The 112,398-nt window shown below is 70.9% G+C and carries 108 protein-coding genes and 1 pseudogene (2 of these 109 running past the window's edge); 57 read left to right on the plus strand and 52 right to left on the minus strand.

The features are described 5' to 3' along the window. Positions 1-85: the 3' end of a hypothetical protein gene (locus tag ACFYWX_RS17075; RefSeq protein ID WP_389424828.1), read on the plus strand. The gene continues 368 nt to the left of window position 1, outside the view; the window shows 85 of its 453 coding nt (coding positions 369-453); its start codon lies beyond the left edge, outside the window; it ends in the stop codon at positions 83-85. Positions 86-171: 86 nt separating this feature from the next. Here the strand turns inward: ACFYWX_RS17075 and ACFYWX_RS17080 are convergent, their stop codons facing one another. The 7 genes from ACFYWX_RS17080 to ACFYWX_RS17110 form a co-directional block, all read right to left on the minus strand. After that, entirely contained in the window at positions 172-1,815 is a 1,644-nt protein-coding gene (locus ACFYWX_RS17080) for a DUF1996 domain-containing protein (protein ID WP_389424829.1), read from the minus strand. A 197-nt stretch (positions 1,816-2,012) separates the two neighbouring features. Beyond that, complete coding sequence (locus ACFYWX_RS17085) at positions 2,013-2,666, minus strand: LuxR C-terminal-related transcriptional regulator (protein ID WP_389424830.1); 654 nt, start codon at positions 2,664-2,666, stop codon at positions 2,013-2,015. Beyond that, the gene (locus ACFYWX_RS17090) at positions 2,651-3,940 is read right to left on the minus strand and encodes a sensor histidine kinase (protein WP_389424831.1); all 1,290 of its coding nucleotides are present in this window, start codon (positions 3,938-3,940) and stop codon (positions 2,651-2,653) included. Before ACFYWX_RS17090 ends, ACFYWX_RS17085 begins: the two co-directional genes overlap by 16 nt. A gap of 53 nt (positions 3,941-3,993) precedes the next feature. Beyond that, entirely contained in the window at positions 3,994-5,037 is a 1,044-nt protein-coding gene (locus tag ACFYWX_RS17095; RefSeq protein ID WP_389424832.1) for an SDR family oxidoreductase, read from the minus strand. An 80-nt stretch (positions 5,038-5,117) separates the two neighbouring features. After that, positions 5,118-5,696, minus strand: coding sequence for a winged helix-turn-helix domain-containing protein (locus tag ACFYWX_RS17100; RefSeq protein WP_389424833.1), 579 nt, complete (start codon positions 5,694-5,696; stop codon positions 5,118-5,120). Positions 5,697-6,081: 385 nt separating this feature from the next. Beyond that, on the minus strand, positions 6,082-7,110 hold the full coding sequence (glnII, locus tag ACFYWX_RS17105; protein ID WP_389424834.1) for a glutamine synthetase: 1,029 nt from the start codon (positions 7,108-7,110) through the stop codon (positions 6,082-6,084). Positions 7,111-7,307: 197 nt separating this feature from the next. Continuing rightward, positions 7,308-7,757 carry a MarR family winged helix-turn-helix transcriptional regulator gene (locus ACFYWX_RS17110; protein ID WP_389424835.1) on the minus strand — a complete coding sequence of 150 codons (450 nt, stop codon included), beginning with the start codon at positions 7,755-7,757 and terminating at the stop codon, positions 7,308-7,310. Between the two features lie 74 nt (positions 7,758-7,831). Here ACFYWX_RS17110 and ACFYWX_RS17115 point away from each other — a divergent pair, with 74 nt between their 5' ends. Continuing rightward, the gene (locus tag ACFYWX_RS17115; protein WP_389424836.1) at positions 7,832-8,713 is read left to right on the plus strand and encodes an alpha/beta fold hydrolase; all 882 of its coding nucleotides are present in this window, start codon (positions 7,832-7,834) and stop codon (positions 8,711-8,713) included. A gap of 15 nt (positions 8,714-8,728) precedes the next feature. Here ACFYWX_RS17115 and ACFYWX_RS17120 read toward each other — a convergent pair whose 3' ends face one another. The 3 genes from ACFYWX_RS17120 to ACFYWX_RS17130 form a co-directional block, all read right to left on the minus strand. Next, a complete protein-coding gene (locus ACFYWX_RS17120; protein ID WP_389424837.1) occupies positions 8,729-9,448 on the minus strand; it encodes a hypothetical protein in 720 nt (239 codons plus the stop codon). Between the two features lie 114 nt (positions 9,449-9,562). Continuing rightward, positions 9,563-10,384, minus strand: a complete 822-nt coding sequence (locus ACFYWX_RS17125; RefSeq protein ID WP_389424838.1) for a hypothetical protein — start codon at positions 10,382-10,384, stop codon at positions 9,563-9,565. A 57-nt stretch (positions 10,385-10,441) separates the two neighbouring features. Beyond that, the gene (locus ACFYWX_RS17130; protein WP_389424839.1) at positions 10,442-10,801 is read right to left on the minus strand and encodes an arsenate reductase family protein; all 360 of its coding nucleotides are present in this window, start codon (positions 10,799-10,801) and stop codon (positions 10,442-10,444) included. 217 nt (positions 10,802-11,018) lie between these two features. Between ACFYWX_RS17130 and ACFYWX_RS17135 the strand changes: the two genes are divergently transcribed. Further along, entirely contained in the window at positions 11,019-11,333 is a 315-nt protein-coding gene (locus ACFYWX_RS17135; RefSeq protein WP_389424840.1) for a hypothetical protein, read from the plus strand. Between the two features lie 103 nt (positions 11,334-11,436). On the opposite strand, the gene ACFYWX_RS17140 is transcribed toward ACFYWX_RS17135, so the two are convergent. Then, complete coding sequence (locus ACFYWX_RS17140) at positions 11,437-12,627, minus strand: winged helix DNA-binding domain-containing protein (protein ID WP_389424841.1); 1,191 nt, start codon at positions 12,625-12,627, stop codon at positions 11,437-11,439. 319 nt (positions 12,628-12,946) lie between these two features. Here ACFYWX_RS17140 and ACFYWX_RS17145 point away from each other — a divergent pair, with 319 nt between their 5' ends. Further along, positions 12,947-14,287: a DUF2252 domain-containing protein gene (locus ACFYWX_RS17145; protein WP_389424842.1), complete on the plus strand. Its 1,341-nt coding sequence runs from the start codon at positions 12,947-12,949 to the stop codon at positions 14,285-14,287. Positions 14,288-14,294: 7 nt separating this feature from the next. Here the strand turns inward: ACFYWX_RS17145 and ACFYWX_RS17150 are convergent. Then, positions 14,295-15,032: pseudogene (locus ACFYWX_RS17150) on the minus strand (alpha/beta hydrolase); the annotation flags it as partial. Positions 15,033-15,201: 169 nt separating this feature from the next. On the opposite strand from ACFYWX_RS17150, the gene ACFYWX_RS17155 reads away from it, so the two are divergent. Continuing rightward, positions 15,202-15,474 (plus strand): hypothetical protein, encoded by a 273-nt coding sequence (locus ACFYWX_RS17155; protein ID WP_389424843.1) that lies wholly within the window; start codon positions 15,202-15,204, stop codon positions 15,472-15,474. 42 nt (positions 15,475-15,516) lie between these two features. Here the strand turns inward: ACFYWX_RS17155 and ACFYWX_RS17160 are convergent, their stop codons facing one another. From ACFYWX_RS17160 to ACFYWX_RS17175, 4 genes are all read right to left on the minus strand, one after another. Further along, complete coding sequence (locus ACFYWX_RS17160) at positions 15,517-16,101, minus strand: hypothetical protein (protein ID WP_389424844.1); 585 nt, start codon at positions 16,099-16,101, stop codon at positions 15,517-15,519. A 2-nt stretch (positions 16,102-16,103) separates the two neighbouring features. After that, positions 16,104-17,024, minus strand: coding sequence for a zinc metalloprotease HtpX (gene htpX, locus ACFYWX_RS17165; protein ID WP_389424845.1), 921 nt, complete (start codon positions 17,022-17,024; stop codon positions 16,104-16,106). A 99-nt stretch (positions 17,025-17,123) separates the two neighbouring features. Next, positions 17,124-18,572: a hypothetical protein gene (locus tag ACFYWX_RS17170; RefSeq protein ID WP_389424846.1), complete on the minus strand. Its 1,449-nt coding sequence runs from the start codon at positions 18,570-18,572 to the stop codon at positions 17,124-17,126. A gap of 5 nt (positions 18,573-18,577) precedes the next feature. Then, entirely contained in the window at positions 18,578-18,835 is a 258-nt protein-coding gene (locus tag ACFYWX_RS17175; RefSeq protein ID WP_389424847.1) for a hypothetical protein, read from the minus strand. 779 nt (positions 18,836-19,614) lie between these two features. On the opposite strand from ACFYWX_RS17175, the gene ACFYWX_RS17180 reads away from it, so the two are divergent. After that, positions 19,615-20,205 (plus strand): hypothetical protein, encoded by a 591-nt coding sequence (locus ACFYWX_RS17180; RefSeq protein WP_389424848.1) that lies wholly within the window; start codon positions 19,615-19,617, stop codon positions 20,203-20,205. Between the two features lie 38 nt (positions 20,206-20,243). On the opposite strand, the gene ACFYWX_RS17185 is transcribed toward ACFYWX_RS17180, so the two are convergent. Both ACFYWX_RS17185 and ACFYWX_RS17190 read right to left on the minus strand, forming a co-directional pair. Further along, positions 20,244-21,008, minus strand: coding sequence for an AAA family ATPase (locus ACFYWX_RS17185; RefSeq protein ID WP_389424849.1), 765 nt, complete (start codon positions 21,006-21,008; stop codon positions 20,244-20,246). Beyond that, complete coding sequence (locus ACFYWX_RS17190) at positions 21,005-21,763, minus strand: GntR family transcriptional regulator (RefSeq protein ID WP_389424850.1); 759 nt, start codon at positions 21,761-21,763, stop codon at positions 21,005-21,007. Before ACFYWX_RS17190 ends, ACFYWX_RS17185 begins: the two co-directional genes overlap by 4 nt. Positions 21,764-22,158: 395 nt before the next feature. On the opposite strand from ACFYWX_RS17190, the gene ACFYWX_RS17195 reads away from it, so the two are divergent. From ACFYWX_RS17195 to ACFYWX_RS17255, 13 genes are all read left to right on the plus strand, one after another. Then, positions 22,159-22,428 carry a DUF6284 family protein gene (locus tag ACFYWX_RS17195; protein ID WP_389424851.1) on the plus strand — a complete coding sequence of 90 codons (270 nt, stop codon included), beginning with the start codon at positions 22,159-22,161 and terminating at the stop codon, positions 22,426-22,428. Then, complete coding sequence (locus ACFYWX_RS17200; RefSeq protein WP_389424852.1) at positions 22,425-22,871, plus strand: Pycsar system effector family protein; 447 nt, start codon at positions 22,425-22,427, stop codon at positions 22,869-22,871. Before ACFYWX_RS17195 ends, ACFYWX_RS17200 begins: the two co-directional genes overlap by 4 nt. Continuing rightward, the gene (locus ACFYWX_RS17205; protein WP_389424853.1) at positions 22,868-23,191 is read left to right on the plus strand and encodes a hypothetical protein; all 324 of its coding nucleotides are present in this window, start codon (positions 22,868-22,870) and stop codon (positions 23,189-23,191) included. Before ACFYWX_RS17200 ends, ACFYWX_RS17205 begins: the two co-directional genes overlap by 4 nt. Further along, a complete protein-coding gene (locus ACFYWX_RS17210) occupies positions 23,188-24,045 on the plus strand; it encodes a protein spdB (RefSeq protein ID WP_389424854.1) in 858 nt (285 codons plus the stop codon). The genes ACFYWX_RS17205 and ACFYWX_RS17210 overlap by 4 nt, the downstream gene beginning before the upstream one ends. Further along, on the plus strand, positions 24,045-24,392 hold the full coding sequence (locus ACFYWX_RS17215; RefSeq protein WP_389424855.1) for an RRQRL motif-containing zinc-binding protein: 348 nt from the start codon (positions 24,045-24,047) through the stop codon (positions 24,390-24,392). The genes ACFYWX_RS17210 and ACFYWX_RS17215 overlap by 1 nt, the downstream gene beginning before the upstream one ends. Then, positions 24,392-24,709 carry a hypothetical protein gene (locus tag ACFYWX_RS17220; protein ID WP_389424856.1) on the plus strand — a complete coding sequence of 106 codons (318 nt, stop codon included), beginning with the start codon at positions 24,392-24,394 and terminating at the stop codon, positions 24,707-24,709. Before ACFYWX_RS17215 ends, ACFYWX_RS17220 begins: the two co-directional genes overlap by 1 nt. A gap of 101 nt (positions 24,710-24,810) precedes the next feature. After that, complete coding sequence (locus ACFYWX_RS17225; RefSeq protein ID WP_389424857.1) at positions 24,811-26,925, plus strand: FtsK/SpoIIIE domain-containing protein; 2,115 nt, start codon at positions 24,811-24,813, stop codon at positions 26,923-26,925. A 207-nt stretch (positions 26,926-27,132) separates the two neighbouring features. Continuing rightward, positions 27,133-27,597 (plus strand): hypothetical protein, encoded by a 465-nt coding sequence (locus tag ACFYWX_RS17230; RefSeq protein WP_389424951.1) that lies wholly within the window; start codon positions 27,133-27,135, stop codon positions 27,595-27,597. Between the two features lie 18 nt (positions 27,598-27,615). Beyond that, a complete protein-coding gene (locus ACFYWX_RS17235; RefSeq protein WP_389424858.1) occupies positions 27,616-27,786 on the plus strand; it encodes a hypothetical protein in 171 nt (56 codons plus the stop codon). A gap of 89 nt (positions 27,787-27,875) precedes the next feature. Next, a complete protein-coding gene (locus tag ACFYWX_RS17240; RefSeq protein ID WP_389424859.1) occupies positions 27,876-28,748 on the plus strand; it encodes a bifunctional DNA primase/polymerase in 873 nt (290 codons plus the stop codon). A gap of 2 nt (positions 28,749-28,750) precedes the next feature. Next, on the plus strand, positions 28,751-30,229 hold the full coding sequence (locus ACFYWX_RS17245) for an ATP-binding protein (RefSeq protein ID WP_389424952.1): 1,479 nt from the start codon (positions 28,751-28,753) through the stop codon (positions 30,227-30,229). 436 nt (positions 30,230-30,665) lie between these two features. Further along, positions 30,666-30,905, plus strand: coding sequence for a helix-turn-helix transcriptional regulator (locus ACFYWX_RS17250; protein WP_389424860.1), 240 nt, complete (start codon positions 30,666-30,668; stop codon positions 30,903-30,905). Between the two features lie 76 nt (positions 30,906-30,981). Then, entirely contained in the window at positions 30,982-32,247 is a 1,266-nt protein-coding gene (locus tag ACFYWX_RS17255) for a tyrosine-type recombinase/integrase (protein ID WP_389424861.1), read from the plus strand. Positions 32,248-32,388: 141 nt separating this feature from the next. On the opposite strand, the gene glnA is transcribed toward ACFYWX_RS17255, so the two are convergent. Then, positions 32,389-33,798, minus strand: coding sequence for a type I glutamate--ammonia ligase (gene glnA, locus ACFYWX_RS17260; RefSeq protein ID WP_389424862.1), 1,410 nt, complete (start codon positions 33,796-33,798; stop codon positions 32,389-32,391). A gap of 211 nt (positions 33,799-34,009) precedes the next feature. Here glnA and ACFYWX_RS17265 point away from each other — a divergent pair, with 211 nt between their 5' ends. Further along, the gene (locus ACFYWX_RS17265; RefSeq protein ID WP_389424863.1) at positions 34,010-34,477 is read left to right on the plus strand and encodes an RDD family protein; all 468 of its coding nucleotides are present in this window, start codon (positions 34,010-34,012) and stop codon (positions 34,475-34,477) included. A gap of 97 nt (positions 34,478-34,574) precedes the next feature. On the opposite strand, the gene ACFYWX_RS17270 is transcribed toward ACFYWX_RS17265, so the two are convergent. The 4 genes from ACFYWX_RS17270 to lipB form a co-directional block, all read right to left on the minus strand. Continuing rightward, positions 34,575-35,276 carry a DUF4191 domain-containing protein gene (locus tag ACFYWX_RS17270; RefSeq protein ID WP_389424864.1) on the minus strand — a complete coding sequence of 234 codons (702 nt, stop codon included), beginning with the start codon at positions 35,274-35,276 and terminating at the stop codon, positions 34,575-34,577. Positions 35,277-35,345: 69 nt separating this feature from the next. Next, entirely contained in the window at positions 35,346-35,552 is a 207-nt protein-coding gene (locus tag ACFYWX_RS17275; RefSeq protein ID WP_389424865.1) for a hypothetical protein, read from the minus strand. Between the two features lie 281 nt (positions 35,553-35,833). Continuing rightward, positions 35,834-36,823: a lipoyl synthase gene (lipA, locus tag ACFYWX_RS17280; protein WP_389424866.1), complete on the minus strand. Its 990-nt coding sequence runs from the start codon at positions 36,821-36,823 to the stop codon at positions 35,834-35,836. Between the two features lie 132 nt (positions 36,824-36,955). Next, a complete protein-coding gene (lipB, locus tag ACFYWX_RS17285; protein ID WP_389424867.1) occupies positions 36,956-37,774 on the minus strand; it encodes a lipoyl(octanoyl) transferase LipB in 819 nt (272 codons plus the stop codon). A 238-nt stretch (positions 37,775-38,012) separates the two neighbouring features. On the opposite strand from lipB, the gene ACFYWX_RS17290 reads away from it, so the two are divergent. Beyond that, on the plus strand, positions 38,013-39,488 hold the full coding sequence (locus ACFYWX_RS17290) for a regulator (protein ID WP_389424868.1): 1,476 nt from the start codon (positions 38,013-38,015) through the stop codon (positions 39,486-39,488). Between the two features lie 81 nt (positions 39,489-39,569). Here the strand turns inward: ACFYWX_RS17290 and ACFYWX_RS17295 are convergent, their stop codons facing one another. After that, positions 39,570-40,964: an NAD(P)/FAD-dependent oxidoreductase gene (locus ACFYWX_RS17295; protein ID WP_389424869.1), complete on the minus strand. Its 1,395-nt coding sequence runs from the start codon at positions 40,962-40,964 to the stop codon at positions 39,570-39,572. A gap of 161 nt (positions 40,965-41,125) precedes the next feature. Beyond that, positions 41,126-42,019, minus strand: a complete 894-nt coding sequence (locus ACFYWX_RS17300; RefSeq protein ID WP_389424870.1) for a TIGR01777 family oxidoreductase — start codon at positions 42,017-42,019, stop codon at positions 41,126-41,128. 74 nt (positions 42,020-42,093) lie between these two features. On the opposite strand from ACFYWX_RS17300, the gene ACFYWX_RS17305 reads away from it, so the two are divergent. Next, positions 42,094-42,594 (plus strand): GNAT family N-acetyltransferase, encoded by a 501-nt coding sequence (locus ACFYWX_RS17305; protein ID WP_389424871.1) that lies wholly within the window; start codon positions 42,094-42,096, stop codon positions 42,592-42,594. A gap of 15 nt (positions 42,595-42,609) precedes the next feature. On the opposite strand, the gene ACFYWX_RS17310 is transcribed toward ACFYWX_RS17305, so the two are convergent. Beyond that, positions 42,610-43,794: a MarP family serine protease gene (locus tag ACFYWX_RS17310; RefSeq protein WP_389424872.1), complete on the minus strand. Its 1,185-nt coding sequence runs from the start codon at positions 43,792-43,794 to the stop codon at positions 42,610-42,612. Between the two features lie 256 nt (positions 43,795-44,050). On the opposite strand from ACFYWX_RS17310, the gene ACFYWX_RS17315 reads away from it, so the two are divergent. Further along, positions 44,051-44,806 carry a peptidoglycan recognition protein gene (locus ACFYWX_RS17315; RefSeq protein WP_389424953.1) on the plus strand — a complete coding sequence of 252 codons (756 nt, stop codon included), beginning with the start codon at positions 44,051-44,053 and terminating at the stop codon, positions 44,804-44,806. A gap of 72 nt (positions 44,807-44,878) precedes the next feature. Then, complete coding sequence (locus ACFYWX_RS17320) at positions 44,879-45,118, plus strand: hypothetical protein (protein ID WP_389424873.1); 240 nt, start codon at positions 44,879-44,881, stop codon at positions 45,116-45,118. 20 nt (positions 45,119-45,138) lie between these two features. On the opposite strand, the gene ACFYWX_RS17325 is transcribed toward ACFYWX_RS17320, so the two are convergent. From ACFYWX_RS17325 to ACFYWX_RS17355, 7 genes are all read right to left on the minus strand, one after another. Next, complete coding sequence (locus ACFYWX_RS17325; RefSeq protein WP_389424954.1) at positions 45,139-45,657, minus strand: DUF4240 domain-containing protein; 519 nt, start codon at positions 45,655-45,657, stop codon at positions 45,139-45,141. A 57-nt stretch (positions 45,658-45,714) separates the two neighbouring features. Beyond that, entirely contained in the window at positions 45,715-46,698 is a 984-nt protein-coding gene (locus ACFYWX_RS17330) for a helix-turn-helix transcriptional regulator (protein ID WP_389424874.1), read from the minus strand. A gap of 77 nt (positions 46,699-46,775) precedes the next feature. Continuing rightward, positions 46,776-49,481, minus strand: a complete 2,706-nt coding sequence (gene aceE, locus ACFYWX_RS17335) for a pyruvate dehydrogenase (acetyl-transferring), homodimeric type (RefSeq protein ID WP_389424875.1) — start codon at positions 49,479-49,481, stop codon at positions 46,776-46,778. Positions 49,482-49,780: 299 nt separating this feature from the next. Next, positions 49,781-50,404 (minus strand): GntR family transcriptional regulator, encoded by a 624-nt coding sequence (locus ACFYWX_RS17340; protein WP_389424876.1) that lies wholly within the window; start codon positions 50,402-50,404, stop codon positions 49,781-49,783. Positions 50,405-50,692: 288 nt separating this feature from the next. Further along, complete coding sequence (gene sucB, locus ACFYWX_RS17345) at positions 50,693-52,495, minus strand: 2-oxoglutarate dehydrogenase, E2 component, dihydrolipoamide succinyltransferase (RefSeq protein ID WP_389424877.1); 1,803 nt, start codon at positions 52,493-52,495, stop codon at positions 50,693-50,695. A 60-nt stretch (positions 52,496-52,555) separates the two neighbouring features. After that, on the minus strand, positions 52,556-53,944 hold the full coding sequence (gene lpdA / locus ACFYWX_RS17350; RefSeq protein ID WP_389424878.1) for a dihydrolipoyl dehydrogenase: 1,389 nt from the start codon (positions 53,942-53,944) through the stop codon (positions 52,556-52,558). 268 nt (positions 53,945-54,212) lie between these two features. Further along, positions 54,213-55,739 carry a leucyl aminopeptidase gene (locus ACFYWX_RS17355; protein ID WP_389424879.1) on the minus strand — a complete coding sequence of 509 codons (1,527 nt, stop codon included), beginning with the start codon at positions 55,737-55,739 and terminating at the stop codon, positions 54,213-54,215. Between the two features lie 388 nt (positions 55,740-56,127). Here ACFYWX_RS17355 and ACFYWX_RS17360 point away from each other — a divergent pair, with 388 nt between their 5' ends. Then, the gene (locus ACFYWX_RS17360) at positions 56,128-56,931 is read left to right on the plus strand and encodes an endo alpha-1,4 polygalactosaminidase (protein ID WP_389424880.1); all 804 of its coding nucleotides are present in this window, start codon (positions 56,128-56,130) and stop codon (positions 56,929-56,931) included. Here ACFYWX_RS17360 and ACFYWX_RS17365 read toward each other — a convergent pair. Both ACFYWX_RS17365 and ACFYWX_RS17370 read right to left on the minus strand, forming a co-directional pair. Next, complete coding sequence (locus ACFYWX_RS17365; protein ID WP_389424881.1) at positions 56,891-57,475, minus strand: RDD family protein; 585 nt, start codon at positions 57,473-57,475, stop codon at positions 56,891-56,893. The genes ACFYWX_RS17360 and ACFYWX_RS17365 overlap by 41 nt on opposite strands. Positions 57,476-57,542: 67 nt before the next feature. Continuing rightward, on the minus strand, positions 57,543-58,337 hold the full coding sequence (locus ACFYWX_RS17370; RefSeq protein ID WP_389424882.1) for an adenosylcobinamide-GDP ribazoletransferase: 795 nt from the start codon (positions 58,335-58,337) through the stop codon (positions 57,543-57,545). A gap of 60 nt (positions 58,338-58,397) precedes the next feature. Here ACFYWX_RS17370 and ACFYWX_RS17375 point away from each other — a divergent pair, with 60 nt between their 5' ends. Further along, on the plus strand, positions 58,398-59,159 hold the full coding sequence (locus ACFYWX_RS17375) for a hypothetical protein (protein ID WP_389424883.1): 762 nt from the start codon (positions 58,398-58,400) through the stop codon (positions 59,157-59,159). Here the strand turns inward: ACFYWX_RS17375 and ACFYWX_RS17380 are convergent. From ACFYWX_RS17380 to cobT, 3 genes are all read right to left on the minus strand, one after another. Next, entirely contained in the window at positions 59,063-59,803 is a 741-nt protein-coding gene (locus tag ACFYWX_RS17380; protein WP_389424884.1) for a hypothetical protein, read from the minus strand. The genes ACFYWX_RS17375 and ACFYWX_RS17380 overlap by 97 nt on opposite strands. Further along, the gene (locus ACFYWX_RS17385) at positions 59,800-61,521 is read right to left on the minus strand and encodes a phosphatidylglycerol lysyltransferase domain-containing protein (protein WP_389424885.1); all 1,722 of its coding nucleotides are present in this window, start codon (positions 61,519-61,521) and stop codon (positions 59,800-59,802) included. Before ACFYWX_RS17385 ends, ACFYWX_RS17380 begins: the two co-directional genes overlap by 4 nt. 88 nt (positions 61,522-61,609) lie before the next feature. After that, positions 61,610-62,737, minus strand: coding sequence for a nicotinate-nucleotide--dimethylbenzimidazole phosphoribosyltransferase (gene cobT, locus ACFYWX_RS17390; RefSeq protein ID WP_389424886.1), 1,128 nt, complete (start codon positions 62,735-62,737; stop codon positions 61,610-61,612). A 143-nt stretch (positions 62,738-62,880) separates the two neighbouring features. On the opposite strand from cobT, the gene ACFYWX_RS17395 reads away from it, so the two are divergent. Continuing rightward, positions 62,881-63,795 carry a class I SAM-dependent methyltransferase gene (locus ACFYWX_RS17395; RefSeq protein WP_389424887.1) on the plus strand — a complete coding sequence of 305 codons (915 nt, stop codon included), beginning with the start codon at positions 62,881-62,883 and terminating at the stop codon, positions 63,793-63,795. 43 nt (positions 63,796-63,838) lie between these two features. Here ACFYWX_RS17395 and ACFYWX_RS17400 read toward each other — a convergent pair whose 3' ends face one another. Further along, on the minus strand, positions 63,839-65,047 hold the full coding sequence (locus ACFYWX_RS17400) for a bifunctional adenosylcobinamide kinase/adenosylcobinamide-phosphate guanylyltransferase (protein ID WP_389424888.1): 1,209 nt from the start codon (positions 65,045-65,047) through the stop codon (positions 63,839-63,841). A gap of 225 nt (positions 65,048-65,272) precedes the next feature. On the opposite strand from ACFYWX_RS17400, the gene ACFYWX_RS17405 reads away from it, so the two are divergent. After that, complete coding sequence (locus tag ACFYWX_RS17405; protein ID WP_389424889.1) at positions 65,273-65,491, plus strand: hypothetical protein; 219 nt, start codon at positions 65,273-65,275, stop codon at positions 65,489-65,491. 92 nt (positions 65,492-65,583) lie between these two features. Here ACFYWX_RS17405 and ACFYWX_RS17410 read toward each other — a convergent pair whose 3' ends face one another. Further along, the gene (locus ACFYWX_RS17410; RefSeq protein WP_389424955.1) at positions 65,584-66,285 is read right to left on the minus strand and encodes a class I SAM-dependent methyltransferase; all 702 of its coding nucleotides are present in this window, start codon (positions 66,283-66,285) and stop codon (positions 65,584-65,586) included. An 83-nt stretch (positions 66,286-66,368) separates the two neighbouring features. Beyond that, positions 66,369-66,968, minus strand: a complete 600-nt coding sequence (locus ACFYWX_RS17415; RefSeq protein ID WP_389424890.1) for a DUF3043 domain-containing protein — start codon at positions 66,966-66,968, stop codon at positions 66,369-66,371. A 324-nt stretch (positions 66,969-67,292) separates the two neighbouring features. Here ACFYWX_RS17415 and ACFYWX_RS17420 point away from each other — a divergent pair, with 324 nt between their 5' ends. The 7 genes from ACFYWX_RS17420 to ACFYWX_RS17450 all read left to right on the plus strand — a co-directional run bounded on the left by ACFYWX_RS17420 (position 67,293) and on the right by ACFYWX_RS17450 (position 77,355). Beyond that, the gene (locus ACFYWX_RS17420) at positions 67,293-68,063 is read left to right on the plus strand and encodes a PspA/IM30 family protein (protein ID WP_389424956.1); all 771 of its coding nucleotides are present in this window, start codon (positions 67,293-67,295) and stop codon (positions 68,061-68,063) included. Between the two features lie 54 nt (positions 68,064-68,117). Next, entirely contained in the window at positions 68,118-68,396 is a 279-nt protein-coding gene (locus ACFYWX_RS17425) for a hypothetical protein (protein WP_389424891.1), read from the plus strand. A gap of 97 nt (positions 68,397-68,493) precedes the next feature. After that, positions 68,494-69,723: a sensor histidine kinase gene (locus ACFYWX_RS17430; protein ID WP_389424892.1), complete on the plus strand. Its 1,230-nt coding sequence runs from the start codon at positions 68,494-68,496 to the stop codon at positions 69,721-69,723. Beyond that, entirely contained in the window at positions 69,720-70,403 is a 684-nt protein-coding gene (locus tag ACFYWX_RS17435) for a response regulator (protein WP_389424893.1), read from the plus strand. The genes ACFYWX_RS17430 and ACFYWX_RS17435 overlap by 4 nt, the downstream gene beginning before the upstream one ends. A gap of 161 nt (positions 70,404-70,564) precedes the next feature. Further along, on the plus strand, positions 70,565-73,684 hold the full coding sequence (locus ACFYWX_RS17440) for an efflux RND transporter permease subunit (RefSeq protein WP_389424894.1): 3,120 nt from the start codon (positions 70,565-70,567) through the stop codon (positions 73,682-73,684). A 288-nt stretch (positions 73,685-73,972) separates the two neighbouring features. Continuing rightward, complete coding sequence (locus ACFYWX_RS17445) at positions 73,973-75,418, plus strand: alkaline phosphatase PhoX (protein ID WP_389424895.1); 1,446 nt, start codon at positions 73,973-73,975, stop codon at positions 75,416-75,418. A gap of 353 nt (positions 75,419-75,771) precedes the next feature. Then, positions 75,772-77,355 (plus strand): TROVE domain-containing protein, encoded by a 1,584-nt coding sequence (locus ACFYWX_RS17450; protein ID WP_389424896.1) that lies wholly within the window; start codon positions 75,772-75,774, stop codon positions 77,353-77,355. Positions 77,356-77,408: 53 nt separating this feature from the next. On the opposite strand, the gene ACFYWX_RS17455 is transcribed toward ACFYWX_RS17450, so the two are convergent. Next, positions 77,409-77,843 carry a nuclear transport factor 2 family protein gene (locus tag ACFYWX_RS17455; RefSeq protein ID WP_389424897.1) on the minus strand — a complete coding sequence of 145 codons (435 nt, stop codon included), beginning with the start codon at positions 77,841-77,843 and terminating at the stop codon, positions 77,409-77,411. 47 nt (positions 77,844-77,890) lie between these two features. Here ACFYWX_RS17455 and ACFYWX_RS17460 point away from each other — a divergent pair, with 47 nt between their 5' ends. Next, positions 77,891-78,457 (plus strand): TetR/AcrR family transcriptional regulator, encoded by a 567-nt coding sequence (locus tag ACFYWX_RS17460; protein ID WP_389424898.1) that lies wholly within the window; start codon positions 77,891-77,893, stop codon positions 78,455-78,457. A gap of 84 nt (positions 78,458-78,541) precedes the next feature. On the opposite strand, the gene ACFYWX_RS17465 is transcribed toward ACFYWX_RS17460, so the two are convergent. From ACFYWX_RS17465 to ACFYWX_RS17500, 8 genes are all read right to left on the minus strand, one after another. Then, complete coding sequence (locus ACFYWX_RS17465) at positions 78,542-79,747, minus strand: TerD family protein (protein ID WP_389424957.1); 1,206 nt, start codon at positions 79,745-79,747, stop codon at positions 78,542-78,544. A 63-nt stretch (positions 79,748-79,810) separates the two neighbouring features. After that, positions 79,811-80,035 (minus strand): hypothetical protein, encoded by a 225-nt coding sequence (locus tag ACFYWX_RS17470; RefSeq protein ID WP_389424899.1) that lies wholly within the window; start codon positions 80,033-80,035, stop codon positions 79,811-79,813. 99 nt (positions 80,036-80,134) lie between these two features. Beyond that, positions 80,135-81,124 carry a zinc-dependent alcohol dehydrogenase family protein gene (locus ACFYWX_RS17475; protein ID WP_389424900.1) on the minus strand — a complete coding sequence of 330 codons (990 nt, stop codon included), beginning with the start codon at positions 81,122-81,124 and terminating at the stop codon, positions 80,135-80,137. After that, positions 81,121-81,972, minus strand: coding sequence for a carbohydrate ABC transporter permease (locus ACFYWX_RS17480; protein ID WP_389424901.1), 852 nt, complete (start codon positions 81,970-81,972; stop codon positions 81,121-81,123). The genes ACFYWX_RS17475 and ACFYWX_RS17480 overlap by 4 nt, the downstream gene beginning before the upstream one ends. Next, positions 81,969-82,907 carry a carbohydrate ABC transporter permease gene (locus tag ACFYWX_RS17485; RefSeq protein WP_389424902.1) on the minus strand — a complete coding sequence of 313 codons (939 nt, stop codon included), beginning with the start codon at positions 82,905-82,907 and terminating at the stop codon, positions 81,969-81,971. The genes ACFYWX_RS17480 and ACFYWX_RS17485 overlap by 4 nt, the downstream gene beginning before the upstream one ends. Next, positions 82,904-84,277, minus strand: a complete 1,374-nt coding sequence (locus ACFYWX_RS17490; protein ID WP_389424903.1) for an ABC transporter substrate-binding protein — start codon at positions 84,275-84,277, stop codon at positions 82,904-82,906. Before ACFYWX_RS17490 ends, ACFYWX_RS17485 begins: the two co-directional genes overlap by 4 nt. 78 nt (positions 84,278-84,355) lie before the next feature. Then, positions 84,356-85,126 (minus strand): DeoR/GlpR family DNA-binding transcription regulator, encoded by a 771-nt coding sequence (locus ACFYWX_RS17495; protein WP_389424904.1) that lies wholly within the window; start codon positions 85,124-85,126, stop codon positions 84,356-84,358. A 260-nt stretch (positions 85,127-85,386) separates the two neighbouring features. Then, positions 85,387-86,196, minus strand: coding sequence for an NAD-dependent epimerase/dehydratase family protein (locus ACFYWX_RS17500; protein WP_389424905.1), 810 nt, complete (start codon positions 86,194-86,196; stop codon positions 85,387-85,389). A gap of 225 nt (positions 86,197-86,421) precedes the next feature. Here ACFYWX_RS17500 and ACFYWX_RS17505 point away from each other — a divergent pair, with 225 nt between their 5' ends. Both ACFYWX_RS17505 and ACFYWX_RS17510 read left to right on the plus strand, forming a co-directional pair. Then, positions 86,422-87,360 carry a 5-dehydro-4-deoxyglucarate dehydratase gene (locus tag ACFYWX_RS17505; RefSeq protein ID WP_389424906.1) on the plus strand — a complete coding sequence of 313 codons (939 nt, stop codon included), beginning with the start codon at positions 86,422-86,424 and terminating at the stop codon, positions 87,358-87,360. Between the two features lie 68 nt (positions 87,361-87,428). Further along, positions 87,429-88,592, plus strand: a complete 1,164-nt coding sequence (locus ACFYWX_RS17510; RefSeq protein ID WP_389424907.1) for a hypothetical protein — start codon at positions 87,429-87,431, stop codon at positions 88,590-88,592. Here the strand turns inward: ACFYWX_RS17510 and ACFYWX_RS17515 are convergent. Both ACFYWX_RS17515 and ACFYWX_RS17520 read right to left on the minus strand, forming a co-directional pair. Further along, positions 88,529-89,764 carry an MFS transporter gene (locus ACFYWX_RS17515; protein WP_389424908.1) on the minus strand — a complete coding sequence of 412 codons (1,236 nt, stop codon included), beginning with the start codon at positions 89,762-89,764 and terminating at the stop codon, positions 88,529-88,531. The genes ACFYWX_RS17510 and ACFYWX_RS17515 overlap by 64 nt on opposite strands. Positions 89,765-89,835: 71 nt before the next feature. Continuing rightward, positions 89,836-90,756, minus strand: a complete 921-nt coding sequence (locus tag ACFYWX_RS17520; RefSeq protein ID WP_389424909.1) for a ribosome-inactivating family protein — start codon at positions 90,754-90,756, stop codon at positions 89,836-89,838. A gap of 228 nt (positions 90,757-90,984) precedes the next feature. Here ACFYWX_RS17520 and ACFYWX_RS17525 point away from each other — a divergent pair, with 228 nt between their 5' ends. From ACFYWX_RS17525 to ACFYWX_RS17615, 19 genes are all read left to right on the plus strand, one after another. Next, positions 90,985-91,584, plus strand: coding sequence for a TIGR03086 family metal-binding protein (locus tag ACFYWX_RS17525; RefSeq protein WP_389424910.1), 600 nt, complete (start codon positions 90,985-90,987; stop codon positions 91,582-91,584). A gap of 129 nt (positions 91,585-91,713) precedes the next feature. After that, positions 91,714-92,472: an MBL fold metallo-hydrolase gene (locus ACFYWX_RS17530; RefSeq protein ID WP_389424911.1), complete on the plus strand. Its 759-nt coding sequence runs from the start codon at positions 91,714-91,716 to the stop codon at positions 92,470-92,472. Positions 92,473-92,605: 133 nt separating this feature from the next. Further along, positions 92,606-93,262, plus strand: coding sequence for a GntR family transcriptional regulator (locus tag ACFYWX_RS17535; protein ID WP_389424912.1), 657 nt, complete (start codon positions 92,606-92,608; stop codon positions 93,260-93,262). After that, positions 93,259-94,170, plus strand: a complete 912-nt coding sequence (locus ACFYWX_RS17540) for a dihydrodipicolinate synthase family protein (protein WP_389424913.1) — start codon at positions 93,259-93,261, stop codon at positions 94,168-94,170. The genes ACFYWX_RS17535 and ACFYWX_RS17540 overlap by 4 nt, the downstream gene beginning before the upstream one ends. Next, entirely contained in the window at positions 94,167-95,906 is a 1,740-nt protein-coding gene (araD, locus tag ACFYWX_RS17545) for an L-arabinonate dehydratase (protein ID WP_389424914.1), read from the plus strand. The genes ACFYWX_RS17540 and araD overlap by 4 nt, the downstream gene beginning before the upstream one ends. 146 nt (positions 95,907-96,052) lie before the next feature. Continuing rightward, positions 96,053-96,988 (plus strand): carbohydrate ABC transporter permease, encoded by a 936-nt coding sequence (locus ACFYWX_RS17550; protein WP_389424915.1) that lies wholly within the window; start codon positions 96,053-96,055, stop codon positions 96,986-96,988. Next, positions 96,985-97,881: a carbohydrate ABC transporter permease gene (locus ACFYWX_RS17555; protein ID WP_389424916.1), complete on the plus strand. Its 897-nt coding sequence runs from the start codon at positions 96,985-96,987 to the stop codon at positions 97,879-97,881. The genes ACFYWX_RS17550 and ACFYWX_RS17555 overlap by 4 nt, the downstream gene beginning before the upstream one ends. Continuing rightward, positions 97,878-99,170, plus strand: coding sequence for a polysaccharide lyase family 1 protein (locus tag ACFYWX_RS17560; RefSeq protein WP_389424917.1), 1,293 nt, complete (start codon positions 97,878-97,880; stop codon positions 99,168-99,170). The genes ACFYWX_RS17555 and ACFYWX_RS17560 overlap by 4 nt, the downstream gene beginning before the upstream one ends. Next, positions 99,167-100,330, plus strand: a complete 1,164-nt coding sequence (locus ACFYWX_RS17565) for a Gfo/Idh/MocA family protein (protein WP_389424918.1) — start codon at positions 99,167-99,169, stop codon at positions 100,328-100,330. The genes ACFYWX_RS17560 and ACFYWX_RS17565 overlap by 4 nt, the downstream gene beginning before the upstream one ends. After that, positions 100,330-101,175: a PmoA family protein gene (locus tag ACFYWX_RS17570; protein WP_389424919.1), complete on the plus strand. Its 846-nt coding sequence runs from the start codon at positions 100,330-100,332 to the stop codon at positions 101,173-101,175. The genes ACFYWX_RS17565 and ACFYWX_RS17570 overlap by 1 nt, the downstream gene beginning before the upstream one ends. After that, on the plus strand, positions 101,172-102,692 hold the full coding sequence (locus ACFYWX_RS17575; protein ID WP_389424920.1) for a family 43 glycosylhydrolase: 1,521 nt from the start codon (positions 101,172-101,174) through the stop codon (positions 102,690-102,692). The genes ACFYWX_RS17570 and ACFYWX_RS17575 overlap by 4 nt, the downstream gene beginning before the upstream one ends. Positions 102,693-102,734: 42 nt before the next feature. Beyond that, positions 102,735-104,732 (plus strand): pectinesterase family protein, encoded by a 1,998-nt coding sequence (locus tag ACFYWX_RS17580; protein ID WP_389424921.1) that lies wholly within the window; start codon positions 102,735-102,737, stop codon positions 104,730-104,732. Positions 104,733-104,781: 49 nt separating this feature from the next. Beyond that, positions 104,782-106,128, plus strand: a complete 1,347-nt coding sequence (locus tag ACFYWX_RS17585; protein ID WP_389424922.1) for an ABC transporter substrate-binding protein — start codon at positions 104,782-104,784, stop codon at positions 106,126-106,128. Between the two features lie 116 nt (positions 106,129-106,244). Beyond that, positions 106,245-107,042, plus strand: a complete 798-nt coding sequence (locus ACFYWX_RS17590; RefSeq protein ID WP_389424923.1) for a rhamnogalacturonan acetylesterase — start codon at positions 106,245-106,247, stop codon at positions 107,040-107,042. Between the two features lie 33 nt (positions 107,043-107,075). Then, positions 107,076-108,398, plus strand: a complete 1,323-nt coding sequence (locus ACFYWX_RS17595; RefSeq protein ID WP_389424924.1) for a polysaccharide lyase family 1 protein — start codon at positions 107,076-107,078, stop codon at positions 108,396-108,398. Between the two features lie 86 nt (positions 108,399-108,484). Next, the gene (locus ACFYWX_RS17600; RefSeq protein WP_389424925.1) at positions 108,485-109,609 is read left to right on the plus strand and encodes a pectinesterase family protein; all 1,125 of its coding nucleotides are present in this window, start codon (positions 108,485-108,487) and stop codon (positions 109,607-109,609) included. A 2-nt stretch (positions 109,610-109,611) separates the two neighbouring features. Then, positions 109,612-110,649 carry a pectinesterase family protein gene (locus tag ACFYWX_RS17605; protein ID WP_389424926.1) on the plus strand — a complete coding sequence of 346 codons (1,038 nt, stop codon included), beginning with the start codon at positions 109,612-109,614 and terminating at the stop codon, positions 110,647-110,649. Continuing rightward, complete coding sequence (locus tag ACFYWX_RS17610; protein ID WP_389424927.1) at positions 110,636-111,793, plus strand: dienelactone hydrolase family protein; 1,158 nt, start codon at positions 110,636-110,638, stop codon at positions 111,791-111,793. Before ACFYWX_RS17605 ends, ACFYWX_RS17610 begins: the two co-directional genes overlap by 14 nt. 59 nt (positions 111,794-111,852) lie before the next feature. Next, positions 111,853-112,398: the 5' end (the start) of a chondroitinase-B domain-containing protein gene (locus ACFYWX_RS17615; RefSeq protein ID WP_389424928.1), read on the plus strand. It continues 567 nt past the right edge of the window; the window shows 546 of its 1,113 coding nt (coding positions 1-546); the start codon lies at positions 111,853-111,855; the stop codon falls past the right edge of the window.

Consider the following 112,398-nt stretch of genomic DNA (forward strand, 5'->3'; position numbering starts at 1 on the left):
CGGCGACATCGAGGAGGGCGCCGACCACACCGCGCACGAGGGGTCGCACGAGCCCTCCGAGGGCGCGACCCACTCCGGTCACTGACCGGGCCTGGCACACGAGAAAGCCGGCGGTGAGGAATCCTCACCGCCGGCTTTCTCGGTTGATCAGTGGATCAGTCGATCACTGGATCACTTGCACTGCTTGCCGGTGTTGATGCAGTTGACCATCTGGTTCATCGTGTTCTGCGAGAAGAAGTTGATGAAGTCGTTGTGGTCGGTGATCGGCTTGTGCAGGTTCTCCGGGAAGGTGTCCACCGCGTACGGGGCCACCACCTGGCCGTTCTGCAGCTTCGGCGCCGGGATGTTGTAGGTCAGACGGACCTGGAGCTGGGGGATCGCCTTGAAACCGTTGGCGCAGGTGCCGTCCGCCTGGGCGAACGCCACGTGCGTACGGTGGTTGGCGCTGTCGATGTTCTTGCCGTCCCAGCAGCTCTGGAAGTTGGTCGTCCGGACGACCTGGCTGCCCTGCGGGCAGATCGGGTACTTGTCCTTCAGCTGCACCTTGTTCTCGAAGCCGGTGCAGCTCCAGTTCACGTTGGCGTTGGCGTTGCCGTTGACGAAGGCCTTCGCGTCACCGGTGATGATGCGCAGGGCCGTCGGCATCGCGACGACGTTGCCCTTCTTGTTGCCGACGAACTTCAGCTGCGCCTGGGCGGGCTGAAGGATCTTGCCGACGTTGCCTTCCTTGCCGCCACCGTCGTTGTTCTGGTCGAAGTCCTGCGAACCGTCCTGGAGACGCAGCACCGGCCAGAAGTACGACGACTTGTCGCCCTGGTTCTGGCAGCTGGTGCCGGCACCCGCCAGCTCCTGGTCGCTCGCGAAGGCGTCGTTGTTCTGGTTGCCGACGTAGTCGTGCAGGTGGTGCGCGCCGTTGGTGACACCGGGGGCGACAATCACGTTGTCCGTGTTGTGGTTGTCGTTGCCGTTGGTGCCACAGTTCGAGGTGAAGGTGCCCCTCGAACCGCTGTTGCCGTTCGCGGGGAGGCCGTTCTGGCCCACACCCAGCTGGGCGTTGCCCTGGACCTTGGTGATGTCCACGAAGTCCGCCGCGACCGGGCCGTTGCCGCCCTGGCCGCCGTTGCCCTGCTGGCCGCCCTGCTGCTGGCCACCGTTCTGCTGGCCGCCCTGCTGCTGGCCGCCGTTGTTCTGGCCGCCCTGCTGCTGACCGCCGTTCTGCTGCTGGCCGCCGTTGTTCTGGCCGCCCTGCTGCTGACCGCCGCCCTGCTGCTGGCCACCGTTCTGCTGCTGGCCGCCGTTCTGCTGACCGCCGTTCTGCCCACCGGCGTTGGTCTGCGCGTTGGCGGCCTGCGCGGTGCAGGCGGAGAGCTGGCTCAGCTGGCTGTTGAAGCTGCCACCGACGCGCTGGATGTTGATCCGGATACGGTCGATCGTCGCGGCCCGCTTCTCCTTCAGGGGACCGACGATCGCGTTCTGGACGAAGCTGGCGTCGCCCGCCTGGGCCTGGCGCGTGGAGGCGAGCCGGGCGTAGGCCTCGGTGATCTGCTTGTCGAGGAGCGCCAGCTCCTTCGCCACGCCGTTACGTGCCCCGTTCGGCACGTTCGTGAGCTTCTGACCCACGTCCGGGCAGGCGATGGTCGCGACCTGTGCGGCGGCGGCGGCCTTGGTCTGGTTCTGAGCCGAGTTGTTGGACTCGTGCGCCGAAGCGTAGAAGTTCGCCCAGATCAGCCCGCCCCCACCGAGCGCTAGGGCCGCCGATGCTGCCACGGCCTTCGTGGCCATCGACGAACGGCGTTTACGTGTGTTGCGTCCCATGGAACTCCTCTGACTTCCTTGCGGGGCAGCATCGAGGCGCCCGACAGGAGTGAAGCGGCGCTCTCTCTTACGCACGCCGTCCCAGAGGTGTTCAGCCGTCTCAGAAATTGATGAGGAACCTGTGAGTCAAGAGGTGAGACAATTCACCCCCAACTACCTCGTCGATGCTGGTAGTTGGGGGTGTGAAGATTTCCGGCTCAACGGTCCCGGTTCAGGTGGGCGAGCACGGCCAGGACGCGCCGATTGTCGTCGTCCGAGACCTCAAGTCCCAGTTTGGTGAAAATGTTGGCGGTGTGCTTGGCGATGGCCCGTTCCGTCACGACGAGCCGGCCCGCGATCGCCGCGTTGGTCCGGCCCTGCGCCATCAGCTCCAGCACCTCCAGCTCCCGGGGCGTCAACCGGTCGAGCGGCCGGCCGTCGCCCGACCGCCGCGCCAGCAGCTGCTGGATCACCTGCGGATCCATCGCCGTACCGCCCGCCGCCACCCGCCGTACGGCGTCCACGAACTGCTCCGCGTCGAACACCCGGTCCTTCAGCAGGTACCCCACCCCGCCACTGCCGTCGGCGAGCAGCTCACGCGCGTACAACTGCTCCACGTGCTGCGAGAGGACGAGCACCGGAAGGCCCGGTCTGTCCCGGCGGGCCCGCAGCGCGCACTGCAGGCCCTCGTCCGTGTGCGTGGGCGGCAGGCGTACGTCCACCACCGCCACGTCGGGGCGGAGTTCGGCCAGCGCCCGGTCCAGCTCGGGGCCGCTCTCGACGGCGGCGGCGATCTCGAAGTCATGGGCCTGAAGGAGCCGGACCAGACCGTCGCGCAGCAGGAACAGGTCTTCGGCTAGGACAACGCGCAAGGGATCTCCATGGTCACCATGGTGGGACCGCCGGCGGGGGAGCTGACGGCCAGGACGCCGTCGAATGTACCGAGCCGCCGCTCGATCCCGGCCAGGCCCGAATCGGCCCCGACCACCGCACCGCCCTTGCCGTTGTCGGTGACGGACATCCGCAGATGGCCGTCGGCGTGGTGCAGGTCGATCCAGATCCGGTCGGCGCCGGAGTGCTTGACGGCGTTGGTGAGCACCTCGCTCACCGCGAAGTACGCGGCCGACTCCACCGGCGCGTCCGCGCGGCCGCCGTCGAGGTCCACGGTCACCTCCGTCGCGAGGGGCAGCCGCAGCGCCAACGCCCGTACGGCGTCGCCGAGGCCGCGCTCGGCGAGCACCGGCGGATGGATGCCGCGCACCAGGTCGCGCAGTTCGGCGAGGGCGTCGACGGAGGACTGGCGGGCCTGCGAAAGGAGCTGCCTGGCCTGCTGCGGGTCCTTGTCCAGGAGCGTCTCGATGGTCCCGAGGTCCATGCCCATGGCGACGAGCCGCGCCTGCGCCCCGTCGTGCAGGTCCCGCTCGATGCGGCGCAGTTCGGCGGCGGAGGTGTCGACCGCGTCGCGGCGGGTCTCGGTGAGCACCCGCACCCGCTCGGCCAGTTCGGCCTGACTGGGGGAGAGCAGGGCCTTGGTGAGGGTGAAGTGGACCTGGAACGCGCTCACGGCGTACCGGTGCGCGACGATGAGGAGGACGGCGGCCAGGGCGGCGGCGCCGAACGCGGAAATCTGGTCGCTGACCGGCACGAAGCCGTACCAGTACGGTCCGTACTCGCCGTAGGCCCCACCCGTCATGACCCGCCACAGGCCCATCGCCAGCGCGAATCCCTCCAGCGGGTAGAGGACCAGGACGGCGGGCAGCAGCGCGGTCAGGAACCCGGCCGTCATGTCCACCAGCAGCCACTGAAGATCCCGCCAGGTCGCCGGATCCCGCAGCAGCGCGTAGGTGCGCGTCCACGGGTTGGCCGTCTCGGGCATCGGCCGGTACGCCGACGGGATGCGCACCCCGCCCCACCGCTCGGCGAGCACCCGCCGCCGGTCGGCGAAGGCACGCACCCCCTTCACCACGTACGGAGTGGTGAGGACCCCGACCCCGATCGGTATCAGCGCCATGGACACGAGGGAGAGGCAGAAGCCCAGGACGGCCAGGGGCAGCGACACGACGGCCAGCAGGAGCCCCCGCCCGGCGGCGAGCACCATCCCCCGTGCCCTCGAACCGACCTCGCCGCTCTTCGAGTTGGTGTTCATGCCGTCAGTCTGGCCGAGCCGCCGACCGGCGGTCACTGGCCCGAAGCCCCCGGTCAGGAGGTGGTGCCAGGTACACCCCCGGGATCCGGTGCAGCCGTGGCCGCCGCGAGCACCCTCGCCTCCACCTCCGGGTCGAGGCCCTTGCGCGTCCGGTCCGGCCGCTGCGGCGCCGTGCCGCCGATCTCCTTCAGCCACGCCCACGTGTCGGCCACGGTGTCGGCGACGGGACGGCAGTGCAGCCCCGTCGCCACGGCCCGGGAGACGTCCGCGGCGTGCAGCGCGTCGTGCATGTCGCTGCCCGGCGGCACCCACACCGGCAGCTGCGTCCACGGCTCGATGCCCGCGCCGAGGACGACGTCGGGGTCGGTCCAACGCAGCTCGGCCGCACCGCCGGTGACGTGCGCGCAGGCGTCGAGCAAGGTGCCCATGGTGGCGTGTCCCTGCGGGCTCATCAGGTTGTACGGTCCGCTCAACTCCCGCTCCACCGCCCCGAGGATCCACTCGGCGAGGTCGCGGACGTCGACGTACTGCAGGGGCAGGTCGCGCGGCCCGGGTGCCAGGACCGGCCCGCCCCGGGCGATCCGGGTCAGCCACCAGGGCAGCCGGCCGACGTTCTCGTACGGGCCGAGGATCAGCCCGGCCCGTACGAGCAGGGAGCGGTCCGCGCCGAAGGCCGCCGCGGCGGCCAGCTCGCCGCCCCGTTTGTCACGGGCGTAGTCGGTGGGGCCCGCGTCGGGCTCGGCGCCCTCGACCAGGGGCGCGTCCTCGGCGTACCCGGCGGGCGGGGCCCAGGTGTACACCGAGCAGCTCGACACGTACACGTACCGCTGTGCGCGGTCCCGCAGCAGCCGCGCGGTGCGGTCCACGGCCACCGGCTCCGCCGACCAGGTGTCGACGACGGCGTCCCACTCGCCCTCGTCCTCGGTGAGGGCGGTGAGCCCGTCGGGCGAGGTGCGGTCGCCGGTCAGCGGACGGGCGCCAGGGACGGGACCGTGCCGGCCCCGGTTGAACACCGTCACGTCCCAGCCGCGCCCCAGCGCCGCCTCCACCACGGCCCGTCCCACGAACTCCGTACCACCCAGCACAAGAAGTCTCATGCGGGTGACTCTGCCCGGTGGAGCGGCGGGACGGAACGGCGATCTGCCGAGGGCAGACGGCCAGCGGTTCGCGGTCTGCCTCAGCGTCCGATCGGCGGGGTGTACTTGTACCCGACCCGGCGCACCGTCTGGATCGCCTGGCGGTGTTCGGCGCCCAGCTTGCGGCGCAGCCGGGCGATGTGGACGTCGACGGTACGGCCGTCGCCCACGTGGCCGTAGCCCCACACCGTGCCGACCAGCTGGTCCCGGGTGTGCACCCGGCCCGGGTGCGCGACGAGGTGCGCGAGCAGCTCGAACTCCAGGTAGGTGAGGTCGAGTTGCCGCCCGTTCACCTCGGCGGTGCGCTGCACGGCGTCGACGCGCACGAGCGGGTCGCCGCCCGCGGTGTCGACCGGCCGGGGCTGGTCGGGCACCGCGACCGGCAGGAACGGCGGCTGCTGGTCGGCCGGGACCAGCACCAGGTAGCCGATCATCGGCGGCCGGCCCGGCAGCGTGGGCAGGGTGTGCTGCGGTGCCGGCAGCCAGGTGGTACCGGGTGGCAGGAAGTCCGCGACGTCCACCACCTCGTCCCGGTCCACGGCACGCAGTCGGTGCCGTGCGGAGCCGTTCTGGGCGGGGTCGGTGAGCGTGGCGGTGGAGAGAGAACGAGTGGTCGCCATGAGAGGTCAGCTCTTTCGCGCGAGAGGTTCGTCGGGAGTTCGACGGCCACGAGTTCGTGGTCGGGCTCGTCGAGGGGTCCTGCGTCGTTCCGCGCTGGCCGAAGGCCGGGGTGTACGGCTTTAGAGGGCCGGCGCGCTCATCGCGCGACAACACACCCGGTCGAAGTCGTGGTGCTGACGGGAAGGCCAGAATGGCTCGAGGTCGTGGCGACCCGTCGCGAAGTACTTCTGAAAGCTGGCCATGACCCCATTGAAGCAGAACAACACCCTTGAGAGGACCCTCCTCTCACTGCTTGGGACGCATCCCCGCACGGAGGTGGCTCGGGCGTACGCGGAAGGGGCGCCCGCCAAGGCGGCGGGCGCCCCTTCCGGGAAGAACCGTGGATCAGACCTGGCCGGCCTTCTCCAGAGCGGAGCAGCAGGTGTCCACGATCAGGCGGGTCACCAGGTACGGGTCGACGTTCGCGTTCGGACGGCGGTCCTCGATGTAGCCCTTGCCGTCCTTCTCGACCTGCCACGGGATACGGACCGAGGCACCACGGTCGGAGACACCGTAGGAGTACTCGTTCCACGGGGCGGTCTCGTGCAGACCGGTCAGGCGGTCGTCGATTCCGGCGCCGTAGTTCTTGACGTGGTCGAGCGGCTTGGAGCCCTCACCGAGCGACTCGGCGGCGGTGATGATCGCGTCGTAGGTCTCGCGCATCGCCTTGGTGGAGAAGTTGGTGTGCGCGCCGGCGCCGTTCCAGTCGCCCTTCACCGGCTTGGGGTCCAGCGTCGCGGCGACACCGAAGTCCTCGGCGGTGCGGTAGAGCAGCCAGCGGGCCACCCACAGGTGGTCGGAGACCTCCAGCGGGGAGACCGGGCCGACCTGGAACTCCCACTGGCCGGGCATGACCTCGGCGTTGATGCCGGAGATGGCGAGGCCCGCCTTCAGGCAGTTGTCCAGGTGCGCCTCGACGATGTCACGGCCGAAGATCTCGTCGGCGCCGACACCGCAGTAGTAGCCGCCCTGCGGGGCCGGGAAGCCGCCCTTGGGGAAGCCCAGCGGGTAGCCGTCCTTGAAGAACGTGTACTCCTGCTCGATGCCGAAGATCGGCTCCTGCGCGGCGAACCTCTCGGCGACCTCGGTGAGCGCGGCACGGGTGTTGGACTCGTGCGGCGTCATGTCGATGTTGAGGACCTCGCACAGGACGAGGATGTCGTCGCCGCCGCGGATCGGGTCCGGGCAGGAGAAGACCGGCTTGAGGACACGGTCCGAGGAGTGGCCCTCGGCCTGGTTCGTGGACGACCCGTCGAAGCCCCAGATCCCCAGCTCGGCACCCTTGGCGTCGTCGCCCAGTATCTTCGTCTTGGAGCGGAGCTTGGCCGTCGGCTCGGTGCCGTCGATCCAGATGTACTCAGCCTTGAAGCTCACGGGCCACATCCTTCGGGGGTGGGTCTAGGCGCACTTGCGGGTGCTGCGGCGCTGCGGCACTGGGGCGCCGCGCTTGATGCCCGCGAGCCTGTCAACAGGCGATTTCCCGATCATTGCCCGAGTGTGAACCCCGTGTTACCTGGTGATGCTGTGGCGCGGCTCACGGCGTGAGAGCGAGTCGCCCGCGCGTCCCCGGGTCAGTCCTCCCCGGCCGCCGCCTCCCGCACACCGCTCAGCAAGCCCCGGATCGCGGCGACCTCCCGCTCGTCGTATCCCCGCACCAGCTCCACCACCCGGCCGATCAGCGGCCCGAAGAAGGCATGGCCGAGCTCGACCGCCCGCTCGTCCACCTCGATCAGGACCTTGCGGCGGTCGCCCTCGGCGCGCACCCGCCGTACGTGCCCGGCCCGCTCCAGACGGTCGACCAGCGCCGTCGTGCCCGCCGAGTTCAGCCCGAGCGCCGCGCCGAGCCGCCCGGCCGTCATCTCCTCGTCCGCCCGCCTGGCGTCCATGAGGGCGATCAGGGCGCGTACGTCCGTCGGGTGCATGCCGTTGCGGTGCGCGAACCGCGCACTGTGCAGGCCGAGTTCGACCGTCACCGCGCGCAGCAGATGGACGATCTCCATCTCGGGTCCCTGGGACGGCATGGCGCTCCTTCGGTTATCGTCACGTTCGGCGAGTATCTCGCCCAACGAGATATTAGGGGATGTGAGGGGGCACGATGGGTGCGACGGATGCGGTGAGCACGCGCGGTGCGTACGACCTCGAAGGCTTCCGGGCCGCGTACGACAAGGTCATGGCCAAGTGGCCCGCCGAGCGGGAGGCCGTCCGCGTCCCGACGCCCTTCGGCACGACGTACGTCACCATGTGCGGCCCGCCCGACGCGCCCCCGCTCCTGCTCCTGCCGGGCGGCGGGGGAGCGACCTCCGCCTCCTGGTACGCCCAGGCGGCCGACCTCGCCCAGCAGCACCGGGTGTACGCAGTCGACCTGCTCGGCGCCCCGGGCCTGAGCGTCCCGGCCGCCGACCGTCACCCCCGCACGGTCGCCGACCTGGCCGCCTGGCTGAACGCGCTTCTCGACGGCCTGGGCGTCGAGGCCACCGACCTCGGCGGACACTCCTACGGCGCCTGGATCGCCCTGCACCACGCCCTGCGCGACCCCACTCGGGTACGCCGCCTGTTCCTCCTCGACCCGACCCAGTGCTTCGCCGGATACAAGGCGACGTACCTGCTGCACGCCCTGCCGATGCTGCTGCGGCCCGCGCCCCGCCGCGTCCGCGCCTTCCTGGAGTGGGAGACCGGGAGAAGGGACCTGGACGCCGACTGGCTCCGCCTGCAGGAGGCGGCCGCCGGATTCCCGTCCCCGAAGCCGGTGACCGGCCCGCGCCCGGCGCCGGACGCGCTGCGCCGCCTGGACATGCCGGTCCTGCTGCTCCTGGCCGGGAGCAGCAGGACCCATGACACGTACGAGGTGGCGACCAGGGCGGCCGACCTGCTGCCGTGCGCGGAGGTGGACGTCCTTCCCGACGTCTCCCATCACGCCCTGCCGCAGGCCGCGCCCCCCGAACTCGGCCGCCGCCTCAGCGAGTTTCTCGCCGGCTGAGGCTCCGGTCGATTCTCACCCCACCTTCTCGATCACGGCCCGGCGGATCAGGAACTTGCCGGGCTCACGGACCTGTTCGAAGGCCGCGTTGTTCAGCAGGACACAGCTGCCGGAGACCGAAGTGACCTCCACCGTCGTGGACTTGTTGTTGTCCAGGTTGGTGACCTTCAGCTTCGTACCCGTCGGGAACTGGTTGCTGGACGCGGCCGGGGCACCGCCCTCGCCGGAGAGCGTGACGGTGGAGCCGTTGCAGACCTGCTGGCCGGAGGCCGCGCCGCCACCCCCGGCCGCGGGGGCGGAGGCGGAGGCGGAATCGGCAGGGGCGGAGGCCGGGGGGCTACCGGCCTGTTGTTCTCCGCCTTGCTGACCGCCTTGCTGACCGCCTTGCTGACCGTCCTGCGCCGGCTGCGTCGCCTGGGAGTCCTGAGCCGACTCCCCAACGACGCACCCCGACGCCTCCTGCTGGACCTTGATCTGCGCGATGACGGCCTCGCGGTTGGCGATCCTGGCCTCGGACTGGGCGTCCGGGTTGGCCCGTTGACCGTCGATGAACTTCTGGTTGTTGCCGAGGGCGGTGGCGAGCCCCTGACAGACGGACGACTCGGCGCCGGTCTGCGGGGGCTGCGCGGCGTTCGAGGTGGCCGCCATGGCGAAGGCGCCGCCTCCCGCCACCGCCGCGGCGGTGACGAACAGCGCGACCTTCTTCTTCGTACTGAGAGTTCTCCTACGCGACATGCGCGCCTCCTGAGAGGTAGGGGAGCGTACGCCGCTATGTACGAGATACCGAACGAAGTTACTCAGCGGTTTACAGGAGTCAGTGAAGTAACCTGCGTCACACGGCAGTTGCTCTCAGGTCTTCCCCTCCTCGTACGCCGCCACCGTGTCGTTGACGTACCGCAGCAGGCCCTCCGTCTGCCGCGTGAGCTCGGCCTCGCCGGTCTCCGAGCCGTCGCCCCACTGGCCGCCCGCGAACACCACGGACCGCACCGTCATCACCCGGCGGAAGACCCCGGCTGAGCCGGGCGGCACGGTCGGCAGCCCGGCCGCCGGCGGTGGATCGAGCGAGACCACCTGGTATGTCACCGGGTTCATGGAGGCCATCATGAACACGCGTGAGGCGTCCTCGACGCGCCGGAAGCTCAGCACGGAGACCGTCACCTGTGAGCGCCGGTCGTGGTCCGTGAACAGGGCCGCCGTCAACCGGGAGCACTCCTCGCCCTGTTCGATCAGCTGGGCGAGCTCCTGGGACATGCCCCGGGCGCAGTCGGTGGTGGTGGCCAGGTCGACCCGGGTGTACCGGGAGCCGTCCTTCAGTCGCACGCTCGTCCGCGGGAACGCCTGCTCCGGGCGGATGACCGGGCGGGCCAGCAGGGAGGGGAGGGCGGTCGGGGTCCTGGGCACGTCGACATCGACGGAGGGGGCGGGGGTGGCCGCGCCCGACCTGGGTGCGGTGCTCGCGGCCGGGGCCGCCGCACTGTCGTCGTTGTCGTCCCCGCCCGTGCAGAGCGCGGCGCCGGCGGCGATGGCGGCGGCGAGGACCACCCCCGTCCCGGCGGTCACGGCGCGCCGGGTCCGTCTGCTTCTGTGGGCGCGTATGCGTTCCTGCTCGGCCGCCCACTGGGCGTAGGGGTCGGGCGGTCCGTACGGCATTCCTTGATCACCGAAGGTCATGGCGGCGGAGGGTAACACCGGGGCCGCCCGAACTCCCGTCGACGGTCAAACCCCTGCTCAACGGGACAGAGCGTCCCGCACTGCCTCGTCGGTACGGGCCACCACGGCGGTGCCGTCCTGCGCGGTGATGATGGGGCGCTGGATGAGCTTCGGGTGCTCGGCGAGCGCCTTGATCCAACGGTCGCGGGAACCCACGTCCCGGGCCCACTCCTTGAGCCCGAGCTCCTTGGCCGCGGCCTCCTGTGTGCGGGTGATGTCCCAGGGTTCGAGGTTCAGGCGGTCGAGTACGTCCCTGATCTCGTCCTCGCTCGGTACGTCCTCCAGGTAACGGCGGACGGTGTAGTCGGCGCCCTCGGCGTCGAGCAGGGAGAGCGCGCTGCGGCACTTCGAGCAGGCCGGGTTGATCCAGATTTCCATGAGGGCCACGGTACGCGTGTGGCTCTGTTCGAATTACTGCCGTCTTATGAGGGTCGCGCGAGCCTGGCGTGGTGAGGCGTCAAATCCCTTTCTCACCTGCGTCTTTGGCTGCTTTCTGGACTCCCTGGATGTCAGTGGCGGGCAGTAGAATGGGGGAAGTGTTCGAGGGCGTCGCCGGGGTTTCCGGCGGGGTCCTGACCGCGACAGGAGGATGCCCGTGCCCGCTGCCGCCCTGAAGCAGAAGCCGTTGCCGACCCAGTCCACCGCGAAGCGTTCCGTCCAGCTCGACCTGCCGTACGCGCCCATGGCGAAGCGGCCGCTGCCGCCGGGGCGTCCCCGCGAGTGGTACATCACCCACAACCGCCGCCTCAAGGCCATGCGTCTGGCCATCGCCCTCCTCGACCTGGGGGTCTACGTCCCGAACCAGGCCCGCAACGAGAAGATCCGGAGCACGGCCGAGCTGATCGGCATCCACCCGCCGTCGGACACCACGTGCCACATGGTGCGCGCGCTGCTGCGCTACAGCCGCTGAGACCGACTAGCCTCGAGCGCCGCCCGTTCCCGTGCCGTGGGAGCGGGCGGCGCGTGTTGTCGAACGGGCTGAGACCGGCGGGCTGAGAGGAGCAACACCCCTCTCAGCCCGCCGACAACTCCTTCTCCACCAACGTCCGGAACCGTGGCGTCACCCTCGTCGCCCCCACCCACCCCCGCACCCGCGCCGCCTCCGCCGCGATCAACGCCTCGCCCTCCCGGCCCACCCCGCCCGGCTCCAGCAGGCGCCACACGACCTCGCCGTCCGCCCGCTGGGCCCAGACGCCCACCACGCGCCCGTCGAGCCACACCGTCGCCCCCACGTTGCCGCTCCTGTCGAACAGCAGGGGGCGCCACTCCCGCGGCAGATACCAGTCCCGCTCCTGCCACCCCATCGCCGTCGGATCGAGGCTGGGCAGCAGCGCGGCCCACGGCTCGGAGGGCCCCGCCACCGGGTCGACGTCGCCCTCGACGACGTACCCCGTGCCCTCGTCCAGCCGCACCGCCTGCGCGCCCACGGCGGTCAGCGCACGCCGGACGTCCGTCACCTTCCACCCGGTCCACCACTTCAGGTCCCCCTCCGTGGCCGGCCCGCACACCGCGAGCCACCGCCGCAGAAGTTCCGCCTGCGCCCGCGCCACGTCCAGCTCGGGGTGCTCGGGCGCGACCGCCCAGCGGAACTGCGTCGACGTCCAGGAGCCCAGCGGCCGCCCCCGTACCACCTTGCCCTCGACGCCCAACACCTTCAGCAGTCGCGTGGAGACGGTGTGGATCCCCTCGTAGGGCTTCCCGGCCGCGTATACGAACTGCTCGCGCAGGCGCGGCTCGTCCCGGGCGAGTTCGGTGGCCGTCGCCTGCCCGCGCCGTGCCAGCGCGGCCAGTGCCGACTCCTCGACCTCCTTCAGCCAGGCCGCGTCCGGTGCCCCGGCCTTCGCCATGTCCTTCAGCAGCGCCGCCCGCTCCCGCGCCGCGACCACGAGACCGGTGGAGGCGTGCACGACCGCGGTCAGGTCGGTGGGGAACACGAACACCGTGTGCCGCATGCCGTGCATGCGGACCAGGGAGCGGTCCTCGTACAGCGCCCGCTCCGTCTCCGCCACGGTTCTCGTGGAGTCCGCGAGCCGCGCTCCCACCGCCAGGTACACCGTCGCCGGGTCCGAGCCGTGCAGCGCGACCAGGGAGTCGGCGACCTCCTCGGGGGCCGCCGCCCGCGCCGCACCCGCCAGCCGGTGCCGCAGCGCGAGCCGGGCCCGCCGCTCCGCCACGTCGACGTACCGCTGCTGTCCTTCACCCATGCCGGCCTCCGCCCCTCGCATACCACCTGAGGGCATCCTCGCCGACACCACTGACAACCGGACGTGAACAACCGGCCGCCGAAATCGACGCCAATGCCGATGCCGATGCCGACGCCGATGCCGACGCCGATGCCGACAGGCCACCGTCACCCGTTCGCCGTACCCGGCATGCACACGCCCCCGTACCAGCCCTTCACTGCGAACAGGAGGTGAAGCAAGCCGGGGAGCACGATCCAGGAAGTACGGGAGGCCCGATGCACAGGCATCACAGTCATCACAGGCACCACCGCAGGCACCGCAGGCACCGCAGGCACCGCGCATGACCACCCCCGCGGACCGAGCCCGGCGTGGCAAGGAGGCCCGCAAGCACGTCCCGCGCTCCGCCCACGCCCGCTGGGTTCCCTCCGTCGACCGGTCCGACCCCGTCGCCGTACTGGAGCGGCAGGGCCGCGACCGGCTGCCGGAGCTGCTGCCGATCCGGTACGGGCGGATGACCGGCTCGCCGTTCGCCTTCCTGCGCGGCGCGGCCGCCGTGATGGCCGCCGACCTGGCCGCCCAGCCCCACACCGGCCTGACCGTCCAGCTGAGCGGCGACGCCCACCTGCTCAACTTCGGCCTGTACGCCTCCCCTGAACGTGCCCTCCTCTTCGACCTCAACGACTTCGACGAGACGTACCCCGGCCCCTTCGAGTGGGACGTCAAACGGCTCGCGGTCTCCGTCGCCGTCGCCGCCCGCGAGAACGGCCACCCCGAGCCCAAGGTGCTCCGCGCGGCCCTGGACTCCGTGACCGCGTACCGCACCACCATGCGGCGGCTGTCCGGACTCGGCGAGCTCGACGTCTGGTACGCCCGCATCGCCGCCGACGACCTGCTGCCCCTCGCCCGCTCCGACCGCCGGCGACGACGCGTCGAGTCGAGCCTGACCCGCGCCCGCCGCCGCACCAGCCTGCAGGCCCTCGACAAGCTGACCGAGGTGGTCGACGGGCGGCGCCGCATCATCCAGGACCCGCCGCTCCTGGAACCCGCCGGCGCCTCCGACGCGGCCGCCGTCCGCAAGATCTTCAGCGACTACCGCTCCACCCTCACCGAGGAGCGCCGCCAGCTCCTCGACCGCTACCGCTTCGTCGACGCCGCCCGCAAGGCCGTCGGCGTCGGCAGCGTCGGCCTGCGCTGCTTCATCGTGCTGCTCACCGGCCGGGACGACGACGATCCGCTCTTCCTCCAGCTCAAGGAGGCACGCAAGTCGGTGCTGGAGGAGCACCTGCCGAACGGTCTCCTCGCCCACCCCGGCCACCGGGTCGTGGCCGGGCAGCGGCTCATGCAGTCCGCGAGTGACATCTTCCTGGGCTGGATGACCGGGCCGCAGGGCCGCGCCTTCTACTGGCGGCAACTGCGCGACATGAAGGTCAGTGCCGACATCGCCGGGATGAACTCCGCCGACCTGCGCGCGTACGGGCGGCTGTGCGGCACCGCCCTGGCCCGCGCGCACGCCCGGTCCGGCGACCGCATCGCCATCGCCTCCTACCTCGGCGGCGCCGACACCTTCGACCGCGCCGTCACCGAGTTCGCCCTCCACTACGCCGACCAGACCGCCGCCGACCGTACGGCCCTCCTCGCGGCGATCGCGGCGGGGGTGGTGACCGCCACGCCTGGAGTCTGAGAGCTCAGCTCAGTACCGCCGTCACGAACTCCCGCCGATCTTCCGCGTGTTGCTGGAACCACAGACCCAACCTGTGCTCGGCGTCGGGCAGTTCGAGGCGGGTGAACCGCGCGCGGGTGGCGAGTGCGGCCCCGACCGCCTCCGTCACGGCCGGCGGGATCACCGCGTCCGTGCCCGGTACCGCGAGCACCGCCCGGCCTGCGTACGCCCGCAGCGCGTCCAGCGCCGGAGCCGCACGCCAGCTGTCGGGCCTGCGGATGACGGCGCTGAAGCGGCCGTCGCCGTCGCCGAACGGCACGTCCCACGCCTCGGCCGCGTACACCGCCGGAGCACACAGCCCGAGGGCTGTCACCCGCTGCCTGTAGTGTCCGGCGAGGTCCGCCACCGTCTGGCCGCTCATGCTGAACCCGACCAGGACCAGCGGCCCGTCCGCCGGGACCTGCGCGTCGATCACGGCCATGGCCTGCTCGAAGCGCCGCCGCAGGCTCAACTCCCGGAGCATGCCGGTGCTTTCGCCGTGCCCGGAGAAGTCGAAAGCGAGGGTGCGGCAGCCGCGCGCCGCGAACTCGTCGAGCAGCGGCAGCAGCCGCTCCTTGCTGCCGTTGCCCGCGCCGTGCAGCAGCACCGCGGTGGCCGCTCCCGAACCACCCCCGTCGCCGTACACGCCGCTGAGGCGCTCACCGTCGTGGTCATGGGCGAAGGGGGCGTGAATGGAGCCGGAGACTGAGCCGGAGACTGAGGTCATCTCCCCATTCACTCACGGTGGTTCACGGCGTACGCCGGAAAAGGAGATGCACTCCGTGTGAGCGCCTCCCTACGCTGGAGAGGCGATGCGGAGCAGGCCACTCCCCGCACGGCGGCACCGTCCGCCACCACTCACCCACCCGGCCCACGCCCGCGGAAGGAGGTTCGTCATGGGTACCGTCATTCTGTCCGGGACCGTCGTCCTCGTCGTCCTGGGCTTCGGAAACCCCGTCTACTGGCTCGCCGCCGTCGCCGTGCTCTTCCTGTACGTGCGGTACGGGCACAGCTCGGCCCCTACGTCCCCGACGTCCGCGCCGGGGACCGCCCCGACGACGTACGAGGCATACCGTCGGCGCCGGGACACGCAGGCCAAGTGGGAGCGCCGCTACCGCCGCGAGCACCCCTTCGAGACCCGCCGTCAGGAGCGCGAGAAGAGCAGGTGAGACCGGGAGTGACCCCGGCCTCGGGCGTCCTCGGTCGTGACCTCACAGACCGGGGGCGCCCCACACCGGGAACCACCGGCCGAGGTCCTGCTCGATCCGCAGGTCGTTCGCTAGAGCGGCCCTCACCTGGAGTTCCAGCGCGTTGTCGCGCCGCTGCTCGGCCCCGGGCAGCGGCGCGAACGGGTAGTAGGCGGCTCTCTTGTAGAGGTACACCAGCGCCAGCCGGCGCCCGCCTTCGTCCCGGAAGCCGGCCAGCGAGCACAGCAGCTGCGGGCCGAAGCCGTTGACCTCCATCGAGCTGTTCACCGCGTGCAGGTCGTTGACCAGCAGCGACAGCTCGTCGGGAGCACGGCGCGAGACCAGCCAGGAGTAGCCGTAGTCGTCCTGCGTCAGCTCCACCGGCGGACCCGTGCGGTCGGCGTCGGCGTCGAGCAGGGCCTGGACCTCGCGGTGCGTCTGCTCGAAGGCGGCGCCCTCGACCGTGGCGAAGCACACCGCGCCCTGCCCGGTCGGGGTGAATCCGGCCGCCGCCTCCAGCGTCACCGCCGCCGACGGCAGCGCGAACAGCTGGTCGAGGTCGGGCACGACCGGCTTCGTACGACCGAGCAGGATGTCGAGCAACCCCATGCTCAGCCCGCCTTCCCGGGAGCCGCCGCCTCGCCCAGTTCGGCCGAGATCCGGCCCAGCTGGTCGAGGCGCTGCTCCAGGCTCGGGTGGGTGGAGAAGAGCTTCGCGACACCGGGTTCGGAGCCCAGCGCCGGGGTGAAGTAGAAGGCGTTGAAGGCCTGGGCCGTGCGCAGGTCCTTCGTGGGGATGCGGGCGATGTCGCCGGAGACCTTGGTGAGCGCGGACGCCAGCGCCGAGGGGCGGCCGGTCAGATGCGCCGCCGCACGGTCCGCCGCCAGCTCCCGGTACCGGGACAGGGCCCGGATGAGCAGGAAGCTGATCGCGTACACGGCCGCCGACACCGCCATCACCGCGGCCAACACGGCGGCGGTGTTCTGGTCCCTGCGGCCCCCACCGAACAGCCCCGAGTAGAGGGCGAACCGCACGATCAGTCCCGCGAGCACGCCGAGGAACGACGCGATCGTGATCACGGCGACGTCCTTGTGCGCCACGTGCGACAGCTCGTGCGCGAGCACGCCCTCCAGCTCCGCCGGCTCCAGCCGGCGCAGCAGCCCGGTCGTCACGCAGACCACGGCGTGGTCGGGATTGCGCCCGGTCGCGAACGCGTTCGGCATGTCCATCTCCGACACGGCGACCACCGGCCTGGGCATGTCCGCGATCGCGCACAGCCGGTCGACCACCGCGTGCAGCTCCGGATACTCCTCACGCTCCACGACCCGCCCGCGCATCGCGAACAGCGCGATCCGGTCGGAGAACCAGTACTGGGCGCCGAGCATCCCCGCCACGACCACGACCGCCAGCACCCACGACTTCAGCAACACGATCAACGCGGCGACGAACGCCACGTACAGCAGTCCGAGCAGAAACAGCGTGACCGTCATCCGCACGGTCAGTCGCCGGTCGCTCTGGAAGCGGCTCCGCATCTGCACCACCACCCCGCAGTCAGGCACCCGTCCCACTGCCCAGTCTGCACCCGCCCCGCCCATGAAGCGGTTCCGATCAGCCCTAGGACCAGCAAAGGCTCAGGCCCGGATGCCCGCTTCCCACTTGCGCCGGTTCAGCACGTACTCGCTGAACAGATGCCGCCCCCGGTCCAGCAGCTCGCCCACCTCCGGCGTCCCGCTCGGCACGTCCGCCGTGGGGTGCCACCCCTGCACGGACTGCCGGGCCCAGTCCCGCAGCTTGGCGTCCTTGTCGTCGACGAGCGCGACCGCGGACCGCAGCCGCACCAGCCCCTCGTGCATGTCCAGCAGCCGGAACGCTGCCACCCGCACATGCCGGGGCCACTCCGCCGCCAGTCGTTGCGTCAACCACGCGGCGTCCAGCGACCGCGCCGAGGGGAGTAGCGCCACGGTCGTCTCGCGCACGACGCCGGGCGCCGGGTCGTCGAGCAGCGGCCGCAACCGCGCCATGTCCGTGACATCCAGGGTGCGTAGCCCGGCCACCGCCCGCGCCCGCACCCCCGCCTCTGGGTGCCCGAGCAGCGGCCACAGCAGCTCGGCGTCCGCCCGCTCCCCGCACTCCGCCAGCCCAAGGGCCGCGCCGGGAGGCAGCCCCGGGTCGCCGGGGTCGGCACATCGACGCCGATACCACGGCAGCGGATCACCCCCGCCTTGCCGTACGACATACCGCGCACAGGCCCGCACCAGCGCTGACCGGTCGGCGAGGAAGGGCTCAGCCCGCTCCGGGTGCCCCGCCCGCCGCAGCGCGGTCACCCCGGCCGACCTCACCTGCGGATTGCGTGCACCGAGCAGCGTCGTCAGTACGTCGTCGTACGAGCCGCTTTCCCGTACGGCGGCCAAGGCGGCCTCGGCGCACAGGCGCTGCACGACGGTGTCGTGGTCCCGGGCGGCGGCGTCGGCCAGCTCGGCGGGGGAGAGGAGCCGCCCCTCGGTGGCGAGCCCGTACACGAACCGGCGTACGGAGCGCTCGGAGTGGGCGAACAAGGGAGTAAGCCGCTCGGCGGGCTCCCGGCCCAGAATCTCGGCGGTCAGGCGGGCGGCGAAGTCCCCTCGGTCCCGGCGTCCGAGGCACAGGATCAGCGGGGTGAGCCGGATCGCACCCTCGATATCCAGCACCTCGGCCAGCCGCTCCCGGGCGCGCTCACGCACCGGCGGGGCCCAGTCGGCGCATCGGACGACGACGAGGGGCAGCAGCGCGGGGTACCGGGTGACCTGCTCCAGCGCGCTCAGCCGGATCCGGCCGTCCCGGTGGCACAGGGCGATCGCGAGCCCCGCCTCGGTGAGCCGCTCGGGGCGACGCAGGGCCACGGTCAGCGACTGCCCGCTCTCGGTCCTGGCCCAGTTCGGCAGGTCGTGGAGGTCTCTGTGTACGTACCAGGTGACCATGCGTACACCGGCGTCCAGGGCGGTCCAGGCCGCCGGATCCGAGGTGTCGATCACCTGCCCCACGGTCGCGCCCTCGGCGAGACGTACGGCCGCCGCCTCCCCGTACCTGATGTCGACGCGCATGCCGGTCAGTACGGCGCGCGGAAGTTGGCGTACCCCAGCAGCAGGATCACCGCGACGACACAGCCGAGCACCACGGTGGTCGAGATCCACGACGACCTGCGCGGCGCCACCGGGCCGGGGTCGGCGCGGAAGGGCTGTGGCTGCGGCGGGTTCTCCTTCCACCGCGCGGCGAGCATCCGCGCCCGCGCCGAGGGCTCCTTGTGCTGGGCGTCGTCCGCCCATCTGAGGTCGAACTCGCGCTCGTCGTCGTCCCGTTCGGACATCCCCGTTGCCTCTCTCGAACAGTTGTGGCACGCACAATACGACGGCGCCCCCGCCCTGAGAAACAGGAATCGGGGGCGCCGGACGCCTCACGCGTCGATCACGCGTCGCTCACACGCGGATCACACGTCGAAGAAGTGATGTTGTGGCGCGGCTACCTTGGAGCCTTCTCCGCACAGTCGCTCTGACGAGCAGGAACGCAGTCGTCGTCTGTCGTTGTTGATGGTCCTTGACCAACCTCGGACGGCCCAGGGACGGCCCAGCAACCGCTCACCACCGGGAGATTCACAACGGTCCAGTTCACCTCTCACGCACCTGCGGCTTGCCTGTACCGCATACTCCTGGCGACATGTGGGGTAGGCGAAGTGAAGGCGATACGGTCTGCGCAGACATCGGTGGCGGGCGGATGGGCACCGCCTTAGGAAGTTCGATCCGAGCCCGCTCGGGCTGCTGCTGTCGGCTGGTGAGACGGCCGGACAGAGTTGCCCTGGCGCGCCGCTTTCGTTCACGGCACTGTCCTGTCCAGGGCAGTCTTCGTGCGGCTGCTTGGTTTGGCCCCCGGGGAGGTATCTGAGCTGGCGAGTGGGTGACGGTCTGGCATTTGTCACTGCCGGTTGCTTCTGATGGGGGTATGTAGCCTCCTGTGAGCCGCAAGTCCAGGAAGCGGAGGAGATCTCGCCGCCCGGCGTCTCCTACTACGGCTGCTCGTGAAAGTGCGAGCCATGCTGAGACGCGCAGTGCCTCAGACTGGCTACGCGCACTCGATCATTTCGCCATCTTTGTGAGCATCTCAGGGCTCTTCCTGTTTGTCGCACTGTCGGAAATGTACGACCACTTTTATCGTGTATTTCACCTTAGTGCTGCCGCCATGGGGGTAGAGTATTCAGATACGCTACTGCGGTCATGGGGCTTCATTGTTGTGGTTGTCGCTCCCTCTGGTGGCATCATTTACTTGCTGTACGGCTTCATGTTTAAACCCGTGCCATTTGTGATGCCGGATGAAGGTAGGGGAGGCGACCCTAGTGGAAACGAGCGCGAGCGAAGAACTTTTTTCGGGTTGTCAACGTTCATTGTCTCGTTTGTGATCCTAACGGTAAGCTTCCTTATTGTCTCGCCTGTGGTTGACGAGCGCGCTCAGGAGGCGGTAAAGGGGTATCGGGTGGAGCCCGTTAGATTTGCCGATATGGTTGTACTTGACTTGCATGCGACTCCAGTGAAGCGGGTATCCCCAATCGCTGAGGCTAGCCAGGCGCCGGTGCCGCGTGGGCGCCTGATCTATTTGGGGAATGATGACCGAAGCTACGTTCTGTACAACGTCGACACGAAGGATGTAATCCGCCTTTCCGCTGAAAGGTTCATTTTGAGTACCTAACTTCGATTTGCCGCCTTGCTGAGGTCCCTCAATGCGCTTCAATTCTCATCGAGGGAGGAATCCGGGCCGGGGTGACCGAGTGCCTCGCTGCCGCGCGCCCGTCGCTGCTGTACGCCTCTCTCGTGCTCTCCCCGAACAGCTTCTAGAGCTGCGATCACGGTCGCTGGGTCACCGTCGTACAACAGGTGCGGTTCATCCACCTGTGGGGGAACGAACCGCTTGCGATACCGCTGTAGGTCGCTCTCGGAGAAATAGATCGAGTTGGGATCGTTCGCGTGGAACTCGTTGCGCTTGCTGATCCTCGTCCACAGCTCGTCATGGCTGGCCGCTAGGTAGACGAGCACAGTAGCCGCGCCGCCGTCGGTGGCGATCGCGTCCCATTTTGCCCGGTCCTCCGGGGTCCAAAAGCCGTGATCAACGACGACATCGTGCCCGGCCTTGAGTTGCTCCCGGAGGTCGGCCGCCACGTCTTCGAGCACGGGCCGCTCAAGGGTGGGGAAGACGCCCCGCGGGAAGTCCACGCCATAGACGCCGTGCCGGCGGAACATCTCTTCGTCCGGGCACAGGCGTATGAACCCACGGGCGGTGAGCGCGCGGGAAAGAGTCGTTTTGCCGGAGCCGGGGAGCCCAGCCATAAGGACGCAGAACGGCGGGTTTGGGGGCATCGGTCCCCTTATGGTTCGGGAGATGGCGGCCACCTCCGCTTCAGCTTCGGGCGTGATTGTGCCAGCCCTCCGGGCCGAAAGCAGTGCTTCTAGGCGGTCTTCGAGCACGCTGACGAGTGTGTCGTCCGCGACCGTCACGGGGTCACCTCCGATTCTGTCCGCCATGTCCTGCCCGGACCGCCGAGGTCCACGCCGTACTCCACGATGTTGCCCTCGCTGTCCACGAACTTGGCTGTCATCACGACCACTGGGTCCGCCGGCGGGTTGTCAGCGTCCAGTTCCAAGAGTCGGGCGTACTCCGGCGTCAGGAGGTGGGCTGAGGCGGTGTCGATGCGGTGGCTGATGGGGTGGCCGGTCGCCTGGGCGATGAGCTGGAGCGAGGTTCCCCCCGTCAGTCGCTCGCTCCCTGCAAGCTGCGGGATCAGCTTCCCGTACCGCGCGGGAATCCACGACGTGCTGTGAGCGACGATGCCGTGCCGGTCGCGGTACACGCGGCTACGGCGCACCACGTCTGAGCCAGGCTGAATGTCCAGCGCTTGCGCCACTTCGTCGGGCGCGGGCACCACTGCCGCCTGATGCGAGTCGGAGCGCTCGCCTGCACCCCAGCTAGACCCGGTACGGCGTCCTCGGTCCTGCCGCTGCGCCCCGGACGACATCGGGGCTGGCTGGTCCAGCACTTCGGTACCGATGCCGTGGATGCCACGGACGAGCCCTTCGTTGCGCAGCTTGCGAAGGGCTTTCTCGGCTGTCGCCGTACTCACCTTCCACTCTTCCGAGAGGTTCTTGATGCTCGGCAAGAGGGTCCCTGGCTGTAGCTGACCAGACGTAATCAGCTTCGTGTAGTGGGCGGCGATCCTCGCGTACGGCGCCCGATTGTCGGCCTGGCCTGCCATTTCGTCCGCTCCTTGTCGTCACTTCCCTGAGGTTCCCTAGCTTACCGCTTGACACCGCAGGGAACCCTAGGGAACCTTAGGGATGTGCCCGCCGGTCGGTTCGCCGAACAGCGGGTGCCGGACCTCAATGCGCCTTGATTCAGGGCGCATTCGAGGTCAAGGGGCCCGGGACAGAGCGGGCCGAGGGAACCGGATCCCTGGTCAACCGGATGGCTAGGCCGAAAGGCCAACGTCTCCATATGCCTGGAAACGGGAGCGCGCTCCCGAAGGAGACAAGGCACCACCTCATCTCACCGCCGCACACCTGCGGCCCTTCCCATCAACGGCGCGCGCCCCGGGGCGGCAACCCCGGGGCGCTGTTCGGGCCGTTTCACCTGCTAGGGAGACCACGACCCATGAAACACATCGTCACTGTTCAGGACGCTGTTACCGCCGACGAGTTGGACCGCGAGCCGACGTTCGCGGAACTGGACGCGATCGAGCTGGAGTCTCCGCTGATCCTGGCGGAGGTCGACCTGTTGGACGCGCAGATCAAGACCCTCGACCGCCCCGCGAACGAGGTCGACGCCCGCCGGATCCGTCGGGCCCGCCACCGGGTCCTCGCCGCGCGGCGGGACCTGGCCAACCGCACCGCCGAAGTGATGCTGCCGGGTGGTGCCGCATGAGTGCCACCGAGCGGAACCTGACGGCCGCGCACGCCGAGGTCAAGGCGGAGATCGTGCGGACGGACACCAAGACCGGGTTGCTGCTGGCGTTCGTCGGTGCGGTGCTCGCCGGCGCCTGGACGGTCGCGCGTGACCTGCCGATGAACGTGCCCGCCTACGTGGTGGGCGGTCTCGGTATGGCGGTGCTGGTCGCCGCGGCTGGTCTGCTGCTGCGGTCGGTGCGGCCGAACCTGCGCGGTCGGCACGGCTTCCCGCTGTGGGCCACGCTCACAGCGCAGGAGATCGGCGAGGCTGTCGCCCGGGACCTGGCCGCCGACATCGCCGGACTGTCCCGGCTCGCGGTGGCCAAGTTCACCGGCCTGCGCCGTGCGGTCGACCTGACCTGCGCCGGCGGGGCCCTGCTCATTCTGGCCGCCGTCCTCACCCTGTGGGGTGCGGCGTGAACGAGCTGCTGACGCTGGACGATCTGGCCGCGCCGCTGCGCGTGCTGCGGCTGCTGGCCGCTGACTTCGGGCACCTGCCCGCCCCGGACGTCGACCTGTCCCGCATCTACCCCGACCGGCTGACCCTGCGCTTCCACGAGGGGCTGGACGTGTTCGAGGCGTGGCGGGAGGCCCTGGCCGTGCCGCCGGAGCAGGTGACCCACCAGGTGCAGAGCGACGGCGTCACGCAGGTGCTGAAGGCGTCGACCGACTACGCGGGTGCCGAGGTGCACCTGCACGGCTACACCGACGTGCCCGCGGTGGACGGGGGTGCGGCGTGAACGCCAAGACGGTTCTGCCCGCCGTGGCGATGACGGCGGTGTCCATGGTGCTCACCCTCGCCGTGGTCGTGATGTGGCTGGGAGGTGCGATGCCGTGGCCGGTCGCCCTGGTCGTCGGTCTCGGCATCGACGGCGGATGGCTCGCCACCCTCGCCTACGAACGCCGCCTGTCGGCGCAGGGCGACCACAGTCACGCGGTGACCGCCGTCGGCTGGGCGTTCGGGGCGGTCGCCACGGGCGTCCTGGTCGCCCACGCCCTCACGGCTGAGGAGTCGGCCGGTGCATGGCTGGCCGTGGCGTGGCTGCCGGTCGCGGCCAAAGCCTTGTGGCTGGTGCACGGGCTGTGGGAGCGCACCGCGCTCACCCCGGGCGCCCTCGGAGCGATCCGCGGGATTCAGCAGGAAGCCCGCGACGAGGCGGCCGTGGCCCGCGCGAGGCTGCTCGCCGAGGCGCGCACGGAGGAGACACGGCTGACGGCTGTCACGGCCGCCGGAGCGCGCGTCGCACGCGTGCAGGCAAGGACCGCCGCCACCCTCGCCGGGGCGTGGTCGACGCTGGAGACGGCACGGGACGGCGAGGACACCGGCAGGGCCCTGACCAGCGTGACGACCCGCGTCACACCCGGCGTCACACCCCCGTGGGAGCTGCCGGTGTGGGGTCCCACTCAGCCCGTTCCCGCGCTGGAGTCGGGGCCCCCGCTCACGGATGAGGCGCTGGACGCGCTGGTCGACGAGATCCGTCACAGCGAGACGCCTGCCCTGTCGTACCGGGAGATGTCCGCCCGCTTCCGTGCGGCCGGTCACTCCGCGTCCGAGGTGCGGTTGCGGGCCGCCTGGAAGCGGGTGGTCGCCTGATGGGGGCGCTGCCGGTGTTCCGGTGGCACCTGGCCCCGGACGGCTATGCCACCCGCCGCCAACTCAGGGCGCGCGGCCTGCGCCCGGGCGGTCAGGGCGTAGCCGCGCAGCTCGAACGCCCCCGCCGCCGCCGGGGGCCACTGGTCGCCTACCTGTACCGCGTCGACCTCGCCAAGCCGGTCCGGCCGATGACCCCGGGCCGGTGGGCGGCGCTCGCCGCAGCGAACGCCGCCCGCCGCATCTGCCCCGCCTGCCAGCGTGACGCCGGATACGTCATCCCCACCTCGCTCGGCACCTGCGTGCCCTGCGCCTACCCCGACCCGCTCGGGTCCGAAGGGAGTACCTGATGGGCAACTCCGACATCCGCCGTCTGGACCGCGAGATCAGGGCGACGACGAAGAAGCTGGAAGCCGTGCGGCGTGGCGAGTGGTGGCCGTTGACCAGCCGTGAACGGCTCGCGATGACCCGTGCGATGGCCAGTGGCGCCCGCAGCGTCCACCGGGGCCGCAGCACGTCCGGCGCCGAGGACCGGATGGACTCCATCGGATCGGCCGCCGAGATGCGGCTGACCGCGGAGCTGACCGCCCTGCACGGCGAGCGTCAGCGCCTCATCACCGAGGCCGCCCGCGACAAGGCCGCCAAGAAGTCGTCCGGCTGGTTCTGACCAGCCATCACGCCGGGGTGACCGCTCTTTCCACGGACCCGGCCACCCCGGCCCTCCCGCTTACTCCCGCCCCCGAAGGGGCAGTCAGGAGAACTCCCAGCATGTCTGAGAACGTCGTCCACCTCCACAAGGCCACCGCCCCCCCGACCCCCGACACAGCCCCCACGGTCCTGACCGTGGTGCCGGACGCGCCGCCGGTCCGGCCCGTGCCCCTGTGGGTGCGCTCCGGACGCGCGGTGAAGACCGCCGTCACGCACGAGACGACCAGGGCGACGGTCCGGGCGGTCGCCCGGCACGGGTCCTACACGTTCAACGGCGGGCGGATCGTGGCCCGCCGTGCCTGGGACGGCCGTACCGGGTCCCGCTATGAGCGGATGATCCGGGCGGCTGAAGCCGCGGGGAACCTGGAAGCGGCCGAGGAGTGGGAGGAGCGGCTGCAGCGCTTCCGCGCGGCCCGCCATCACCGCCGCATGGACCTGCTGCACTCGCCCGTAGAGGCCGCCAAGGGCGTGGCCGTCGGCGCGGGCATGAGCGTGGGTGTCCTGGTCGCCCTCGGCATCGTCATGGCCCTCAACACCGGCCACGTCGGCGACGTCATCACCCCGCTGACTGCGACCATCGACTTCATCGGCCTGCTGATCCGGATCGTGCAAGTCGTGTGGGGTCCGGCGCTCACGATCGGCCCGTTCCTCGCCCTGCTCGCCCTGTGGTCGGTCGGCCGCAAGCAGCAGGCCGCCCCGAACTGGGCACTCCCGGCGAACGTCCGCAACGGCGAGGGTGAGCCGATCACGCCGTCCATCGTGGTCAAGGCCCTGCGCGACCTCGGAGTCCCCGCCCTGGCGCGAGCCATCAAGGAGATGGGTGACGCCGGCGCGTCCATGCTGGGGCCGATCACCATCGCCGGATGCGGTGTCGAGGTCGACGTGACCCTTCCCTCGGGGGTGTCGACGAACGAGGTGCAGAACAAGCGCCGCAAGCTGGCCGAGAACCTGACCCGGCACGAACACGAAGTGTTCATCACGATCCCCCAGGCCGCCCGCACGGTGCGGCTGTGGATCGCGGACTCGGGGGCGCTGGATGAGCCGATCGGCCCCTCGCCGCTGGTCACCGACGACACGATGACCGCCGACTACACCAAGGGCCGCGCCCCGTGGGGTCAGGACCTGCGCGGCGACGCCGCGAGCCTGAGCCTCTACCAGCGCCACCTCCTGATCACGGGCCTGTCGAACCAGGGCAAGACCGTGGCCCTGCGCTCCCTGGCCCTGTGGTTGTCGCTGGACAAGTCGGTGCAGTTCCTCATGGGCGACCTCAAGGGCGTGGGTGACTGGGCCATGTTCGACGGGCTCGCCACCACCCTGATCCAGGGCCCGACGGATGAGCACGTGATCCAGGTGACCGAGATGGTCGAGGGCGCCGTCGACGAGATGAACCGCCGTATCCAGGCGCCGCCCGGCACCGTGTTCCCGCCGCTGATCGTGCTCGTTGACGAGGCGCAGGTGGCGTTCATGTGCCCGGCCAAGGACGCCGACAAGCGGCCCTATGGCGGGTCCAAGGCCAACTCCCGGTACTTCATGGCCGTCCGGAAGATCCACAACCAGGGGCGGGCCGTCAACGTCCTGATGTGGCAGGGCACCCAGGACCCCACCAACGAGAACCTTCCCAAGCTCGTACGCGAGGGCGCCCACACCCGCGCCTCCCTCGCCCTGGGCACTGAATCCCAGGCCCGCATGGCCCTCGGGGACAAGGCCGTCGACGGCGGCGCCGCGCCGAACCTGCTGCGTCCGGGACTGGACCGGGGAACCCTGATCGTTGCCTCCGACGGCATCACCATCCCCGCCGGACAGTCGTCCATCACCGTGCGCACGCACTACATCGACGACGACGCCGCCGAAGCCATCACCGACCGGGCCAGGGCCCTGCGCGACGGCGTCACCACCCTGCACGCCACCGACCGCGGCGAGGACCACGACCCGCTCATCGACATCTTCGACGTCATCGGCACCACGTCACGGGTGCGCACCAAGGACGTGCTGGCGCGCCTCGCCACGCTGAACGCCAACGCCTACGGCGGCTGGTCGTTCATCGACCTCAAGCGCGTCCTGGACGACGCCGGCGCCGAGCCGTACAAGTCCGACGGCGTCATGGTCGTCTCCCGCGACCGCGTTGCCCGCGCCCTCGACAACCGCGACAACGAGGGTTCCGCTTCCACCGACTAACGGCAGGGAGCCGACCCCCGACGGGTCAGGGAGGCAGGGAGAACTCCCTGACCGCCTCCCTGCCCCGCCTCCCTGGCCCTGACCTGCACGAATGATCGTTCAGGGAGTCAGGGAGGCATGGAGGTCAAACCCCCCGAACACCCCTCCGCACGGCACCCCGAAGGGGGTGTCTCCGCCTCCCTGACCAACGCTCGGGAAGGATTCCGCATGTACCCCGAACACACCCCGCACGTGCCCGTACAGCGGGCCGTGGAAGTCCACCAGCCGACCCCTATTCCGCCCGCCGTCGCCGGCCCGGCGCCCGTCGTTGCGGTGCAGCCGGGCACCGTTCCGGCGGTGGCGAGCGTCGTCCTGCCGGACGGTCGCGTCGTCACCGGCTACGCCATACCCGCCGCGCAGCCCGAACCGGCCGCGCACAAGCCGGCCGTCTCCCGCGCGGCGTTGAACGTCGCCCTCGGGGGCGTGGGGGTTCTCGCGGTGTGCGGGGGCCTGCTGCTGCTGACCACGTTCATCACCGCGCTGACCGCGCTCATCACCCAGCTCGTCACCCTCGCCGCCGTGATCTTCGGTGGATGGATCGCGGTGCAGGTGTTCGGCCACCGCGAGGGGAGCGGCGGCAACACCTTCCACATCCGCAAGGCCGTCTTCAAGCGCAACCGCTTCAACGGCTGACCAGGAAAGGACCCCTGAGTGTTCGACGAGAACGAGCAGTACTGCGACGAGTGCGCCGACTACGGCTGTCCCGGCCACGAGATGTGCGACGAGTGCTCCGGCGACATCTGCAACGAGTGCGGCGGCTGTGACTGCCCCGACTCCTACTGCCCCGGCTACATCGCCCACTACACCGGCACCGACCACTAGCTACGCCAAGGGCGGCCCCCTCGTCTCGCCAAAGATCCGGGGCCGCCCTTGTCCACCTGCCATCTACAGACCTGTGGAGGTCTCCCAGCATGACCCAACTCACCCCCATCCGGCGAGCACCCGGCCCCTGTCTGCTGGACACCGCCCTCTCGCTGTCCGCGCACGCCGTGCCCGTACTGCCGCTGCGAGCAGGGAAGGGGCCGTTCGGCAACTGCCCCGCCTGCAAGGGCAACGCATGCGGCGGACGGCCGAACATGAAGAACCCCGGCCCCTGCCACTGCCCGGGCGTCTGCCACGCCTGGGCCGCTGCCACCACCGACCCGGCCGTTCTCACCTCCGCGGCGTGGACGGCCGCATGGCGGCGGGCCGCCGCCGTGGCCTACCACCCCGGTGCCGCAGGGCTCACCGTGGTGGACCTGGACAACGCGGCGGCCGTCGACTGGGCACGCATTGCTCTGCCCGCCACGCGGACCGTGCCGACGACGCGGGGTGAGCACTGGATCTACCGGGGCACCATGTCGTCACACAACGCGGTCCGGCCCGGCGTCGACATCAAGTCGACCATGGCCTACGCCCGCTACCTCGGTCCCGGCACCGGAACCATGACGGCCCTGCCAGACATCGTCCGCGCGCTGGCCGTGAAGGAAGCCTCCCCGGTCCGGCCGGCGTCGGACGCCATCGCCGTACCTGCAGGGTCCGGGGGCGGGGAGTGTCCTCACCGCACGCCCGCCTATCTGGACCGCGGCATCGCCATGGCCGAGCAGCGCATCACCGAGGCCCGTAGTGCGGTCCACGCCACGGTGTACCGCACGTTCCTCGCCGTGCTGTCCACGCACGGCCGGTGCGGTTGCCTCACCGACACCCACATCACGCGACTGTTCACCGCCGCGCAGACCAAGGGCGAATCCCCGCGGCACTGCACCGACGCGTGGACCAACGCCCGCACCACGTTGGGACTGTGACCGTGTCCGACGACGACAAGACCCCCGCCCGCGAGGTCATCGCCGACTACGCGCAAGCCCACTTCCAGTACTTCCGCACCGCTGACGGCACTGTCTACGCGCAGAAGAACGGCCACCCCGTGGCCCGTCCGATCCGCTCTCAGGGCACCTCGGGCAGTCACCGGCAGGAACTCATGGTCGGTCTCTTCCGTGACGGGCTGGGCGTGTTCAACAGCACCGCCCTGAAAGAGGCACTCGACTTGATCGAAGCACTCGCGATGAGCCAGGACGTACAACCGGTCCACATCCGCGTCGCACCGGGATTCGACGGTGCGACGTGGCTGGACCTGGGCCGCGACGACGGACGCTCCGTCCGGATCCACCCCACCGGCTGGGACATCCTCACCCCCGACCCGCGCGAAGTCTGCTGGCGGCGCACCCAGCTCACCGGGGAACTGCCCCTGCCCGTCAAGGACACCAACGGCAAGGGCATCGACGCTCTTCTCCGGCTGTGCAACTTCGCCAACGCCGAGACCGAGTGCCTGGCCATCGCCTGGCTCATCGGCTGTCTCGGGCCGTCCGTGCCGGTCCCCGCCCCGTTCCTCACCGGACCGCAGGGCGCGGGGAAGTCCACCGGCGGACGGATGCTCGTACGGATCATCGAAGGGATGAGCGGCGACCTGCGCCGCGCACCCAAGGACGAGGAGAACCTGATCGCAGCTGTGGCCGCCGGATGGGTCACCGCCCTGGACAACCTGTCCCACCTCGCCCCGGACCTCTCTGATGCGATGTGCTGCATCGTCACCGGCGCCGAGACCGTCAAACGCGCCCTGTACACCGACGGCGACGTGGTCCGGGCCCGCTACCGCCGCCCGTTGCTGCTGACCGGCATCGACGTGGGCGTCATCCGGCCCGACCTCGCCGAACGCCTCCTGCCCCTGCGACTGGAACGCCCCCGCACCCGGCGCACCGAGGCAGAACTGTGGGCGGAGTACGCGCAAGCCCTCCCCGTCATCCTCGGCTCCCTCCTCGACCTCACCGTCCAGGTACGGGCGGCCGAGGCGGACATCCCGACCGACCTGCGCATGGCCGACTTCGCGCACCTGTGCGCGCAGCTCGACGCGGCGACCGGTCTCGGAGCGCTGGGCGCCTACCGGGCCAGCCTGGACGACCTCAACGACGACGTCATCGAGGGCGACCTGTTGGCACAGACCGTGCTGAAGCACGCCGCCGGTCTCGAAGCGGGGGCGGAGCAGCGGATGACGTCCGCTGAGTGGCTGCACTGCCTCACGGGCCTCTACGCGGGCGAGGACTTCCGTCCCCTGCCTAAAGGGTGGCCGACCACCGGCAAGGTGCTCTCAGACCGCCTTAAGCGCCTTCAGCCCACCCTCGCGGCCCGGGGTGTCCTCATCGACTGGGGCCGCACCAGCGCGGCCCGCTACATCGAAATGACCCGCCCCCCGGCCATGCCGTCCCCGCACGCGCAGGAACCGGCGTTCTGACCGCCGCAACCACGACCACCCGTACAGGCAAGAAGAGCACCCGGCCCGGCGTGCTCTTCTTGCTGTTCGGCGGCGACCGCCGCCCTGTGATGGTCGCGCCGCGAAGCGGCTCGTTCTTCATTCTCTGAGCCGCGCACCACAACAGACACCCCCTCTTTTGTCCGAAGGAAAGAGACGCTGCGTCACCTGCGTCACCCACGGACGCTAAACGGTCCGTGACCTGCCGATACAACGGTGACGCAGACGGGCGGAGGCTGCGTCATTCCGCGTCACCCGCGTCACCTGTGACGGAAGCCTGTGTCACGGGTGACGCACCCCCCGCACCCCTCGCGTCACGCAAACCCGCAGGTCAGGGCCGCGAATGACACAGATGACGCGATGACGCAGAAATCCGCACCTCGGACACACACGGCCACGCCCCCCGCTTGGAGTCCCTATGGCAAAGCCGACAGACCCCGACCCCCGCGCCACTCTCCGAGGCGGCCTCCCCGACCGGTACCTCACCCCCGACGACATCGCAGGCATGTTCGGCGTGCCGCTCGACACCGTCTACCAGTGGCGCAGGAAGCGCACCGGACCGCCGGGCTTCCGGATCGGAAAGCACCTCCGCTACGACCCGGCGGACGTGCGCGCCTACGTCAGCCAGCGTAAGAGCGCCTGCCAGGGCGCCGCGTAGCCAACCACCCCCAAGTCAGCAGGGAGAGCCGCCGTGGATGGCTCTCCCTGCTGCATGTCGAGAGGACCGCCGCCGTATGGCTGGCCACATCCAAGACCGTTGGTACAAGACCGAGACGGCATCCAATGGCAAGACGATCAGGGCAAAGACCGACCGATACGGGACGGGCTTGCGCTACCGGGCCCGCTACGTCGCGCCGGATGGGACCGAACGCAGCAAGTCGTTCCCGGATAAGCAGAAACGACTTGCGGAAGCCTGGCTGACTCAGATCGCGGCTGACATGACCCGTGGTCAGTACGTTGACCCATCCTCCGGCAAGGTCACCTTCAAGGAGTTCGCCACTCAGTGGCTGGCATCCCAGACCACGGACCCTTCCACCATCGTGAACATGGAGCTGAGGTTCCGGCTGCACGCCTTCCCCTACATCGGTTCTCGCTCCCTGAGCGCGTTCCAGCCCGCCCATATCCGCACGTGGGCACGGGCCCTCGCAGACTCTGGGATGGCAGCGTCGTATCAGCGAACGGTCTTCGCGAACGTCTCGGCAGTGTTCGGTGCCGCCGTGGACGACGGCATTCTGGCCCGGAACCCCTGCCGCGCAGGCTCTGTGCGGGCGCCCAAGCTGGACCGGCGGAAGATCAAGCCGTGGACGCGTGACCGGGTGGTCGCCGTCCGGGGCGGACTTCCGAGCCAGTACGCGACGGTTGTCGACATCGGCGCTGGGTGCGGCCTGCGGCAGGGCGAGATTTTCGGGCTTGCCGTCGACGAAGTCGACTTCGTCGGGGGAGCGGTGCACGTCGTGCGACAGATCAAGCTGGTCGGCCCGCAGATGGTCTTCGCCCCGCCCAAGGGCGGCAAGCTGCGAGATGTGCCGCTGCCTGACGTGGTGTCGGATGCACTGGCCGCGCATATCACTCGTCGGCCCCCTATCGACGTCACTTTGCCGTGGAAGACCCCGGACGGCCCGCCGGTCACAGCGAAGTTGCTGTTCTACTCACGGGAGCGTAAGGCGCTGAACAGGAACTACTTCAACATGTACCTGTGGAAGCCCGCCCTGATTGCTGCCGGCGTCATTCCGGAACGGGTGCCAGGAGAGCGGTTCAAGCCGTCGCGTGAGCACGGCATGCACGCCTTGCGGCACTACTACGCCTCGGTGCTGCTGGACTCGGGGGAGAACATCAAGGCCCTGGCCGAGTACCTCGGTCACTCCGACCCGGGATTCACGCTCCGGACGTACACGCACCTCATGCCGAACAGCCGGGACCGTGCCCGAAGGGCCATCGACGCCGCGTTCGGCGTACCAGATGCGGTTATCGGCCCCGGCGAGGCCGATGCCCTGAACTGAGCGCCGGCGCGGCCGTAGCTCTCGACCACAGTGCGGGCCCGAAACAGGCCGTCGGCCGTGCCCTTCCAGTGGAGGGAGAGCACGGCCGACGGCCCACACACGGCCCAGGGGAGCGGAAACCCGCTCTGACCTGGGGCGATATCACACGTCGAAGTAGAGCTCGAACTCGTGCGGGTGCGGACGCAGCTGCAGCGGGGCGATCTCGTTCGCGCGCTTGAAGTCGATCCACGTCTCGATCAGGTCGGACGTGAAGACGTCGCCCGCGAGCAGGAACTCGTGGTCGCGCTCGAGCGAGTCGAGGACGGCCGGGAGCGAGGTCGGGACCTGCGCCACGCTCGCGTGCTCCTCGGGAGCCAGCTCGTAGAGGTCCTTGTCGATCGGCTCGGCCGGCTCGATCTTGTTCTTGATGCCGTCCAGGCCCGCGAGCAGCAGCGCGGAGAACGCCAGGTACGGGTTGCCGGAGGAGTCGGGCGCACGGAACTCGACGCGCTTGGCCTTCGGGTTCGAGCCGGTGATCGGGATACGCATGGCCGCGGAGCGGTTGCGCTGCGAGTACACCAGGTTGATCGGCGCCTCGAAGCCCGGGACCAGACGGTGGTACGAGTTCACCGTCGGGTTGGTGAAGGCGAGGAGCGACGGGGCGTGCTTGAGGATGCCGCCGATGTAGTAGCGGGCGGTGTCCGACAGGCCCGCGTAACCGGCCTCGTCGTAGAACAGCGGGTCGCCGTTGCTCCACAGGGACTGGTGGACGTGCATGCCCGAGCCGTTGTCACCGAAGATCGGCTTCGGCATGAAGGTCGCGGTCTTGCCGTTGCGCCAGGCCACGTTCTTCACGATGTACTTGAAGAGCTGGAGGTCGTCGGCGGCGGCGAGCAGCGTGTTGAACTTGTAGTTGATCTCGGCCTGGCCGGCGGTGCCCACCTCGTGGTGCTGGCGCTCGACCTGGAGACCGGAGTTGGCCAGCTCCAGGGAGATCTCGGCACGCAGGTCGGCGAAGTGGTCGACCGGCGGGGTCGGGAAGTAGCCGCCCTTGTAGCGGACCTTGTAGCCGCGGTTGTTCTCCAGCGCACCCGTGTTCCAGGCGCCGGCCTCGGAGTCGATGTGGTAGAAGGACTCGTTCGCGCCGGTCGCGAAGCGGACGGAGTCGAAGACGTAGAACTCGGCCTCGGGACCGAAGTACGCGGTGTCCGCGATCCCTGTGGAGGCGAGGTAGGCCTCGGCCTTCTTGGCCACGTTGCGCGGGTCACGGGAGTACTGCTCGCCCGTGATCGGGTCGTGGATGAAGAAGTTGATGTTGACCGTCTTGTCGCGGCGGAACGGGTCGACACGCGCGGTGGACAGGTCGGCCCGAAGCGCCATGTCGGACTCGTGAATGGCCTGGAAGCCGCGGATGGAGGAGCCGTCGAAGGCCAGTTCCTCGTCCGGGTCGAAGGCCTCCGCCGGCAGCGTGAAGTGCTGCATGACGCCCGGCAGGTCGCAGAAGCGGACGTCGATGAACTTGACGTCCTCGTCCGCGATGAACTTCTTGGCCTCGTCGGCGTTCTGGAACATCCAGCTCCTCCTACTCCCGGCCGTTCCCGTGCCGGGGTGGTAGTTCGTTCGTGCGGCCAGTGCGGTGGCACACGCTGACCCCGACCCTAGGGACGGGTGGTTTCTCGGGCGTGACTCATTTGTTTCGCAGAAGTTAACCGGCTTTGTTCCACCGTAGCCCCAGGGCACCCCGCCTTCCCAGGGGCATATAAGGGCGCAGTACCTTGGACGGGTGGACAACAGGCAAGCAATCGGATCGTGGCTTTCCGGGCCCCGCGCGGCCGCGGAAGAGGCCGGTGCCGACTTCGGATACCGGGGCGAGCAGCTCGGTCTGCCGGAGGAGGGACCGGGTTCGATCGCCCGTCCCGGCCGACGGCTCGGCGCCCTGGCCGTGGACTGGGGCCTGTGCCTCTTGATCGCATACGGCCTGATCACGCAAAGCTACAACGACGCGGCTCAGGTCTGGGCGCCGATCATCCTCTTCGTGCTGATGGTTCTTACTGTCGGCACACTCGGGTTCACGCCGGGCAAGCGGCTCTTCGGCCTGCGGGTGGTCGCACTCGACACCGGCCAGGTCAACCCGCTGCGTGCCCTGCTGCGCACGGTACTGCTCTTCCTCGCCATCCCGCCCCTGATCTGGGACCGCGACGGCCGGGGCCTGCACGACCGGCTGGCGCGGACGGTGGAAGTGCGCATCTAGCGCCTGCGAGGAGAAGCGCCGTACGACGAGAAGCGCCGTACGACATGAAGAGGGCGCCCGGAATGATCCGGGCGCCCTCCTTGTGTCACGCGGGGCGTCAGCGCGCCCTCGGCCCGCCCTTCGGCAGGCGCATGCCCTTCGGCATCGGCCCCTTCGGCAGCGGCATGTTGCTCATCAGGTCGCCCATCGCGCGCAGCCGGTCGTTGGTGACCGTCACCTGCGGGCCGGTCAGCACGCGCGGGAACTTCAGCAGGGTCGTGCGCACCTTCTTCAGCGGGACCTGGCCGTCGCCCGTGCCGACGATCACGTCGTGCACCGGCACGTCCGCGACGATGCGGGCCATCTTCTTCTTCTCGGAGGCCAGGAGCGACTTCACCCGGTTCGGGTTGCCCTCGGCGACCAGCACGATGCCGGCCTTGCCGACGGCCCGGTGCACCACGTCCTGGCTGCGGTTCATCGCCACCGCGGGCGTCGTCGTCCAGCCTCGGCCGATGTTGTCGAGGACGGCCGCGGCCGCACCGGGCTGTCCCTCCATCTGCCCGAAGGCGGCCCGCTCGGCCCTGCGCCCGAACACGATCGCCATCGCGAGGACGGCGAGCAGGAGGCCCAGGATGCCGAGATAGATGGGGTGACCGATCAAGAAACCGATCGCGAGGAAGGCACCGAAGGTGACGATTCCGACAGCCGCGAGTACAAGACCGATCTTCTTGTCGGCCTTGCGGGTCATCTTGTAGGTCAGAGCGATCTGCTTGAGTCGCCCGGGGTTCGCAGCGTCCGCTGCCGTGTCCTTCCGCGCCATGCCACGAAGTCTACGTGGCCCCACAAGTGCCGACGACGGCAGTGCCCGCGGGGTGGGTGGAAGGAGGGTTCAGGGGCGGACGTCGAGCAGCTGGACCTGATCGAGGACGCGCTGCGCCTCGACCCTGTCCTTGGCGCGACGGCGGTCCTCCAGGACGGAGGTCCAGGCGTTGCGGCGGGCCGTGCGCTGGCCGCTGCTCAGGAGCAGCGACTCGACGGCACGCAGTGCGGTGGTGAATGACGGGATCGCGGTGGCGCGAACGGGCGCGGCCTGCATGGTGGTGGTCCCCCTCGGTCTGGCCCTGGGACGGGTGTACGTGGTGTGAGTCCAGCGTCACTGATTGGTGTTACCAGGGCATGACCGACCGGTCAAACACCCATGAAGCCTTGATTTGACAGCTCTGAACGCCCGATGCGGCCCTGGCGGACGCCCTCATCTGCGAGGACGGTCGGGACCGCATCGAATCGGACACTACTGGCTAGTAGGGACTTGTGCGCCAATTCACACGCTTGCCACACGTCTCTTTGGGCAGGGCGGGTGACGCTCTGTCGGGCAGGTCACACGGCCTGCGCGGCGGTGAACGAACCGCCCCGCTGCGGAGCGGCGGACTGACGCTGCTCGACCGCCATCCCGTACAGGCGGCCGGCGCGGTACGAGGAGCGGACCAGCGGACCGGACATCACGCCGGAGAAGCCGATCTGCTCGGCCTCCTCCTTCAGCTCCACGAACTCGTGCGGCTTGACCCAGCGCTCCACGGGGTGGTGGCGCACGGAGGGGCGCAGGTACTGCGTGATGGTGACCAGCTCGCAGCCGGCTTCGTGCAGCTGCTTCAGCGCCTCGCTGACCTCCTCGCGGGTCTCGCCCATGCCGAGGATCAGGTTGGACTTGGTGACCAGGCCGAAGTCGCGGGCCTCGGTGATGACCTTCAGGGAGCGCTCGTAGCGGAAGCCGGGGCGGATCCGCTTGAAGATCCGGGGGACCGTCTCGACGTTGTGCGCGAAGACCTCGGGCCGGGAGGAGAAGACCTCCGCCAGCTGCTCGGGGACGGCGTTGAAGTCGGGGGCCAGCAGCTCGACCTTGGTACGGCCGGCCTCACGGTCCGCGGTCTGCTGGTGGATCTGGCGGACCGTCTCGGCGTACAGCCAGGCGCCGCCGTCCTCCAGGTCGTCGCGGGCGACGCCGGTGATGGTGGCGTAGTTGAGATCCATGGTGACCACGGACTCGCCCACGCGGCGCGGCTCGTCGCGGTCGAGCGCCTCGGGCTTGCCGGTGTCGATCTGGCAGAAGTCGCAGCGCCGGGTGCACTGGTCGCCGCCGATGAGGAAGGTCGCCTCGCGGTCCTCCCAGCACTCGTAGATGTTCGGGCAGCCGGCTTCCTGGCAGACCGTGTGCAGCCCCTCGCTCTTCACGAGGCTCTGCATCTTCGTGTACTCGGGACCCATTTTCGCCCGGGTCTTGATCCACTCGGGCTTGCGCTCGATGGGGGTCTGGCTGTTACGGACCTCCAGGCGCAGCATCTTGCGTCCGTCGGGTGCGACTGCGGACACGACCGGCTCCCTAGCGATTGATTCTTCGGCGGCCTTAAGCGTACGCCCGTTGATTCGAAACCCGGTGCGGGTGTCGGCCCCGCTGGCGGCTGCCGCCCCCAGGCCCCCGCTCCGGCCTGAACGGCCTCGTCCTCAAGCGCCGGACGGGCTGAGTGGTGCCGGTGTCTCCTCGATGACCCGCGGCTTCAGGTCGGCGTTCCCGAGTACGTCCGTCAGATGGCGCTCGGCGACCGGCAGTACCTCGTCGATCGTGAGGTCGCGGCCCAGCTCGTATGCCAGCGAGGTGACGCCGGCGTCGCGGATGCCACAGGGGATGATCTTGTCGAAGTTGGATGTGTCCGGGTTCACGTTCAGCGCGAAGCCGTGCATGGTGACGCCCTTGGCGACCCGCACGCCCATGGCGCAGATCTTGCGGTCCTCGCGGCGCTGGCCGGCGTTGGAGGGGGCGTACTCCGGCCCGTTGAGGCGGGGGTCGAACTCCTCGTCCGCCAGCCGGGGGTCGAAGTCGAGGGAGAGTCCGCCCAGGGCGGGGCGCTGTTCCACCGGGTCGCCCAGGACCCAGACGCCCGCCCGTCCCTCGACCCGGCTGGTCTCGACGCCGAACTCCGCGCAGACCCGGATCATCGCCTCCTCCAGGCGGCGCAGATGCGCGACCACGTCCACCGGGCGCGGGAGCTTCTGGATGGGGTAGCCCACCAGCTGGCCCGGGCCGTGCCAGGTGATCTTGCCGCCGCGGTCCACGTCGACGACCGGGGTGCCGTCCAGGGGGCGCTCGTTGTCGGCGGTGCGCCGGCCGGCCGTGTAGACCGGGGGGTGTTCGAGGAGCAGGACGGTGTCGGGGATCTCGTCGGCGAACCGCGCCGCGTGCACCCGGCGCTGTTCGTCCCACGCCTCCCGGTACTCGACGGCGTCCGCTCCGAACCCCATGCGGACGAACCGCACCTCACTCACGGCAAGCGCCTCCCTCGCGACGGGTGTATCAGGCACGTAGCGCGCCCAAGCCACTGTACGTCCGGCCCTCGCACGTCAGCGTCGCGGCCAATCCTCACACGATCGGATGAATGAACGTCGAAGTGTGCGATCGACTGCTTACGCTCAGCTACATTCGCGCCGTTCACGAGGCCATAAGGGCTGCTCACAGGCAATCCGGGCACTTCAGAGCCCGGAAGGCAGGAGACCGCACCGCACCATGACGGAACGACCCGCGCAGCGCACCCCCAACCGCCAGCTCGCCGCGCTCATCGCAGAAGCGGGGTTCTCCAACGCGGGTCTGGCCCGTCGGGTCGATCAGCTCGGTCTCGAACACGGGCTGGACCTGAGATACGACAAGACGTCCGTCACCCGATGGCTGCGCGGACAACAGCCCCGCGGCACCACCCCCGCCCTCATCGCCGAGGTCTTCACCCGCCGCCTCGGCCGCCGCCTCACCGCCCAGGACCTCGGCCTGGACGCCTGCGCCCCCGTCTACGCGGGACTGGAGTTCGCCGCCACCCCCGAGGAGGCCATCGACATCGTCAGCGGGCTGTGGCGCAAGGACTCCGGCAGCCACGCCGAGCTGCGCAAGATCGCGTTCACTCCGGCAGGACTGGTCGTCCCCAGCCGCGACTGGCTGATCGGGCGGGCCGACGAGAGGGTGGCCCGAGGCGAGGCGCCCGCCCGGGTGCCCGCCCAGGGCCGGCCCGCGCCCCGGCTCCCGGCCGTGCCCGAGCAGGGGGCACCCGCCCTGCCCCGGCAGCGCGGCCAGGCCGAGCGCGGCCCCGGCCAGAAGGTCACCGGCGGCGACATCGCGGCGCTGCGCTCGGTCGGCGAGCTGTTCCGCACCCTCGACAACGCCTACGGCGGCGGCCACGCCCGCCAGGCCCTCGTGCGCTATCTGGAGCACGAGTGCGAGCCGATGCTGCGCGGCATCTACGGCGAGCAGACCGGCCGCCGCCTGTTCGGGGCCGCCGCCGACCTCACCCGGCTCGCCGGCTGGACGTCGTTCGACATCGCCGCGCACGGCCTCGCCCAGCGCTACTTCGTCCAGGCCCTGCGGCTCGCCCAGGCCGCGGGGGACCGGGCGTACGGCTCCTACGTCCTGGTCACCATGAGCCGCCAGGCCGTCTACCTCGGGCACGGGCGCGAGGCCGTCCAGCTCGCGCGCGTGGCCCAGCAGGGCGTCGGCACCAACGCCCCGCCCGCCGTCCAGGCGCTGCTGCACGCCGCCGAGGCGCGCGGGCACGGCGTGCTCGGCGAGGTGCGGGCCTGCACCGCCTCACTCGTACGGGCCGAGCGCGCCCTCGAGGCGGCCCGGCCCGGCGACGAGGTGCCGTACTGGGGGCGCTTCTACGACGAGGCACAGCTCGCCGACGAGTTCGGGCACTGCCACCGCGACCTCCAGCAGTTCCGCGCGGCCGCCCAGCACGCCGAACGCTCCCTCCAGCTGCGCGCCCCCGGCTACGCCCGCAGTCGCCTCTTCTGCAGCGTCGTCCTCGCCTCCGCCCGCCTCGGCCTCGGCGAACTCGACCAGGCCTGCCAGCTCGGCGCGGAGGCCGCGGGCCAGGCCGCCGAGATGCGCTCGGTACGCGCGATCGAGTACGTCCGCGACTTCGAACGCAGGCTGGAGCCGTACAAGGACGCGGCACCGGTGCGGGGGTACCGGGACAAGGTGGCCGCCCTGGGGTGAGAAGGCCCTCTCCGCCGCCGTGGCGCGCAGCCACGGTGGCGGAGACCGGCGGTGGACGGACCGGCCGCGGCCGGTTCGCGCTCACGCCGCCCTGGGCACACTCCGCGGGGGCTCGGCCACATGCATCGACCCCGCCGCCCCCAGATCCGCCAGGAGTGCCGCCGCGGCCCGGTGTGCCGAGTGCAGCGCGCCCTGCACGGTGCTGGTGTCCCGGTGGTCGCCGCAGACGTACAGGCCCGCCAGCAGCCGTACCGACCGGCGCAGGTCGTGCGGTGGGCGCATCGCCGGGACGGCCTCGGGGGTGTGGTGCACGGCGAGGGTCTCCCAGCGGGTGGTGGAGGTGCCGTACAGCCGCGACAGGTGCCGTCGGACGGCGGTGTCGACCTCGGCCGGCGGCACGCCCAGGACCGTCGACGACACGAGTGCCCGGCCGGCGGGCGCCCGGCTCGGGTCGACCCGGCTGACCACCGCGGTGTGGGCGACGGGGCCGCTCCGGTCCGCGTCGAGGAGCAGCGACGCGCCCGTCTGCGGCGGCTCGTCCGTCGTGTGGTGGACGACCGTCACGGGGTGGAAGTCCGGCACCCGCAGGCCGGGCAGCAGCGCCGCGGCCGCGCGCGCGTCGGTGGCCACGAGCACGGCACGGCAGCGGAACTCGCCGTGTTCGGCGGTCGTCACCGTGGTCGTGGCGACCGAGGTGACCCGCACGCCGGTGTGCACGGTGCCCGGGGGCAGTGCCCGCGCGAGCAGCTCGGGCAGCATCTCCGCCCCGCCCTCCGGTACGCACAGCCGACCGGACGCGAAGGCGCGCAGGGCGAGGTCGGCGCACCGGCTGGACGTCGTCAGCTCCGGGTCGCACAGCAGGCTTGCGAGCAGCGGGCGCAGGAAGCCGTCGACCGTACGGGCGGGCAGGCCACGGGCGGCCAGCGCCTGGCCCGCGGGGGACTCCGGGCGGGACAGCAGCCGTTCCACGGGCACGGCCGCGATCCGGCTGAGCGCGGCACCGAGCCGGGCCTGGTCGACGGCGGTGCCCCACGGGGTGCCCGGACGGGCCGTCCTGGGCGCGGCGGCCGGGCCGGGCCGCTGCGCGGAGCGGGGCCGCTGCGTCGAGCGGGGGGCGCTTGCGAGGGCGCGCACCGCATGCAGTGCGCCCCTGGCGCCCCGGCCGCTCGCCTGGGCACCCGCGCGGTGCCGGCGTCCGTCGCTGTGCAGGAGGACGCCCGGTGCGAAGGGACGCAGCACGAGCGCGTCGAGCCCCGGGGTCAGACGTAGTTCGGGATACGACGTGGACAACAACTGGCCCACGCGGTCGAGGCGGAAGCCGTCGACCTTCTCGGTCGCCATCCGGCCGCCCACGTAAGGGGCGGCCTCCAGGACGGCGGTTGTTACACCTGCGCTGTTCAGCCGATGCGCCGCCGAGAGTCCGGCCACCCCGGCTCCCACGATGACGACGTCTGCCTGGTACGCGGGCTCAAGCACGTGCCCCTCCTCGAGGTTGCGCGGCAGGTGGGGACGTGATGCCCCCAACAGCCGTCCGGGATACCCGAGTTCGGATCGAGGTTAGGGCCGTGATCGGTCAAGGACAGTCGCGCATCGACAGGGCACGGTCGCACGGCGGTCGCATATGGTCGCAGTGGCTGTCACGCCGCTCGGATCGCGTCCTCGATCCCCGGAAACGCGAAAGTGAACCCGGACCCCAGCAGCCGCGTGGGCAGCACCCGCTGACTGCCCAGCACGTCCCCGGCCATCTCCCCGAGCACGCCCCGCAGGACCGGCGCCGGCACCGCGAACAGCGTCGGCCGGCGCAGCACCCGCCCCATCGCCTCCGTGATCTCACGGTTGGTCAGCGGCTGCGGAGCGGTCAGGTTGAACGGCCCCGACAGGTCGTCCCGGTCCAGGAGATGACGGATCGCCGCGATCTCGTCGTGCAGGGAGACGTACGACCAGTACTGCCGCCCGTCGCCCATCCGTCCGCCGAGCCCCGCCTGGAAGAGCGGGAACAGCTTCCCCCAGGCCCCGCCGCCGCGCGCCACCACCAGACCGGTCCGCGTGAACACCGTACGGACGCCCGCCTCCCGCGCGGGCGCCGCGGCACCCTCCCACTCCACGCACAGCGAGGGCAGGAAACCGTCCCCCGCGGGCGCGCTCTCGTCGACGGTCCGCTCCCCGGTCTCCCCGTAGAAGCCGATCGCGCTGCCGTTCAGGAACACGCGCGGCGGCTCGTCCAGCGAGGCGACCGCACCCGCGAGCGCCGCCGTGCCGAGCACCCTGCTGTCCCGGACCCGCTTCTTGTACGCCTCGGTCCAGCGCCGGTCGCCCACCCCGGCCCCCGCCAGATTGACCACGGCGTCGCACCCGACAAGCCCGGCCGCGTCCACCGACCCGCGTTCGGGATCCCACCGGACCTCGTCCGGGCCCCGGGGCGCACGGCGCACCAGGCGCACCACCTCGTGCCCGTCCGAGGCCAGGGACCGCGCCAGTGCGCTGCCGATGAGACCGGACGCGCCGGCCACCGCGATTCGCCTGAGTTCCATGGTTCACATCCTGCCTTCGCGGGCCGCCCGAAACTCCGTGGGGTTGCTCCGGTGGGGCCCTTAGGGTGACCTCCATGCCTGAGCCGAAGGAACCCCGGATACGCGTCGCGCGCCTCGCGGACGACGACGCGCTGGCCGTACTGGACCGCGCCGTCTGGTCCCCGCTGCACGCGGTCATGCCCGAGCCGCAGCCGCCGTACACGCCCTTCTTCGACGACCACCACACCCCCGAGGACCATCTGGTCGCCGAACTCGACGGCCGGGCCGTCGGCTACGTCCGGCTGGGCTTCCCGACCCCGCTCGCCTCGAACGCGCACGTCCGCCAGATCCAGGGCCTGGCCGTCGCCGAGGAGGCCCGTGGGCGCGGTGTCGGGCGGGCCCTGGTCCGCGCGGCCGTCGAGGAGGCCCGTCGGCGCGGCGCCCGCCGCATCACCCTGCGCGTCCTCGGCCACAACGCCCCCGCCCGCAGTCTCTACGAGGCCGAGGGCTTCGTGGTGGAGGGGGTCCTGCCGCAGGAGTTCCTCATCGCCGGCGAGTACGTCGACGACGTGTTCATGGGCCAACCGCTGGTGTGAGGCGCTCAGGCGCCGCTACGACGTGATCAGCCCGCCCGTGTCCACCGGCGCCGTCGCGTTCGCCGCGCGCTCGGCGTCGGAGGCCACCTCGTCCACCGTCAGGACGTAGCCGGTCTCGCCGTCGGACGTGGAGCGGGCGAAGACGACGCCGTAGACCCGGCCGTCGGTGGTCAGCAGCGGGCCGCCGGAGTTGCCGGGGCGGACGGTGGAGCGGATCGAGTAGATCTCGCGGGTGACCGTCGCGTCGTTGTAGATGTTCTGGCCGGTCGCGTTCACCCGGGCCGCGACCGTGGCGGCCTGGAGGTCCAGGTCACCGTCCTGCGGATAGCCCGCGACCACCGCCTGGTCGCCGCGCTTGGCCTCGTCCTCGAACCGCAGCACGGGGGCACGCAGCTCGGGGACGTACAGCACGGCCACGTCCTTGTCCGGGTCGAAGAGCACGACCCGGGCCTCGTACGACCGCCCGACGCCCCCGACCCGCAGGGTCGGCTTGTCGATGCCGGCCACCACGTGCGCGTTGGTCATCACGTGCTGGGCGGCGTACACGAAGCCGCTGCCCTCGCGGCCCTGGTCGCCCGCGGTGCCCTCGATCTTCACGGTGCTCAGCTTGGCGGCGTTCGTGGCGCTCGCCGTGACACTGTCGCCGGTGGGCTTGGCCACCTCGGCGGTCGACTCGTTCTCGAACGGGTTGAAGACCTGCGGGAAGCCCGCCTGGGTCAACGCGGACGTGGCGTCGGAGAACCACGACGGCGTGGTGTCCGGCATCGAGTCCTGCACGGCCCCGAGCAGCTTCGAGTCCCGGATCGCGGTCGTCACCAGCGGCGACGAGGACGCGCCCAGCACGCTCGCCGCCACCCACGCCACGATCAGCACGGCCACCGCGTTCGCCGCGGCCCCGCCGACCCCGTCGGCCACCCGCAGCGGCCCCCGGTCCAGCTCACGCCGCAGCCGCAGCGCCAGCCGCCCCGCGAGCTCGTGGCCCACGGCGGCCGGGACCAGCACCGTGAGCACCGCCGTCACCGTCGCCGCCGTCGTGCCCGGTGTCACCAGGTCCATCATCCACGGCAGGATCCACACGCCGACCGCCGCGCCGCCCACGAACCCCGCGAGCGAGACACAGCCCGCCACCAGTCCGCGCCGGTAGCCGGAGCCCGCGTACGCCAGGATCACCAGCAACAGCAGGATGTCGAGCAGGTCCACGGAACCGCCTTTCTCTAGGACCCCTTCATACGTGGGGGAGGGGCCCAGTGATCAGCCACGCGCGCGTGACGGCCAAAACCCGCCACGCGTGCGTGCATCCCGAAAAACGTCGCGGACCAGGACGATGGTTCCACCGGGTGGCACAGCACACATCGCGGACGGAGCGGATCGGACCGACAGTGGGAGCATGCGTGACCTGAGAAGATCGCGCGGGGCACGGAGACGGCGTCCGGTACGGATACCGGGCGCGGCCCTCGTGCTCCTGGGCTGTCTGCCCGGAGCCGCCGCCGTCGCCGCGCTGGTGCTGTGCGCGGGCGGCGTCGACCGCGCCGTGACGGCCGCCGTGGCCGCCCGGCCGCACGCGGCCCGCCCCGCCGCCCGCCATCCGGCCGTGAAGCCGCGTGTGGTGCCTCGTACGGCCTGGCTGGGCGACGCCGCCCGCCCGCAGCCGCCGCCGCGCTACGACGACGAGGTCGTCGCCGTCTTCGTCCACCACACCGACTCGCCCAACGGCTACGACTGCGCCGACGTCCCGCGCATCATCCGCGGCTTCTACACCGGCCAGACGGGCGCCCGCGACTGGGACGACATCGGCTACAACTTCCTCGTCGACCGCTGCGGCACGATCTACGAGGGCCGCGCGGGCGGCGTCGACCGCGCCGTCACCGGCGCCCACACCCAGGGCTTCAACCACCGCACCGTCGGAATCGCCGCGATCGGCACCTTCACGGCCGGAGTGCCCGTGCCGCGGGAGATGACCGACGCGATCGCCGCGGTGGCCGCCTGGAAACTGGGCCTCGCCGACATCGACCCCCGCACGAGCGTCCGCCTGACCTCCAGCAACAGCGGCAGCCGCTACGCCGCAGGACGCGCCGTCACCCTCCCCGTCCTGGCCGGCCACAAGGACGGCTACATGACGAGCTGCCCGGGCGCCGCCCTGAGCGCCCGCCTCCCGGAGATCAGGGAGAAGGCGGCCCGGTTGCAGGGCAGGACGTCCACAGGAACGCCATAGGCGGCACGCAGGCTCCTGAGATCCCCGCGCCCTACGGTCATGGACAACACAAGCCGACCGGAGGCGGGGACCATGAGCAACAGCCGTACGCACACCACGGACGCCACGCACAGGACGGACGGCCGGCCCAGGACCGCGCGCGGTCCCTGGGCCGTGGTCTGCGCGGTCGCGACGGTCGTCCTGGGCCCGGCCGCGGTCACCGCGTCCGCCCTCGACCAGGCCAACGCCGCGCCGATGCACCACGCGGTCAAGGCGGACCGGACGCAGGCGTACATCCCCGCGGACACGGTCCGCCGACGCGCCGCGGCGTGAGCCCGGACGGGCCCGCCGACTCACTCCCGGAAGCGGTCCCACAGCTTGGGGTACCGCTCGGCGAGCACCCGCTCGTTCTCGAAGTCGGCCGGTGTGCCCTCGGGCTCCGAGGCCGCGGGCGCAATGCCCAGATCGGGCGCCACGGTGCCGGTGAGCTGCTCGTACGTCTCGTCCGCCGCGTAGCCCAGCTCCTCGCCGTCGCCGTCGACCTCCTCGTCGAAGTCGTCCAGCAGATCGGCGAGCGAGTCCGGGTCGTGCACGGCACCCTCGTACACCTCGCGGCCCTGGCCGATCAGCCAGCAGCGGAAGAAGTCGAAGGCGTCGTCGCTCGCCCCGTCGAGCAACAGCCAGGCGGCACCCCACAGGTCCCAGGTGTACGCCCGGTTGTAGCGGGCCTCGAAGTGACGGGCGAAGTCGAGGACCACATCGGGGTCCAGCCGGAGCAGCCGCTCCACGAGCAGGTCGGCCTGCTCCTCCGGGTCGCCCTCGGCGGCCTCGCGGGTCGCGTCCACCAGCTCCCAGAACTCCGTCTCGTCCATCACGGGTCCAGCATCGGACCTCCAGGGGTGGGGCGCACCCCGGCGTACACGGGAATGTCACGCGCCATACAGCCGCGCGAGCCGCAGCGCGTCCTCGGCGAAGCGCAGGCGCAGCGTCGCCGGGGAGAGCACCTCGGCCTCCGGTCCGAGCGCCGTGAGCTGCGTGTGGGCGACCTCCTCCGACTCCACCCGCAGGGTCACCGTCACCCGCCCCTCCGCGTCGGCCTCCCGCGCCGCCGTGAGGGCGTCCCGCGCGGCCACCGGGTCGACGGCGTACAGCAGCCGGCGCACCCCGGTCGCCGACAGCCGTACGACGACCTCGGCCCGCAGGATCGACCGCGCGAACCGCTCGGCCTGTTCGCCCCAGAACCCCGGCAGATCGAAGGCCTCGTCCCGCTCGAACCGCCCGTCCAGGCCCTCCGGGGCCTCGACGGCGACGAACCGGTCGATGCGGTACGTCCGGAAGGCCCCCGCGTCGACGGCCCGCGCACACAGGTACCAGACCCCTGCCTTGAGCACGAGGCCGTACGGCTCCAGCTCCCGCGTGACCTCGCCCTCGCCGCGCCGGTAGCGGGCGCGGACCCGCCGGTCGTCCCAGACCGCGTCCGCGACCACGGGCAGCAGCGCGGGCGTCTGCGGCTCCTGGAACCAGGCCGGCGCGTCCAGATGGAACCGCTGCGCCGCCGTGCGCGGGGCGTCCCGCAGGGAGGGCAGCAGCGCGGCGGACACCTTCAGCCGGGCCGCCGAGGCCGCGTCCTCCAGCCCCATCTCCCGCAGAGCCCCCGGCACCCCCGACAGAAACAGCGCCTCGGCCTCCCCGCGCGCCAGCCCGGTCAGCCGCGTGCGGTACCCCCCGACCAGCCGATATCCCCCGGCCCTCCCCCGATCGGCGTACACCGGCACCCCGGCCTCCGACAACGCCTGCGCGTCCCGCGTGACGGTCCGCTCCGACACCTCCAGCTCCCGGGCGAGTTCGGCGGCGGTCATGGTGGGCCGGGACTGCAGAAGCAACACCATTTTGATGAGACGGGCAGCACGCATACGGCCATGATGCGGGGGGCCACCGACAACGAAGGGGTACGGCGGCCGCCGTACCCCCTCATCGCACCTCTCAGCCCTTACAGGCCGTACTTCTCGCGCGCTTCCTTGACGGCCGTCGCCTTCACCTCGCCGCGCCGGGCCAGTTGGGCCAGCGCCGCCACGACGATGGACTCCGCGTCGACGCCGAAGTGGCGGCGGGCGGCCTCGCGGGTGTCGGAGAGGCCGAAGCCGTCGGCACCGAGCGAGGAGTAGTCCTGCTCGACCCACTGCGCGATCTGGTCGGGGACCTGGCGCATGTAGTCGGAGACCGCGAGGACCGGGCCCTCGGCACCCTGCAGGGCCTGACGGACGTACGGGAGGCGCTCCTCGCCGCGCAGGAGGGCCGCGTCGGCCTCCAGGGCGTCCCGGCGCAGCTCCGTCCACGAGGTCGCCGACCAGACGTCCGCCGCCACGCCCCACTCCTCGGCGAGCAGCTTCTGCGCCTGGAGCGTCCAGTGGATCGCCGTGCCGGAGCCGAGGAGCTGGATGCGCGGGGAGTTGGCCGTCGGCGACAGACCCGCCGACTCCGCCGTGTTGAAGCGGTACAGGCCCTTGACGATGCCCTCGTCGACGCCGGGGACGGCGGGCTTGGCGGGCTGCGGCAGCGGCTCGTTGTAGACGGTGAGGTAGTAGAAGACGTTCTGGTCCTCATCCGGCGCCGCCTCGCCGTACATGCGGCGCAGGCCGTCCTTCACGATCGTCGCGACCTCGTACGCGAACGCCGGGTCGTACGTCAGCGCGGCCGGGTTGGTCGCGGCGATCACGGGGGAGTGGCCGTCGGCGTGCTGGAGGCCCTCACCGGTCAGCGTGGTCCGGCCCGCCGTCGCGCCGACGAGGAAGCCGCGGCCGAGCTGGTCGCCGAGCTGCCACATCTGGTCGGCCGTGCGCTGCCAGCCGAACATCGAGTAGAAGATGTAGAACGGGATCATCGCTTCGCCGTGCGTGGCGTACGCGGTGGACGCGGCGATGAAGTCGGCCATCGAACCGGCCTCGGTGATCCCCTCGTTGAGGATCTGGCCGTTCTTGGCCTCCTTGTAGTACATCAGCTGGTCGCGGTCGACCGGCTCGTACGTCTGCCCCTTCGGCGAGTAGATGCCGAGGGAGGGGAAGAGGCTCTCCATGCCGAAGGTGCGCGCCTCGTCGGGGACGATCGGCACCCAGCGCTTGCCCGTCTCCTTGTCGCGGACCAGGTCCTTGATCAGACGGACGAAGGCCATCGTGGTCGCCACGTTCTGCGAGCCCGAGCCCTTGTCGAAGGAGGTGAACGCCTTCTCGCTCGCCGGGGCCGGCAGCGGGGCCAGGGGGTGCGTGCGGCGGGCCGGGGCCGGGCCGCCGAGAGCGGCGCGGCGCTCCTGGAGGTAGCGGACCTCGGGGGAGTCGGCACCGGGGTGGCCGTAGGGGACGACTCCGTCGACGAACTGCGCGTCGGAGATCGGCAGCTCCAGCAGGTCACGCATGTTCTTGAACTCGTCCACCGTCAGCTTCTTCATCTGGTGGTTGGCGTTCTTCGACGCGAAGCCCTCACCGAGGGTGAAGCCCTTGACGGTCTGGGCCAGGATCACGGTCGGCGCGCCCTTGTGCTCCAGGGCCGCCTTGTAGGCCGCGTACACCTTGCGCGCCTCGTGGCCACCGCGGGAGAGGTGGAAACACTCGAGGATCTTGTCGTCGCTCAGCAGCTTCGCCATCTCGACGAGCGCCGGGTCCTTGCCGAAGAAGTCCGCGCGGATGTAGGCGGCGTCGCGGGTCTGGTACGTCTGCACCTGGGCGTCCGGCACCTCGCGCAGGCGGCGTACGAGCGCGCCCGTGGTGTCGAGCTGGAACAGCTCGTCCCAGGCGGAGCCCCAGAGGGACTTGACGACGTTCCAGCCGGCGCCGCGGAACTGGGCCTCCAGCTCCTGCACGATCTTGAAGTTGGCGCGGACCGGACCGTCGAGGCGCTGCAGGTTGCAGTTGATGACGAAGGTCAGGTTGTCCAGGCCCTCGCGGGAGGCGAGTGCGAGTGCCGCGGTGGACTCCGGCTCGTCCATCTCGCCGTCACCGAGGAAGGCCCAGACGTGGGAGGCGGAGACGTCCTTGATGCCGCGGTTGGTCAGATAGCGGTTGAAGCGCGCCTGGTAGATCGCGGAGAGCGGGCCGAGGCCCATCGACACCGTCGGGAACTCCCACAGCCAGGGCAGGCGCCGCGGGTGCGGGTAGGAGGGCAGGCCGTTGCCGCCGGCCTCCTGACGGAAGTTGTCGAGGTGGGTCTCGTTCAGGCGGCCGTCGAGGAAGGCGCGGGCGTAGATGCCGGGGGAGGCGTGGCCCTGGATGTAGAGCTGGTCGCCCGAGCCGTCGGCCTCCTTGCCCTTGAAGAAGTGGTTGAAGCCGGTCTCGTACAGCCAGGCCGCGGAGGCGAAGGTGGCGATGTGGCCGCCGACGCCGTGTTTGCTGCCCCGGGTCACCATCGCGGCCGCGTTCCAGCGGTTCCAGGCGGTGATCCGGGACTCCATCGCCTCGTCGCCGTCGACGGCGGGCTCGGCGGAGGTGGGGATGGTGTTGACGTAGTCCGTCTCGAGGAGCTTCGGCAGCGCGATGCCGGCGCCCTCGGCGCGCTCCAGCGTGCGGCGCATCAGGTATGCGGCACGGTGCGGCCCGGCCGCCTTGGCGACGGCATCCAGGGAGGCCTGCCATTCGGCGGTCTCCTCCGGGTCCCGGTCGGGGAGCTGGTCGAGCGCGCTCGGCTGGATGGCCTTGGGGTCGGTCATGTCGCCGCCTTCCTCAGTCGAAGGGGGTTCCCTCTTCAGGATTCGGGGGTGCCCTTTGTCTTTGGCAGGACAGGGCGGAGGGCTCGGGTGCGGTGTCGATGTGCGACTCCGTTGCCGGCCCGTCGGCGACTGTAACCCCCTGATCGATGATCGATCAAAGGGTTGAGGGGCAAAACCTCTTGATCACGAGAAAATCGGCACGCGGTGCCTTGCATGCAGGCACCGCGTGCCGCATTTTCGAACGGTTTGCGCAGGTGGGGACACGTCTGAGCGAAGGGGCGCTCAAGGCCCCGGCGGGCTCAGGCACGCGGGGCGCAGCCGAGTACGTGCGCCTTCACGATGTCGGCGATACGCGGATCCCGGCGCCGGAACGCCTCCACGAGCTCCTCGTGCTCCTCGGCGTACGACTGCTGCACGGTCCCCAGCCAGCGGATGGACAGCGCGGTGAACACCTCGATGCCCAGGCCTTCCCAGGTGTGCAGCAGCACGGAGTTGCCGGCCGCCCGCACCAGCTCCCGGTGGAAGCCCACCGTGTGCCGCACCTGGCCCGTACCGTCCGACTCCCGGTCGGCCTCGTAGAGCGCCAGGACGTGCGGCTCCAGGGCCGAGCAGTCCGCCGCGAGCCGCTCCGCGGCCAGTTCCGCCGCGATCGCCTCCAGACCGGCCCTGACGGGGTAGCTCTCCTCCAGGTCGGCGGCGCTCAGGTTGCGGACCCGGACGCCCTTGTTGGGGGCGGACTCGATGAGCCGCAGGGACTCCAGCTCGCGCAGCGCCTCCCGCACCGGGGTCTGGCTGACCTCCAGCTCCGTGGCGATGCGTCGCTCCACGATCCGCTCGCCCGGCTTCCAGCGCCCGCTGACGATCCCTTCCACGATGTGCTCGCGGATCTGTTCGCGCAGCGAGTGGACGACGGGCGCGGTCATGAGGGCTCCTTAGGGAGGGGCCGCCCATCGGCCCCGGGGGCGTTTGACGTTTAGACAATACGGCCGGTTCGCTCCGCGGGTGAGGCCGTCGAGGGTGCTTTGGTGCAGGTGAGACGAGACTTACACGGCGTGCGGCGTGGCAAGGACGCCCAGTGGCTCGGTCCGGATTGTCGTCGGGCGGCTGCGGGTGGTTCGTGGTTCTCGCGCAGTTCCCCGCGCCCCTAAAGGTCGGTGCCCTTGCCCGGGGATTCCAGGCAAGGGCACCAATGTGTTGCAGCTGATCGGCGATTACAGGCCGAGCTCGACCTCGAACTCGCCCGCCTCCAGGATCGCCTTGACCGCCGTCAGGTAACGGGCCGCGTCGGCGCCGTCGACCAGGCGGTGGTCGTAGGAGAGGGTCAGGTAGGTCATGTCGCGGACGCCGATGACCGTACCCTCCTCGGTCTCGATGACGGCCGGACGCTTGACCGTGGCACCGATGCCGAGGATCGCGACCTGGCCCGGCGGCACGATGATCGTGTCGAACAGCGCGCCGCGCGAACCGGTGTTGGAGATGGTGAAGGTCGCACCGGACAGCTCGTCCGGGGTGATCTTGTTGGCGCGGACCTTGCCCGCCAGCTCGGCCGTGGCCTTGGCGATGCCGGCGATGTTGAGGTCACCGGCGTGCTTGATGACCGGGGTCATCAGGCCCTTCTCGGAGTCCACCGCGATACCGACGCTCTCGGTGTCGAAGTAGGTGATCGTGCCCTCGGCCTCGTTGATCTTGGCGTTGATGACCGGGTGGGCCTTCAGCGCCTGGGCCGCCGCCTTGACGTAGAACGGCATCGGGGAGAGCTTGACGCCCTCGCGGGCCGCGAAGGAGTCCTTCGCCTTGGCACGCAGCTTCATCAGGCGGGTGACGTCGACCTCGACGACCGAGGACAGCTGGGCCTGCTCGTGCAGGGCCTTGACCATGTTGTCGCCGATGACCTTGCGGATGCGCGGCATCTTGACGGTCTGGCCGCGCAGGGGGGAGACCTCCAGCGCCGGGGCCTTCTTGGCGGCGGCCGGAGCTGCGGCGGGCGCCGGAGCGGCGGCCTTCGCGGCCTCGGCGGCGGCGATGACGTCCTGCTTGCGGATACGGCCGCCGACGCCGGTGCCCTTGACGGTGGCCAGGTCGACGCCGTTCTCGGCGGCGAGCTTGCGCACCAGCGGGGTCACGTAGGCGCCGTCGTCACCGGTCGGAGCGGCCGGGGCCGGGGTGACCGGGGCGGGCGCCGGAGCCGGAGCGGACGGGACCGGATCGGGAGCCGGGGTGGTCTGCTGCTGCGGGGCCGGCGTCGTGGGCGCCTGCGGGGCCGGAGCCGGAGCGGCCGGAGCCGGAGCCGGAGCCGCGGGGGCGGCCGGGGCCGGCGCCGGTGCGGCGGGGGCCTCGGCGGCGGGCGCCGGAGCCGGGGCGGCGGGGGCCGGGGCAGCGGCCGGAGCCGCACCCGGGGCGCCGATGACGGCGAGCTTGGCGCCGACCTCGGCGGTCTCGTCCTCGGCGACGGTGATCTCGAGCAGCACACCGGAGGTGGGCGCCGGGATCTCGGTGTCGACCTTGTCGGTGGAGACCTCGAGCAGCGGCTCGTCGGCCTCGACGGAGTCGCCGACCGACTTCAGCCAGCGGGTGACGGTGCCCTCGGTGACGGACTCGCCGAGCGCGGGCAGGACGACGTCCGTGCCCTCGGCGCCGGACGCACCGGCTGCGGCATCCGCGGTGGGAGCCGGGGCCGGGGCCGCCTGCTCGGTGGAGGGGGTGGCCGCGGCCGGGACGGGCTCGGGAGCCGCAGCGGGCTCGGCGGCCGGGGCCGGAGCGGCCACGGGGGCGCCGGTGCCGTCGTCGATGACGGCCAGCTCGGCGCCGACCTCGACCGTCTCGTCCTCGGCGACCTTGATGGAGGCCAGGATGCCGGCGGCGGGGGAGGGGATCTCGGTGTCGACCTTGTCGGTGGAGACCTCGAGCAGCGGCTCGTCGGCCTCGACGCGCTCACCCTCGGCCTTCAGCCAGCGGGTGACAGTGCCCTCGGTGACGCTCTCGCCGAGCGCCGGAAGGGATACGGAAACCGCCATGGTTTCGGTTGCTCCTTACGAATTGCGGAAGTCTGTGTCGTCGCTTCGTCGACCGAGGGGTCAGTCGTGCGAGTGCAGCGGCTTGCCCGCCAGGGCCAGGTGGGCCTCGCCGAGCGCCTCGTTCTGCGTCGGGTGGGCGTGGACGAGCTGGGCGACCTCGGCCGGCAGCGCCTCCCAGTTGTAGATCAGCTGGGCCTCGCCGACCTGCTCGCCCATGCGGTCGCCGACCATGTGGACGCCGACCACTGCACCGTCCTTGACCTGGACGAGCTTGATCTCGCCCGAGGTGTTCAGGATCTTGCTCTTGCCGTTGCCCGCCAGGTTGTACTTCAGAGCGACGACCTTGTCCGCACCGTAGATCTCCTTGGCCTTGGCCTCGGTGATGCCCACGGAGGCGACCTCGGGGTGGCAGTACGTCACCCGCGGGACACCGTCGTAGTCGATCGGGACGGTCTTCAGACCGGCCAGACGCTCCGCCACCAGGATGCCCTCGGCGAAGCCGACGTGCGCGAGCTGGAGCGTCGGGACCAGGTCACCGACGGCGGAGATGGTCGGGACGTTGGTGCGCATGTACTCGTCGACCAGGACGTAGCCGCGGTCCATGGCGACGCCCTGCTCCTCGTAGCCGAGACCGGCGGAGACGGGCCCGCGGCCGACCGCGACGAGCAGGACCTCGGCCTCGAACTCCTTGCCGTCGGCGAGGGTGACCTTGACGCCGTCCGCGGTGTACTCGGCCTTCGAGAAGAAGGTGCCGAGGTTGAACTTGATGCCGCGCTTGCGGAACGCGCGCTCAAGAAGCTTGGAGGAGTTCTCGTCCTCGACCGGGACGAGGTGCTTCAGGCCCTCGATGACCGTGACGTCGGAGCCGAAGGACTTCCACGCGGAGGCGAACTCGACGCCGATGACACCGCCGCCGAGGATGATCGCGGACTTCGGCACGCGGTCCAGGACGAGGGCGTGGTCCGAGGAGATGATCCGGTCGCCGTCGATCTCGAGGCCCGGCAGCGACTTCGGCACGGAGCCGGTCGCCAGCAGGACGTGGCGGCCCTGGACACGCTGGCCGTTCACGTCGACGGTGGTGGGGGAGGACAGCTTGCCCTCACCCTCGATGTAGGTCACCTTGCGGGAGGCGACGAGACCCTGCAGGCCCTTGTACAGGCCGGAGATCACGCCGTCCTTGTATTTGTGGACCCCAGCGATGTCGATGCCCTCGAAGGTGGCCTTGACGCCGAACTGCTCGCTCTCGCGGGCCTGGTCGGCGATCTCGCCCGCGTGCAGCAGGGCCTTGGTGGGGATGCAACCCCGGTGCAGGCAGGTGCCGCCGACCTTGTCCTTCTCGATCAGGGCGACGTCCAGGCCCAGCTGCGCCCCGCGCAGGGCCGCGGCGTAACCGCCACTACCACCGCCGAGGATCACTAGGTCGAAAACGGTGCTGGCGTCGTTCGCCACGTCACGTCCTCCATGCATGTGCGCCACGCCGGTCTCCAGTGACCGGTCGGCGGCTGGTGTCCGGCCGCTCGTTCTTCGGCCCTTCGGTGGGGCCCTGTCCTGCCGAGCCCCATCTTCGCACCTGCGGGAGGCGAACGAGACGCGGGGCTACTGTGTGAGACACCCCACGTGTGCCCACCCAGGGGCGCGGGACTGTGTCGATCTGCGGCTCCGCCGCGCGGGGCGCGACCAGTCACGTGATCAGGCACACAGTCCCGCACTCGGGAAACTAACCCAGGTCACCCGCGGAGGTCAGCTCAGCGAGCCGCACCAGCGTCCGCACCGCGGACCCCGTACCGCCCTTCGGCGTGTACCCGAAGGGGCCGCCCTCGTTGAACGCGGGCCCGGCGATGTCCAGGTGCGCCCAGGTGATCCCCTCACCGACGAACTCCCGCAGGAAGAGCCCGGCGACCAGCCCGCCGCCCATCCGCTCACCCATGTTCGCGATGTCGGCCGTGGGGGAGTCCATCCCCTTGCGCAGGTGCTCCGGCAGCGGCATCGGCCACGCCGGCTCCCCCACCTCCTCCGCCGCCTCGTGCACCGCGGAGCGGAACGCGTCGTCGTTCGCCATGATCCCGAACGTACGGCTGCCCAGCGCGAACACCATCGCCCCGGTCAGGGTCGCGACGTCCACGATCGCGTCCGGCTTCTCCTGGGACGCGGCCCACAGCGCGTCCGCCAGTACGAGCCGGCCCTCCGCGTCGGTGTTGAGCACCTCCACCGTCTTGCCGCTGAACATGCGCAGCACGTCGCCCGGGCGCACCGCGGAGCCCGACGGCATGTTCTCGGCCAGCGCCAGCCAGCCGGTGATGTTGACCTCCAGGCCCAGACGGGCGGCGGCGACGATCGCGGCGAACACGGCGGCAGCGCCGCTCATGTCGCACTTCATCGTCTCGTTGTGCCCGGCCGGCTTGAGCGAGATGCCGCCCGAGTCGTAGGTGATGCCCTTGCCGACATAGGCGAGGTGCTTCTTCGCCTTGGAGTGCGTGTACGACAGCTTCACCAGGCGGGGAGTGGCCGCCGAGCCGCCGCCGACGCCGAGGATGCCGCCGTAGCCGCCCTTGAGAAGCGCCTTCTCGTCGAGCACCTGCACCTTGATGCCGTGCTCCTTGGCCGCGGCCTGGGCGATCGCGGCGAACGCCTCCGGGGTGAGGTCGTTCGGCGGGGTGTTGATCAGGTCGCGGGCGCGGTTGAGCTCCTCGGCGACGGTGGCCGCGTGCTCGATCGCGGCCTTGTGCTCCTTGTCGCGGGACCGGCCGCCGAGCAGGGCCGCCTCGGCGAGCGGCGCCTTGCCGTTCTTCGCCTTGGGGTCCTTGCCGTTGTCCTTGTAGGCGTCGAAGGAGTACGCGCCGAGCCGCACGCCCTCGGCGACCGCGGCGACGGCCGCGGCGTCGGCCAGCGGCAGGGCGAAGGCGGCCTTCTTGGACCCGGCGAGGTTGCGCGCGGCCACGCCGGCCGCCCTGCGCAGCGCCTCGGTGTCGTACGAGGCGTCCTTGTCGGGTTCCCCGCCCAGCCCCACCGCCACCACGAGCGGCGTCTTGAAACCGGCCGGGGCCGGCAGCTTCGTCACCTCGCCCTCGGCCCCGGAGGCGCCGAGGGTTTCCAGCACGACGGCGAGACGGCCGTCGTACCCCTTGTCCACGGCCTCGGCGCCGGGTGCGACGACGGGGCCCTTGGTGCCCTTGGCGACACCGACGACGATCGCGTCGGCGCGCAGGCCGGGCGCCGCGGCGGTGCTGAGAGTGAGAGCAGTCACGGTGGTGAATTCTCGCTTCCGATGTGAAGTTCCAGTGGTCGAACGGTGTGGGTCGACCGGCCCCGACAACCGACCCTAGGGCGGGCCCGAGGGTGCGGTTTGCGCCGGGGGTGCTCACCGGCGCGGCGAACCGGTGTGGAGGACCCGGGACGAGCCTACGCGCGTGCGTGCGTTCGCTCATTCCTGCGGGCGCTCTCCGTTCGGTCCTGCGGGCGCTCACCGTTCGGTGACGTCGTGGCCGCCACCACTCCTCGATCCCGGCCAAGTAGCCTCCGGTGCACGGGAGTTGGGTTCTTCCTCCGCTCGTGAGGGGCCTTGTCGTACCGCGCGGTGCCCGACGTCGGAGATCATTCTTGGAGTACGTCGCCCCACAGCCTGGAGACCCCCGGTGAAACGCCCGATCCTGCTCGTCGCCCTTCTGCTGCTGGCCGGCTGCACCTCAGCGCCGGACGACAAGACCGACGACAAGCGCGACGGCGCCCGCGACAGCGGCGGGCGCTGGCAGCCCGAGCCCGGCGTCGCCTGGCAGTGGCAGCTCAGCGGCCGCCTCGACACCTCCGTCGACGTACCGGTCTACGACATCGACGGTTTCGACCACTCCAAGGCCACGGTCGCCGCCCTGCACGACAAGGACCGCAAGGTCATCTGCTATCTCTCCACCGGCGCCTGGGAGGACTGGCGCCCGGACGCCGGGAAGTTCCCGAAGTCCGTGGTGGGCAAGGGCAACGGCTGGGAGGGCGAGCGCTGGCTCGACATCCGCCGCACCGACGTCCTGGAACCGCTGATGGCGGCCCGCCTCGACATGTGCCGCGAGAAGGGCTTCGACGCGGTCGAGCCGGACAACATGGACGGCTACGACAACACCACCGGCTTCCCGATCGAGGCCGCCGACCAGCTCCGCTACAACCGCCTCATCGCACGCCTGGCCCACGAACGGGGCATGTCCGTCGGCCTGAAGAACGACCTCGACCAGATCCCCGAACTGGTGAAGGACTTCGACTTCGCGGTCAACGAGCAGTGCGCCCAGTACGACGAATGCACCACCCTGGAGCCGTTCGTGAAGGCGGGCAAGGCGGTCTTCCACGTCGAGTACGAACTCCCCACGGACCGCTTCTGCGCCGAGGCCCGCCGCCTGAAGCTGAGCTCCCTGCTCAAGAAGTACGAACTGGGGGCCTGGCGCCGGGCGTGCTGAACCCGAGCCCGGTGACGGCCGTTCCCGCCACCCGGTCGGCGAGGGAGCGCCGAGCCGGCGACAGGACGGGCAGCGCGTTCAGCAGGAAGACCACCACGGCCACGGCCCACACGAGCACCGACAGCACGAGGTGGCCCTCGACCAGCAGGACACAGGCCAGGGCGTACACGGCGATGTCGGCGGTGGTGGTCGTCGCGGCGCGCAGAGCCGCCCGGCGCCCCCGGTACGAGGTGACCTTCAGGCCGAGCAGGGCCTTGCCGACGGTGCGTCCGGCGAAGGCGAGAGACGCCCACTGGTAGAGGAACGTCACGAGGACCAGCAGCCCGAAGGCCTCCTCCACGTACAGCACCGACTTGTCCCACAGCGACAGCCCGAACCGCTGCGAGGCGTCGAGCACGTCCCCACGTGAGGTGAGCAGGTCGAAGCCGCTGCGGGTGGCGAGTTCCGGCACGTCCGTGAACAGCGCCGACATCCGGTGGAAGGTGAACACGGCGAGCACCGAGGCCGCCGCGAGAACCAGCGCGAAGTCGATCAACCAGGCCATGGCGCGGCGCGTTTGCGGCACAGGCGTTCCCCCGATCACACTGCCTTGTCCGTGTACGGCCGAGAGGTTAGCGGCCCAGTGCCAAAACCACGAGCGCCGTCGTCGCCGCGGTTTCCGCGAGGCCCCCGAACACGTCACCGGTGACCCCGCCGAAGCGGCGGACGCAGTGCCGCAACAGGAGTTCGGCGACCGCGGCGGCGGCCACCACCGCGAGGGCGGTGCGGACGATGTCGTACGGCCCGAGAAGGGCGCCCGCGGCCGCGGCGAACCCGGTGACTGCCAGCGCGACGACCCTCGCACCGCCCACCGGCACCACCCCGGCGACCGCGGCTCCCAGCCCCTCCGGCCGGGCCGCCGGCACCCCGCCGCGCGCGGCCAGCGTCAGCGCCAGCCGGGCGGCCGTCGCCGAGACGACAGCCGCGAGCGCGCCCCGGGTCCAGGAGTCGCCGTACGCCTGGGCCAGCGCGGCCACCTGGACGAACAGGACGAACACGAGGGTGATCACGCCGAACGGACCGATGTCCGACTGCTTCATGATCCGCAGCGCGTCCTCGGCGGGCTTGCCGCTGCCCAGCCCGTCCGCGGTGTCGGCGAGCCCGTCGAGGTGCAGGCCACGGGTGAGCACGGCGGGTACGGCCGCGGTGGCGACGGCGGCGAGGAGGGGGCCGGCGCCCAGGAAGAGCAGCAGCAGCCCCAGGGCGGCGGCGCAGGCCCCGATCACCAGGCCGGCCAGCGGGGCGCACAGCATGCCGCCGCGCGCTGCCTCGCGGTCCCAGCGGGTCACCTTGACCGGCAGCACGGTCAGGGTGCCGAAGGCGAAGCGGAGGCCGTCCGGCCAGGGCGGGGTGGAGGAGGCAGGCACCGGCGCAGGTTACCCGGCGGTCGGAAGAGCGCCCCGGGGGGTCGGGGATAAAGTGCGCATATGGGAGATTGGTTGCAGCGGAACATCATCGAGCCGGGCAAGCTGCCGCTCCTCCTCGCCCTCACCTCCTTCGTCCTGACCTTCGTGATCACCCGGGTCATCACCCGCCTCATCCGGGCGGGCAAGGGCCCCTTCCGCAATGTCGAGTCGGAGGGCGGGGTGCACATCCACCACGTGGTCCCGGGGATCCTGCTCACCCTGGCAGGCGGCTTCGGCGCGGTCGCCAGTGGCCGGCACGGCTTCGGCTCGGCCGTGTGCGGGGTCCTCTTCGGCATCGGCGCCGGGCTCGTCCTCGACGAATTCGCGCTGATCCTCCACCTCGACGACGTCTACTGGACCGAGGAGGGCCGCAAGAGCGTCGAGGTCGTCGTGGTCACGGCGGCCCTGGTGGGTCTGATGCTGTCGGGCTTCGTGCCGTTCGGCGTCAACGACCTCTCCGACGACGAACTGCAGGACCGCGGCACCGTCCTCGGCAGCATCGCGGTGAACTTCCTCTTCGCCCTCGTCGCCCTCTTCAAGGGCAAGGCCCGCCTCGCGGTCTTCGGTGTGATCATCCCCCTCATCGCCCTGGTCGGTGCCATCCGCCTGGCCCGCCCCGGCTCCGCCTGGGCCCGCCGCTTCTATCGCAACCGCCCCCGCGCCCGGGCCAAGGCCGGCCTGCGCGCCTACCGGCACGACCGCCGCTGGTCCCGCCCCCGCCGGGCGTTCGAGGACTGGCTCGGCGGCAAACCGGACCCGGCGCAGATCCCGGACCGCCGCTGACGCCGACGCCACGCCGCGACCGCGCACAGCACCAACACCGCGCCGATCGCCGCCAGGTGCTCCTTGCCGGCCAGGTTCTCCTTCACCAGCACCTCGACGACCATCGCCAGGACCACCGCGCCCGCGGTGACGTACGCGCCGTAGCGCCACCCCACGAACACGGCGAGCCCCACCACGGCGGCCGACGGCCCGGTGTCCACGACCTGGGCGTCCGAGGCGGGCAGGCCCAGCGGGGCGTGGGGGCCGAGGGCGATGCCGACGCGGGCGTAGAGAGTGCCGGCGACGGTGGCGGCGTACGCGACGAGGAGGGTCCGCCACCAGCCCAGGCAGATCTCCGCGATCCCGAACACCAGCAGGACCTGCGCGAGCGCACCCCACGCGGGCAGGTCCAGCGCCGGCACGAAGAGCGAGAGGGGGGTGCGCGCAAGAGCGAGCCACAAGGGGTCCTCGGCACGTACGGCCCCCGCGTTCTGCACGAACCGGAAGCCCCACGACTGGTTCTGCACGACATGCAGGGCCGCCGTCAGACACACGGCCCCCAGCGTCATCGGAACCGCCCACAGGCGACGCTCGACCAGCGAGTCGCGGACAGTGGCGTACAGCGTCCCCCACTCCGCGCGGGCCCAGCGGGCGAGCATGCTCACCGGCGCGTCTCCAACTGCCTGCGGTGCAGCCACTTCGGCAGCCCCGGCGCCTCCAGGAACCCCTCCGCGCGCGCCGACGCGAGACCGATGCGCGGCAGGTCCGCGCTCTTCTCGAAGAGCAGGAAGCGCGGCTCCCAGATGGGCCGGTACTTGGCGTTGGCGCGGTACAGCGACTCGATCTGCCACCACCGGGAGAAGAAGCTGAGCAGCGACCGCCACAGCCGCAGCACCGGCCCGGCACCCAGGCGGGCACCCCGTTCGAAGACCGACCGGAACATCGCGAAGTTCAGCGACACCTGGCTGATCCCGATCTCCTCGGCGCGCCGCAACAGCTCGATGACCATGAACTCCATCAGGCCGTTGTCGGAGTCCCGGTCGCGCCGCATGAGGTCCAGCGACAGCCCCTTCGGCCCCCACGGCACGAAGGACAGCATCGCCTTCACCTCGCCGTCGGCGTCCGCGCACTCGAGCATCACGCACCGCCCGTCCCCGAGGTCCCCGAGCCGCCCCAGCGCCATGCTGAACCCGCGCTCGGTGGCCCCGTCGCGCCAGCCGTCGGCGCGCCGCACGAGCCGGGCCATCTCGTCGGCCGGGACGTCCTCGTGCCGCCGGACGCGCACGGTGTACCCGGCCCGCCGCACCCGGTTGTACGCCTGCCGTACGGTCCGCATGGCCCGCCCCTCCAGGGTGAAGTCGGCGACCTCCACGACGGCCTCGTCCCCGAGCTCCAGCGCGTCCAGCCCGTGCCGCGCGTACACGGTCCCGGCCTCCTCGCTGGCCCCCATCACCGCCGGGATCCACCCGTGCGCGCGGGCCTCGGCGAGCCACGGCTCGATCGCCCCCGGCCATGCCTCCGGGTCCCCGAGCGGGTCCGCGGACGCCAGCGACACCCCGCCCACGACGCGGTAGGCGACGGCCGCCTTGCCGGTGGGGGACCAGACGACGCTCTTCTCCCGGCGCAGCGCGAAGTAGCCGAGCGAGTCCCGCTCCCCGTGCCCCTCCAGCAGGTCCCTGAGGCGCCGCTCGTCGTCCTCGGAGAGCGGGTCGACGGCACGCCGGGAGCGGAAGGCGGCGTAGAGGACGGCGAGGACGAGGGCCGTACTCAGCACGTTGACGGCCACGTTGACCCAGTTCGGCGTCGAGATGCCCGGGAAGCGGGAGTCGTCGGCGGCGACCGAGACGAGCCGCAGCGTCCCGTACTGCCAGCGTTCGACGAAGGTGGACGGGCCGGGCGCCCGGTCGGTGACGGTCACCAGCAGCGCGGCCAGCAGCGAGGAGGCGAGCAGCCCGCCGACGGCGACGACGGCGGCGAGCCGCGGGTTGGACCGGTCGCCCCGGGCGTAGAACTCCCGCCGCCCGACGAGCAGCGCGGCCACGAAGCCGGCGGTGAGGCCCAGGGAGATCCAGTTCTGCGCGTACTGCCGGACCTCCGCAAACGCCATCGCCAGGGCGAACAGCGCGAGGAACGCGCCGCTGAGTCCCATGTTCAGGATCCACGCGGCCCGTTTGCGGCGCCGCATGGTCACGGCCAGGAACGCGGTGAAGACCCCCGACGCGAACCCCGCCGTCAGCAGATACGGCGTGAAGTAGTTCTCCTGGTTGTGCCGCCGCACATCCTGCCCCAGGGAGACCCACACCGCACTGAGGAAGTTGACGAACGCGACGGCTCGCAGATACCAGACGGCGAGGGCGGCTGCGCGCCGCGAGGCGACTCCCATGAGGAGTGATCATATGGGCGGTATTGCCGCGAACCGTCCTCTTTCGTCTTTTCGTCCCTCTTGTTGTCAGCCGCTTCCGGCGGTTCCGCTAGGCCGGCTCGTCCTTCTCCGGCTCCTCCTCGGAGGGCTCGGGCTCCTCCTCGGAGGGCTCCGGCTTCTCCTCGGAGGGCTCGGGCTTCTCCGGCAGCTCCGCCGCCAGCGCGGACGCGGCCTGCACCAGCGGCAGCGCCAGCAGCGCGCCCGCGCCCTCGCCCACGGTCACCCCCTGGTCCAGCAGCGGCTCCAACGCCATCCGGTCCAGCGCCTTGGCCTGCCCCGGCTCGCCACTGGTGTGACCCGCCAGCCACCAGTCCGGCGCCCGGAACGCGACCCGCTGCCCCACCAGCGCACAGGCGGCGGCCACGACCCCGTCGAGGACCACCGGCATCTTCCGTACGGCGCTCTGCAGCAGGAACCCGGTCATCGCGGCGACGTCGGCCCCGCCCACGGTCGCCAGCAGCTGCAACTGGTCCCCGAGCACCGGCCGGGCCCGCCGCAACGCGTCCCGGATCACCGCGCACTTGCGCATCCACGCCAGGTCGTCGATCGCGAGACCGCCCCGCCCGGTCACCACGGACGCGTCGGTCCCGCACAGCGCGGCCACCAGCACACCCGCCACCGTGGTCCCGCCCACGCTCACATCGCCGAGCACGACCAGATCCGTACCGGAGTCGGCCTCCTCGTCGGCCACCGCCATCCCGGCCCGGAAGGCCGCCTCCGCCTCCTGCGGGGTCATTGCGTCCTCGATGTCGACACGGCCACTGCCGCGCCGCACCCGATGCCGTACGACGTCCTCCGGCAGCGTCTGCGGGTCGCAGTCCAGCGCCATGTCCACGACCCGCACCGGCACCCCGAGCCGCCGTGCCAGCACGGACACGGGCCGGCCGCCCTCCAGGACCTCGCGCACCAACTCCCCGGCGCTGCCCGCGGGCCGCGCGGAGACGCCCAGCTCGGCGATGCCGTGGTCGCCGGCGAACAACACCACGCGCGGCCGCTCCACCGGCCGCACCGGCACGGCGCCCTGCGCCGCGGCCAGCCACTCACCCAGGTCGTCGAGGCGCCCCAGTGATCCGGGCGGCACGATCTGACGTTCCCGGCGCGCCTCGGCGTCACGGCGGACCCCGCCGTCGGGGCGTTCGATCAGATCGGTGAAGTCGTCGAGATTAAGCGAGCTCATTCGCCGAACAGTACCGGCACCGGTCGAACAGGGCCGCGCCACATGACCAGCACACCCCCGTGGCGTGATTGCACCCAGGAGTGGGATCCCATACGTTCCGTTTTGCAGCGGATTGTCGTACGTCTCTCCGTAGGGAGCCGCCCGTGCCCGCCAAGCCCAGACCGACCCAACTGGCCCTGCCCATCGAACACTTCCACGAGTCGCGCCGAGAGGACTGCCCCTGGTGCGGCTCGACACGTCTGCGCCCCCGCAAACGGCACACGTTCACCATCGACGAGTGCGGCGAGTGCGCCCACGCCTTCCAGAACCCCCGCCTCACACCGGAGGGCCGGGAGTACCACCGCCGCGCCTCCGCCGCACTGCCCGACGTCCCCACCCCCCGTCACCTGCGGGCCGTCGCCCGCGCGATGCTGCCGTTCCCGGAGCCGGAGAGCTGGCTGGACGTGGGTACGGGCAACGCCCGCTTCCCCGTCGCGGCGAAGAGGATCTTCCCCTACACGTCCTTCGACGGCCTCGATCCCACCCGCCGCGTGGAACGGGCCTGGGCGGCGGAGCGCGTGGAGGAGGCGTACGTCGGTCACCTCGCCACTCCGGAGATCACCGCCCGCCTGCGCGCCCGCTACGACGTCGTCAGCATGCTCCACCACCTGGAGCGCACCCCCGACCCCCGCGCGGAACTCCACGCCGCCCTCACCGCCCTGCGCCCCGGCGGCCACCTCCTCCTGGAACTCACCAACCCCCAGAGCACGTTCGCATCCCTCCTGGGCAAGTGGTGGCACCCCCACACCCAGCCCACCCGGCTCCACCTGATCCCCCCGGCCAACCTGCTCGTGGAGCTGGAACACGAGGGCTGCACGATCATCACCCTCGACCGCCGCACCCCCCACACCCCCACCGACCTGACCCGAGCAACCACCCACGCCCTCTCCCGCGCCCTCCCCACCCCCGCGACAGCCCCCTTCACCACCACAGCCCAACTCCTCGACCACTCCCTGGCCCCGCTTCTGCGCCACACCTCCTTCTCCAACGCGTACCGGGTGATCGCCCTCAAGAGATGAACGGACAACCATCCCGCGGGCACGCTGAAAGCCACCCGCTCGGTCAGCCCCGGAGCACCACGGCCTGGCCAGCGACCACCACAACCACCTGCTCGCACTCGCCCGCGAACGCCGCGTTCAGCCGACCCAGTTCGTCGCGGTACCGGCGCCCGGACGCCGTGGCCGGGACGATCCCCGACCCCACCTCGTTCGAGACGGCGACAACGGTCCGCCGAGCCTCCCGCACGGCCGCCGTCAACTCCGCGACCCGCGCACGCAACGCCCGCTCACCCCCCTCCGCCCACACCGCGTCGTCCCACGCCCCGACGGAGTCCATCGCGTCCGTCAGCCACAGGGACAGGCAGTCGATCAGCAGCGGTGCCCCCTCCTCCGTCAGCAGGGGCACCAGGTCGCAGGTCTCCACCGTCCGCCACGACCCCGGCCTCCGCTCCCGATGCACGGCGACCCGGGCCGCCCACTCGGTGTCCCCGCCCCGCGAACCCCCCGTCGCCACGTACAGGACGTCCGGAAAGGACTCCAGCCGCCGCTCGGCCTCCACGGACTTCCCCGACCGCGCCCCACCCAGCACCAGCGTCCGCCGCGGCACGTCCGGCACCTCCTCGTACGCCCCCACCATCAGCGTCGACCCGTCCGCCACCGCCCGCGCCCCGGCCGCCGCGAGCCGCCGCCGCAACTCCGCTCCGGGCGGCACGTCGTGGTCGAGATGAACGGCGATCACGTCCGTGGTCGGCCCGACCGCCCCCACCGCCCGCAGCTTCGCCAACGCGTCCGGCCGCCCCACGACGTCCGCGAGCACCATGTCGTACCCCGCGGCGGAGTCGCCCCCCTTCTCCAGCCCGGCCGGCGCACCCCCGGGCGGCAGATACAGCAGCCGCTGCCCGTCCGGCCCGCTCACCGCATACCCCGTACCGGGCGCGTCCAACGCCACCGCCCGCACCCGATGCCCCGTCAGCAGCGCCGACTCCCGCCCGTCCGGCACCCGCCCGGGCTGCGGCAACCCGGCCGGCACCTCGACCGGCGGCCCGTCGTGCGGATGCGACAGCAGCACCTGCCGCACACCCCCGAGCGAATGCCCCGCCCGCGCCGCCGCGAACGCCGCACCGGGCGTCAGATCGAGCAGCAGCGCCCCGTCCACGAGCAGCGCGGTCGCCGCCCGCGCATCCCCACCGACCGACATCGCACACCCCGCACAGGAACAGTCAGGACGGGGGAGCCCAACAGGAGCACCGGTACCGAGCAAAGTAACTTCCACGCCCCGATTCTCACCGTCCACTCCCCGACACGCGCGCCCGAGGCCCCTTAAGGGGCCCCACGGGGGCCTCGTAGGGGCGCGGGGCTGTGACATGTGCGGCTCCGCCGCGCGGGCGCGACCGGCCCACGACGACCCGCAGGCGACCAACTGCACGAGTCATCCACGGCGCACCCAGCGGAGCGCCTACGCTTCTACCCTGCACCTGTTCACATCTGGGAGGCGTACATGGCGGCATGGACGTGGCGGTTCGAGAAGGCCGACGGGACGGAGGTCCAGCCCGCGGTGCAGCCCGAGGATTTCACCACGCAGGGAGACGCCGAGTCGTGGATCGGGGAACACTGGAAGGCCCTGCTCGAAGGCGGCACGGACCAGGTGCGGCTGTCCGAGGACGGCACGGAGATCTACGGCCCGATGAGCCTGCACGCCGAAGAGCAGGCGTCGTAGACACGCCGAGAGACAGCCGGAAGACATAGGAAGACCGCGAGGGGCGGCCCGCATCGGGCCGCCCCTCCTCATGTCCCGCTCGTACCGGGCACTCAGCCCCGCACTCCACACAGATGCAGCAACGCCGCGACCCCCCGATACGGATCCGTCCGCCCGGCCCGCTCCTCAGCCGCCAGCAGCGCGTCCAGGTCGGCCGGGAGCTCCGCGCCGTCCGCCGCCGTGTCGGTGAAGACCCGCACGCCGTACCAGGCATGAAGCGGCGCCCCGATCCCGGCCAGCGTCGCGGTCAGCGTGGTGAGCCGGTCCGCGCGGACGTCGAGCCCGAGCCGGTTGGTGTAGGACACGGTGTCGAAGGCGCCCATTGCTCCGGACCAGTCACCGGACAGGCCCGGCCGCATCGCCAGCGCGTCCGCGTTGCGCACGAGCAGGGACAGCAGCCCGCCCGGGGCGAGCATCCGCGCCAGCCCCGCCAGCAGGGGGTCCGGCTCCTCGACGTACATGAGGACGCCATGGCACAGCACGACGTCGAAGCTGCCCGGCAGGAAGTGCACGCCGGTGTCGCGGCCGTCGCCCTCGAGGATCCGCATCCGTTCCCGGATGCCCTCCGGCTCGCCGGAGAGGGCCTCGCGGGCCGCCGCGATCATCTCCGCGTCCCGCTCGAGACCGGTCACCTGGTGCCCGGCCCGGGCCAGCCGCAGCGCCTGCGTGCCCTGGCCCATCCCCACGTCGAGCACCCGCAGCCGCTGCCCGACCGGGTACCGGCCCACTATCTGCTCGTCGAGCTGGCGCGCCACCAGCTCCTGTCGTACGACGTCCCGCAACCCGCCCAGTGTGCCGAGCCACGCCTTCGCCGCACCCCCGGAGAAAGACGCAGTGTTCAGGGCCGCTCTCCGCGCTTGACCTGCGGCTTGGGCAGCCGGAGCCGACGCATCTGGAGGGAGCGCATCAGGGCGTAGGCGACCGCGCCCCGCCGGTTCTCGCTGGGGAAGCGCTCGGGCAGCTGCTTGCGCAGCCGGAAGCTCGTGACGAAGGAGTCGAGCACGATCAGCACGATCACGACCAGCCACAGCAGCAGCGCGATGCTCTGCAGCGAGCCCACCCGCACCATGCTCAGCACGAGGATGACCACGGCCATCGGCAGGAAGAACTCCGCCACGTTGAACCGCGAGTCGATGAAGTCGCGGGCGAACTTGCGGACCGGGCCCTTGTCCCGGGCGGGCAGGAACCGCTCGTCGCCGCCGGCCAGCGCCTGGCGCTGCCGGTCAAGGGCGGCACGACGCTCCTCGCGCTGCCGCTTGGCGGCGTCCTTGCGCGTCAGCGACGTGTTGGCGACGCTGCGGCGCTGCGACTGGGAGTCGCTGCGCTTGGGCGTGGGCCGGCCCTTCGGGGCCTGCGGGTCACGGGTTTGCTTGGAGAGGTTCACCTGCGCCTTGTCGGCGACGGGGGCCTTCTCTTCCTTGGCACGGCTACGGAACACAAAACCCAAGGGTACGGGGTCGGGGGCATGGACCCCAGCCCCGTGGGGAACGATCCGGCAACACCAGTCGTCCTGTAGGGGTACAGAGGGGACGTTGCGCACACCTCGTGGACATCCCGGTGAATGCCGGGAGACCCCGGGGACCACCTACTCCCTACGCCGGAGCGGGGACGTACGCAGTCGTCCTTGGGGATGAGCGCATCCGTCCCCGAACAGTGCGTCAATGGATGCAGGGCCCGTACTGTGGGTTCTGTCGCAGAGCTGGAGCTGGACGTCAGAAGGGGGCGCGCGAAGCCCATGAGCGGTGTCATGAAGCGTATGGGGATGATCTTCCGCGCGAAGGCGAACAAGGCCCTTGACCGGGCCGAGGACCCGCGCGAGACCCTCGATTACTCGTACCAGAAGCAGCTGGAGCTCCTCCAGAAGGTCCGCCGTGGCGTCGCCGACGTGGCGACGTCCCGCAAGCGCCTGGAACTCCAGCTGAACCAGCTGCAGTCGCAGTCCACCAAGCTGGAGGACCAGGGCCGCAAGGCGCTCGCGCTGGGCCGTGAGGACCTGGCCCGCGAGGCGCTCTCCCGCCGCGCGGCACTCCAGCAGCAGGTGACGGACCTCGAGACGCAGCACTCGACGCTCCAGGGCGAGGAGGAGAAGCTCACCCTCGCGGCCCAACGCCTCCAGGCCAAGGTGGACGCCTTCCGTACGAAGAAGGAGACGATCAAGGCGACGTACACGGCGGCCCAGGCCCAGACCCGCATCGGCGAGGCCTTCTCCGGCATCTCCGAGGAGATGGGTGACGTCGGGCTGGCAATCCAGCGTGCCGAGGACAAGACCGCGCAGCTCCAGGCCCGCGCCGGCGCGATCGACGAGCTCCTCGCCTCCGGCGCCCTGGACGACCCCTCCGGCATGGCGAAGGACGACATCCAGGCCGAGCTGGACCGCCTCTCCGGTGGTACGGATGTAGAGCTGGAACTGCAGCGCATGAAGGCGGAGCTGGCCGGCGGTCCGTCCGCGGGACAGCAGGCCATCGAGGGCGGCAACGGCCAGTCGCAGACCCAGCAGCAGCCGCAGGACACCCCGCGCTTCGACAAGCAGTAGACGAGCAGGGGACAAGCAGTGGACAAGCGGTAAGGCCCACGCCGAGGAGGCGACATGATCGTACGGATCATGGGGGAGGGGCAGGTGAGGCTGGCCGACGGCCACCTCACCGAGTTGAACAAGCTGGACGACGAACTCCTGACCGAGATGGAGAACGGCGACGGCCCGGGCTTCCGCCGCACCCTGAAGGCCCTGCTCACCAAGGTGCGCGACCTGGGCGAGCCGCTCCCCGACGACTCCCTCGAACCCTCGGACCTCATCCTCCCGGCCCCCGACGCGACCCTGGAGGAGGTCCGGGAGATGCTCAGCGACGACGGCTTGATCCCGGGGTGACCTCTCGGGTCGGGGACGGCACGCCGAGGCACGGCACCTCAAGGCACGGCAACGCGCCAGTTCCGGCGACGACAAGCTGCCCGTACCGTAATCAACCGTGAGCACACTCGAACGCGCCCGGTGCCAGGCCAAGGCACACCCCCTCGCGCTGGACGCGGCGCTGGCGGCCGGCGTCCTGGTATGCATGGTGGCCGGCTCGTTCGTCGACCCGCACGGCGAGGACGGCGTCACGTGGGGCCTGCGCACCCCGGACCCCCTCAGCCTGCTCCTGATGACCCTCGGCGCCATCGCCCTGGTCTTCCGCCGCCGCGCCCCCCTGACGGTCCTCGCCGTCACCGGCACCCTCTCCGTCGTCGAGTCCGTCATCGGCGACCCCCGGGCCCCCGTCGCGATGTCCGCGGTCATCGCCCTCTACACCGTCGCCTCCACCACCGACCGCCCCACCACCTGGCGCGTGGGCCTGCTCACCATGACCGTCCTCACCGGCGCCGCCATGCTCGCCGGCCCCCTGCCCTGGTACGCCCAGGAGAACCTCGGCATCTTCGCCTGGACCGGCATCGGCGCCACCGCGGGCGACGCCGTCCGCAGCCGCCGCGCCTTCATCCACGCCATCAGGGAGCGCGCCGAACGCGCGGAACGCACCCGCGAGGAGGAGGCCCGCCGCCGCGTCGCCGAGGAACGCCTGCGCATCGCCCGTGACCTGCACGACGTCGTCGCCCACCACATCGCCCTGGTCAACGTGCAGGCGGGCGTCGCCGCCCACGTCATGGACAAGCGGCCCGACCAGGCCAAGGAGGCCCTCGCCCACGTACGGGAGGCCAGCCGCTCCGCGCTCAACGAACTGCGCGCCACCGTGGGTCTGCTCCGCCAGTCCGGCGACCCGGAGGCACCGACCGAGCCCGCCCCCGGCCTCGGCCGCCTCGACGAACTCGCCGACACCTTCCGCAACGCCGGCCTCCAGGTCGAGGTCGCCCGCGCCGACCACGACACCACCCTGCCCGCCGCCGTCGACCTGGCCGCCTACCGCGTCATCCAGGAGGCCCTCACCAACGTGCAGAAGCACGCGGGCCCCGAGGCCAAGGCCGAGGTGAGCGTCGTCCGCGTCGGACCGAACATCGAGATCACCGTCCTCGACGACGGCCGCCCCGGCACCGAAGACCACTCCGAGAGCGGCGGCGGCCACGGCCTGCTCGGCATGCGCGAGCGCGTCACCGCCCTCCGCGGCACCCTCACCACCGGTCCCCGCTACGGCGGAGGCTTCCGCGTGCATGCGATCCTGCCGCTCAAGACCCGCCGCGCCCCCAAGGACCCCGAGGACCCCGTATGACGATCCGTGTCCTGCTCGCCGACGACCAGGCGCTGCTCCGCAGCGCCTTTCGTGTGCTCGTCGACTCCGAGCCCGACATGGAGGTGGTCGGCGAGGCGTCCGACGGCGAGGAGGCGGTCCGGCTGGCGAAGGAGGAGCGCGCCGACGTCGTCCTGATGGACATCCGGATGCCCGGCACGGACGGTCTCGCCGCCACCCGCATGATCAGCGCCGACCCCACCCTGGCCCAGGTCCGCGTGGTCATCCTGACGACCTTCGAGGTCGACGACTACGTCGTGCAGTCGCTGCGCGCAGGCGCCTCCGGCTTCCTCGGCAAGGGCTCCGAACCCGAGGAGCTCCTCGCCGCGATCCGGATCGCGGCGGGCGGCGAGGCCCTGCTCTCCCCGGCCGCCACCAAGGGCCTGATCGCCCGCTTCCTCGCCCAGGGCGACGCGGCGGACGACGAACGCGACCCCGCCCGCGCCGAACGTCTCGCCGCGCTCACCGTGCGGGAGCGCGAGGTGCTCGTCCAGGTCGCCGGCGGCCACTCCAACGACGAGATCGCCGAACGCCTGGAGGTGAGCCCGCTGACGGTGAAGACGCACGTCAACCGGGCCATGGCCAAGCTGGGCGCCCGGGACCGGGCCCAGCTCGTGGTGATCGCGTACGAGTCGGGCCTGGTACGCCCAAGGGTGGAGTGACCTCTACCCGGTCGTACTGCGGCGGGAGTATGCGGCGCATAAGGAAATGGACCTGGGGGGCTAGGGATCGCCGCCCCTCGATGGCTCAGGGTGTAAGGGCGGGTGCTCATCTGTGCGCCCGCTGCCGCTTCTGCCGCTCACAGAAGAGAGACCCCTGACCCATGTCCTGGCTGTCCAGGTTCAGCCTCGCGCAACGGGCCCTGATCGGCCTGATGTCGATCATCGCGCTCGCCTTCGGGGCGATCGCGATACCCCAGCTCAAACAGCAGCTCCTGCCCACCATCGAACTGCCCGTGGTCTCCGTCATCGCCCCCTACCAGGGGGCGTCGCCGGACGTGGTCGAGAAGCAGGTCGTCGAGCCCATCGAGGACATGCTGGAGTCCGTCGACGGCATCTCCGGCGTCACCTCCACGGCCAGCGAGGGCAACGCCGTGATCATGGCGTCCTTCGACTACGGCAACGACACCAAGCAACTCGTCGCCGACGTCCAGCAGGCCGTCAACCGGGCCCGCGTCCAGCTCCCGGACGACGTGGACCCGCAGGTCGTCGCCGGTTCGACGGACGACATCCCGACCGTCGTCCTCGCCGTCACCTCCGGCAAGGACCAGCAGGCCCTCGCCGACCAGCTCGACAAGACCGTCGTGCCGGCCCTGAAGGACATCGACGGCGTCGGCCAGGTCACGGTCGACGGCGTACGGGACCTCCGGGTCACCGTCACGCCCGACGACGCGAAGCTCGCCAAGGCGGGCCTGACCTCGCAGGACCTCGGCCAGGCCCTGCAGGCGGGCGGCGCGACCGTCCCGGCGGGCTCCTTCGACGAGGACGGCGCCAACCGCACCGTCCAGGTCGGCGGCGGCTTCACCTCCCTGAAGCAGATCCAGGATCTGATGATCACCGGCAAGAAGCCGGTCCGCCTGGGCGACGTGGCCAAGGTCGAGCAGCGGGAGGCCCCGGCCGACTCGATCACCCGCACCGACGGCAAGCCCAGCCTCGCCGTCGCCGTCACCATGGACCACGACGGCAGCGCGGTCGCCATCTCGGACGCGGTCGAGGACAAGCTGCCCGGCCTGCGCGAGGACCTCGGCGCCGGCGCCTCCGTCACCGTGGTCAGCGACCAGGGCCCGGCGGTGAAGAAGTCCATCGAGGGCCTGACGACGGAGGGCGCGCTCGGCCTGGTCTTCGCGGTCCTCGTCATCCTGGTCTTCCTGGCGTCGGTCCGCTCGACGCTGGTCACCGCGGTGTCCATCCCGCTCTCGGTCGTCCTGGCCCTGATCGTGCTGTGGACGCGTGACCTCTCCCTCAACATGCTGACGCTGGGTGCGCTCACGATCGCGATCGGCCGGGTCGTCGACGACTCGATCGTGGTCCTGGAGAACATCAAGCGCCACCTCGGCTACGGCGAGGAGCGCGAGTCGGCGATCCTCACCGCGGTCCGCGAGGTCGCCGGGGCGGTCACCTCCTCCACCCTCACCACGGTCGCCGTGTTCCTGCCGATCGGCCTGGTCGGCGGCATGGTGGGCGAACTGTTCGGCTCGTTCAGCCTCACGGTGACGGCGGCGCTGCTCGCGTCCCTGCTGGTGTCGCTGACGGTCGTCCCCGTCCTGTCGTACTGGTTCCTGCGCGCCCCGAAGGGCACCTCCGAGGACGCGGAGGAAGCACGCCGCGCGGCGGAGGAGAAGGAGGCGAAGAGCCGCCTCCAGCGCTTCTACGTCCCCGTCCTGCGCTTCGCGACCCGTCGCCGCCTGACCAGCGTGGCGATCGCCGTGGTGGTCCTCGTCGGCACCTTCGGCATGGCGCCGCTGCTGAAGACGAACTTCTTCGACCAGGGCGAGCAGCAGGTCCTCACCGTCAAGCAGGAACTGAAGCCGGGCACCAGCCTCGCGGCAACGGACGTGCAGGCGAAGAAGGTCGAGGAACTGCTCGGCGGGACCAAGGGTGTCAAGGACTACCAGGTCACCATCGGCTCCTCCGGCTTCCTGGCCGCCTTCGGCGGCGGCACGGACTCCAACCAGGCCTCGTACCAGGTGATGCTGGAGGACTCGGCGTCGTACGAGGACGTCCAGGACCGCGTCGAGGAGGGTCTTGGCAAGCTGAAGGGCATCGGCACGACCACCGTCGCCGCCGGTGACGGCTTCAGCAACCAGGACCTGAGCGTCGTCGTGAAGGCGGCCGACGCCGGCGTGCTGCGCCAGGCGGCGGAGAAGGTCCGGGACTCCGTGGCCGGGCTCGACCACGTCACCGACGTGACCAGCGACCTGTCGCAGAGCGTGCCGCGCATCTCCGTGAAGGCCAACGACAAGGCGGCCGCGGCCGGCTTCAACGACCAGACGCTGGGCGCCGCGGTGACCCAGGCGGTTCGGGGCACCACCACCGCCAAGGCGATCCTCGACGACACCGAGCGGGACGTCGTCGTCACCTCGGCCAAGCCGGCGAAGACGCTCCAGGAGCTGAAGGACCTGCGCCTGGGCCCGGTGAAGCTGGGTGACATCGCCACGGTGAAGCTGGTGGACGGCCCGGTGTCGATGACCCGGATCGACGGTCAGCGCGCGGCCACCATCACCGCGAAGCCGACCGGCGACAACACGGGCGCGGTGAGCACCGACCTCCAGGCCAAGATCAACGCGCTGAAGCTCCCGGCGGGCGCCACGGCCGAGATCGGCGGTGTCTCGCAGGACCAGGACGACGCGTTCAAGAACCTGGGCCTCGCCATGCTCGCGGCGATCGCGATCGTCTTCATGCTCCTGGTCGCGACCTTCCGCTCGCTGGCCCAGCCGCTGATCCTGCTGGTCTCCATCCCCTTCGCGGCGACGGGTGCGATCGGCCTGCTGGTGGCCACCGGCACCCCGATGGGCGTCCCGGCGATGATCGGCATGCTGATGCTGATCGGCATCGTGGTCACCAACGCGATCGTGTTGATCGACCTCATCAACCAGTACCGCAAGCAGGGCTACGGCGTCGTCGAGGCGGTCGTCGAGGGCGGCCGTCACCGGCTCCGCCCGATCCTGATGACGGCCCTGGCGACGATCTTCGCCCTTCTGCCGATGGCGCTGGGCGTCACCGGCCAGGGCGGCTTCATCGCTCAGCCGCTGGCGGTGGTCGTGATCGGCGGCCTGATCACCTCGACGCTGCTGACCCTGCTGCTCGTACCGACGCTCTACGCGATGCTGGAACTCCGCAAGGAGCGGCGCGCCAAGAAGCGGGCGGCGAAGCGGGAGAAGAAGGCGGGCCTGTCCGACAAGGCGAGCTCGTCCTCGAACGAGCCGGAGCACGCGAGCGTGTGACGGCCCGTGAGCCACGGCGGGGGGGGGGGGGGGGGGGGGGGGGGGGGGGGGGGGGGGCCCCCCCCCCCCCCCCCCCCCCCCCCCCCCCCCCCCCCCCCCCCGCCCCGCTCCCGTCGTGGGGCGGCTGCGGGACGGTGGGGCGGCCGAGTCGGATAGTGGGTGCCCGGATTCATGGAAGCGAGACGGCTCGCGTCGCCCTGTGTTCAACTCCCGTTCAAGCGTGGGCGGGACGGTTGCGCCGACCCGAGGACCGCCACCCTCCACGGCCCCACCGTCACAGGAGACACCATGTCGCTCACCCGCAGGGACTTCGGCAGAAAATCCGCGATCACCGGTGCCGGTGTCGCACTGGCGGGCAGCGTCGGCGCCCTCGCCACCGCTCCGAACGCCCTCGCGTCCACGGACGTCGAGAACGTGGGCGACGAGTCCGCGGCCGTCGGGGGTGGCGTCGGCTACGGCCCGCTGGTTCCCGACCCCGACGGCATCCTCGCGCTGCCTGCCGGCTTCAAGTACCGGATCATCACCTACAGCGGGAAGACCAAGCTGGAGTCCGGCGAGTTCACCCCGTCCAACCATGACGGCACCGCCACCTTCGCCGGGCCGCGCGGCGCGACCCTTCTGGTCAACAACCACGAGCTGAAGGGCCCGCGGGCCGGGTGGCCGCACCCGGTGCCGCTCACCGAGGGCCTCGTCTACGACCCGGCCGCCTCGGGCGGCTGCACGGTCGTCGAGGTGCGTCCCGGTGGACACGTCGCCGAGTGGGTCGGCATCGCCGGTACCTCCACCAACTGCGCGGGCGGCAGCACCCCGTGGGGTACGTGGCTCACCTGCGAGGAGACCGAGGACAAGGCCGGCTCCAACGGCATGACCAAGGACCACGGCTACGTCTTCGAGGTCGACCCCGCCGACCGCCGCGCCAACCGCAGCCCGAAGCCGATCAAGGCGTTCGGACGCTACGCCCACGAGGCCGTCGTCATCGACCCCAAGCGCGGGCACGCCTTCCTCACGGAGGACGCCTCCGGCCCCAACGGCCTGCTGTACCGCTGGACCCCGCCAGAGGGCTTCTGCCACGGCCGGGGCAAGCTGCGCGCCCTCGCCGACGACGCCGGCGTCCTGCAGGCCTTCAAGTGCTTCGACTCCGGCGGCACGTTCGTCGACGACCTCTCGCGGGCGACGAAGATCGGCACCGTGTACGGCGTCGACTGGGTGGACGTCCCCGACCGCGACGCCAGGACGACTCCGGTGCGCAAGCAGTTCACCACCGGCCAGGTCACCCGCGCCCGCAAGCTGGAGGGCATGTGGTGGGGCGACGGCGGCACCTACATCGTCTCCTCGTACGCCCGTGAGGAGAGCCCCGTCCAGCACGACGGCCAGGTCTGGTTCTACGACCCCAAGCGCCGCACCCTGACCCTGAAGGTCCTGCTGGGCGTGAACCCGGACCCGTCCGTCGACGGCGCCTTCGACGGGCCCGACAACATCACCGTCTCGCCCTACGGCGGGCTCGTCATCGCCGAGGACGGCGAGGGCGTCCAGCATCTGTTCGGCGCCACCGACAGCGGCCGTACCTATCCGATCGCCCGCAACGACCTGAACATCGGCACCGAGGAAAAGCCCGAGTACAGCGAGTTCACCGGCGTCACCTTCTCGCCCGACGGCCGGACCCTGTACGCCAACATCCAGACGCCGGGCATCATGCTCGCCATCACCGGCCCCTGGAAGCGCCAGAAGCGGTAACCCGCGGAAGCGGGAATTAATTCGCTCGCCTGTGCCGAGTTGCGCCTCCTACAGTGAGATCACAACGTCACGCACCTCCCGGTGCGATGGCAGCGGCTACTTCTCTCTCAAAGAATCCACGCCGCCGCCGACTTGATCTCGGGAGGCGCAGCTCATGGTGGGTGCCCGGTGCGCAGGCAACGGTTACTTCATTGGATCGGACGGTTGCGGGTTCGAGTCCCGTCATCGACTTCGGGTCGGTGTAGCTCAATTGGTAGAGCATCTGGCTAAGTCCGTCGCCGACTCCTGATCTCGGGCACCCTCCTTTTGCTGCGCCTCTCTCCGAAACACGAATGAATTCGGGGGAATTCACCATGGCGCGATTCAACACCAAGACCACCAAGGCGCAGCCCGTCTCGCGTGTCACCTCGACGGGCCGGGTGCTCCGTACCTACGAGGGCGGCCGGGGCCGTGAGCGCGACGCGCGCTCCGAGCTCTTTCTGCTCGCCGTCTCCAACTTCGTCTCGCAGCAGACCTTCTACGAGGCCGGCGCCGACCGTGACGACCGGTTCCAGCGGCTCGTGCGCGAGCTCGCCGTCACCGACCCGGCGTGGACCGCGGGTCTGCTCGGCTGGCTGCGCGGCGAGGGTAATCTCCGTACGGCCGCGGTCGTCGGTGCCGCCGAGTACGTGAAGGCGCGCCTGGAGGCCGGCGCGACCGAGGGTCCGTCGAACCGCCGGGTCGTGGACTCCGTGCTCCAGCGGCCCGACGAGCCCGGTGAGCTGCTCGCCTACTGGACGGCGCAGTACGGCCGTAACGTCCCCAAGCCCGTCAAGCGCGGCATCGCCGACGCCGTACGGCGTCTGTACAGCGGCAAGTCCCTGCTGAAGTACGACACCGCGTCGAAGGGGTACCGCTTCGGCGACATCCTCAACCTGGTGCACGCGGCGCCGGACCCGGACAAGCCGTGGCAGGGCGAGCTGTTCCAGTACGCCCTCGACCGGCGGCACAACCCGGACACGGCGGTGCCGCCCGCGTCGAACCACGTTCTCACCGCGCACCGCGAGCTCATGGCGCTGCCGGTCGAGGAGCGGCGCGCGGCCGTCACCTCGGAGGGTGGTGCCGAGCGGCTCGCGGCGGCCGGGATGACGTGGGAGGCGCTGGCGGGCTGGCTGCAGGGGCCGATGGACAAGGAGGCATGGGAGGCCGTGATTCCGTCCATGGGGCCGATGGCGCTGGTCCGTAACCTGCGCAACTTCGACGAGGCCGGGGTCTCCGACGAGGTCGCCGCGCAGGTGGCGGCCCGCATCAGTGACCCGGCGGAGGTCGCGCGCTCGCGACAGTTCCCGTTCCGCTACCTCGCCGCGTACCAGCACGCGCCCTCGCTGCGCTGGGCGTACCCGCTGGAGCAGGCGCTCGGCCACTCGCTGGCCAACGTGCCCGCGCTGTCCGGGCGGACGCTGGTGCTCGTCGACCGCTCGGGCTCGATGTTCTACTCGCGGCTGTCCGACCGCTCCGAGCTCAACCGGGCCGACGCGGCGGCGATCTTCGGCACGGCGCTCGCGCTGCGGGCGGCGGACGCGGATCTCGTCGAGTTCGGCACGACCAGCAACGCGATCGGGTTCCGCAAGGGCGAGTCCGTGCTGAAGATCCTGGAGCGCTTCGGCGACCTCGGTGGCACCGACACGACGGGGGCGGTGCGGCGCCACTACCGGAAGCACGACCGGGTGCTGATCGTCACCGACGAGCAGTACGCGTACAGCCAGTACGGCGAGCCGGCCGAGCAGGTCCCCGCGCACGTGCCGGTCTACACCTGGAACCTCGCCGGGTACCGGGCGGGCCACGGCCCGACCGGGAAGGGTAACCGGCACACGTTCGGCGGTCTCTCGGACGCCGGGTTCCGGATGGTGCCGCTGCTCGAGGCGGCGCGTGACGCCGACTGGCCGTGGGTCGCCTGACCTGTCCGCCTGGCGTTGAGGGCCCGCACTTCGGTGCGGGCCCTCTTGTGTGCTCAGTGCACGTAGTCGCGCACGTGCACGATCGAGCCGTCGCGCACCCGCATCACCAGCAGGCCCGGAACCTGGAACCGCTCACCGGTGGTGGCGAGGGTTCCAGTGACGATCTGCTCGACGACGATCACCTCGGGGTCGGTGGAGTCGTGAACGGCCACCTCGACGACGCTTTCGGGTCGCGCCGGGCTCGCACCCCAGGCGGCCCGGTACGCGGCGCGCACCTCCTCGCGCCCGTCACAGCGCTTGGGCAGTCCGGGGAACGGGAACGGCACCTCGTGCACGGCGTCGGGTGCGTAGAGGTCGGCCAGGTCGTCGGCCGACAAGTTGAGCAGCGCGCGTCGGTAGCGGGCCAGGACGTCGCGAGGCCCCTGGTTGACCGACGGGTGTCGGTCGGACGGGTCCGAGTCTTCAAACGGGGACTGTCTCCGCTTCATTCTCGGTACCATACGGAGGGTGTCCCCGGCTCGCAAGGAGTATCTGGATGGCGCAGGTGAGGCCCATGCGTGCGGACGCCCGGCGCAACTACGAGCGGTTGCTGAGGGCTGCGGCGGACGCCTTCGCCGAGCACGGGGAGAACGCCTCGCTCGACGACATCGCCAAGCGTGCGGGAGTCGGTTCCGGCACGCTCTACCGGCACTTCCCCAACCGGCACGCGCTGTTGGAGGCCGCCTACGTCGGCCGGATCGAGGAGCTCGCGGCACGGGCCGGTGAGCTGGCCGAGGAGTTGCCGCCGGGCGAGGCGCTGGTCGCGTGGCTGAACGAGGTCTGTGTGACGACGATCCAGGTGCGGGGGCTGAAGGCGCTGATGGGTTCGGCCGTCACGGACACCGGCCCGGTGGCGGTCACGGAATGCGGCACCGTCCTCAAGCAGGCGTCGGCCGCGCTGGTGGAGGCGGCGCAGCGGGAGGGGACGCTGCGGGAGGATGTCGAGGCGGTGGAGGTGTTGAGGCTGGCGCACGGAGTGGCCACGGCGTCGGAGCTGGCGAACGGGGAGGGGAAGTACATCCGCCGGTATTTGTCGTTGCTGACGGAGGGGTTGAGGCCGTAGCCGGTCGGGTGACCGGTGCTGCGGCCGCGGCGGGGTGGGCGCGCTCACCTGCGTCGGCAGGGTGCCGCTGCGCCCACCCTGCGATTACAGCGCCTGGGCCGCCGGCTTCACCATGTTGCGGACCGTGCGGGCCTTGACGAAGTCGCCCATGGCCGTCATCTCCCACTCGCCGGAGAACTGGCGGATGAGCTTGGCCATCATCACGCCCGTCTGCGCCTCGGCGCTGGTCAGGTCGAAGCGGACGAGTTCCTCGCCGGTCGCGGCGTCAAGGAGACGGCAGTAGGCCTTGGCGACCTCGGTGAACTTCTGGCCGGAGAAGGAGTTCACGGTGAAGACCAGGCCGCTGACGTCCTGCGGGATTCTGCCCAGGTCGACGATGATGACCTCGTCGTCGCCCCCGCCCTCGCCGGTGAGGTTGTCGCCGGAGTGCTTGATCGCGCCGCCCACGATGGACAGCTTGCCGAAGTAGCAGCTGTCGATGTGGTTGCGCTGCGGGCCGTAGGCGATGACCGACGCGTCCAGGTCGATGTCCTTGCCCCGGTACGCCGGCTCCCAGCCGAGGCCCATCTTGACCTGCGAGAGCAGGGGACGGCCGCCCTTGACCAGGGAGACGGTCTGGTTCTTCTGCAGGCTGACGCGGCCCTTGTCGAGGTTGATCTTCCCGGTGGCGGCAGCGGGGGCGGGCGCGGCGGCCGGGGCGGGCGGGGGCGGTGCCTGGGGCATCGGCGGGGCCGGCGGGGTGACCGGCGGCTGCATCGTGGGCGTCGGGGGAGCCACCGGCTGCGCGGGTGTCGCGGGTTCCTCCACCGTGACACCGAAGTCGGTGGCGATGCCGGCCAGGCCGTTGGCGTAGCCCTGGCCGACCGCTCGGGCCTTCCAGGCGCCGCCGCGGAGGTAGATCTCCACAACGACCAGTGCGGTCTCGGTGCCGAGCTTCGGGGGCGTGAACGTGGCCAGGACGCTGTTGTCGTCCGCGTTGCGGATCGTGGCGGTCGGTTCGACGCCCTGGAAGGTCTGGCCCGCGGCGTCCGGGCTGGCGGTGACCACGATCTTCTCGATGCCCGGGGGGAGGGCGGTGGTGTCGACGGTGATCGCGTCCGGCGCGGCGCCGCCACCCGAGCGGTACGTCACGCCCGGGCCTGCGGGCTGGTTGTAGAAGATGAAGTCGTCGTCGGAGCGCACTTTGCCGTCGGTGGTGAGCAGCAGGCCCGATACGTCGAGCCGCACCGGGGCGGCGACGTCCACCGTCACGCGCGGGGCGGAGAGAGGGATGTTCGAGCCGGGGGTCATAGCTGTCATGCCGGATGAACGAGCCAGGCCGCTTTACCGTTCCCTTACCAGCGACCGATCGGGTCAGCGGTTGCGGTTGCGGGGGTGGTCGCGGGCCGTGCGCTCGTTGCCCCGCTTGTAGTTTCCGGTCCAGCGGGCCATGACCAGCTGGGGATCGGACGTCTCGACCTCGGCGAGGAACTGGGTGGCCCGGGGGCCGTGGAGGGTGGTTGCGGGGCGGTTGTGGTGGGTGATGTGGACGGTGTCGGGGCCGCGTTGTTCGTAGCGGAAACCTTGGGGACGGGGCATGGGGGCGATGGTAGGGCTTCCCGGCGGACCGCCCCCACGCCTTTTTTCGTCCCCTTGCCGTCCCCGAAGGGCTCTGCTTCTCGTCCCCGAAGGGCTCAGCTACGGCACCACCACGATCTTGCGGCCCACTCCCGCCGCGAACTGCTCCAGCGCCTCCGGGTAACGGTCCAACGGGATCCTGTCGCTGATGAAGAGATCCGGGTCCAGGACGCCGTTCGCGAACAGTTCCGCCGCTCGTTCGAAGCTGTGCAACACCGCCATCGAGCCGGTGATCGTCAGCTCCTGGTTGTAGATGCGGTACGGGTCGATCGTCACGCGCGTCGCGTAGTCGGCGACGCCGAACTGCAGGAACGTGCCCGCCTTGGCGACCCGGTCCAGGCCGTCCTGGATCGCCGCCGCGTTCCCCGTCGCGTCGACGACCACGTCCCAGCCCTGCGGCCGGTCCAGCTCGTCCGCGTTCGCGGCGGAGGCCGAGACGCCGAGCCGCTGGGCGGTTTCCAGGCGGGAGGGGTTCACGTCGACCACGTCGACGCTCGCCGCGCCCGTCCGCTTCGCCAGCTCCAGCATCATCAGGCCCATGGTCCCGGAGCCGTAGATCAGGACGTGGGCGCCCAGACGGGACTGCAGCACGTCGTAGCCCCGTATCGCGCACGACAGCGGCTCGACGAGTGCCGCGTCCTGCGTACGGACGTGCTCGGGCAGCCGTACACAGTTCGCGACCGGTGCCACCGCGTACTGCGCCGCGCCCCCGGCCGTCGTCACGCCGATCGCGGCCCAGCGCTCGCAGAGGTTGTTGTGGCCGGTGCGGCAGTGGCGGCACTCGTAGCAGTACAACGACGGGTCCACCGCGACCCGGTCGCCGACCGACACCTCCGTGACCTGCGTGCCCACCCCGACCACCGCGCCGGCGAACTCGTGTCCGGGCACGATCGGCAGCTTGGGCGCGAACTCGCCCTGGAGGATGTGCAGGTCGGTGCCGCACAGGCCGCACGCGGCGACCTCGACGACGACCTCGCGGGGACCCGGCGTCGGGTCCGGGACCTCGGTGACGACGGCACGGCCCACGGACTCGATGACGGCGGCCTTCATTTCACGGCTCCCAACGACAGGCCCTGGACCAGCTTGTCCTGGGCGGCGAACCCCGCGGCGAGCACCGGCAGGGAGATGACGAGCGACGCGGCGCACACCTTCGCCAGGAAGAGGCCCTGGCTGGTGATGAAGCCGGTCAGGAAGACGGGGGCGGTCTCGGCGACCACGCCCGTCAGGACTCGGGCGAACAGCAGCTCGTTCCAGCTGAAGATGAAGCAGATCAACGCCGTCGCCGCGATGCCGGGCAGCGAGATCGGGGCGACCACACGCGCGAGGATCGTCGGCAGGCGTGCTCCGTCGACTCGCGCCGCCTCGATCACCGCGCCCGGGACCTCCGCGAGGAAGGACTGCATCATCCACACCGCGATCGGCAGGTTCATCGACGTGTAGAGGATGACCAGCAGCCAGATGTTGTCGAGCATCCCCGCGTTCTTGGCGAAGAGGTAGATCGGCAGCAGGCCGGCCACCGCCGGCAGCATCTTCGTCGAGAGGAAGAAGAACAGGACGTCCGTCCATTTGCGGACGGGGCGGATCGACAGCGCGTACGCCGCCGGGAGCGCGAGGAGCAGGACCAGCAGCGTCGACGCCAGTGACGCAACTGTCGAGTTGATCAGCGCCGGCCAGGGGCTCGCCCCGCCGCCCGTGCCGAAGAACTCGCGGTAGCCGTCCAGAGTGAGGGCGGCGGTGAAGGACGGCGGGTTGGTCGCCGCGTCCGTCTCCGAATGGAAGGACGTCAGGGCCATCCAGGCGATGGGGAGGAAGAACACGATCCCCAGCAGCCAGGCCACCAGGCCGAGGCCCGCTCCCTTGCTGCGGCCACGGCGCGGTCGTACGGCGATGGCGCTCATGCGCGCGACACCTCCTCGCGGAACAGGGACGACACCACGCGCAGGGCGAAGGTCGCGATGACGATCGAGCCGATGACCACCAGGACGCCCGCGGCCGAGGCGAGGCCGTTCTCGTGGGCCTGGTAGAAGCTCTGGTAGACGGTGTAGGGGAGGTTCGCCGTGCCCAGGCCGCCCGAGGTGAGGGTGAACACCGCGTCGAAGTTCTGGACGATGTAGATCGAGCCGAGCAGGGCGCCCAGCTCCAGGTAGCGGCGCAGGTGCGGGAGCGTCAGGTGGCGGAAGATCTGCCAGTCGCTCGCGCCGTCGACCCTCGCGGCCTCCATCTGCTGCTGGTCGCGGCTCTGCAGGCCGGCCAGCAGGATCAGCATCATGAACGGGGTCCACTGCCAGACGAGGGACGCCTCGACCGCCAGGAGCGGGGTGCTGGAGATCCAGTCGGGCTGCGGGCCGCCCACGTAGTGCAACAGGCCGTTGAGCAGGCCGTATTCGGGGTTGTACAGGACGTGCTTCCAGAGCAGGGCCGCCGCCACCGGGACCACCAGGAAGGGCGCGATGAGGAGGGTGCGGACCACGCCCCGGCCCGGGAACCTCCGGTCCAGGAGCAGGGCGAGCAGCAGACCCAGGACCAGGCTGGCGAGGACCACCGTCGCCGTCAGCAGGACCGTCGTCCACACCGAGTGGCGCAGGTCCGCGTCGGTCAGCACCTGGCGGTAGTTGTCGAGGCCGGTGAAGTGGCGGGCCTTGGGATAGAGGGCGTTCCAGTCGAAGAAGGAGATCACCAGCGTGGCCACGAACGGGAGTTGGGTGACCAGGATCATGAAGATCAGGGCGGGGAGCAGGGGGGCCCGGGTGGCCCAGGCGCGCAGCCGCGCGGAGGGCTGCGCCGAGGTGTGTACGGGCAGTGCGGCCGGTGGGGCCGTCGTGGTCGCGGTCATCGTCCCTCGTACTCCTCGGAGATCCGCTCGGCGAGCTGCTGGGACTTCTTCAGGGCCGACTCGACGGACTGGCGTCCGGCGATGGCCGCGCTGATCTCCTGGGAGACCTTGGTGCCGAGGTCGGTGAACTCGGGGATGCCGACGAACTGGATGCCGGGCGCGGGGCGCGGCTGGACTCCGGGGTCGTCGGGGCGGGCGCCCTCGATGGCGTTCTTGGTCATCTCCTGGAAGGCGGCGGCCTCCTTGCGGTAGGCCGCGTTCTCGTACGTCGACGCGCGCTTGCCGGCGGGGACGTTGGACCAGCCGATCTTGTCGCCGACCAGCTGCTCGTACTGCTTGCCGGAGGCCCAGGAGACGAATTTCCAGGCCTTGTCGGGGTTGCGGGAGGCCTGCTGGACGCCCCAGGCCCAGGTGTAGAGCCAGCCGGCGGAGTCGGTCTTCTCGACGGGGGCGGGGGCGTAGCCGACCTTGCCCTTGACGGGGGAGCCGGACGCCTCCAGTGAACCCGCCGCCGAGGTGGCGTCGTACCACATGGCGACCTTGCCCTGGGTCATGTTGTTGAGGCATTCGGCGAAGCCGGACTGGGCGGCTCCGGACTCACCGTGCTCGCGGACGAGGTCGACGTAGAACTTCGTCGCCCTCTCGAACTCCGGGGAGTTCAGCCGTGCCGTCCAGTCCTTGTCGAACCAGGTGCCGCCGAAGGTGTTCACGACGGTGGTGAGCGGTGCCATGACCTCGCCCCAGCCCGGCAGGCCGCGCAGGCAGATGCCCTTCATGCCGGGCTCCGCTCCGTCCGCCTTCGCCGCCAGGTCGGCCACCTGCTGCCAGGTGGGGTGCGCGGGCATCGTGAGGCCCTTCTTCGCGAACACGTCCTTGCGGTACATGAGGAAGGACGACTCGCCGTAGAAGGGCTGGCCGTAGAGCTTGCCGTCGTCGCCGGTCAGGGACTGGCGCATCGGCTTGAGGACGTCCTGTTCGTCGTACGCCGGGTCCTTGGCGACGTACGTGTTCATCTCGTGCAGCCAGCTGTTGCGGGCGTAGATCGGGATCTCGTAGTTGGAGAGGGTGGCGACGTCGTACTGGCCGGCCTGGTTGGCGAAGTCCTGGCTGATCTTGTCGCGGACGTCGTTCTCCGGCAGGACGGTGAAGTTCACCCTGATGCCGGTCTCCTTGGTGAAGTGGGCGGCGGTGAGCTTCTGCAGCTCCACCATCTGTGGGTTGTTGACCATCAGGACGTTGAGGGAGTCGCCGCCCGACCCCGCCCCGCCGGCGCCGACCCAGCAGCCGGACAGCAGCGGGGCGAGCAGCGTCCCTGCGGCGGCCGCGGCGAGCGTGGCTCGCGGTGGCCGTCGTCGGCTCTGGATGCGCATGGATCGCTCCTGGATGTATCGGGAGACAAAGGGCGCCGTACGGCAAGGGGGTGCCCTTGGAATGGGTGCGTTGGATGTTCAGACCCGGATGACCTGTGGCCCGAGGAGTGCGTAGCGGTGGGCCTCCGACGCCGGGAGCAGGGTGCTCGTCACGATCGTCTCCAGCGCGCCGACCTCGGCGAACCGGCAGAAGCTGACCGCGCCGAACTTGGTGTGCACGCCCGCGAAGACCGTGCGCCGGGCGGCCCGGACGGCTTGGGTCTTGACCTCGCTGACGGCCGGGTCGGGGGTGGTGAGGCCGTGTTCGCGGGTGATGCCGTTGGCGCCGATGTAGGCGAGGTCGACGACGAAGCCGGCGAGCATCTTCGTCGTCCAGTGGTCGACGGTGGCGAGTGTGCCGGGGCGCACCCGGCCGCCGAGGAGCAGGACGGAGACGTTGTCGGCCTCGGCGAGCGCGCCCGCGACCGGCAGGGACGCGGTGACCACGGTCAGCGGCCGGTCCCGGGGCAGTGCCTCGGCGATGAGCTGCGGAGTGAAGCCCTCGTCGACGAAGACCGTCTCGGCGTCGCCGAGCAGTTCGGCCGCGGCGGCCGCGATCCGGCGCTTCTCGGGGACGTGGCTGGTGGCGCGGAAGGCGAGCGTCGTCTCGAAGCCGGCGCTCTCCACGGGGTAGGCGCCGCCGTGCGTGCGGCGCACCAGTCCGTGGTCCTCCAGGGCGCGCAGATCCCGTCGTACGGTCTCTTTGGCGACGCCCAGTTCGGCCGCGAGGGCGGTGACGTCGACCGAGCCGGTGGCGCGCGCGACCCGCACGATCTCCCGCTGGCGCTCCTCCGCCGTTTTGGGGGTCATCGTCCCTACACCTCGCTCTCTTGCCCGTTCGGGCCCGGTGGGGCCATGGGGGAAGTTCTACAGCGGGTGCGTGGCAGTGACCAGGTCTGTTGCAGGCCCGATGCTGCCCGTATCGGTCCGTTTGTGCAGCGGAGTGCCCGGCTCGGACCTGCGCGCTCGTCGTGGGCGGCGTGGGATCGGGCGGCGTCGGTGCCCGAATGCGGCGGCGGGCGGGCCCGTTCGGTGCCCGCCCGCCGTGTCGCAGGTCTTTTTCGGTGCGGTCAGTACGGCCAGATCGGCGGGTCGCTCACGAAGTGGCCGCCCAGGTAGGCGTGCGCGATGTTCTCCGGGTCGAGGTCGCCCTGCTCGGCGATCAGCTTCTCGGCGTACGGCTCGGAGTCGTCCTGCGGCTCGTAGCCGAGCGCCCGCGCGGTGGTCAGGTCCCACCACAGCCGGGTGTTGGCGGAGGAGCCGTGGACGACGGTGTGGCCCACGTTCTCCGCGGTCAGGGCCGCGTGCAGCAGGCGCGCGCCGTCGGCCGGGCTCATCCAGACCGAGAGCATCCGCACACTGGTCGGCTCCGGGAAGCAGGAGCCGATGCGCACCGACACCGTCTCCAGGCCGTACTTGTCCCAGTAGAACTGGGCGAGGTCCTCGCCGAAGGACTTGGACAGGCCGTAGAAGGTGTCCGGGCGGCGCGGGGTGTCGATCGGGATGAGGGGGTCGTCGCCCTGGGGGCGCGGGGTGAAGCCGACCGCGTGGTTGGAGGAGGCGAAGACGATTCGCTCCACGCCCTCCTCGCGGGCCGCCTCGTACAGGTTGTAGGTGCCCTCGATGTTCGAGCGCAGGATCTTCTCGAAGGGGGCTTCCAGGGAGATGCCCGCGAGGTGGATGATCGCGTCGACGCCTCGCACGGCCTCGCGCAGGGCCTCCTTGTCGGCCAGGTCCGCGATGATTGCGTCCGGCTCGCCCTCGAGGGGCCGCACGTCGAGCAGGCGCAGCTCGTAGCCGTAGTCCGGGAGCAGGCCCCGCATCAGGGTGCCGAGCCCGCCGGCGGCGCCGGTGAGCAGAACGGTGCGGGGAGCTGGCATCCTCGGGTCTCCTTGCGTTGACAGCCGCATTCATGTACAGGATTCACATTCGTGGACACGCTAAGGATCGCTGCCGTGCTGCGTCAAGTATGGCGCGGAGCTGGTCGTTCTCCGCCGAGGCGAGACGTGTCTGCTTGACCGCCGCTTGTGCGGCTCCTTAGGGTGGGCGCGTTCAGAAATATAAACAAGGATCATAAGAGTGAGCGCCTGATCTAGGGAGAGCCCGTGACGCCAGCCCCGCTCGCCGCACGCCTGTGTGTCCCCAGCGGCCCGCTGTTCTTCCCCGTCACCGCCTACGGCCCCGACGGCTCGGTCGACCTCGACACCTACCGCGCGCATGTCCGCCGCGGCATCGAGGCCGGGGCCGCCGCCGTCTTCGCGTGCTGCGGCACCGGGGAGTTCCACGCGCTCACGCCCGAGGAGTTCGAGGCGTGCGTAGGGGCCGCCGCGGAGGAGGCCGACGGGCGTGTGCCGGTCGTCGCGGGCGCCGGCTACGGGACCGCGCTCGCGGTGCGCTACGCGCGGCTGGCACAGGCGGCCGGAGCGGACGGACTGCTCGCCATGCCCCCCTACCTCGTGATCGCCGGGCAGCAGGGCCTGCTGCGTCACTACCGCGAGCTGGCCTCGGCGACCGAGCTGCCCGTCATCGTCTACCAGCGCGACAACGCCGTGTTCACTCCGGAGACCGTCGTCGAACTGGCACGCACCGAGGGGATCATCGGGCTCAAGGACGGGCTCGGCGACCTGGACCTCATGCAGCGCATCGTCAGCGCCGTCCGCTCCGAGGTCCCCGGCGACTTCCTCTACTTCAACGGCCTGCCGACCGCGGAACAGACCCAGCTCGCCTACCGCGGCATAGGCATCACGCTCTACTCCTCCGCCGTGTTCTGCTTCGCCCCCGAGATCGCCCGCGCCTTCTACGACGCCCTCGCCTCCGGCGACGACATCACCGCGCACCGGCTGCTCGACGGCTTCTACCGGCCGTTCGTCGAACTGCGCGCCCAGGGCCGCGGCTACGCCGTCGCCCTCGTCAAGGCCGGCGTACGGCTGCGCGGCCTCGACGTGGGGGAGGTCCGGCCCCCGCTGCACGAGCCGAGCGAGGATCATGTCAAGCAGCTCGCTCAGCTGATCGAGCGTGGGTACACGCTGCTGGACGAGAAGTGAAACCGCTGCCGGACGGCACCGAGTGACGTTGCCGCCGGACGACAAGTGAAGCTGCCGCAGGAGGACAAGTGAAGGCGTCGACATTCGTCTACCCCTGGGACGTCAACGGCGACCCCGAGGCCCCGGCCCGCATCGCCGGGCTCGGGGTGCGGCAGGTGACGCTCGCCGCCGCCTATCACTCCACCCGCGCCCTCACCCCGCGTCACCCGCGCCACCGCATCGTCACCGCCGAGCACGCCGCCGTGCTCTATCCGCCGGACGGCCGCTGGGAGGGCCGCGCCCTGCGCCCCTACCGGGCCGGTGACTGGGCCCCGGGCGACGCGTACGGCGAGGCGGCCGCCGCGCTCGCCGACGCCGGTCTGGACGTGCACACCTGGGTGGTCCTCGCGCACAACTCCCGCCTGGGCGCGGAACACCCGGGCACCTCGGTCGTCAACGCCTACGGGGACCGCTACCCGTGGGCCCCGTGCATCGCACAGCCCGCCACACGCGCGTACCTCGTCGACCTGGCCGCCGAGGCCGCCGTACGGCCCGGCGCGGGCGGCACCGAGCTGGAGTCGCTCGGCTGGTACGGCCTCCAGCACCTGCACGCCCACGACAAGACCGGCGGGGTCGGCCTCGGGGACGCCGGGCAGTACCTGATGGCGCTGTGCTTCTGCTCCACCTGCCGGGAGGGGTACGGCGCCCAGGGCCTCGACGCCGACGCACTCGCCGCCGCCGTACGCACCGCGCTGGAGCCGCTCTGGCAGGGCGCCCCGGACGACGGGGGCTGGCCGGGCGTCGAGAAGCTGCTCGGCGAGGCGACGGCGGCGGCCACGCGCGCGTGGCGCGACGAAACCGCCCGCACCCTCCAGGAGGCGGCGGTCGCCGCGGTTCGTGCGGCCGCACCCGAAGGCTTCCAGGTGCTGCTGCACGCGGACCCCGTCACGTACCACGTCGGCGCCAACCCTGGCGTCGACCCCGCGCACATCCTGTCCGTCGCGGACGGCGTGGTCGTGCCCTGCGCGGGCGGCCCCGGCCCGCTCACGCCGTTCACCGAGCAGGGCCGCGCGGACGCGGTCCTCGCCGCCAACCTGGGCGTCGTCTCCGGCATGGGCGGCAGCCCGGGCACCCTGGCGGCGGACGCGGCGCGCGCCCGCGACCTCGGGGCCACGGAACTGCGGCTGTATCACGCCGGGTTGGCGTCGGACGGGGACCTGGAAGCGGTGCGCTCGGCGCTCGCCGGGCTCTGAAGGAGCGGGGCGGCCGTCGCCAGCCACGCCAGGCCGAGGACGGGCAACACCAGCCGGTGGTCGACCAGTTCGACGAGTCCGGCGCCCACGGCAAGGCCGATCACGTTCGGCGTGAAGATCAGCGTGTTGGCCGTGGCGGCCGTCCGCCCCAGAGTTGCGTCCGGCGTCTCGCGCTGTATGGCGGTGAGCGCGGCGATCAGGACGCACGGCAGCCCCACGCCGCCCGCCGCGCTGCACACGAGGGCGACCGCGTCGGACGGGATCGCCCGCATCCCCGCCGAGCCGGCCGTCAGGGCGATGCCGTACGCGGCGAAGCGGCGTGCGCCGAGTCGGCGCAGGGCGGGTCCGGAGAGCACCCCCACCGCCACCGAGCCGGCGCCCTGGACGGCGTACAGCACACCGGCGTAGGCGGGGGAGTGCCCCAGGCCGTCGATGACGGCGTAGATCATCGTCCCGCTGAGGCCGGCGAACAGCATGGTGGTGCCGCCGGCCAGGACGAGCGGGCGGAGCCGGGGCTGTGTCCAGAGGTGGCGGGCGCCCTCGGCGGTCTGGACCCGCCAGCCGGTCGTGGGCGGCTCGGGCTTGCTCTCGTGGACGCGGAGGCAGGCGTACAGACCGGACGCGGCCACGAAGGTGACCGCGTCCAGAAAGGCGACGCTCGGGCCGCCGTACGCCGCGTAGAGGCCCGCGCCGGCCAGCGGGGCGAGGAGTTTCATGCCCTCGTTGGCTGTCATGCGCAGCCCGTTGAAGTCGCCGAGGAGGGCGGGGTCGACGGCGCCCGCGACGAGGGCCGATTCGGCGGCGTCGTGTACGACGCCCGCGGCGCCGTACACGAACAGGACCGCGTAGAGCAGCCACAGGCGGCTCGGGGAGTCGACGGTGAAGAGGGTGAGCAGGAGGGCGGCCAGGAGGAGGTTCGCGCCGATCAGCAGGGGTTTGCGGCGGACGCGGTCGGCGAGCGTGCCGAGCAGCGGGCCGACGAGCGTGGGCGCCCACATAGCGAGCAGACACAGCGCGGCCAGCCCGTCCGAACCGGTCAGCTCCTTGACCCACACGCCCGACGCGAGCCACAGCGCCGACGTCCCGAAGCCGGAGACCACCACCCCCGCGAGATACAGCCCCGCATTGCGGTCCCGCAGGACGCGCAACACCGTCCATGTCGATGTCGTCATGCCTGGTCATCGTGGAGCTAAGGAGGGGGCCTGCGGATCGGGCGGGTGCCCTAGAAAACCGGGCCGCGGGCCTACAGCTCGTCGTGACCGGGGTTGTACGGTCCGCCCACCACCGCCGGGAGCACGGTCCTCAGATAGCGGCGCACGTCGTCGGCGTCGTTGATCTCACGGCCACTGATGTTGAGGGGCGCGGGGTTGTGGTTGGGGCCGATGCCCAGGATGTTCCAGAAGAAGTTGGAGATCATGCCCCAGTTGTTCTCCATGTGCTGCAGCCACTCGGGGATGCCGGTGCGCGAGCTGTCCCAGGAGAACATCGCGTCCCGGAAGACACCTTCGAGGTCGTTGAAGCGGGCGGCCTCGGACGTGAACTGGATGAGCAGCATCAGCGCGCGAGCGGTCGTCTGCGGGTGGCTGTTGGCCGCCGTCTGGTTGGCCAGGTCCAGGATGGCCTGCCGGACGCTCCAGAAGGCGACCGGCATCTCGGACCGGTTGCGGCCGGCCCTGGCCACGATCGAGTTGTAGTTGCCGCCGAAGGGCAGGATCTGCCGCGCCGTGGGGATGGCCGCGTTGATGTGGACGTCGTTGAAGAAGTAGGAGACGCCGGCGTTCGCCTGGGGGGAGAAACCGATCACGTAGAGGTTGTCGGGGTTGATCCAGAGGTCCACCGCCCTGCGCCTGCCACTGTCGTCGTCGGCGCTCAGCGAAACCCTGACGACACCCTCGTTCTCGGAGGCGTTCTGCGTGACCTCCACACCTTGGGCCGAGAAGCCGACCGCGGCGCGCAGGCTCGCGAGGAACGAGGAGTACGCGATCCTGAGGTTCGAGCCGGGAGAGGATCCCAGGTCCAGCCAGACGTGGTTGACCTGGCCGTTACCGGTCGTCGCCGCCGCGGGCTGAGCGGGGGAGAGGACTCCGGCGCCGACGGACAGCGCCAGGGTGAGGGCGAGCACCGCCTGGCGTAAGGCCCGGCCGAGCTTTTTGAAGGTACGCATGTCGTTCCGATCGCGAGTGGGTTCCTGCCAGGCGGCTGCCTGCGCCGATGACGCTAGGCCGCCGACCCGATCGGAGGTGGTCCGTCAGCGCACGGAACCATGCCTTCCAGTGCACAGGTGTTCAGCGGAATGCCTTCCAGGGGGCTCACCGGCGGCCTCACGGGCGGCCGATGAGGCGGTCGATGACGCGACCGATGAGTTTCGCCGCCGGCCGGGGTCTGCACGGGTATGGACACCGACACCACCACCCTCGACCTCGGACCGCAGACCCGGATCGTCGCCCGTCTCGCGGCGGGCGTGCGGGAGGAGCAGCTGACGGACGCCACCCCGTGCCCGGGGACCGCGGTGCGCAACATGCTCGGGCACCTGGTCGGGCTGGCCGTCGCCTTCCGTGACGCCGGGCGCAAGGACCTGGGCGCCACGACCGACACCAGCCCCGCCGCCGCCGTGCCCGACATCGGCCCCGGCTGGCGCGAGGAGCTGCCCCAGGTCCTCGACGAGCTGGCCGCGGCCTGGCGCGACCCCGACGCCTGGACCGGCATGACCCGCGCGGGCGGCATCGACCTGCCGGGCGCGGTCGCCGGTGCCGTGGCGGCCGACGAGCTGGTCGTCCACGCCTGGGACCTGGCCCGGGCCACCGGGCAGCCGTACGAGCCGGACCCCGCCGCGCTGCGGGCGTCGTACGAGTTCCTCCTCGCCGCCGCCGACGAACCCGACCGGGGCGGTGGCCTCTTCGGCCCCGTCGTCCCGGTCCCACCCGACGCCCCCCTCCTGGACCGGGCCGTGGGGCTGAGCGGACGCGACCCGGGCTGGACGAGCGCGCCGTAGGGCCTGTCCGGCGGATCATGCCGCAGACGCGGGGCCTTATCGGCGCCGGTGAGCGGGGCCTGGTGCGTCCAGCTGCAAGGCGGAGGAAATCCACAAGCGCGTGGCCCGGCCCGACCGTACGCTCCGCGCATGTCTCCAGACCTCACCCTCACCGTCCTCGGCACCGCCTCCCCCCACCCGCGGCCCGACCAACCCTGCTCCGGGTACCTCCTGCGCGGCGGTGGGGCCGAGGTGTGGGTGGACGCGGGGCCCGGCAGCTTCGCAGAGTTGCAGCGGCACACGGATCCGGCGCGACTGAGCGCGATCTGGATCTCCCATCTGCACGCCGACCACGATGCCGATCTGCTGTCCGCCTTCTACGGCCTCGCGTACGGAGGGATCACTGCGCCCACGCCCGTTCCCGTCTACGCTCCACGCGAGGCCACCCAGCGGCTCGCGGGCTTCTTCGGCCGTCCCGACGGGAGCTTCCTGGCGGGCACTCTCGACTTCAGCCCCCTGTACGACGGCCACACCGCCCGGCACGGCGGCCTGCTTCTGACCGCGCGTGCCGTCGTGCACGACGTCGAGGCGTACGGGCTGCGGGCCGAGTGCGAGGGCCGGGTGCTCGCGTACTCCGGGGACAGCGGACCCTGCGCCGCCCTGACCGCGCTCGCCCGTGACGCCGATCTGTTCCTGTGTGAGGCCGACATCGATCGGCATCACGAAGGCGAACAGGTCCACCTGACCCCTGAGGACGCCGGCGGCACGGCACGAGAGGCGGGCGTCGGACGGCTGCTCGTCACCCACGTCGGCCCCACCCTCACCCCCGAGTCGGCGACCGCCCGGGCGGCGTCGGCGTTCGGCGGGCCCACCGCCACCGCCCGGGTGGGTGAGACCGGGGCGGTCTGACGTCACGCCAACTTCCTTTGTCAGAAGCATTGACGAAACACAGGCGCCCTCCTAGTTTCAACGCGTCGTACTTCGTACGTCATATATGAGACGCGATACGTGAGATCCGATACGTGAGATCCGAGAGGCGCGCATGACCTCTGTGCCCACGCCGATCCCCTCCCGCACGCAGTACGTGCTGGAAGGGATCAAACACCGCATCCTGACCGGGCAGTTGACGCCGGGACAGGCCCTGGTCGAGACCGAGATCGCCGCACAGTTCGGGGTGTCCAAGACCCCGGTGCGCGAGGCGCTGAAGACCCTGGCCGGCACCGGGCTGGTCGTGATGAGCCAGTACAAGGGCGTCACGGTGCGCATGGTGGACGCGGACATGGCGCGCGAGGTCTACGACGTGCGGCTGCTGCTGGAGCCGGAGGCGCTGCGCCGGTCGGTGCGGCGCGGGGCCTCCCTGGACGCCGCGCGGGACGCGCTGACCCGGGCCGACGACGCCACGGACACCGCCGAACGCTCCCTGGCCAACCGGGCGTTCCACCGCGCCCTGTACGTGCCGTGCGGCAACCCGCTGCTCGGCCGGATGCTCGACGAGGTCCGCGACCAGGCCGCCCTGGTCTCCGCCGTCGCCTGGGCCGCCGACCCGTCCTGGGAGCGGGAAGCCGCCGAGCACCGCGACATCCTGCGGCTCGCCCTGGACGGCGACGCGGACGGCGCGGCGAGCGCGCTCCATGCCCATATCGCGTCCTTCGTCCAGCGGGCGTTCCCCGAGGCACCGGAACAGGAAGGTCAGGAATGAGCAGCGTGGCGTTCGAGACCCAGCGGGCGGCCCTGGCCGACGTGGTGGCGATCCCGGTGACCCCGTTCGCCGAGGACGGCTCCGTCGACCAGGAGACCCACCGGGCCCTGCTGCGCCGTCTGCTCGACGGCGGGATCACCACGCTCACCCCCAACGGCAACACCGGCGAGTTCTACGCCCTCACCCCCGAGGAGCGCCGCCTGGTCACCGAGCTGACGATCGATGAGGCAGGGAATCGTTCAACGATCCTCGTCGGCGTCGGGCACGACGTGCCCACCGCCATCGCCTCCGCCCGCCACGCTCAGGAGCTGGGCGCGGCCATGGTGATGGTCCACCAGCCCGTCCACCCGTACGTCTCGCAGAGCGGCTGGGTCGACTACCACCGCGCCATCGCCGAGGCCGTGCCCGAGCTGGGTGTGGTCCCCTACATCCGCAACGCGCAGCTGGCCGGTGCCCGGCTCGCCGAACTCGCGGACGTCTGCCCGAACGTCATCGGCGTCAAGTACGCCGTCCCGGACGCCGCCCGCTTCGCCGCCTTCGCCCGGGACGCGGGTCTGGAACGCTTCGTCTGGGTCGCCGGCCTCGCCGAGCCGTACGCCCCGTCGTACTTCTCCGCGGGCGCCACCGGCTTCACCTCGGGGCTCGTGAACGTCAACCCGGCCGTTTCGCTGAACATGATCGAAGCGCTTCGATCGGGCGACTTCCCGGCCGCGATGAAGGTCTGGGAGCAGATCCGCCGCTTCGAGGAGCTGCGCGCGGCCAACGGCTCCGCCAACAACGTCACCGTCGTCAAGGAGGCCCTCGCCTCCCTCGGAGTGTGCCGCCGGGACGTACGCCCCCCGAGCCGGCCGCTGCCCGAGGATGAGCGCGCGGAGGTCGCCGCCATCGCCGCCGGGTGGTCCATATGAGCGCACCGACCAGCAGGAAGCGCCCGGAAGAGCTGCGCAGCCACCAGTGGTACGGCACCGAGGGACTGCGCTCCTTCAGCCACCGCGCCCGCACCCGCCAGCTCGGCTACCTCCCCGAGGAGCACCTGGGCAAGCCCGTCATCGCGATCCTCAACACCTGGTCCGACATCAACCCCTGCCATGTGCACCTCCGTGACCGGGCGCAGGCGGTCAAGCGGGGTGTGTGGCAGGCGGGCGGCTTCCCGCTGGAGTTCCCGGTCTCCACCCTCAGCGAGACCTTCCAGAAGCCGACCCCCATGCTCTACCGCAACATGCTCGCGATGGAGACCGAGGAGCTGCTGCGCTCCTACCCGGTGGACGGGGCCGTGCTGATGGGCGGTTGCGACAAGACGACGCCCGCGCTGCTCATGGGTGCCGCCTCCGTCGACCTGCCGACCGTCTTCGTGCCCGCCGGTCCCATGCTGCCCGGCCACTGGCGCAACGAGGTCCTGGGCTCCGGAACCGACATGTGGAAGTACTGGGACGACAAGCGGGCCGGCCTCATCGGTGACTGCGAGATGGCCGAGCTGGAGAACGGCCTCGCGCGCTCGCCGGGCCACTGCATGACGATGGGGACGGCGTCCACGCTGACGGCGGCGGCGGAGGCGCTGGGCGTGACGGTGCCGGGAGCGTCGAGCATTCCGGCCGTGGACTCGGGGCACGATCGGATGGCCGCCGCGGCCGGCATGAGGATCGTTGAACAAGTCCACAAGGGGCGCGTCCTCTCGGAGATCCTCACCCCCGACGCCTTCGAGGACGCGGTGACGACCGTCCTCGGCCTCGGCGGCTCCACCAACGCCGTGATCCACCTGATCGCCATGGCCGGCCGCGCCGGTGTCAGGCTCACCCTGGACGACTTCGACCGCATCGCCCGCACGGTCCCCGTCCTGGCCAACGTCCGCCCCGGCGGCCGGACCTACCTGATGGAGGACTTCCACTTCGCCGGCGGCCTGCCCGGCTTCCTCTCCCGGATCCCGGACCTGCTCCACCTGGACCGGCCGACCGTCTCGTACGACACCCTGCGCGAGCAGATCGCCGACGCGCAGGTGCACAACGACGACGTCATCCGACCGCGCGAGAACCCGGTCGCGCGCGAGGGCGGGGTCGCCGTCCTGCGCGGCAACCTCTGCCCGGACGGTGCCGTCATCAAGCACATCGCTGCCGAGCAGCACCTGCTCAAGCACACCGGCCCCGCCGTCGTCTTCGACGACTACAGGACGATGCAGCGCACCATCAACGACCCCGAGCTGGGCATCACCGCCGACAGCGTGCTGGTGCTGCGCAACGCCGGGCCCAAGGGCGGCCCCGGCATGCCCGAGTACGGCATGCTGCCGATCCCCGACCACCTGCTCAAGCAGGGCGTGCGGGACATGGTGCGGATCTCCGACGCCCGGATGAGCGGCACGAGTTACGGCGCGTGCGTGCTGCACGTGGCGCCGGAGTCGTACATCGGCGGACCGCTGGCGCTCGTGCGCACGGGGGACTCGATCACCCTGGACGTCGAGGCGCGCACGCTCCACCTCGACGTGGACGACGAGGAACTGGAGCGGCGCAGGGCGCGGTGGACCCCACCGCCCGTCCGCTACGAGCGTGGCTACGGCGCGCTCTACAACGAGCAGATCACCCAGGCCGACACCGGCTGCGACTTCGAGTTCCTGGCCCGCCCGGGCAAGGTGCAGGACCCGTACGCCGGCTGAACCGCCGCACCACAGCACGCAGCACGACCCCGTACGCAGCACGACCTCGCACACCCCTGCACAGGAAGAAAGCGCTTCACCCGCACACGAGCACACCGCACGCACACGCACGACGCAAGCACGACGCACAAGAACGGAGAACAGTCATGGCCCAAGCCGCAGCCGTGGCGAAAGCGCCCGCGCCACCTCGGCGGCGCCGTGCCTCCGCCACGCCGCGCAGGCTGCCGTACCTGCTGATCGCCCCGGCGGCCCTGCTGATGCTGGGCTTCATCGCCTACCCGGTCATCAGCGTCTTCTACTACAGCCTGCAGAACTACAACCCCACCAAGCCGTGGCGGAACGGCTACGCGGGCTTCGACAACTTCGTCCACGCCTTCACCGACGACCCGCAGTTCTGGGACACGCTGATCTTCAGCGGCAAGTGGGTCGTCGTCGAGGTCGGGCTGCAACTGCTGTTCGGTCTGGCGCTGGCGCTGATCGTCAACCAGACCTTCGTGGGCCGGGGACTGGGCCGCGCGCTGGTCTTCTCCCCGTGGGCCGTCTCCGGCGTGCTGACCTCCGCGATCTGGGTGCTGCTCTACAACTCCCAGACCGGCATCACCCGCTACCTCGCCGACATGGGCATCGGCTCCTACGGCACCAGCTGGCTGTCGGACACCTCCACCGTCTTCCCGGCGGCGGTCGTCGCCGACCTGTGGCGCGGTGTCCCGTTCTTCGCGATCCTCATCCTCGCCGACCTCCAGTCCGTCTCGAAGGACCTGTACGAAGCCGCCGAGGTCGACGGCGCCAGCCGGATCAAGCAGTTCTGGCACATCACGCTGCCCCACCTGAAGGACGCCATCGTCCTGTCCACGCTGCTGCGCGCGGTGTGGGAGTTCAACAACGTCGACCTGCTCTACACCCTGACCGGTGGCGGCCCGGCGGGAGAGACCACGACCCTCCCGCTCTACATCGCCAACACGTCCGTCGACGCCCACAACTTCGGCTACGCGTCCGCCCTGACCACGGTCGCGTTCGTGATCCTGCTCTTCTGCTCGATGGTCTATCTGCGGATCAGCAAGTTCGGAGGTGAGGAGAAGTGATCACCAAGGAGGCCACCGAGGTCGCGCCGGCTCCCCGGCGTGAGATCCCCGAGCCGCCCCGCCCCACGAAGCGCAACCGCGCCTGGGACGAGGCCCCCCGCTGGCAGATCTACACGCCGCTCGGGATCTATGTGCTCTTCACCCTGATCCCCTTCTACTGGATCCTGCTCTTCGCGCTGCGCCCGGCCGGCTCGACCTCGCTCGTGCCCTGGCCGATGACCTTCGAGCACTTCGAGAAGGTGTGGACCGAGCGGTCCTTCGGCACCTACTTCCAGAACAGCGTCCTCGTCGGCGTCGCGACCCTGCTGGTGACGACGCTCGTCGCGCTGGCCGGCGGCTACGCCCTCGCCCGGTTCAACTTCAAGATCAAGCGGGCCTTCATGCTCGCCCTGCTCTGCTCCCAGTTCGTGCCGGGCGCGCTGCTGCTGGTGCCGCTGTTCGAGATCTTCGCCGAGCTGAAGATGATCAACTCGCTGGGCAGTGTCATCCTCGCGGAGACCGTCTTCCAGCTGCCGCTGTCGATGATCCTGATCAGCAACTTCATCAAGAACGTGCCGTACACCCTGGAGGAGGCCGCCTGGGTCGACGGCTGCAACCGGATGACCGCCTTCAGGATCGTCGTCCTGCCGCTGCTGCGCCCCGGTCTGATCGCCGTCGGCTCCTTCGCCTTCGTGCACTCCTGGAACCACTTCCTGTTCGCCCTGATGTTCCTCAACAACCAGGAGAAGCAGACGATCCCGGTCGGCCTGAACACCCTGATGAGCGCGGACAGCGTCGACCTCGGCGCCCTGGCGGCGGGCGGCATCATCGCCGCAGTGCCCGTGGTGATCGTGTTCGCCTTCATCCAGAAGTGGCTGATCACCGGCTTCAGCGCGGGGGCGGTGAAGGGATGAGGGCACGTCAGATCACCGTCGCCGTCGGACTGTTGGGGCTGCTGTGCGTCCCCGCGCACGCCGAGGCCCGCGACATCAGCCGCGACACCCTCCCGGCGAACGACGGCTGGGCGGCGTACGGCACCGGCACCACCGGAGGCGCCGCGGCCGACGACGCCCACGTGTACACGGTCACCGACCGCGCCGGACTGGTGAAGGCCCTCGACAACGGCAGCGACACCCCGAAGATCATCAAGGTCGCCGGGACGATCGACGCCAACACCGACGACGACGGCGACCACCTGGACTGCGCCGACTACGCCACCGACGGCTACAGCACGAAGAAGTACCTGGCCGCCTACGACCCCCGCACCTGGGGTTCGGCCAAGCCCAGCGGCCCGCAGGAGGAGGCCCGCCAGGCGTCGGCGGCGAAGCAGGCGGAGCGGATCGTGCTGTCGGTCGGCTCGAACACCACCATCGTCGGCCTGGGCAAGCAAGCCGTCCTCAAGGGCGCGAGCCTGCAGGTCAGGAACACGGACAACGTCATCCTCCGCAACCTCGACGTGCGCGACGCCTACGACTGCTTCCCCGTCTGGCAGCCCAACACCGGCGGCCTCGGCGACTGGAAGACGGCGTACGACACCATCTGGCTGACCGGCGCCACCCACGTCTGGGTCGACCACGTCACCGCCTCCGACAAGGGCCACCCGGACGCGAAGGAACCCACCTACTTCGCCCGCAACTACCTGCGCCACGACGGCCTGCTGGACATCACCAACGGCTCCGACCTGGTCACCGTCTCCTGGAGCCGGTTCGCCGACCACGACAAGGCGATGCTCATCGGCAACGGTGACACGGTCACCGGCGACCGCGGCAAGCTCCGGGTGACCCTGCACCACAACGAGTTCGAGTCGGTCGTCCAGCGCGCCCCGAGGGTCCGCTTCGGCCAGGTCCACCTCTACAACAACCGGTACGTGGTCCCCGAGGACGCCGCGGACTACCGCTACTCCGTCGGCGTGTCGACCGAGTCCGCCCTCTACGCCGAGAACAACGCCTTCACCGCCCCCGGTCACGTCGAGGTCGCCGACCTGGTCAAGAGCTGGAACGGCACCGCCCTGCACCAGACCGGCACCCTCTTCAACGGCTTCCCCGTCGACCTGCTCGCGATCTACAACGCCTACAACTCCGGCAGCGAGCGTGATCTCACGACGGACGTCGGCTGGACGCCTACCCTGCACACAAAGATCGACAGCGCCGAGGCGGCCGACCGAGAGGTGGCGCGCGGCGCGGGCGCAGGGAGGCTTCCATGACCGTACCCATCGTTCTCGCGGGCGCGCGCGGCCACGGCCGGTGGCACCTGGACAACATCCGCCGGCTCCAGGACAAGGGCATCGTCCACCTGGCGGGCATCTGCGAGCTGACCCCGCTGACGCCCGAGGAGATCCCCGAGGGCCTCGGCACGCCCGAGCAGTCCAGCGACTTCGGCGCGCTGCTGGACTCCACCGGCGCCCGGATCGCCGTGATCTGCACCCCGATCCCCACCCACACGGACCTGGCGCTCAAGGCGGCCGGCAAGGGCGTCCATCTCCTGCTGGAGAAGCCCCCCGCCCCCTCCTACGCCGAGTTCCGCCGCATGGCCGACGGGGTCGCGGCGGCGGGCGTGGCCTGCCAGATCGGCTTCCAGTCGCTGGGCTCGTACGCCGTGCCAGCGATCCGCGAACTGATCGCGAAGGGGACCATCGGCGAGGTCACCGGCGTCGGCGGCGCCGGAGCCTGGGCCCGCGCGCAGGCCTACTACCGGCGGGCGCCCTGGGCGGGCAAGCGGCGCCTGAACGGCGTCGACGTGATCGACGGGGCGCTCACCAACCCGCTCGCCCACGCCGTCGCCACCGCCCTCGCGCTGGCCGGAGCCACCCGCGCCGAGGACGTCACCGGCATCGAGACCGAGCTGCTGCGCGCCAACGACATCGAGTCCGACGACACCTCCTGCGTCCGCGTCACCACCACCGGTGACCGCCAGGTCACCGTCGCCGCGACCCTGTGCGCCGAGCAGCCCGACGAGCCGTACGTCCTCGTCCACGGCAGCCGCGGCCGGATCACCTTCTGGTACAAGCAGGACCGCGTCCTGCTCCAGCGCGCCGGCCACGGCCCCGAGGAGTACGAGTACGGCCGCACCGACCTCCTCGAGAACCTCGTCGACCACCTCACCGACGGCGCCGAACTGCTGGTCGCCCCGGACGCGACCGGCGCCTTCATGAAGGTCGTCGAGGCGATCCGGACGGCGCCCGACCCGGCCCCGCTGCCCGAGGGCGCGTGGGAGCTGCTCCCCGACGAGGACCGCCGGGTCGTGCCCGGCATCGACGGACTGGTCGCGGCCGCCGCCGACACCCTCGCCCTCTACTCCGAACTGGGCGCCTCCTGGGCGCTGTCCGCCAAGGTCCCGAAAGAGCCGAAAGAGGTGAGCACCTGATGACGGCCAGCGACTCCCCGGTCCTGCGCGTCGCGGGCCGCCCGGTCGGCCGGTACGTCACCCGGCCCGAGCTGCCCGCCCGGCTCTCACCGCGCCCGTATCTGCACCCCGTCACCACCCTGACCGGTACGGCGGTCACCGAACTGAGCCCCGCCGACCACACACACCACCTCGGCGTCGGTGTAGCCGTTCCCGACGTCGAGGGGTTCAACTTCTGGGGCGGACGCACCTTCGTCCGCGACCAGGGCCCCACCGAGCTCGACAACCACGGCGCGCAGCGGCACACCGCGTTCCAGCTGCGCGACCCCGACGGCTTCGTGGAGGAGCTGCGCTGGGTCGCCGCCGGAGCCGAGCTGCTGCGCGAGCGCCGCACGGTCGCGGCCACCGATCTCACCGACACCGCCTGGGCGCTGGACTTCACCTTCTCCCTGACCAACGTCACCCAGAGCCCGCTGTCCATCGGCAGCCCCGCCACCAACGGCCGCCCCGGCGCCGCCTACGGCGGCTTCTTCTGGCGGGCCCGCAAGGAGGACGCGGCGCCGGAGGTCTTCACGGCCGGCACCGAGGGCGAGGAACAGATCCACGGCAGCCGCGCCGACTGGCTCGCCGTGGTCGGCGGCACCTGGACGCTGGTCTTCGCCGGAGCCACCGAACAGACCCGCCGGGACCCGTGGTTCGTGCGTGTCGAGGAGTACCCGGGTGTGGGGTCGTCGCTGGCGTACGACGAGCGGCTGCCGATCCCGCCGGGCGAAACCGTCGTCCGCCGGATCGTCACCGTCGTCGCCGACGGCCGCCTCGACCGGGACGGGGCCGCCGCGCTGGTCCGGAAGGCGGTGAGCCCGTGACCACCCGGACGACCGTGGGGACCTACATCAACCCCGTCCTGAACGCAGACTGGTCCGACCCGGACGTCGTCCGCGTCGGCGACGACTTCTACCTCACCGCCTCCAGCTTCGGCCGCGCCCCCGGCCTGCCGCTGCTGCACTCCCGCGACCTGGTCAACTGGACGCTGGTCGGCCACGCCCTCGAACGCCTGGAACCGGTGGGCGAGTTCACCTCCCCACGCCACGACTGCGGAGTCTGGGCCCCGTCCCTGCGCCACCACGACGACCGGTTCTGGATCTTCTGGGGCGACCCCGACCAGGGCGTCTTCCAGGTCAACGCCCCCGCGATCCGCGGCCCCTGGACCCGCCCGCACCTGGTGAAGGCGGGCAAGGGCCTGATCGACCCCTGCCCCCTGTGGGACGACGAGACCGGCGAGGCCTACCTCGTGCACGCCTGGGCCAAGTCCCGCTCCGGCGTCAAGAACCGCCTCACCGGCCACCGCATGCACCCCGACGCGACCTCCCTGCTCGACGAGGGCAAGCTGATCGTGGACGGAGACCGCATCCCCGGCTGGTTCACCCTGGAGGGCCCCAAGCTCTACCAGCACGACGGCTGGTTCTGGATCCTGGCGCCCGCCGGGGGAGTGGAGACCGGCTGGCAGGGCGCCTTACGCGCGCGGGACTTCTTCGGACCGTACGAGGAGCGGATCGTCCTCGAACAGAAGGACACCGACGTCAACGGCCCCCACCAGGGCGGCTGGGTGCGCACCGGCGCAGGCGAGGACTGGTTCCTGCACTTCCAGCAGCGGGGCCCCTACGGCCGGGTGGTGCACCTCCAGCCGATGCGCTGGGGCACGGACGGCTGGCCGGTGATCGGGGACGACGGCGCCCCCGTCGCCGTACACAGGCGGCCGGACCTCCCGCCCCAGCCGGTCGCGGCGCCCGCCACCGACGACGACTTCCCCGGCGGACGGTTCGGACGGCAGTGGCAGTGGACGGCCAACCCGCAGGACGGCTGGGCCACCCAGCACTCCGGCGACGGCCTGCGGCTGTCCTGCGTCCGCTCGGTGGACGCGCACGACCTGCGCAAACTCCCGAACGTCCTCACCCAGCGGCTGCCCGGCACCCCGTGTGCCGTCGAGGTGGAGCTGCGCCTGCACGGCGAGGAGCCGGGGGCACGGGCCGGGCTCGCGGTCCTCGGGGACGCGTTCAGCTGGATCGGGCTGCAGCGCGGGAGCGACGGCACGGTCCACTTCGTGCACCGGTTCGCCGAGGGAGTCGCCGAGCGGGAGCGCGACGCCGCCCACCCGCGCCTCGCGCCCGAGGGACGGGTGAAGCTGCGCATCGAGACCGGCGCCGGAGCACGCTGCCGCTTCTCCTACGACCTCGGCGACGGCCCGAGCCCGTCGGGTCCCGTCTTCGCCGCCACCCCCTGGCGCTGGGTCGGCGCCCTGCTCGGCCTCTTCGCCCTCGCGCCCGTCGGGCCGGGACACGCGGGCGCCGCCATGTTCACGCAGTTCCGGATCACCGACTTGTAACCCACTCCTTCTGTACCCCTGTCACGCCTGTTGGGAGCCGCAATGACGCACTTCCATAGCAAGCGCTTGCCCAGACCGGGTGGCGCCCTGGCCGCGGTCGCGGGCCTGGTCGCCGCCCTGGCACTGGGCACGATCGGTGAGGCGAGAGCCGCCGAACCGGGCCCGGCGCCGACCTCCGCTCCGGCGTCCGCTCCGGCGGCCTCCCGCTGGACCGATCAGCCCCACGGGTTCGCCTCGCTGGCCGGCGGTACCACCGGCGGGGCCGGCGGCAAGGTCGTCACGGTCACCGACCAGGCCGCGCTGGCGAAGTACGCGGCCGCTCAGGAGCCGTACGTCATCCGGGTGGCGGGCGCGGTCGCCGTCGAACCCTTCGGCTCGGACATCGTCGTCGCCTCGAACAAGACGATCACCGGCGTCGGCGACACCGGCGAGATCGTCCATGGCGAGCTGCACCTCAACCCCGGCACGCACAACGTCATCATCCGCAACCTGACGATCCGCGACTCCTACGTCGAGGGCGACTGGGACGGCAAGACCACCGACTTCGACGCCATCCAGATGGACACGGTCGACCACGTCTGGATCGACCACAACCGCTTCACGCACATGGGCGACGGGCTGCTCGACATCCGTAAGGACAGCCAGTACATCACCGTCTCCTCCAACCAGTTCAGCAACCACAACAAGGCGTTCGGGATCGGCTGGACGACCAACGTCCAGACGCAGATCACCATCGACCACAACTGGTTCACCGGCACGAAGCAGCGCAATCCCTCCGCGGACAACTGCGCCTACGCGCACCTCTACAACAACTACCTCTCGGCGCAGGTGTCCGACGGCGACCCCGTGTGGACGTACGGGAACTGGTCGCGCGGCAAGACCAAAATGGTCATCGAGAACAGCTACTACGACGGAGTCCAGCACCCCTACCAGGCCGACGTCACCGCGGAGTTGGTGCAGCGTGGGTCGATCCTGAGGAACACGAGCGGCCGGACCGACACCTGGGGTGCCGCCTTCGATCCGCGGGAGTTCTACGACTACCGGCTGGATCCCGCTGCCGCCGTGCCCGCGCTCGTGAAGAGGTTCTCCGGGCCGCAGCGGCGGATCGGCGTGACCCTCGACGTTCCGGGCGCGTTCCCGACCGTGCAGGCCGCCGTGGACGCCGTGCCCGACGGCAACGACGTGCCGGTGACGATCGCGGTCGCGCCGGGCACCTACCGGGAGAAGGTGTTCATCCCCGCGACCAAGCCGAACATCGTGCTGCGGGGGACTGGACACGACCGCTCCGACACCGTCATCGTCTACGACACCCCGGCGGCTTACGGTGGTTCGACCGGCAGCGCGACGGTTCGGATCGCCGCGAACGACGTCACTGCCCGCGACCTCACCTTCAGCAACGACTTCGACGAGGCCGCGGTCGAGCTGAACGGCGAGCAGGCGCTGGCGATGAAGACGACCGGCGACCGGATCGTCTTCGAGAACACCGCCTTCCTGGGCAACCAGGACACCCTGATGACCGACAGCCTCAAGCTGGACGTTCTCAGCCGGGTGTATGTCCGCGACTCGTACATCGAGGGTGACGTCGACTTCGTCTACGGGCGGGCGACGACTGTGATCGAGCGCTCCGTGATCAAAGCGTTGAGTCGCGGTTCGACGAGCAACAACGGCTACATCACGGCCGCTTCGACATGGACGGGGAATCCGTACGGGTTCCTGATCACCCGCTCGAAGATCCTGAGCGACGCGCCGGCCGGGACCTTCCACCTGGGGCGGCCCTGGCACCCCGGCGGTGAACCGGAGGCCGTGGCCCAGGTGTTGATCCGCGACACCGAGCTGCCCGCCGCGATCAAGTCCTCGCCGTGGACCGACATGAGCGGGTTCTCGTGGAAGGACGCACGGTTCACCGAGTACCGCAACTTCGGCCCCGGGGCGGAGGTCACCCCGGACCGACCGCAGATGAGCGACGAGGACGCGAGGACGCACACCGTCGCCGAGTACCTCAAGGGCAACGACAACTGGGCCCCCTACGCCCGCCACTGACCCCCCACAACTTCATATCTCCGTTTGATCCAGAAGAGAGAGCCGACCAATGAAGAGCAGCATCCGCAGAAGCAGGCGCGCGGCCGTCGCCGTCGCCCTGGGCTCCGTCCTCGCCCTGACCGCCACCGCCTGCGGTGACGACGGCAGCGGCGCCGGTGGCGACAAGGGGGCCGAGGGCAGCGGCAAGGGCAAGATCCTCTTCTGGGACAACAACGGCGGTGTCCGCACCGACATCTGGAAGGAGATCATCGCCGACTTCGAGAAGGCGAACCCGGACATCAAGGTCGAGTACGTCGGGATCGCCTCGACCGAGTACCAGTCCAAGGTCGACACCGCCATCCAGGGCGGCGGCCTGCCGGACGTCGGCGGTGTGGGCGCGGCGATGGCCGCCGGGATCGCCGCCCAGAACGCGCTGGAGCCCCTGGACGCCCGCCTCGACAAGTCCTCGCTCAAGGGCAAGCTCAACGAAGCCATGGTCGAGTCGCTGAAGTCCGCAGGTGGCGGCAAGGCGCTGTACTCGATCCCGACCTCCGCCAACAACGGTGTCCTCTACTACCGCACGGACCTGTTCAAGGCGGCGGGCCTTCAGGAGCCGACGACGTGGGACAAGTTCTACGAGGCGGCGGAGAAGCTCACCAACGCCAAGAAGAACGAGTTCGGCTACACCATCCGTGGTGGTGCGGGCTCCATCGCCCAGGCGCTGGACGCGATGTACGGACAGTCGGGGATCACCTCGTTCTGGGACGCGAGCGGTGAGAAGACCACCGTGAACGACCCGAAGAACGTGGCGGCGCTGGAGAAGTACGCGGCCCTCTTCAAGAAGGTCACTCCCGCCGCCGACCTCAACAACGACTTCACCAAGATGGTCGCGCAGTGGGACTCCGGCAAGATCGGAATGCTCAACCACAACCTGGGGTCGTACCAGGACCACGTGAAGGCGCTCGGCGTCGACAAGTTCCGGGGAATTCCCCAGCCCATCGGTGCCGGTGGGAAGCGGGTTCAGGTCTCCAACCCGGTCGACGGGCTCGGGCTGTTCAAGAGCTCGAAGAACAAGGACGCCGCGTGGAAGTTCATCGAGTTCGCCACCTCGCACGCGGAGAGCTCCAAGTTCAACGAGTCGGCCGGGCAGGTGCCGGCCAACACGGAGGCGGCGAAGGACGCGTGGGTGAGCAAGGCCGAGCCTACGAAGTTGGCCGCGGCGGCGCTGACGGACGGGTCTACGACCATTGTTCAGCTGCCGTACTACCTGCCTGACTGGAACACGATTTCCAAGGCGGACAACGAGCCGAACTTCCAGAAGGTGCTGCTTGGGAAGATGAGCGCGAAGGATTTCCTGGGCACGATGGCCGAGCAGCTGAACAAGGCTCAGGCCGAGTGGAAGCAGCAGAACGGCTGAGTTTGGTTGTGGGGCGGCCTGTGGTTTTTGAGGCTGCGGGCCGTCCCTGGCTTGTCGCGCAGTTCCCCGCGCCCCTAAGCGGAGCTGCCCAACCCTCTGTTGAAAGGTGCACCTTTGTGTCCCTGAGCCGCAGACAAGTGACCGCCGCGGCCCTTGCCGCTGTTCCCCTCGCCCTGGCCATGAACGGTACCGCCCAGGCCGGGCCCCGCCGGGAGAGAACGGTTTACATCGCCGGCGATTCCACCGCCGCCCAGAAATACGCCGACGCCGCGCCCGAGACCGGGTGGGGAATGGCGTTGCCCTTCTTTCTGCACAAGGATCGGCCTGTTGCCAATCATGCGGTGAACGGGCGGAGTTCGAAGAGCTTTGTGGATGAGGGGCGGCTCGATGCCATCCTCGGTGTGATCAAGCCGGGGGACTTCCTCCTCATCCAGTTCGCCCACAACGACGAGAAGACCACCGATCCCACCCGGTACACCGAGCCGTGGACGACGTACCAGGACTACCTGCGGATGTATGTCGACGGGGCTCGGGCGCGAGGGGCGCGGCCGGTGCTGGCCACGCCTGTGGAGCGCAGGCGGTTCGACGCCGACGGGAAGGCGCTGCCGAGTCACGGTGAGTATCCGGCAGCCATGCGGGCGCTCGCCGCGGAGGAAGGCGTGGCGCTGCTCGACGTACAGGCGCTGTCGCTGGCGCTGTGGCAGGAGCTGGGTGTCGAGGCGACGAAGACGTACTTCAACTGGACGGCGACCGAGCAGGACAACACGCACTTCAACCCGCCGGGGGCGATCGCCGTGGCGCGGCTCGTGGTGCGGGAGCTGCTGCGGACGCGGGTGCTCGGGCCGCGTGACGTGTGTCGTGTGGACGAGGAGATTCCCGAGTCCTGGATCACCTGGCCGGAGGCCGCCGCGTAACACCCCCCAGATCTGAAAAAGGAGAGCCGCACCATGAACGCACAGAAATGGCATGGGCATGCCACAGTGAGAGCAGTGGCGGTCGTCGGCTGCACCGCCCTCGCGCTGTCCCTGACCGGGACCACCGCCCAGGCCGGACAGTCCCGCGACATCGCCCGTCAGACCCTGCCCGCCAATGACGGCTGGGCCTCGTACGGCACCGGCACCACCGGTGGTTCCGCCGCCGACGCCGAGCACGTCTACACCGTCACCACCTGGGCCGAGTTCAAGGCCGCGCTCGCCGCCGGAGGCAGCGCGCCGAAGATCATCAAGGTGAAGGGCACGATCGACGCGGTGTCGGAGGGGTGTGACTCCCTCGCCGCGCCCGGATACGACTTCGACGCCTACCTGGCGAAGTACGCACCGGAGACGTGGGGCCTCGACACCGACCTGAGCGCTGAGCCCGACGACAGCCCGGAGGGGCTGCGCCGGGTCTCCGCCGCCAGCCAGGACAAGCAGATCAAGGCGAACGTCCCCGCCAACACCACGATCATCGGCATCGGCAGGAACGCCGGCTTCAAGGGCGCCAGCCTCCAGATCAAGGCCGTGGACAACGTCATCGTCCGCAACCTCGCCTTCGAGAGCCCCGTCGACTGCTTCCCGCAGTGGGACCCCACCGACGGCAGCAAGGGCAACTGGAACTCCGAGTACGACACGGCCGTCGTCTACGGCTCGACCCATGTGTGGCTGGACCACAACACGTTCACCGACGGCAGCCACCCCGACAGCGCGGCGCCCACCTACTTCGGGATGCTCTACCAGCAGCACGACGGCGAGCTGGACGTCGTCCGCGGCTCGAACCACGTCACCGCCTCCTGGAACGTCTTCACCGAGCACGACAAGACGATCCTGATCGGCAACAGCGACAGCGAGTCCACCGCGGCGGGGGACCGGGGGAAGCTGAAGGTCACCTTCCACCACAACCTGTTCTCCCAGCTGGTGGAGCGCGCGCCGCGCGTGCGGTTCGGGCAGGTCGACTCCTACAACAACCACTTCGTCGCCGACGACTCCTACGCCTACAGCTTCGGCATCGGCAAGGAGTCCCAGCTGGTCGCCGAGCACAACGCGTTCACGCTGCCGGCCGGGGTCAGCGCGGCCAAGGCGCTGAAGCGGTGGAACGTCTCGCCGGTCACCGCCGCCGACAACTACGTCAACGGCAAGCCCGTCGACCTGATCGCCGTGCACAACGCCGAGATCCCCGGCGAGGTCCTCGTGTCCGGCGCGGGCTGGACCCCGACCCTGCGCACCAAGGTCGACCCGGCCAAGGCCGTCCCCGGCATCGTCGACTGCAACGCGGGCGCCGGGCGCCTGCGCTGACGCTCCGCCCACCGGCCGGGGCGGACGGTCCCGTACCGCCCCGGCCCCCTGAAACCACCCGAGCCGCACCGCGAAGGAACAGCCGCATGTCTTCGCACCTTCCCCGTCCCCTCTCCCGCAGGGGATTCCTCGCAGCGAGCGCCGGGGCGGGCGCCGCACTCGCCCTCGCGTCGGTCCCCGCGCGGGCCGCCGGCAGGCAGCGCCCGTTCGGCCGGTACGGTTCACCCGCCGCCCGCCTGAACTCCAAGACGCTGTACGTCGATCCGCACGGCCGCGGCGATCACACCTCCGTCCGTGAAGCCGTCGCCGCCGCCGGCGGCAGTGGCTGGACGCTGGTCATCGCACCGGGCACCTACCGGGAGACGGTCGCCGTCGACGCCACCCGGACCGAGGCGACCTGGATCGGCGCCTCCGAGAACCCCCGTGACGTCGTGATCGTGTACGACAACGCGGCCGGCACTCCCAAGCCCGGCGGCGGCACCTACGGCACCACCGGGTCGGCCACCACGACCGTGCAGGCCGACGGCTTCACCGCCCGCTGGATCACCTTCGCCAACGACTGGCTGCGCGCCGACCATCCCGACATCACCGGCACCCAGGCCGTCGCCCTCAAGGTGCAGGGCGATCGGTCCGCCTTCCACCACTGCCGCTTCCTGGGCCACCAGGACACCCTGTACGCCGACTCCATGGCCCTGGCCGTCTTCGCCTGCCAGTACTTCTCCCACTGCTACGTCGAGGGCGACGTCGACTTCGTCTTCGGGCGGGCCACCGCGGTCTTCGAGCACTGCCACTTCCGCACCGTGAACCGCACCGACCTCGCGTCCGCCCCGTACGGCTTCGTGTTCGCGCCCTCAACGGCGGGCGCCAACCCGCTCGGCTACCTGGTGACCAGAAGCCGTGTGTCCAGTGAAGCCCCCGACGCGTTCTACAAGCTGGCCCGCCCCTGGGTGCCGAGCTCCGACACGACCGCCCGCCCGTCGCTCACCGTCCGCGACACCCACCTCGGCTCCGGCATCGACGCGGTCGCGCCCTACACCAACATGTCGAACTCCTTCCCCTGGCAGTCGATGCGGTTCGCCGAGTACCGCAACACCGGGCCGGGCGCCGAGATCACCGTCCCCGAGAACCGGCCCCAACTCACCGAAGCGCAGGCCGAGTCGGCGACCCGCGCCGCTTACCTGGGTGACTGGGCCCCGTGGAAGGAGTGCTGAGCATGCGCAGACGCACTCTCCTCGCCGGCCTCACCGCCGGCGGTCTGGCAGCTGTCGGTGCGAGCAGTCCCGCCCTCGCCCACGGCCGCCGTGTCCTGCATGTCCGCCGCGGTGACTCCGTCCAGGCGGCGGTGGACGCGGTGACCGGCCCGGGCTGGACGATCGTCGTGCATCCGGGGACGTACCGCGAAGTCGTCAACGTGCCTGACAACAAGCAGGAGTTGACCCTGCGGGGCGCCAGTCGCGACCCCCGCGCCGCCGTCATCGTCTTCGACAACGCCAACGGCACCCCGAGGCCCGACGGTTCGGGCACCTACGGCACGGCAGGCTCCGCCACCTTCACCTCGGCGGCCCCGGGACTGACCGTCCGTGACCTGACGCTGGCCAACGACTGGCTGCGGGCGGACCACCCCGACTACACGGGGACGCAGGCGGTCGCCGCGTACGTGACGGGGGACCGGTCGCGCTTCGAGAACGTGCGTCTGCTGGCCCACCAGGACACCCTGTTCGCGGACACGACCGCGCTGGACGCCTTCGACCGGCAGTACTACCGCCACTGCTACATCGAGGGCGACGTCGACTTCGTCTTCGGCCGGGCGACCGCCGTCTTCGACGCCTGCCACTTCCACACGCTCCAGCGGGACGTGACCTTCACACCCAAGGGCATGGTCTTCGCCCCCGCCACGGCCCGCGCCAACCCGCGCGGCTTCCTGGCCCTGCGCGGGCGCGTGACCTCGGGCGCCGAGGACGCGGCGTACAAGATCGCCCGGCCCTGGGTGCCGTCGTACGAGACCACCGCCTGGCCCTCGCTGGTCGTGCGGGACACCTGGCTCGGGCCGGGGATCGACGCGGTGGCCCCGTACACCAACATGCGCGAGGCATACCCGTGGCAGACCATGCGTTTCCGCGAGTACGCCAACTCCGGGCCCGGCGCGGTGATCTCGGTGCCGGAGAACCGGCCACAGCTGACGGCGGAGGAGGCCGCCACGCACACCCGGCGCACGTACCTCGGGGACTGGAGGCCGTATGAGTGCCCGTGACCCGGTGGGGCGGCGGGCGTTCGTCGTGGGGGCCGGGGCCGCGCTGTTCACGGCAAACGCGGTGAGCGGGGCGGAGGCGGGGGTGGTCGACGGGCCGCTGCCCGACTTCCACCCCGCCCTCAAGGCCGAACTGGACTTCCCCCTCGCCTGGGGACGGTCCCCGATCCGCGACTTCCGCGCCTGGCGCCGGGCCGCCCGCGCCAAGGTCGAGGAGCTGCTGATCGTCGAGGGGGACGAGCGGCTCCCCTACGCCCCCGAGTTCGGTGAGCGGTCCGAAGGGGACGGCTGCACGCGGGAGTTGGTCACCCTCTCCCTCACCCGGTACGAACGCGTCCGCGCCGCCCTGCTCACCCCGCACGGCACCGGCCCCTTCCCGGCCGTGCTGCTTCTGCACGACCACGGGGCCAGGTTCGACATCGGCAAGGAGAAACTGGTCCGGCCCTGGTACGACGACGTCCGTCTCGCCTCCGCCCAGGGCTGGGCGGAGAAGTACTTCAGCGGCCGGTTCGTCGGCGACGAGCTGGCCCGGCGGGGGTACGTGGTGCTCGCCGTGGACGCCCTCGGCTGGGGCGACCGGGGGCCGCTCACCTACGACCAGCAGCAGGCCCTGGCCAGCAACTTCTTCAACCTCGGCTCCTCCCTGGCCGGGCTCATGGCCCGCGAGGACGTCCGGGCCGCCGGTTTTCTCGCCGGGCTCGACCGCGTCGACCGGCGGCGGGTCGCGGCCCTGGGTTTCTCCATGGGCGCCTTCCGCGCGTGGCAGACCGCAGCGCTCAGCGACGACCTCGCCGCCGCGGCCGCCGTCTGCTGGATGACCGGCCTGAAGGAAATGATGTTGCCCGGCAACAACACCCTGCGCGGGCAGTCGTCGTACTACATGCTCCACCCCGGGCTTCCCCGGTTCCTCGACTTCCCCGACGTGGCGAGCATCGCCGCACCCAGGCCGATGCTCTTCTTCAACGGCGGCCTCGATCCGCTGTTCCCCGCCGACGGCGTCCGCGTGGCCCACGAGAGGCTGCGTGCCGTCTGGCGATCCCGCCACGCCGAGGAGCGCCTGGTGACGAAGGTCTGGCCGGACCTCGGCCATGTCTTCGTCGACCGCATGCAGGACGAGGTCCTCACCTGGCTCGACTCCGTCATGTGACCCGCACGTCTCCTGACAGCACTCTCTCCCCACACCCCTCGACGAAAGGTCCCCGCACCATGTCTCGTCGTACCGCTCTGGCACTGGGCGCCACCCTCGCCCTCGGCGCCGGCCTGGCCGTCCTCCCCACCCAGGCCCAGGCCGCGACCGTGGTCGTCAGCAACTCCACCGACCTGTCCAACGCGATCAAGAACGCCGCCGCCGGCACGGTCATCCAGGTGCGCGGCGGCACCTACTACCCGACGGCCACCCTCCAGTCCACGAAGAACGGCACCTCCTCCAGCCCGATCACGCTCACCGCGTACGGCTCGGAGACCGTGAAGATCGACGGCGGGAGCCTCCCCGACGGCGACTGGATCTTCAAGCTGACCGCCGACTACTGGAACGTCTCCAACCTCACCTTCCAGAACTCCCCGGACAGCGCGGTGGTCTGCCAGTCCTGCACCGGCACCAACTGGAACAACATCAAGACCATCAACGGCGGCGACTCCGGCTTCACCCTCACCGGAGACGGGACGGCCAACAACACCGTCCGCAACCTCGACTCCTACGGCCACTACGACCCCGCCAACCACGGCGAGAACGCCGACGGCCTCGCCATCAAG

The sequence above is a fragment of the Streptomyces sp. NPDC002888 genome, from assembly GCF_042888465.1.
Taxonomy (GTDB): domain Bacteria; phylum Actinomycetota; class Actinomycetes; order Streptomycetales; family Streptomycetaceae; genus Streptomyces.

What these genes read in the sequence shown, in the direction of transcription:
- ACFYWX_RS17080 (WP_389424829.1), bottom strand. Translation starts at nt 1,815, where the DNA reads ATGGGACGCAACACACGTAAACGCCGTTCGTCGATGGCCACGAAGGCC.
- ACFYWX_RS17090 (WP_389424831.1), bottom strand. Translation starts at nt 3,940, where the DNA reads ATGAACACCAACTCGAAGAGCGGCGAGGTCGGTTCGAGGGCACGGGGG.
- ACFYWX_RS17095 (WP_389424832.1), bottom strand. Translation starts at nt 5,037, where the DNA reads ATGAGACTTCTTGTGCTGGGTGGTACGGAGTTCGTGGGACGGGCCGTG.
- ACFYWX_RS17100 (WP_389424833.1), bottom strand. Translation starts at nt 5,696, where the DNA reads ATGGCGACCACTCGTTCTCTCTCCACCGCCACGCTCACCGACCCCGCC.
- ACFYWX_RS17110 (WP_389424835.1), bottom strand. Translation starts at nt 7,757, where the DNA reads ATGCCGTCCCAGGGACCCGAGATGGAGATCGTCCATCTGCTGCGCGCG.
- ACFYWX_RS17115 (WP_389424836.1), top strand. Translation starts at nt 7,832, where the DNA reads ATGGGTGCGACGGATGCGGTGAGCACGCGCGGTGCGTACGACCTCGAA.
- ACFYWX_RS17120 (WP_389424837.1), bottom strand. Translation starts at nt 9,448, where the DNA reads ATGTCGCGTAGGAGAACTCTCAGTACGAAGAAGAAGGTCGCGCTGTTC.
- ACFYWX_RS17125 (WP_389424838.1), bottom strand. Translation starts at nt 10,384, where the DNA reads ATGACCTTCGGTGATCAAGGAATGCCGTACGGACCGCCCGACCCCTAC.
- ACFYWX_RS17130 (WP_389424839.1), bottom strand. Translation starts at nt 10,801, where the DNA reads ATGGAAATCTGGATCAACCCGGCCTGCTCGAAGTGCCGCAGCGCGCTC.
- ACFYWX_RS17140 (WP_389424841.1), bottom strand. Translation starts at nt 12,627, where the DNA reads ATGGGTGAAGGACAGCAGCGGTACGTCGACGTGGCGGAGCGGCGGGCC.
- ACFYWX_RS17145 (WP_389424842.1), top strand. Translation starts at nt 12,947, where the DNA reads ATGACCACCCCCGCGGACCGAGCCCGGCGTGGCAAGGAGGCCCGCAAG.
- ACFYWX_RS17155 (WP_389424843.1), top strand. Translation starts at nt 15,202, where the DNA reads ATGGGTACCGTCATTCTGTCCGGGACCGTCGTCCTCGTCGTCCTGGGC.
- ACFYWX_RS17160 (WP_389424844.1), bottom strand. Translation starts at nt 16,101, where the DNA reads ATGGGGTTGCTCGACATCCTGCTCGGTCGTACGAAGCCGGTCGTGCCC.
- htpX (WP_389424845.1), bottom strand. Translation starts at nt 17,024, where the DNA reads ATGCGGAGCCGCTTCCAGAGCGACCGGCGACTGACCGTGCGGATGACG.
- ACFYWX_RS17170 (WP_389424846.1), bottom strand. Translation starts at nt 18,572, where the DNA reads ATGCGCGTCGACATCAGGTACGGGGAGGCGGCGGCCGTACGTCTCGCC.
- ACFYWX_RS17175 (WP_389424847.1), bottom strand. Translation starts at nt 18,835, where the DNA reads ATGTCCGAACGGGACGACGACGAGCGCGAGTTCGACCTCAGATGGGCG.
- ACFYWX_RS17190 (WP_389424850.1), bottom strand. Translation starts at nt 21,763, where the DNA reads ATGGCAGGCCAGGCCGACAATCGGGCGCCGTACGCGAGGATCGCCGCC.
- ACFYWX_RS17195 (WP_389424851.1), top strand. Translation starts at nt 22,159, where the DNA reads ATGAAACACATCGTCACTGTTCAGGACGCTGTTACCGCCGACGAGTTG.
- ACFYWX_RS17200 (WP_389424852.1), top strand. Translation starts at nt 22,425, where the DNA reads ATGAGTGCCACCGAGCGGAACCTGACGGCCGCGCACGCCGAGGTCAAG.
- ACFYWX_RS17215 (WP_389424855.1), top strand. Translation starts at nt 24,045, where the DNA reads ATGGGGGCGCTGCCGGTGTTCCGGTGGCACCTGGCCCCGGACGGCTAT.
- ACFYWX_RS17220 (WP_389424856.1), top strand. Translation starts at nt 24,392, where the DNA reads ATGGGCAACTCCGACATCCGCCGTCTGGACCGCGAGATCAGGGCGACG.
- ACFYWX_RS17225 (WP_389424857.1), top strand. Translation starts at nt 24,811, where the DNA reads ATGTCTGAGAACGTCGTCCACCTCCACAAGGCCACCGCCCCCCCGACC.
- ACFYWX_RS17230 (WP_389424951.1), top strand. Translation starts at nt 27,133, where the DNA reads ATGTACCCCGAACACACCCCGCACGTGCCCGTACAGCGGGCCGTGGAA.
- ACFYWX_RS17240 (WP_389424859.1), top strand. Translation starts at nt 27,876, where the DNA reads ATGACCCAACTCACCCCCATCCGGCGAGCACCCGGCCCCTGTCTGCTG.
- ACFYWX_RS17250 (WP_389424860.1), top strand. Translation starts at nt 30,666, where the DNA reads ATGGCAAAGCCGACAGACCCCGACCCCCGCGCCACTCTCCGAGGCGGC.
- ACFYWX_RS17255 (WP_389424861.1), top strand. Translation starts at nt 30,982, where the DNA reads ATGGCTGGCCACATCCAAGACCGTTGGTACAAGACCGAGACGGCATCC.
- glnA (WP_389424862.1), bottom strand. Translation starts at nt 33,798, where the DNA reads ATGTTCCAGAACGCCGACGAGGCCAAGAAGTTCATCGCGGACGAGGAC.
- ACFYWX_RS17270 (WP_389424864.1), bottom strand. Translation starts at nt 35,276, where the DNA reads ATGGCGCGGAAGGACACGGCAGCGGACGCTGCGAACCCCGGGCGACTC.
- ACFYWX_RS17275 (WP_389424865.1), bottom strand. Translation starts at nt 35,552, where the DNA reads ATGCAGGCCGCGCCCGTTCGCGCCACCGCGATCCCGTCATTCACCACC.
- ACFYWX_RS17290 (WP_389424868.1), top strand. Translation starts at nt 38,013, where the DNA reads ATGACGGAACGACCCGCGCAGCGCACCCCCAACCGCCAGCTCGCCGCG.
- ACFYWX_RS17300 (WP_389424870.1), bottom strand. Translation starts at nt 42,019, where the DNA reads ATGGAACTCAGGCGAATCGCGGTGGCCGGCGCGTCCGGTCTCATCGGC.
- ACFYWX_RS17305 (WP_389424871.1), top strand. Translation starts at nt 42,094, where the DNA reads ATGCCTGAGCCGAAGGAACCCCGGATACGCGTCGCGCGCCTCGCGGAC.
- ACFYWX_RS17320 (WP_389424873.1), top strand. Translation starts at nt 44,879, where the DNA reads ATGAGCAACAGCCGTACGCACACCACGGACGCCACGCACAGGACGGAC.
- ACFYWX_RS17325 (WP_389424954.1), bottom strand. Translation starts at nt 45,657, where the DNA reads ATGGACGAGACGGAGTTCTGGGAGCTGGTGGACGCGACCCGCGAGGCC.
- ACFYWX_RS17330 (WP_389424874.1), bottom strand. Translation starts at nt 46,698, where the DNA reads ATGCGTGCTGCCCGTCTCATCAAAATGGTGTTGCTTCTGCAGTCCCGG.
- aceE (WP_389424875.1), bottom strand. Translation starts at nt 49,481, where the DNA reads ATGACCGACCCCAAGGCCATCCAGCCGAGCGCGCTCGACCAGCTCCCC.
- ACFYWX_RS17340 (WP_389424876.1), bottom strand. Translation starts at nt 50,404, where the DNA reads ATGACCGCGCCCGTCGTCCACTCGCTGCGCGAACAGATCCGCGAGCAC.
- sucB (WP_389424877.1), bottom strand. Translation starts at nt 52,495, where the DNA reads ATGGCGGTTTCCGTATCCCTTCCGGCGCTCGGCGAGAGCGTCACCGAG.
- ACFYWX_RS17365 (WP_389424881.1), bottom strand. Translation starts at nt 57,475, where the DNA reads ATGGCCTGGTTGATCGACTTCGCGCTGGTTCTCGCGGCGGCCTCGGTG.
- ACFYWX_RS17375 (WP_389424883.1), top strand. Translation starts at nt 58,398, where the DNA reads ATGGGAGATTGGTTGCAGCGGAACATCATCGAGCCGGGCAAGCTGCCG.
- ACFYWX_RS17385 (WP_389424885.1), bottom strand. Translation starts at nt 61,521, where the DNA reads ATGGGAGTCGCCTCGCGGCGCGCAGCCGCCCTCGCCGTCTGGTATCTG.
- cobT (WP_389424886.1), bottom strand. Translation starts at nt 62,737, where the DNA reads ATGAGCTCGCTTAATCTCGACGACTTCACCGATCTGATCGAACGCCCC.
- ACFYWX_RS17405 (WP_389424889.1), top strand. Translation starts at nt 65,273, where the DNA reads ATGGCGGCATGGACGTGGCGGTTCGAGAAGGCCGACGGGACGGAGGTC.
- ACFYWX_RS17420 (WP_389424956.1), top strand. Translation starts at nt 67,293, where the DNA reads ATGATCTTCCGCGCGAAGGCGAACAAGGCCCTTGACCGGGCCGAGGAC.
- ACFYWX_RS17425 (WP_389424891.1), top strand. Translation starts at nt 68,118, where the DNA reads ATGATCGTACGGATCATGGGGGAGGGGCAGGTGAGGCTGGCCGACGGC.
- ACFYWX_RS17435 (WP_389424893.1), top strand. Translation starts at nt 69,720, where the DNA reads ATGACGATCCGTGTCCTGCTCGCCGACGACCAGGCGCTGCTCCGCAGC.
- ACFYWX_RS17440 (WP_389424894.1), top strand. Translation starts at nt 70,565, where the DNA reads ATGTCCTGGCTGTCCAGGTTCAGCCTCGCGCAACGGGCCCTGATCGGC.
- ACFYWX_RS17445 (WP_389424895.1), top strand. Translation starts at nt 73,973, where the DNA reads ATGTCGCTCACCCGCAGGGACTTCGGCAGAAAATCCGCGATCACCGGT.
- ACFYWX_RS17450 (WP_389424896.1), top strand. Translation starts at nt 75,772, where the DNA reads ATGGCGCGATTCAACACCAAGACCACCAAGGCGCAGCCCGTCTCGCGT.
- ACFYWX_RS17455 (WP_389424897.1), bottom strand. Translation starts at nt 77,843, where the DNA reads ATGAAGCGGAGACAGTCCCCGTTTGAAGACTCGGACCCGTCCGACCGA.
- ACFYWX_RS17460 (WP_389424898.1), top strand. Translation starts at nt 77,891, where the DNA reads ATGGCGCAGGTGAGGCCCATGCGTGCGGACGCCCGGCGCAACTACGAG.
- ACFYWX_RS17465 (WP_389424957.1), bottom strand. Translation starts at nt 79,747, where the DNA reads ATGACCCCCGGCTCGAACATCCCTCTCTCCGCCCCGCGCGTGACGGTG.
- ACFYWX_RS17470 (WP_389424899.1), bottom strand. Translation starts at nt 80,035, where the DNA reads ATGCCCCGTCCCCAAGGTTTCCGCTACGAACAACGCGGCCCCGACACC.
- ACFYWX_RS17475 (WP_389424900.1), bottom strand. Translation starts at nt 81,124, where the DNA reads ATGAAGGCCGCCGTCATCGAGTCCGTGGGCCGTGCCGTCGTCACCGAG.
- ACFYWX_RS17480 (WP_389424901.1), bottom strand. Translation starts at nt 81,972, where the DNA reads ATGAGCGCCATCGCCGTACGACCGCGCCGTGGCCGCAGCAAGGGAGCG.
- ACFYWX_RS17485 (WP_389424902.1), bottom strand. Translation starts at nt 82,907, where the DNA reads ATGACCGCGACCACGACGGCCCCACCGGCCGCACTGCCCGTACACACC.
- ACFYWX_RS17490 (WP_389424903.1), bottom strand. Translation starts at nt 84,277, where the DNA reads ATGCGCATCCAGAGCCGACGACGGCCACCGCGAGCCACGCTCGCCGCG.
- ACFYWX_RS17495 (WP_389424904.1), bottom strand. Translation starts at nt 85,126, where the DNA reads ATGACCCCCAAAACGGCGGAGGAGCGCCAGCGGGAGATCGTGCGGGTC.
- ACFYWX_RS17500 (WP_389424905.1), bottom strand. Translation starts at nt 86,196, where the DNA reads ATGCCAGCTCCCCGCACCGTTCTGCTCACCGGCGCCGCCGGCGGGCTC.
- ACFYWX_RS17515 (WP_389424908.1), bottom strand. Translation starts at nt 89,764, where the DNA reads ATGACGACATCGACATGGACGGTGTTGCGCGTCCTGCGGGACCGCAAT.
- ACFYWX_RS17520 (WP_389424909.1), bottom strand. Translation starts at nt 90,756, where the DNA reads ATGCGTACCTTCAAAAAGCTCGGCCGGGCCTTACGCCAGGCGGTGCTC.
- ACFYWX_RS17525 (WP_389424910.1), top strand. Translation starts at nt 90,985, where the DNA reads ATGGACACCGACACCACCACCCTCGACCTCGGACCGCAGACCCGGATC.
- ACFYWX_RS17530 (WP_389424911.1), top strand. Translation starts at nt 91,714, where the DNA reads ATGTCTCCAGACCTCACCCTCACCGTCCTCGGCACCGCCTCCCCCCAC.
- ACFYWX_RS17535 (WP_389424912.1), top strand. Translation starts at nt 92,606, where the DNA reads ATGACCTCTGTGCCCACGCCGATCCCCTCCCGCACGCAGTACGTGCTG.
- ACFYWX_RS17540 (WP_389424913.1), top strand. Translation starts at nt 93,259, where the DNA reads ATGAGCAGCGTGGCGTTCGAGACCCAGCGGGCGGCCCTGGCCGACGTG.
- araD (WP_389424914.1), top strand. Translation starts at nt 94,167, where the DNA reads ATGAGCGCACCGACCAGCAGGAAGCGCCCGGAAGAGCTGCGCAGCCAC.
- ACFYWX_RS17550 (WP_389424915.1), top strand. Translation starts at nt 96,053, where the DNA reads ATGGCCCAAGCCGCAGCCGTGGCGAAAGCGCCCGCGCCACCTCGGCGG.
- ACFYWX_RS17560 (WP_389424917.1), top strand. Translation starts at nt 97,878, where the DNA reads ATGAGGGCACGTCAGATCACCGTCGCCGTCGGACTGTTGGGGCTGCTG.
- ACFYWX_RS17565 (WP_389424918.1), top strand. Translation starts at nt 99,167, where the DNA reads ATGACCGTACCCATCGTTCTCGCGGGCGCGCGCGGCCACGGCCGGTGG.
- ACFYWX_RS17570 (WP_389424919.1), top strand. Translation starts at nt 100,330, where the DNA reads ATGACGGCCAGCGACTCCCCGGTCCTGCGCGTCGCGGGCCGCCCGGTC.
- ACFYWX_RS17580 (WP_389424921.1), top strand. Translation starts at nt 102,735, where the DNA reads ATGACGCACTTCCATAGCAAGCGCTTGCCCAGACCGGGTGGCGCCCTG.
- ACFYWX_RS17585 (WP_389424922.1), top strand. Translation starts at nt 104,782, where the DNA reads ATGAAGAGCAGCATCCGCAGAAGCAGGCGCGCGGCCGTCGCCGTCGCC.
- ACFYWX_RS17595 (WP_389424924.1), top strand. Translation starts at nt 107,076, where the DNA reads ATGAACGCACAGAAATGGCATGGGCATGCCACAGTGAGAGCAGTGGCG.
- ACFYWX_RS17600 (WP_389424925.1), top strand. Translation starts at nt 108,485, where the DNA reads ATGTCTTCGCACCTTCCCCGTCCCCTCTCCCGCAGGGGATTCCTCGCA.
- ACFYWX_RS17605 (WP_389424926.1), top strand. Translation starts at nt 109,612, where the DNA reads ATGCGCAGACGCACTCTCCTCGCCGGCCTCACCGCCGGCGGTCTGGCA.
- ACFYWX_RS17610 (WP_389424927.1), top strand. Translation starts at nt 110,636, where the DNA reads ATGAGTGCCCGTGACCCGGTGGGGCGGCGGGCGTTCGTCGTGGGGGCC.